The organism is Gilliamella sp. X-57 (genome assembly GCF_057063565.1).
On record NZ_JBXSQI010000003.1, the window covers coordinates 1 to 115,343 of the forward strand.

Below are 115,343 nucleotides of genomic sequence, written 5' to 3' on the forward strand. Positions count from 1 at the left end.
GTTGTCCTTCAGAAAGCTCAAAACAAATAGGCAAACCACCACTATCAACCGCAAGATGAATTTTAGTTGAATGACCACCACAGCTCTGACCTATTTGCTCGGAATGCTCCGTTGCAGCGCCTGTACTATGTTGATGAGCCCTGATAATCGAGCCATCTAGGAACACCCATTCAAAATCCGCTAGTTGTGATAAATGTTTGAAAATATCAACTAATATTCCTTTTTTAGACCACAAATTAAATCGTCTATAGACGGTGCTCCATTCACCAAACTCTTCTGGCAAATCTCGCCAAGGAATACCGGTTCTCATTCGGAAAAGGATCCCTTCAAACGTCATCCGATGCTCGGATTTATTATAAACTCGGCCGGTATTTTTCATTATTTGTAGTAGCTTTTCCCACCGTTTATCTGTTAGCATTGTTCTTGGCATGATGAATCGAGTTAGGGTTGTTTTTTGCAGAATTATTATAACTCACATCATGCCGTCTAAAAAATAACCACTAAAGATCAACACGCCCTAATAAGTTTGTATGAATTGTTTAAAACAGTTTAGAATAATATAACAAGCAACTTTACACATTAAAAAGGCATAAAACAATCATGGTTGGTATTGTTTTATAATTGCCTGATATTCATATGATTGTCCATCTACCGATAATATCAAATCATTTTTAATGAAAGATTGATCAATATTTACAGAGTAACCGAGTAATTTGCTTAATAAAAACACAAGATTGGATGTGTTTATCATGTTTTCATCGTTACGATAGCTTTCAATTTCTTGGCAAGGATACTCATCATATGTTGAATATATCATTAAAGGAATTTCAAATTGGTTACTAAATTCTTTTGTTTTTCTTAATAGTCCATGCCCTAAATTAACAATTTCACCGTGATCCGGTGTATAAATTAAGATGAAATCATTCAATTTTTCTTTCAGTATTGTATAAATCTGTTTTACAACTCGATCTGTGTGGTGAATAGTAAGATCATAGTCATCTCCTTCTGGTAAAGCAGACACATCTAGTTCATCGTAACCAAGCTTATAAGGTTTATGGCTTCCAGCTAAATGAAGAACGATAAAATTTTTCTCATTATTTTGAAAATCTGTCTGAATCAGTTGTTGCGGAAGTTCTAGATCATCTTTCAGATTTTCGATAAAGGTATTACTTAGTTTTGCTATAATAGAGTATTTGCTACTGTGTGGACCGGATTCTCCATTTTTAGATATCCAGTAGGATTTATAATTTTGAAAATTAGCCATTTCAATTATATTTTTTTCATCTAATAACGGGTGTTCATTTTTTGGTTTTGCGAATGAAAATAACATTGGGACAGCATCTCTTGTAATTGAAGCTGGTGAGTGCACTTCATTTATTATACAACTATTTATTTGCGTGAAAATTTTTTGCATTTCAGGAGTTGTATTTTTTTTGTATCCATAAGTACTATGTCTACCACGGTATGCCGATTCACCTAAAATAAATATTATATTTTTATATTTTTCAAAGGTATCGGAATTATTTGTGTCAATTATCGAAGAATTGAATTTTTCATGCTGAATAACATTCGTATATTTTTCGGAGAATCCTAAATAATCAACTATTAATATGGCTGTATTCCCAATTACAACAGGATATTTCACTCGTATATACTTATTCAAAGAAAAAAACGGATCAACTTCAAATTCAACAATATGTCTTTTATCTGATAAATAATAGTATAAAGTGTTTTTAAATAAGAAAAAGCAACAAATAAACATTATTGACCAATATAATGTTTTGCTTCTAAAAGATATACTTATTTTATTATATATGAAATAAGTATAAATTATCGAAAAAAGAAAAGAAGGCAATATGATTGATAGAAATTCATTTTTTATCATTATATAGCTTTGATTTGTATCATTTTCTAAAGCAGTTTTCAAAAGAGAATCAGAAATATAACCATATTTTAAATTAAAAAAGAGCTCAATAGCTAAAATAAAATTGAAGAGTCCAAATATAAGTAATTTTATCCATTTTGTTTTAGGAAAAATTACCAGAAAAAGTAAATAAATTAATAATGTATAACTAATATTAGTTAAGTTATTTATATTTATTATATTGTATGCAATAAAAATAATTGCAAAGTATAAAGTAATAAAAACTTTTTGTTTACTTGAAACAAAAAGACTTAGATTTTTGTTTTTAAACATTAAACACAGCCTTTAATCATTATCTATAATCTAATTGCAAAATAATTTCTTTATTAAATAAGTTGAGTAAAATTTAAATCCTTTAATAATTGATCCTTTTTTAAAACATTGTGTAGCATAAACTCTAAAATCAACGGTTCTCATTTTATTTTTATATGATTTTAAAGAACTATTCGCCCATGGAGTAAAATGTTTGTAAAAACTATATAAATCTTGGGCGAGACCATTATGTTCTTCGTACCACATTTTTCTTGGTCCAGTAAAATGAACAAAGTAAGGTAAATTTTCTTTATTATAAAAAAACTCTTCTTTTTGTTGCTCTGTCATCCAAGTAAATAAATAGTTCCATTTAGAATCAATTATTTTTATATGATTTTGTAATGTAATATTTAGTGCATCTTGATCTGCATATTTTAACGAGCTATTTTTAAATAAAATTTCGTTAGTTTTTTCTTCAATATTAAACATTATCCAATTTGGTATATTAATATAAAGTACTCCAGCATTAAAATAGTCATTAGAACTTAATTTTAATCTTGACGAATTTACATTGGTTTCTTCTTTTATCGAGTCTAGGCCAACTGCACAAACAGAATTATCAATATCAATATCACTTATAGCTGATATATTTGAGAAACATAACACATCTGCGTCAAGGTATAGTATTTTTTCTACATTATCCGGTAACAATCTGGGAACCATTAATCGAATAAATGTTGAATTATTAATATGGTTAGTTGTAAATTTATGCCGATATCTATCAAGGTCAGTTTGCTTAATTTCGTAAGTAACAATTGAGTTAGAAGTCTGTTTTAATCTTTCTATATCGTTTTTTTTTGCATTATATAAGAAAACATGAAATTGTATTTTTTCATTTAAATTATTTAAAATAATTGATTGAATAGATACTGATACATGTTCAAGATAATTAGAATCGGTGCAATATGCTATGTGTATAATATTGTTTTTCATGCCGGATTTTGTTTGAAAAAATTTACATTATTTATGTCATTACTAAATTCAGATGTCAATATAAAATTGATTATCACTTCATGGTTTATTTTAACATATGTTACAATAATCTAATTATTTTAAACCAAAGCTGAAAGTTAGCATAATAAGATGAAAGAGAAACTTTTTATTAGTAAAACTACTCCGTTATTTAATAATACTATAGGGGCTTTAGATACCGTACATATAGCATTTTGTTTTGATGATAACTATGCAATGCCAGCAGGTATTGCAATGTCATCAGTTATATTGAATAATCTGGATAAAAATCTGGTTTTTCATTTGTTCGCTAATAATGTTTCAAATGAGAAAATATTAAGATTTAATCAATTAAATGAAGAAAATACTTCTATCATTTATTATGAAATTAGTGATGATTTCTCAATTAATCCGGATACTTTATTATTACATGTATCGGCTTCTACTTGTTTACGTTTCGTTGTTCCGCAAATTTTGAATAAAATAGCTTCTCGTATTTTATATTTAGATTGCGATATTCTGTGTACGAATAATCTTAATGAACTGATTAATACTGATTTAACAAATAAATTTTCAGCCATAGTGCCGGACGTTGGAAAAATGCAAAAAAAACAATGTGCAGCATGTGATATTCCATATGGAGAATACTTTAATGCTGGAATGATTTATATTAATACGGATATGTGGGTGCAAAATAACCTTACGGAAAAAGCTTTTGCGATGATTAACAGTGGTAACGTTTATAAATTTGCAGATCAAGATGTTCTAAATATCTTAATGCAGGGTAAAACAGTATTCTTACCTAAACGCTTTAATTATCTTACTGCGCTGACTGTGGATGGAAAAGAAGATAATCTTATCGGCGATGATGCCGTGATTATTCATTATGTCACCGGTAATAAGCCTTGGTATAAACTATATTTGACACCACTTTATCAACGTTATATCAAGTCTTCTCCATGGGTAAACGATAAATTATTGCTAGCTAATGAAAATGCCCCATCAACCACAAGAAGATATGCTAAATTACTTGCTAGTCAGCATAAATATTTTTCTGCATTGAAGTATTATTTACTTTATTTGAAACATAAAGCGTTCAGAAGACGTTAAGGAATAATGTCGTGATTAATGTTGAGAAATTTATTAACAAAAAAAATGAATTATTATCCTGTGTTTTTTTGAATAATAAACATGTATTACATATTCTTTTGTGTTTTGATGATAATTATGCTCTATCAGCTGGTGTAGACATTGTTTCAGTTATTGAAAATAATAAAAACAATCAGCTCTATTTTCATATTTTTACTCATAACATTTCGCAAGAGAATAGAAAAAAATTTGCGTCAATCAAGTTTGATAATGCTTCTATAACTGAATATGTTATTAATGATGAGTTTAAAATTGATCAAAAAAATACAAAACAATTCCCTATATCAGCATGTGTTCGGTTAATAGCTCCAATAATTTTAAAAGATATAGCTGAAAGATTGCTTTATATTGATAGTGATACACTTTGTTTTAAAAATCTAAATTTTATTAATGAAGTTAATTTAGATTCTGCTATTGTTGCAGCTGTTGCTGACGAGCCATATATGCAAGAGTCTCAGTGTACTAAATATAATATAACATATGGGACATATTTTAATTCTGGTGTTATGTTAATTAATATTCCACTTTGGTGTCAGGAGGATATTACTTCTAAAACACTAACACTATTGAATAGTGGTGAAAAATATCAATACCCAGATCAAGACGTATTAAATATTGCAATAGGTGAAAAAAGGATTTTATTAGCAACGAAATATAATAATTTATTGGCGTTATCAATAAATGGCAATGAAGATTCAATTGTCCCAGATAATACTGTATTGATTCATTATATTACTAAAAACAAACCTTGGCACCAGCCTTATCGTTCAACATTATTTGATTTTTATTTACAACAATCACCATGGAAAAATGATGAGCTACCTTTATATAGTTGTAGAAAAACTTCCTCAATCCGAGCTTATTCTCGATTAATGTTTAAACAAAAAAAATATTTGTTATCAATAAAGCATTATTTAATTTATTTAAAGGTAAAATTTACAAAGTGAAATGTATGAATTTTTATTGTTAACATATTGTAATTTTTAAGTGATTATTTTATTACTTATTAAGAGAAAATTTGTTGATTAAGCAATTATATTCATACACTTTATTTTTATTTAGTTCTTTGAACTGCCAGTATTTTTATATATCTTTTTTACTTAGTTATTGTTATAGTTCTAACAGTTTAAAAGTTATTAGTGATTCAATTCTGTTACGACAATAAGTCGTTATTCCAATTAGCGGCTTGTTGTTTTCATAACATTGTATAATTCCAAAGTTAGTTTTCAAGTTTGTTGGTATTTTAAACTTATTTTTTATTAGGTATTTTAAGTGATTGATGATTTTGCTGAGAATGGTTTGCTTGCTAAGGCTATTAATGGATTTGTGGCAAGAGAGCCACAACGAAACATGGCAAGTAAAGTCTCTGAATCAATAAAAAAACAGCGTTCTCTTGTGGTTGAGGCGGGAACAGGGACTGGCAAGACCTTTGCTTATTTAGTTCCTGCATTACGTAGCGATAAAAAAGTAATACTTTCAACTGGCTCTAAAAATTTACAAGAACAGTTATTCAGCAAAGACTTACCAATAATCAAAAAAGCATTAAATTACACAGGCAAAATAGCCTTGCTTAAAGGTCGAGCTAATTATCTTTGTTTAGAACGGCTATATCATCAATATGCAGCAGCAGGAGATCTTGATAAAGATTTACGTGTTGATTTAGTTCGTGTAAAAAATTGGTCAATTAAAACTAAAGATGGAGATATTAGCAAATGCACTACTGTCACAGAAGAAAACCTAATTTGGCCAATATTAACAAGCACAAATGATAATTGTTTAGGCAGTGATTGTGAACACTATAGTGATTGTTATGTTGTCAAAGCGCGTAAACGAGCCCTAAATGCAGATGTTGTTGTAGTTAACCATCACTTATTTTTAGCTGATGTTGTAGTAAAAGATACTGGTTTTGGCGAACTTATTCCTAAAGCAGATGTCATGATTTTTGACGAGGCTCATCAACTACCAGATCTTGCTTGTCACTATTTTGGTGAGCAGCTAACCAGTCGGCAACTTTTTGACCTAGCTAAAGAAATTAACCTAGTTTATCGTACCGAAGTCAAAGATATGTCCCAGCTACAGCAATGTGCGGATAAACTACAAAAATGTACGCAAGACTTACGAATTGTTATTAACCAACAACCACCAAAAGGTAACTTGCGTTTTTTATTTAACCAAGAAGCAGTTAAAAAAGAGATTTCTTATCTTGTCGATGCATTAGACTTTTGTCATGAAGTTTTGTTATTGACGGTTGGGCGTTCGACAACATTAGATAACTGTTTTGAACGAATTAATCAATATAATACGCTATTAAAACGCTTACAGGAGACAAATGTAACTGGTTTTAGTTATTGGTATGAAAGTAGCCATAACTATTTTGTTTTTGCGCTAACGCCCTTGTCTGTTGCCGATAAATTTACTGAACTATTAACACAGCGAAAAGGCAGTTGGATTTTTACGTCAGCAACGTTATCGGTTGATAATCAATTAGATTATTTTACTAAACGCTTAGGGCTAATAAATGCCGATTCACTAATATTAGAAAGCCCATTTGATTATATTAACCAGACGATTTTGTGTGTTCCACGTTATATTCCATCGCCAAATGAGCAAGGCAATGCTGAAAAATTAGCTAATATTTTATTGCCTGTTATTGAAGCTAATAATGGTCGTTGTTTCTTTTTGTGTACCTCATATGTAATGATGAATGCACTAGCTAAACAATTTCGAGAATTAACCAAATTGCCAGTATTAGTACAAGGTGAAACCAGTAAAGTTAAATTGCTTGAACAGTTTATTCATACGGGAAATGCGCTACTTATTGCTACGAGCAGTTTTTGGGAAGGGATTGATGTTAGAGGTGATACCTTATCATGTGTTATTATAGATAAATTACCGTTTACGTCTCCTGATGATCCGTTAATTAAAGCACGTATGGAAGATTGTCAAATGCAGGGCGGGGACGCATTTAATGATGTACAATTACCAGAAGCGGTGATCACCTTAAAACAAGGTGTAGGGAGACTAATTCGCCATCACAATGATCGAGGGGCGGTTATCATCTGTGATAATCGTTTAGTAATGCGACCTTATGGTGCAACATTTATTAATAGCTTACCACCCTCACCAAGAACACGGGATATAAATAAAGTTATAAACTTTTTAATAACTAAAAGCTAAATGATAATAGATAAAATATTTTGGAAAAAAAATGAGTACTATTTTAGCCATTGATACCTCAACAGAAGCTTGTTCGGTTGCTTTACTTTACCGTAACGAAATCACTCACGATTTTATTGTATCAGCTCGTGATCATACTAAACAAATATTACCGATGATTGATAGACTTCTTAAACAATCAGACTGTTCACTTACGCAAGTTGACGCAATCGCCTTTGGACAAGGTCCAGGTAGTTTTACCGGCGTTAGAATTGGTATCGGCGTGGCTCAAGGTTTAGCGTTAGGTATTGATAAACCCATGATAGGTGTATCAACGCTGATGACTTTGGCTCAAGGTGTTTATCGAACAACGCAAGCAACAAACGTTATTGCCGCAATTGATGCTAGAATGAGCGAAGTTTATTTAGGACAATATCATTATAAAAATAACCAATGGCAAACAGTTATTTCGGAATGTGTTATCTCACCCCAAAAAGTAATAGAAAAAGTGAAAAAGATGAGCAATGATAGCTATTGTGCCGGCACAGGTTGGCAAACTTATCCTGATATGATTAACGATATAAAACAAAGCGATATCTTGTTACCTCATGCACAAGATCTTGTTGTTCTTGCTAAGAATCAATGGCAAAAGAATGAGCTCGTGAATGTTGAAGATGTCGAGCCAACTTATTTACGTAACGAAGTGACTTGGAAAAAGTTGCCAGGACGATAAAATAAAAAAAGCCACTCAAAGGTGGCTTTTGGTTCAAAAAGTTGTGTATTATTTATTCTTTAAAAAGTCCTAAATGCGCTTTTGCATAAGCCTCAAAATCAGTACAGCCACCGATCGGTTTTTCATCAATAAAGATTTGTGGCACCGTTTCTACTGGTTTACCCACGCTTTTAGAAAGATCTTCTTTAGTAATGCCTTCTACATTAATATCGACATAGCGATAAGAAAAATCATCACGCTCTTGAGAAAGTTTTTCAGCTAATTCTTTCGCTCGAACACAATAAGGACAACCTTGACGTCCAAAAATTACTGTATACATTTTTGCCTCTAATCGTTTATCTTTAAATATAGCCTTACTATACTTAACTTTTAAAGAAAAAAAAACAGTAAAATATAGTTAATTAAATAGATTATACCTATTGATAGTGAGATTGGAAAGATGATCGATTATTATTCATAAAAATTTGAATTCACTTGCTCATTTTTTTGCAATTTAGATTTAATATTTAAAATATTTCTATTTATTAAAATTCATCATATATCATTTTTAAAAATTTTTAAAAAAAATAAATGAGCAAAGGCTCAGAACAACGGTTAATAAAGAGTTAAAACGATTATAGCAAATCAAAGAAGGATAATTAAATTGCTTTATTTGGTGAAACTTAATTATATACATGATTAATCGAAAACTTAGAATTATCCATTTTTTTATTTTATACTAAAACACATAGTTACCTGAAAGTTTTTGACAAGTGCTTATAATTCTGTTTAGCAAAAAACAAATCGAGTTTCCAATAGTTTTGGCTTAGGTTATGTCCGATATTCGATTATTCGTAAAGTGCAAATTAGCACTACGAGTGCCGTGATGCAGTGGGTAGCACTTCACGGGAGTGTGTCGATTCTTTTAGGAAAAAACTGAATAACTGAGCAAAGTATAGATGTTCTTAAAGAGGGCGTATAATGGATAATACGAATAATTGCATATAATGCGTCTAGCTAAAATATCATATAAAGCAATTAGAGTGTTGAAAGATTATCGCTTTTAAAATTATAGCACTCATTTAATTTTATTATGTTAATTGTTAGGTAGAAGTTATAATCTTCATTAATTAACTAGCTGGATATGAATATGCTGAAAAAATTGTTATTGACTGCTTTATTACTACCTATCACCGTATTTGCTGCTAAAAAAGAGTGTGGCGTTAAACCCAGTTATGATATTACGATTAGCAAAGAAAGTGTGCATATTTTTAATAAAAAAAATGATTTCACTATCATGCCAAATGGAATAGTGGTTTTAAATAAACAATCAGTAACACTTAATCCGCCATTACAAAAAAAACTAGTTCAATTTCAACAAGATTTACGCCAACAGTTACCGCAATTAGAACAACAATCGTTAAGTCTTTTATTAGATGTGAAAATGACTTTTGAACAGGCGATAAAAAATCAATTGGGCGACGATAATGAACTAAAAAGTGAATTAAACAAGTTATATAAACGTTTAGTCAAGTTGTTACATGCTTCGATTATTACAGAAAATGGCAATACACGATTTTCTTACCAAAATTTCAATAATCTAAAAAAAGATGGCGAAGATATCGGTCAGCGCATTTTTTATAATATTGTGGGAGGAAGTATTTTGCATTTCGAGTTCTTTAAAAATTTAGGCGCAATCAAGCAAATCTCTAAAAATGAGTGGAAAGCTCAAAAACCTAAATTAAAAGCTTTTGATGCTCATATTTGTTCTGTGATTACCGATATTGATGCGCAATACAAAGAAATATTAACTCAACTTAATCAATCTATTCATAAGTAAATAGACATTAATAAAAACTTTTGCGAAAATGATGCCTTTACTATGATAGCTAAACGGAAGCTTATGACTGCACATATCATTGATGGAAAAGCATTAGCACAACAAATACGAACTGACATTGCTAATAAAGTTAACACACGTATTGAAAAAGGTCTATCTGTTCCAGGGCTTGCAGTAATTCAAGTGGGTTCAGATCCCGCATCAAAAATCTATGTCAAAAATAAGCAAAAAGCTTGTGATGATGTTGGTTTTATTTCATTTGCGTATGACCTCCCAGCGTCGACTACTGATGAGTTGTTGGCATTAATTGATGAACTCAATCAACGATCAGATGTGCATGGTATTTTAGTACAACTTCCTTTACCTGATAATATTGATAAAACTAAGGTGCTTGAACGTATTGATCCGAGTAAAGATGTTGATGGTTTTCATCCTTACAATATTGGCCACTTATTACAACGTGATCCGATTTTACGACCATGTACACCATATGGTGTGGTTAAAATGCTTGAATCAACAGGTATTAATTTATCAGGATTAAATGCCACTGTGGTTGGTGCATCAAGCATTGTAGGTCGTCCTATGGCATTAGAATTATTGCTATTAGGTTGCACAACAACCATTACCCATAGTCGTACCGTTGATTTAGCCAAACATGTGAGTAATGCAGATATCGTTGTTGCAGGAGTTGGCATTCCTAATTATGTTAAGGGTGAGTGGATAAAACCAGGCGCAATTGTTATTGATGTTGGTATCAATCGTCTGCCAGATGGTAAATTAGCTGGCGATGTGGAGTTTGAGGCTGCCGTTAAACGGGCTGGTTGGATAACGCCTGTGCCAGGTGGAGTTGGTCCAATGACTGTTGCTATGTTGATGAGTAACACGCTTGAAGCCTGTGAAAAGTTTAGCAAATAAATAAAATTACTTTAAATTCATTGAGTTTGGAATTAATAGATTTACGTTAAATTAAAAAAGGAGTAGGGATTTTTTATGATTACATTTCACACTAATTTAGGTGATATTAAAATCAAAACTTTTGACGATAAGGCGCCAGAAACCGTTAAAAATTTTGTTGAATATTGCAAAGACGGTTTTTACAACAACACAATCTTCCATCGTGTTATTAATAATTTTATGATTCAAGGCGGTGGATTTGAACCTGGTATGAAGCAGAAAAAAACAAAATCGCCAATAAAAAATGAAGCAGATAACGGACTAAAAAATGATCGTGGTACTTTAGCGATGGCACGAACATCTGATCCACACTCTGCCACTGCACAATTTTTTATCAACGTAGTGGATAATGATTATCTTAACTTCCGCTCTGCTGATGTTAATGGCTATGGCTATTGTGTTTTTGCACAAGTCGTCGAAGGGCTAGACGTTGTTGATAAAATCAAAGTCGTTAAAACAGGGCGTAGCGGTATGCATTCAGATGTTCCTGTGGAAGATGTCATTATTACGAGTGTTACGGTTGAATAATCCTGTTCGTTATTTTATCGCTGATATTCATCTAGCCGATAATGAGCCTGATGGTTATATGGGTATAACCGCAGGCTTTCTGTCTTTTTTAAATACACTACCCGATAATTGCGAACTGTATATTTTAGGTGATTTATTTGACTATTGGGTTGGTGATGATGTCAAAACCAATATACAACAACAAATTGCACTGGCATTACAAGCCTTATCAAAACGTCATATCAAAAAATATTTTGTGCATGGTAATCGTGATTTTCTGTTAGGTAAAAGATATGCTCAGCAGTGTGATATGATTTTATTGCCAGAAATTAACTGCTTGCCCAATCAAGAAAAAAATATTGTTTTTTTACATGGCGATTTATTATGTATTGACGATCTTCAATATCAAAAATTTCGAAAAGTTATGCACAATAAGTGGTTACAAAAACTGTTTTTATTACTTCCGCGCTTTGTTCGGCTTAAAATTGCGGCTAAGTTGCGGCAAAAAAGTAGCCTGCATAATCAAATTAAATCTGAATCTATTATGGATGTCAATCAACAAGCGGTGGTTGAAAAGATGGTTGAATATAATGCGGATATTATGGTACACGGGCATACACACAAACCTGCAACACACCACTTTCAAATTGAAGGCACCCGAGCAACTCGTATCGTGCTGGGGGCATGGCATGATGGCGTGACATATATCAAACAAGAACAAAATAGTAATACTTTAGCTCTTTATAACCATTCTTTTAAATAATCACTTTGTAAAACATGCTCGACTTTACCAAACTCGCTCAGCTTGCCTTGTTCTAAAATTGCTACATTATTGGCTATCTTTTTAACTTCATTAATATTATGTGTTACATAAATAATCGGTATATTTAAATCATTGGCTAACTTATCAATATAAGTTAATAGCTCTTTTTTTCTGGGCATATCAAGGGCGGAAAGCGGTTCGTCCATCAGCAACAATAGAGGATTGGTTAATAGTGCTCGACCGATTGCTACCCGCTGTTTTTCGCCACCAGATAACATTGCTGGATAGCGATTTAATAATGAGTGGATATTAAGTACTTTCACGATTTCGTCAAATTTTGAAGAATTGAAGTTTTTAGCACCATAAGTTAGATTTTTAATCACATTATAATGAGGAAAGAGTAATGCATCTTGAAAAACCGTACCAATCTGACGTTTTTCAGGAGCGATAAAAAGGTTCTTATCACAATCAACCAGTGATGTGTTATTGAGTTTGATATAACCTTGGTCGGGTTTAATTAATCCATTAATAAGGTTGATTAGCGTTGATTTCCCCGATCCTGAAACGCCTAAAATAGCAGTAACGCCTTGGCAATCCATATCATGATTGAATTGGAAAGAAAATGAAGCCAATTGTTTGCTAACCTGTATTTTTAACATAGTGATTATCCTGCTAGCTTCTTCTTATGCCATCGATTTAATAATTCGGATAAAAAAAGGGCAATGAGTGACAACACAATCGAAATAATACAAAGTCGTAATGCACCTTGTTCACCATTAGGGATTTGCAGAAATGTGTACATTGCGAGTGGTAAGGTCCGAGTTTCACCTTGAATATTTGATACAAATGTAATTGTTGCACCGAATTCTCCTAAACAACGTGCAAAGCCGAGAACCATTCCCATTAAAATCCCAGGAAAAGCTAAAGGTAAAGTGATAGTCATAAATACTCGCCATTTATCGGCGCCAAGGGTACGAGCCACATTTTCAAGACGTATGTCAATTGAGTCAATGGCTAAACGAATCGAACGTACCATGAGTGGAAATGCCACTATCGCTGAAGCTAAAGCTGCACCTTGCCAATTAAAGCTAAAACTGACATGAAAATTGTTATTTAACCACCCACCAATAATGCCGTGCCGTCCCATGGTGATTAGTAATAAATAACCTAAAACAACTGGTGGCAAAACAAGTGGAAGATGCACAATGCTATCAAATAGCGATTTACCCCAAAATTGACAGCGAGCTAATATCCAAGCTGTTAAAATACCTATTGGTAAACTAAAACCAATTGCTGCAAAGGCTATTTTTAAACTAAGTAGCAAGGTTTGCCATTCAAATTCGCTTAATAACATAGTTGTATCTTTTTATACCACCTGCGGTAAATTACTTTGTTATGAACCCATATTTTTCAAAAATGACTTTAGCGTGCGGTGAATTTAAATATTGATAAAAATCGTTCGCTTTTAAGTTTAATAACGTGATTGGGTATTCAATAGATTTGAATGTATTTGCAGGGAACGTTCCAACAATTTTCACTTTATCACTTACTTTGGCATCGGTGCTGTAAACAATGCCAAGAGCGGCTTCGTTACGCTCAACTAACATCAGAGCGTCTCGCACATTGCTAGCTGGGGCAAATTGTGGTGATAATTTGTCAAATACTCCTAAATGAGTGAGTGATTCTTTTGCATAAAGGCCCGCAGGAACGTGATCTGGATCACCAATGGCAATTCTTTCGTTTTTAGGTAAAATCGCTTGCCAATTGGTATTGTTATTAATTAAGACGTTATCTAATGGTGAACTTTTTGGGGCAATAAGAACTAATGCATTTTTTAATAGGTCTTGTTTATTCTTCGCAATATTATGCTCAATAAGGTAAGCCATCCACTTTTGATCGGCTGACATAAATATATCGGCAGGGGCTCCTTGTTCAATTTGTTTCGCTAATACTGATGACGAAGCAAACGAAAATACAATATCCACATCTTGATGTTGAGCTTTATAAAGCGTCGCAATATCTTGCATCGCATTAGTTAATGACGAGGCGGCAAATACAGTCAATTTTTCAGCTGCCATTGCTGAAAAAGACATCGCTATCATTGCCAAAGCACTAATAATTTCAATCAATTTCTTCATTTTTTCCTCACAATAAAAATAAGTTAATTTTGATGATTCATGTTGTTGTAGATATTTGGCTGTGATGGAATATCTCGAGTGATTAAGTAAATTACCTAACAATCGCTATATAAAAAAATATATATCGATATTAGCAAAATTTATTTATAAAGTACAACTAAACTGATGCCAGACCCAGACAGCAATCGATAAGATTTGTAGCATATTTTGCTGGAATACTAAAAAGAGTTTACAATAATCACTCATATCTCCTCCAACTTGGTTGGTTGTGCATGGTGTTAAATTATGTTCTCTCCTGAAATTTTATTAACGTTGAATATTCAGCAACGGTTATTTACTGATCCACGGCGCATTATGCTGTTAAAAGCAATTGAACAAACCGGCTCATTAAGTCAGGCTGCCAAGCAAATTGGCGTTAGCTATAAAACAGCGTGGGACGCTATCAATGAAATTAACAAATTAGCACCTAAACCTTTTTTAATTACTGCAATTGGCGGTAAAAATGGTGGTGGCACTAAGCTGAGTGCTTATGCTGTTAGGTTCATTCAACTTTATGATCTATTAACTCAGCTGCAACAAACTGCATTTAATATATTGAGTGATGATAAGGTTCCATTGGATGATATTTTAAAAGCTACTGCAAGATTATCATTGCAAACAAGTGCACGAAATCAGTTATATGGCACAGTTAAGCAGATTCAAACAAGCGATGTTGCTGGTTTTATTACTGTACTACTCTGTGATAATCAAACTGAGTTATCAGTTTACATTACGCAGTCGAGTATTGAGCGGTTAAAGTTGAGTATTGATAAAACTGTCTTGTTACTTATTAAAGCTCCGATGATTGAATGGGCAAATACAAAAGAGATAGAGAATGAGAACCGCTTATTGGTTACCGTAGAAAAGATCACAACAGATGGTAAATGGAGTGAAATTGCTTTTTTATTATCTTCTGGCGTCGTGCTTTATGCTAGTAAATTAGCTGATGAAGTTAAACAATCAGCCCTAACCATAGGTAAACAAACTACGTTATTTATTCATCCACAACATATTATTGTTGCAACATTAGTTTAGCAATATGAGGTTATCATGCTACAAATAGAACACGCACAATTTAAAATTAGTGATTACCAAGTTTTTATTATTGAATCGCTATTAATTAAGCAAGGGGGGCATGTCGCTTTTGTGGGACGTAATGGTAGTGGTAAATCCATACTAGCTAAAGCACTAGCCGGAGAACAAAAATTATTAACTGGAAAAGTTATCAATCAATTTAAATCTATAATCCGTATCTCGTTTGAACAACTTCAAAAGCTGATTGATGATGAATTTAAGCGTAATAATACTGATATGCTAAGTGAAGGTGAAAATGATATAGGCTTAACTACTGAACAAATCATTCAAGAAAATAATTTTAATCAACAACTTTGTCAGCAATTAGCAACACAATTTGGAATTAATCACCTATTAACCAGACGTTTTAAATATCTTTCAACAGGCGAAACACGCAAAACCTTAATTTGCCGAGCCTTGATGCAGCAACCTGATTTTTTGATATTAGATGAGCCATTTGATGGTTTAGATGTGGTATCACGTGCAAATTTAGCTAAAATTCTTACTGATCTTGCAAAACAAAACATTACTATTGTTCTTGTTCTAAATCGGTTTAATGAAATTCCTGATTTTATCGAAAATATTGGTCTACTAGCTGATTGTCAACTCTTGAAAATTGATACGAAGAGCACAATATTAAACGATGCAACAGTTAAGCAATTAGCAGATTTGGAAAATATACCCAATATGCCATTACCAGAAGCTGATGAATCACCAACACGATTAGCAGATCAATTAGATCGAGTCATATTAAATAATGGCTATGTCCGTTATGACGATAAAACAATTATTAATGGATTAACTTGGCAAGTCAAAGCCAAACAAAATTGGCACATTGTTGGGCCTAATGGTGCAGGTAAATCGACGCTATTAAGTCTAATCACTGGCGATCACCCACAAGGGTATAGCAATGATCTTACTTTATTTGGTCGAAAACGCGGTTCGGGCGAAACCATATGGGATATTAAACGCCATATTGGTTATGTCAGCAGTAGCTTACATTTGGATTACCGCGTTAGTTCTAGTGTTAAAACAGTGCTATTGTCTGGCTATTTTGATTCGATTGGTATCTATCAAACTACCAGTGATAGACAAGCTAAATTGGCTGACGAATGGTTACAGTTGTTAGGTTTACAGACGCAGGCGGATAACCCTTTTCAATCGCTCTCTTGGGGACAACAACGATTAGTTTTGATAGCTAGAGCTTTAGTCAAACATCCGACACTGCTTATTTTAGATGAACCATTGCAAGGGTTAGACCATCTTAATCGAGAATTAGTCAAACGTTGGATAGATCGTTTAATTAGTGAAGGACATACGCAGTTACTCTTTGTGTCTCATCACGCAGAAGATGCGCCTAAATGCATCACTCATCGATTAACTTTTGTTCGTGACTTTGATGATAGCTATCAATATCGCTTTGAACAGTTAAGCGAAACAATTAGTTAAACCTATTAAAAACAGGTTTAAAAATAGGGAAAATCATAAAAATAAAATGGATTTTTTTATGAAAATTTATCTTGATATTTGAAAAAAGTTTATAAAGGTTACACTTATGAAGTTATCCCCGTTACCTGTGGATAACTCTGTTAGTAGTTTATTGAAAAAAGCGCTAACCTCAGTCACTATCAGGATTTTTCTTGATTTGATTGCAACTTAATCATAAAAATATTTTTTGTTTAATATCAATCATTTATTATAAATCAAGGTATAAATTTATTGATTTTTTTATACATAAGAAAGGGAACTGAACGAAAAATAGAAGATTTTTAAAGGTCAAGTCCTTTTGGGGATAATTTTTATTAATAGGTAAAATATTAGGTTGTGATGTAATGAAAAAATTTAAATTATGTTCCGAATTTAAGCCTGCTGGTGATCAACCTGAAGCAATAAAAAAAATTAATCAAAATATTGAAGATGGAATTGCTCATCAAACATTATTGGGCGTAACGGGATCAGGTAAAACGTTTACTATGGCAAACGTTATTGCTACGCATAACCGCCCAACAATCATTTTAGCGCCCAATAAAACACTGGCAGCTCAGTTATATGGCGAAATGAAGGCCTTTTTCCCTGAAAATGCGGTTGAGTATTTCGTATCTTATTACGATTACTATCAACCTGAATCTTATGTACCTTCAACCGATACATTTATTGAAAAAGATGCTTCAATCAATGAGCATATAGAGCAGATGCGTCTTTCTGCCACTAAATCATTACTAGAACGACGTGATGTGGTGATTGTTGCTTCGGTATCGGCAATTTATGGTTTAGGTGCGCCAGAAACCTATATGTCAATGATATTGCACCTAACAAAAGGCACGATAACTGATCAGCGTTCAATCTTAACTCGCTTGGCCGAATTGCAATACACGCGTAATGAAATCAACTTTAGTCGTGGTACGTTTCGTGTTCGAGGGGATGTGATAGACATCTTTCCTGCTGATTCAGATGAACTTGCAGTGCGCGTAGAGTTATTTGATGACGAGGTCGATCGTATTGTTATGTTCGATCCTCTTACAGGTAATAGTATCAATGAAGTATCACGGATTACTATCTATCCAAAAACACACTATGTAACGCCAAGAAACATTATGGAAAATGCCATTGCGCAAATTAAACAAGAGCTTAAAGATCGTCAAAAAGTATTGTTAGATAACAATCGCCTACTGGAAGAACAACGTTTAACTCAGCGAACACTATTTGATATTGAAATGATGACCGAACTGGGTTATTGCTCTGGCATCGAAAATTACTCGCGCTTTTTAGCTCAACGTAATCCGGGCGATCCGCCAGCAACGTTATTTGATTACTTGCCTCCAGACGGATTATTATTTATTGATGAATCGCATGTTGCGATTCCACAAATAGGCGCAATGTATAATGGCGATCGTTCGCGAAAACTTAATCTGGTTGAATACGGCTTTCGTTTACCATCTGCACTAGATAACAGGCCTTTAAAGTTTGCAGAGTTTGAAAATATTATGCCACAAACTATTTATGTATCAGCAACACCCGCCAAATACGAAATTGAAAAGTCAGGTGGTGAAATTATCGAACAAGTGGTTAGACCTACAGGACTACTAGATCCCATTATTGAAATTCGACCGGTTGCAACACAAGTTGATGACCTGTTATCTGAAATCAAAATTCGTATTAACAATGACGAGCGTGTTTTGGTGACTACACTTACTAAACGGATGGCAGAAAATTTAACTGATTATTTGTCAGAACATGATGTCAATGTCAAATATTTGCATTCAGATATTAACACGGTTGAACGAATGGAAATTATTCGAGACCTACGTTTAGGAAAAGTGGATGTGCTAGTGGGAATTAACTTATTACGAGAAGGTCTAGATATACCTGAAGTTTCTTTAATAGCAATATTAGATGCTGACCGTGAAGGTTTTTTGCGTTCTGAAAGCTCACTTATCCAAACTGTAGGACGTGCAGCTCGAAACGTGAATGGTAAAGCGATATTATATGCTGATAGAATTACTCCTGCTATGAAAAAAACAATTGACGAAACAGCTCGCCGTCGTCAAAAACAAGAAAACTTTAATACAGCACATGGCATCACACCAAAATCAGTACGTAAAGAAATTAAAGATATATTAGAGGCCGGTTTAAGTACCAAGAAATCGACAGCCAAAGTACAAGCGTTTGAACCAGGTAAACCGTATCAGTATGTATCTGTTAAAGATGTACAGGAAAAAGTGAAAGAGCTTGAAGCAATGATGTATGAAGCGGCTCAAAATCTTGAATTTGAAAAAGCGGGTGTACTACGTGATGAAATAAAAAAATTACGTGCGGATTTTATTAAAGTGTCTTAATGACGCATCTAACAAGGAAAATATAATGACAATAACACGAATTGATCCCGATGATCGCTGGTCTGAAGCTGTGATTCATAATAACGTGATCTATTACACAAGTGTTCCTACTGAACTTGAAAATGACGCTTATATACAAACCCAAAGTGCGTTGGCTGAAATTGATAAACTATTAGCACGGGCCAATAGTGATAAATCACTTATATTGGATGCGACATTATTTTTGGTCAATAAAAGTGACTTTGCTGCAATGAATAAAGCGTGGGATGAATGGGTAGCTAAAGGGAGTGCGCCAGTTCGTTGCACAGTGCAAGCTGAATTGATGAAAAAGGAATATCTGATCGAAATTAAAATTGTGGCTGCTGTAAAAGCTTAACATTTCCTTTATCGCCGATACTATTCGGCGGTATCACTTTGATTATTCAAATTATACTATCTTCCCTCAGTGTGTTTATTGTCAATAGATAAAATCCTTACTATCCCAATCCCCTAAATTTTAGTGTATACTTTACATACATCCTATTTTAATTATTCAAACATTCGTTATGCACACTCAACCTAAAATTGCCATTGTCATGGGTTCTAAAAGTGATTGGGACACCATGCAACACGCTGCAGATGTTCTAGATGCATTGACTATTTCCTACCATGTTGAAATTGTTTCAGCACACCGTACACCCGATAAATTATTTCGCTTTGCTGAAGATGCAAAGCAAAAAGGTTTTGAGGTGATTATAGCTGGTGCCGGTGGTGCGGCTCATTTGCCGGGCATGTTAGCTGCTAAAACATTAGTTCCCGTATTAGGCGTTCCCGTACAAAGTGCTGCACTAAATGGCATAGATAGCCTCTATTCTATCGTGCAAATGCCGAAAGGGATTCCGGTTGGTTGTTTAGCAATCGGTAAGTCTGGTGCAGCTAACGCGGCATTACTTGCTGCGCAGATTCTTGCTTTACATGATAAAGATATTTATCAACGCTTATCTACATGGCGATTAACTCAAACTGATGAGGTATTAAATCAGCCTGATCCAAGAGTGAATGCATAATATGAAACTTAAATCCGTTTGTGTACTTGGTAACGGACAATTAGGACGAATGCTTAAGCAAGCTGGCGAACCATTAGGTATAAAAGTCTACCCAGTTGGACTCGATGTTCATCCGCAAGACATTCCATATCAACAGTCGGTAATAACAGCTGAAATTGAACGATGGTCAGATACCCCCTTTACGCAAATTTTAGCCAAGCATCCCCATTTTATTAATCGAGATATTTTTCCGCTTATTGCTGACCGGTTAACGCAAAAGCAGCTGCTGGATGAACTTGGCTTACCTACAGCTAAATGGCTTGCGCTTAATCAACCCCAAGATTGGCCAAAGTTATTTGGTGAACTTGGTGATCTATTAATTGTTAAACGTCGAACGGGTGGTTATGACGGGCGAGGACAATGGCGTATAGCCATTAATCGCCCAACCACCGTACCAGATGATATTTATCAAAACGCCATTGTTGAACAGGCCATTCCATTTGAAAAAGAGATGTCATTAGTGGGTGCGCGTAATGCAAAAGGTGAAACGGTATTTTATCCACTTACCAATAACTTCCACCAAGATGGTATATTAAAAATAAGTGTTGTACGACCGAACGAATCTCCTTCATTACAAATAAAAGCTGAACAAATGCTATCTGCCATTATGCATAAATTGAATTATATTGGCGTAATGGCAATGGAGTGCTTTATTGTTGGTGACGAGTTACTGATCAACGAGCTTGCACCTCGAGTACATAATAGCGGTCATTGGACGCAAAATGGTGCTTCGATAAGCCAATTTGAACTACATCTTCGCGCAATATTGGAACTGCCACTACCTAAGCCTGATGTATTTACTACCTCAGTTATGGTTAATTTAATTGGTACAGATTTAAATCTCAATTGGTTAGCCATTGATTTGGTGCACTTACATTGGTATGAAAAAGAAGTCCGTATAGGACGTAAAGTGGGGCATTTAAATCTAACACATAACCAATCTAACAGATTATTGAACGCATTAGATGAACTATTACCGTTATTGCCTAATGATTATCAAAAAAGCATTGCATGGGCAAAACAAGAATTACAGTAATTTAGTTAGTTAAACCAATTAAGGCGATTAAATGAAGGGTGTAGCATGATTGATTTCGGCAAAAAAATAAATTATCAGCGTTACGCTAGTAAACAGCGTGAACCACTGTCTGATGAGTACTCCATAGTACGTTGTTTTGAAAGTGATCGTGGGCGAATCATAAACTCAGCCGCCATTCGTCGCCTACAACAAAAAACGCAAGTCTTTCCATTAGAACGTAATTCTGTGGTCAGAACGAGACTAACTCATTCTATGGAAGTACAACAAGTGGGCCGTTACATTGTCAAAGAAATTATCAACCGCCTAGGTAAAGCTGGAAAATTAAAAAAATATGGGCTTGATAATTGTATAATGGCGATTGAAAGCTTAGTTGAAATGGCTTGTTTAATGCACGATATTGGTAATCCTCCATTTGGCCATTTTGGTGAGTCCGCTATCAATAAATGGTTTACACAGCGCTTAGGTCTTGACAAATCTACAATTTATCCAGTGCTTGAAATCAATAACAGCGATGATGACAAAATAAAAGAAATTAAAACCAAAATTCGCCAAGATCTATCAAATTTTGAAGGTAACGCGCAAGCAATTCGTTTAGTCCATACTATCTTACGTCTCAATTTAACTTATTCACAAATTGCTTCGATTCTTAAATATTCTAAACCAGCTTATTGGTCTAAGCAGCCTCCTATTGAATTTTCATATTTAATGAAAAAACCAGGCTATTATTTATCAGAAGAACCATTTATTGAGGAACTTTCTAAACAGCTTGATATCAAACTATTTCATCGTTATCCATTAACTTACATTATGGAGGCTGCCGATGATATCTCATACTGTATTGCCGATCTTGAAGATGCTGTTGAAAAGAGAATCCTAACGGTAAAACAGCTTTATATTCACTTAGCTGAAGCATGGGGGCCAATTAAAAATGGTGATTTGTTTGACACAGTGGTTAAACGCCCTTATGAAAACCTAAAGCAGAGTGGGTATGATGCAATTGGCATCGATCAATTTTTTATGTATTTACGCGTCAACTCCATTGGCAAACTGGTACCGCATGCAGCCGAACGATTTATTGAAAATATTGAAGCAATTTATCACGGTGCTTTTAATCATGCTCTACTTGAAGACTACGGTGCAGAATATAAATTACTTAATATTTTTAAAACAGTTGGCTTTAAACATGTGTTTAATCATGAATCGGTCGAAAATATAGAACTGCAAGGATACCGAATTATTAGCGGATTGCTTGATATTTATAGTCCACTGCTTGATATGCCTACCGATGATTTTTTAAAATTAGTTGAAGACAAATATCACAAGGATTATCTTATTGAAACGCGCTTATATCATAAATTATCTTCAAAACATTGTGTCGCTTATGCACAAGCAATTAACAAACTGCATCCAAATAAAACAGGTTTTGCTTGCATGGAATTTTATTACCGGTGTCGCTTATTACAAGATTATATAAGCGGTATGACAGATCACTTTGCTTATGACGAATATCGCAAGCTAATGGTGACATTCTAACTCGTAGAAATTGATTATAATGGATGAGCACCACGAATATGCATTGGCACCATATTAGTGCATAGCAAGATAACAATATATTAAAGCAACTCTTGATTATTTATAACTTTTTTAGTATGTCAAACTAAACTACATAGCCTACATTTTTATAACGTCTATCTTTTATTATCTTATATAAATTCAGCTTAAATAACCCTATTTGGTTCAAGTAACCATTTGTTGGCATGCTCTTTGCATCATTTATTTTGTAATCTCATATTTATTAGGAGCGATTGATGAAACTAGTCACAGTAGTTATAAAACCGTTCAAATTAGAAGAAGTTCGGGAAGCCTTATCTGATATAGGTATCACTGGATTAACCGTTACCGAAGTCAAAGGTTTTGGACGACAAAAAGGCCATGCAGAGCTATATCGTGGTGCCGAATATAATGTCAATTTTCTACCTAAAGTTAAAATTGACTTAGCTATTAGCGATGAGCAGCTTGACGAAGTCATTAGTACCATTGCTAAAGCAGCACATACGGGCAAAATTGGCGATGGCAAAATTTTTGTCACCTCACTTGATCATGTGGTACGTATACGTACAGGCGAAACCGACGACTCGGCGCTGTAATTTATTGTTAAGGATATCATTATGTTGAAAAAATTTATTCTTTCTTTAGCTATTTTATTTTCAAGTACTGCCTTTGCTGATGAAGCCGGCATAGTTGATAAAGCCGATAATGGATTTATGATGATCTGTACTGCTTTAGTACTTTTTATGTCTGTGCCCGGTATTGCTCTGTTTTATGGCGGTTTATTACGTTCCAAAAACGTGTTATCGATGTTATCTCAAGTCCTTGTAACCTTTTCACTGATTGCCGTATTATGGATTACTTATGGTTATTCACTCTCTTTTGGTGAAGGAAATTGGTTTTATGGAAACTTTAACCACTTTCTATTAACGGGCATTGGCATTACGGATGTGTCAGGTTCGATTTATGAACTCATTTGGGTGGCATTTCAAGGATCATTTGCTTGTATTACCTGTTGTTTAATTCCTGGTGCCTTTGCTGAACGGATGCGTTTTTCAGCCGTATTAATCTTTATGGTGTTATGGTTTACATTTTCGTACATTCCCATGGCACATATGGTATGGGGGGGCGGAATTTTGGGCGATGAAGGCGCGCTTGATTTTGCTGGTGGTACTGTTGTGCATATTAATGCAGCAATTGCCGGAGTTGTCGGCGCTTATTTAATTAAAAATCGTCTTGGCTATAACCGTGAACCACTAAAACCATTTAACTTACCTTATGTCTATCTCGGCGCAGCAATTCTTTATATTGGTTGGTTCGGCTTTAACGCAGGATCATCAACGCATGCTGATGAGATCGCAGGTTTAGCCTTTATTAACACAGTTGCTGCAACAGCAGCTGCGGTTTTAGCATGGACATTAGCTGAATGGTCTTTACGAGGCAAACCATCATGCCTCGGTTCAGCATCAGGTGTGATAGCGGGGTTAGTTGGCGTAACGCCTGCTGCGGGCCTTGTTGGCGTAGGTGGTGCTATGCTAATTGGGCTTATTTGCGGTTTTGCTGGTGTCTGGGGTGTATCAACACTCAAAAGAATTTTAAAAGTTGATGATACCTGTGATGTATTTGGCGTACATGGCGTATGTGGTATAGTAGGCTGTGTATTAACTGGTATATTTGCATCAAAATCATTAGGTGGTATTGGTTATGCCGAAGGCATTACTATGATAAGCCAAGTCGGAATTCAATTAATGAGCATTATGACGTGTGTAATTTGGACAGCGGTTATTTCTTTTGTTGCTTATAAAATTGCAGATCTTTGTGTTGGCTTGCGTGTTTCAGAGGAGCATGAGCGAGAAGGCTTAGATATTAACAGCCACGGCGAAAGTGCATTTAATAGTTAATCACTAAGTAAAATTGTTATTAATTAATTTTTACACATAAAAATGGTTAAAATGAAAAATAATTTACAGGGAAGATCCCTGTAAATTATGGCTTTTATTAATTATTGTTAAGTAAATATTTTTAATCATCCCAAAGCATAATGGCATTATCTTCAGTTAAGACTAAAGGCGGTGCAAAAAGGTACTCTTTTACTTTGGTCGGTAAAACCTGCATATCATTAAAATTAAACTGCAATTCTGGATAAACATTAGCGATTGCTTTTATCCGAGTATTTAGTAATTCCTTTACTTTATCAGACTCTTTGGCAATGGCGATTTCATCTTTCAACATGCCAATTTGTTTTTTATGGTGTTCTGACTCAAATACCTCATGAAAGATAAAAGAAAATCCACTTTTATTATTGCCTTTGTGCATATCATGGTACTCTCTGTATTCAGAATGATGTAATTTAAGTTCCTTAACACGCAAGGCAATAATCTCATCAATATGATCGGTATAATAATTTAATGTAGGATCTAAATAAGCTAGCGTCCTGTGCTCGGGTATTGCTGCATTACTATGTACTAAGGTAAATAAAGGCTTTTTATATGTTTTCATTCTTTAACTTCCTTTTTAATTAAGATAAAAAGATAACAAGGCCTCCAATGAAGAAAAGCGAATATTACTTTTTTATGTAAAATGTTTCAGGTTAATATAATGCTTAAATATAAAAATAAAAAAATTCAAAAATTTAATAAATTTTCCATTAGATATTCAAATTAATGAATTTAAATTTCAAAGCATAACAGCTTAAAAAATAAAACACTATTGGGAATAACTACTATACGAAAAATAGTTAGATTGTAATAATAAATAGTCTTATTTACTTATAAACCTTATCTAAAGGCTAATTACGGGATGTTATCAATACTGTAAAACGCTTAATTTAATATTAGAGAAAATAACTTAATAGCAAACGACCGACTATTTTAGATAAAAAAACTAATACCATTTCACAGTAGTCATGCTTATATAAGACACATTTAATTTTGGAAAGTTCAATAATATTGCTAGATTCAATCTTCTTGTTAAAGATTTTTCTTAAAATCTCACGATAATTAAACAGAAAAGAAAGTAAATCTACCATAATCATTTTTTATATATTTGACTATTAAAGCTATTAAAATAGCGTAGATCATAGAATCATTTGTCTTTTGAGTTAACATCAGCAATGTAGATCATACTTATTGGATGATCTTAAATGGTGATGATAGATTAGATTTTCAATACCTTTAGGTATTATCACTTCATTCTATCACTTTTTGCTAAATAATAAATATTGGTATTATTAGAGATTTCTGCTCAGTATTTGGCTAATGATTAATAATAAAATTAAGGCGAGCTAGGTTAATTCAACGATATGACATAGATTAAGAATGTTAAAGTTAAAGTAGATTGAACAACAAATTTTTTGTAAATCTAAGCGTGATTGGCTTAATTGAATTGCAATGAGTATTCATTAATTTTGAATGGAAACATCAAAACTCAATCAAAGTAAAAAGGTAGGAAAATTCTTCTCCTACCCAATAATCTAAAATTAATCAGATTTTTTAATATGCTTTAAGTTAGATAATGCAATTGCTAGTAGGATAATCCCCACCCCAATCCATTGGATAAAATAGACTGATTCATGTAAATAAAAAAATGAACAAGACACCGCAACAGGTAATTCAGCGGCTGAAAGAATTGCACTTAATGAAATACCAATTTTAGGGATACCAATCGAAAATAGAAAGGGTGGTAGCACCGTTCCAAGTAATGCTAATAAAAATCCTAATTGATACAGTTTATCGCTAATATCAAGTTTAAAGAAAAACAACGGCGGAAAAATCAAAAATGTAACAAAACATGCACCAGTAATCATTAGAGCACTTTTTTCAAGTTTAGGTAACTCATTGCCGATATTGCTGCTAGTGCTAATAAAAAGCGAATACATTAGCGCAGCTAAAAAACCAAAAAAACAGCCTGTTAAATTTAAAGTAATATCTTGGTTAAACATGCCAGCAGCCAAGCTACTACCCAATATAATTACAATTACTGTTGCAAGTTGAATAATCGTAGGTTTATTTTTAAAAATAACAAAATCGATAATGATGCTAATCCACAAGTATTGCATTAATAAAATAATTGCAATTGATGCAGGTACTAACTGAACACACTGATAATAACAAATACCCACTAATCCAGGAAAGAGTCCAACGGCACAAACCTTCCATTTTTTTGTTGATTCAGGATTTTGAGTTGTCGATGCCGCTAATGGTGTGTTAGTTGATGCAGATACTTTGGGTTTATGTACAGCTTTAACAATAAAATGAATACTCCACAACATTAGCATACCTAAAAAACACTGGATACCCGTGACTTCCCCTAATGTATAGCCCGCTTTATAAGCTGTTTTTACAATTGAAGATAGTACACCAAAGCTGCATGCGCCTAAAAAAACCAGAAAACCACCTAAAAAATTATCTTTCATATTAAAATCTCATCACACTAAAAAATAACATTGTCGAAAATTATCGACACAAAAATACAACAAAAGTCTTCAAGGGCGGTTGATTTCAAACAACCCCCCCTAAGATTTTTTAATAAGTTAAATTAAATAATTAAGCGATAAATAATCTTTTAAAATCGATTAATTTAAATGGATTTGCCATTATCCAGCAGAATTGCTTTTAGTATGGTCATAATTAAATGAATAATAAAAAACAATGCCTAATACAAGAGCATATGAAGCAAAAATTAACCAAATTGTTTGCCAATCTTTGTTGCCATCGTGTGTAAATATGTCAACAACAATACCACTTAAAATTGAACCAAAATAAGCACCAATACCATTAACCATCGTCATAAATAACCCTTGAGCGCTGGCTCGAATATCAGAATTGACCTCTTTTTCAATAAAAATAGAGCCTGAAATATTAAAGAAGTCAAATGCGCACCCATAGACAATCATTGAAAGCATTAATAGCACAAATCCAAAAGGTGTTGGATCGCCAAATGCAAATAAACCAAATCTAAGTGTCCAAGCAATTAAGCTTATCATTATGACTTTTTTTATACCAAATTTTTTGAGAAAAAATGGGATAGTTAAGATAAAAGCGACTTCAGCCATTTGCGAAACAGATAATAAGATAGCAGGGTATTGCACAATCAAACTATCTTTAAATTCTGGAATTTTAGCAAAATCATGCAAGAAAGCGCCACCGAAAGTATTGGTAATTTGTAATATAGCGCCAAGTAACATAGCAAAAAGAAAAAATACTGCCATGACAGGTTTTTTGAATAACACAAAAGCATCTAATCCTAAATAAGAAATCCAAGATTGTTTTTGGTTTTTAGATACAGCAATATTAGGTAATGTTGCACTATAAATTACAAGTAAAACCGAGGCAGAGCAAGCAATATAGAGCTGAGCATTGCTCAACTCGAATTTGCATAAGCTAATAGTCCACATTGCGACGATAAAGCCAACTGTGCCAAATACTCGTATTTTAGGAAAGACAGAAACAGTATCTAAGTTTGCTTTATCTAAGCAGTGATAACTGATTGAGTTAGATAAGGCAATAGTTGGCATAAATGCTAATGCATTGGCTAACATCACCCAAAATAAAATGGCTGAATCATTCACCGATGCGGCGTAAAAAAGCGCAATAGCACAAACAGAATGGCAAAATAGATAAAGATATTTAGCTTGCAAAAACTTATCGGCAATGATGCCAATAATAAATGGTGTAATTAATGCAGCTAAACCTTTAGTACTAAAAATCATCGATACTTCAATACCTGAAAAGTGTAAGGTATTAAATAGATAAGCACCAAAAGTGGTTAGCCAACTTCCCCAAATAAAATATTGGAAAAACATCATTATTTTTAATCTATTTTGTATGTCCATTGTTTATTCCTAAAATAAAGTGAACTTTTTATAGAAAACCAATATAAAAGTATCGATTAAAAACGTTCAATCGTTTTTGTAATAAGTTGTAAAAAGGTTGCTTTAACACGTTCAGCCGTTTCAATGACTTCTTCGTGTCCTAATGGTTGATCTAAAATTCCGCAAGCCATATTGGTTAAGCACGAAATACCAATGGTTTTAATGCCTGAATGGTGCGCTATAATTGCTTCTGGTACGGTTGACATACCCACTGCATCGGCACCTAACACGCGAATCATTCTAATTTCAGCAGGTGTTTCATAAGTTGGACCTGTCCACCAAGCATAAACACCTTGTTGTAAATTAATATTAATTTCTTTGGCTACATCAAGGACTGTTGAGCGTAATTGCTTGTTATAAAGCTCACTCACATCTAAAAAGCGCACACCTAAATCAGGATTATTTGGTCCAATGAGCGGATTATTAGCCGTAAGATTGATATGATCAGTAATGAGCATTAAATCTCCCGGTTTAAAACTGGTATTGACTGCACCACATGCATTAGTGATAATTAATTTTTCAACGCCAAGCATTTTCATCACACGAACAGGGAAAGTGACTTGATCTAATGAAAATCCCTCATAATAGTGAAAGCGTCCTTTCATTGCCACGACGGTTTTGTTACCGCATTTGCCAATAACTAATTCATTGGCATGGCCTACTGCTGCTGATTTGGCAAAATGTGGAATTGTGTCATAAGGGATGTGAACAGCATCTTCAAGTGTATCGGCAAAAGGCCCTAAGCCTGAACCTAAAATAATTCCAATAGTTGGTTTTTTGTCCGTGTTTTTTTGAATATAGTTAACGGCTTGTTGAATATCAGAAGTTTGATGCATGATAGTATCCTTTCAAAAATTAAATGTTATAAAGTAAAATAGAATGAATAAACAGTTTGAACCGATTAATTAGTTCAGTTAGACAATAAACTTATAAAATAATTAAAAAAAGTAATGATGTATATTATGAAGATTTTTGCTTAATAAAGAAAGGTACGAATTGCGATATCTTAGAATGAATTAAATAATGAGTTTTTTTATTTTTATTATTCAAATTATTAAGTTAAAAATTAATTTTATCCATCAATATGGGTTAATACTAAAATCGTCATTAAGCTAGGCGATCATCGCCAGAATAGATTACCCCTTTATCGCCTCTAAAAAATCCCAATAAAGTTAAATGGCACTGTTTAGCCAAATCAACGGCCATTGAGGTTGCTGCCGAAACCGCTAATAAAAATTCCACACCACACTTGGCCGTTTTTTGCACCATTTCGTAGCTGGCGCGGCTTGAAACCAATACCACACCATGTTGATAGTTAGGATTATTAGGTAATTGCATTGCTCTAAAACCAAGCAGTTTATCTAATGCGACATGCCGGCCGATATCTTCAAACCCCGCCATAAATTGGCCTTTCAAATCCAGCCACACAGCGGCATGAGTGCAACCCGTTTGTTGACCGACTTGTTGAACTTGCAATAAGCTATTTAAGCTGCCACTAAAATCAGCTAACTTAATTTGATTTATTCGTGGCAAAGTGGGGATGACTTGACAAACTTGCTCTATCTGTTCAGTGCCACAGATACCGCAACCCGTGCGTCCTGTTAAATTACGGCGTTTTTCTTTCAGTTCACTAAAGCGTCGCGACGAAAGTTCAATCTGGACTTCTATACCTTTTGGGGTATCAATAATATCAATGCCATAAATATCATTAACCGATTGAATAATATTTTCAGTTAACGAAAATCCCATTGCAAAATAGTGCAAATCTTTGGGGGTTGCCATCATCACTACATGCGAAATACCGTTATAAATTAACGCAACAGGTTTTTCGATAGCGATCACATCAGTTTGAGTGTTTTGCAACTCACAGTTTTTAAATTTTTGTACTAGAATTGATTCAATACCGATCGCCATGATTTGTCTCTTGTTAATTGGGTTGTAATTAAAACGACTATATAAGCACAAGCTCAAATGTGAATTAACCTAATAAACATTAACGCGTGTAAGTTTCTATCAATAGATAGCATGCTTAGCGCTAAGTAACCCATATTATGGTAAAATAGTTGACCATAATCAATTCATAATTCACAAACATAAGCCTATGTCATTACACGAAATCACACTGGCCATTATGCAGTTTATTGAGCATCATCAAATTTGGGCATTGCCAATTATATTTTTATTAGCATTTGGTGAATCATTGGCAATCATCTCGCTTTTGGTTCCTGCAACTGCCATTTTATTTGGGGTAGGGGCTTTAATTGGTGGAGGAGCAATATCGTTTGTACCGGTATTAATTGTTGCCACGGCGGGCGCTGTAGTCGGCGATTTACTTTCTTATTGGCTAGGAAAACACTATCATCAACAAGTTATTGCTTCATGGCCACTTAATAAGCACCCGAAATTAGTTTATCGTGCCGAACAATTCTTTCAAAGTTATGGAACATTTGGGGTATTTATTGGTCGTTTTTTTGGACCACTACGCGCAATTGTGCCATTAATAGCTGGCGCAATGCACATGCCAGCCACCAAATTTAATTTAGCCAATATTGCTTCTGCGCCAGTTTGGGCATTTGTATTGCTTGCACCAGGTGCGCTTGGTGTGCCTTGGCTAGAAACACTCTTTGGCTAAAGCGTGCCTATGGTATAACTACGACGTCCACTTTTGCGCCCCAATGCTTCTAAATTGGTTTGCAATGGTGGGAATGGTAGCGTCAAATGATGTTTACGATAAGCTTCAAGTATCAGCTTATGTATAGTGCTTCGCAGTACCATTCGGTGTCCCATTTCAGCAGCAAAAACACGTAATTCAAATAATTGAATGCCTTCTTGGATATCTACCAAAAATACTTGTGGTTCAGGATCGTTAAGCACATATTCACATTCATCTGAGGCTTGTTGTAAAAGTTTGATAACCAGATCACTATCAGCATCGATAGTTGCGGGAATGGTTAATACAATCCGAGTGATCGAATCTGATAACGACCAGTTCACCAATTGTTCGGTAATGAAAGCTTTATTGGGCATCACAATTTCTTTACGATCCCAATCAACAATGGTAATTGCGCGGGTATTAATTTTGGTGATATTACCGGTCAAATCGCGAATTGTCACAGTATCGCCAATGCGCACCGGTTTTTCAAATAAAATGATTAAACCAGAGATAAAATTGGCAAATATTTCTTGTAAACCAAAACCTAACCCTACACCTAGTGCAGCAATTAACCATTGAATTTTAGACCAGTCGATACCAATAAACGAAAACGCAATCATACTACCTATCATTAAGGTAATATATTTTGAAACCGTCGAAATTGCATAACCTGTTCCTGGGGCTAAATCTAAATGCTGTAAAATGCCTAACTCCAATAAAGCAGGTAGATTTTTGACGAGTTGCACGGTAATTGTCATCACTAAAATTGCAATGCATACCGCACCAAGGGTGATGTATTGTTCAATTTCGGTACCATTAACAATGGCACTGGTTCCCCACAGCTTAATATTATTCATAAAAGCGAAAGCCGAATGCAGTTCAGACCACAGCAAAATCATAGTAATGAGCGCAATCATCATAATAATCGATCTAACTAAATGTAAAGATTGGGCACTAATAACATCTAAATTAATAACAGGTTCATCGACACTTTCGTTCAGTGAGTTAAGATCATCTTCTTGTGATTTTGCCCGCTGCATCCGTTCTAAACGGCGTTGCTTGGTGCGTTCAAATTCAATACGACGCTTTTGAATCCACATCCAACGGCGAATCATGTAATAAATAACTAATAGTGCAAACCAAATAATAACTGATGCTTCAAGGCGGCCTAATAACACTTGCGCAGTTGATAAATAGCCCAAACAAGCAGCAATAATGGCAAGCCAAGGAGCACTTAATAAGATAAACCACAAAATATGACTTAATAAATTATCGCCTGTTCCTTTTTTATCAATATAAAGAGGCACGCCAGCGCGATGGATGGCGTTAGTCATAAACACTAAAGCAAAACATAAAAAAATAAAAGCTGTACGACCAATTGTGGCAGCAAATTGGCGGTTGTTATACTCGTCAAAGCTCATCACTATCATCACTAATGGAATCACAAGCCAAATCGAAAGCTGATAATATTTCATTGCCGAGCGTACGCTACGTTCAGACCAACCAAAATGGCTAATAAATAGCCCATTAGGTGATGCAAAGTGCGCTGAAATAATAAACACCCATAAAATTGGCGCTGCTGCATTTACACCATAACCTAATGCATATGCAACAGGATAATCCCAATTAATTTGCAATGCATAACCAAACACCGCCCACAAAATTGGCACCGGTAACGCCATAATTAATGAAAAGATAACTACTTTTAGGGTTAAAGAATAACTATCTTGTGTCACTTTACCCACGCGGCTGGCTGATTGAGTTAAAAAGGTATTATATTTGGTGCGCATTTTAAAATGCGTAAACACAAAGAGTAACGATAAAATGATTAAAAATAGCGGTTTGGGCGCACTCAGTACCTCAGTACTGGCATTATAAAGTTGTGAAAGGGTATCGATTGAAAAAATGACATAAACCACATCTTTAGCTAAATTGATTGGATAACTCAAGGATATTGGATTAACATCCGCCACCCAAAAGAAGTACCTATGTGCGGCATCGTTCACTTCATCAATCGCATTAGTTAATTGTTTATTAGCAATTTTTAATTTGGTCAATTCTAAAATTGTGGTATCAGTACCTGAAATAAGTGTCTTAAGTAATTCGGCCTGTTCCCGAATTAAACGGCGATATTGTGTTGCTTCTTTGACGTTATTAAGCGGACTTGTTAAGGTTGGATAATCGTCTAACGCAGTTAAAATATTACTATAATTAAGTTGTTGGGCTTTGGCCTCAGCAATTTCGGCATCTAGTGCTTGTGATTTAGGCTTTTCGGGTAATCGTAATAACTGTTGACGCAAGGTTTCGCCCAGAGCGGTTGAAAAGCTCAACCACTCACCTTGCTCGTCAAGCGTTGCTAGCGTATTTTGTACGTGTGAAATCTGCGTAGTGATATTGTTTTGCTCATTAACAATGCTGGTTAAATGCGTTTTTTGTAACTCCATATTTTGCCGGAGTTCATCATTTTTATCACTCAATTGTTGAACAACTTGCGAAAGATCATCCTCGCTATTAATGATGGGCGTGGTTTCTTCGGCAAAGGTTAGTGAAGAAAACAACACAGCAGCAAAGCATAAAAAACCACGAATCCACATAAAGTTATATCCTATTAGCTAATTTTTGACCTACACGTGCAACATCGCCCACTTTAAGGTGGCTTTCAAACTCAATTGCATTTGATGCAAATAACGTAATCACTGTTGACCCCAATTTAAAGCAACCCATATCTTGCCCTTTTTGTAATTTGACTTCACCTGAATATGTCCAACGTTTCATGACACCCTCGCGCGGTGGCGTAATGACACCTTCCCATGGTACTTCGATGCTACCGACAATGGTTGCTCCGACTAAAATTTGCGCCATTGGTCCAAAGTCAGTTTCAAAAAGGCATATTACACGTTCATTACGTGCAAAAATATTTGGAATGCTTTCCGTTGTCGCCTTATTGACTGAAAACAGTGAACCAGGCACATAAATCATCTCACGCAAAACACCATCGCAAGGCATATGAAAGCGGTGATAATTTTTAGGTGATAAATAAGTGGTTGCATATGAACCATTTTTAAAAAACTTGATCATATCAGGATGACAAGCAAGCAGTGATTCTAAAGAATAAAAATGCCCTTTAGCCTGTAACAGCTGGGTATCTTGAACGGTACCAAACTGACTAATAACGCCATCAGCTGGCATAACAACGACACTATCGGTAGCATCAATTGGGCGTGCATCCTCATTTAATTCACGGGCAAAAAAGTCATTAAAGGTTTTAAACGCTTTAACATCGTTAATTTTTGCTTCGCTCAAATCCACTTTATACAGTTTACAAAAGCCCATAATCATCCATGTAGTGACTTTTCCCAACTGTTTTTTTGCCAGCCATCCAAATATGATGGTTAATAGCTGTTTAGGAAGAAGATACTGAATAATTGCTTTTAACTGATTTAACATATATAACTCTCAAGTAAAGATAGAAATACGGCATTATACCAAGATTTATACATAAAGTGTAAAACGGCTAAAATGAATAATGTGTAATCGGTAATACCGAGCACCAATATTGTAAACACTTTATCATGCCTAAGAAAGTTAATGGTAAATAATTAAATATGGTATTCATTGCTAGTTATTTAAATTCTATTTAACAAAAATGACATGACACGGCTAAAGATAAAAATTAAGCTTGGGTTATACTTCATCGGATTAAGAAACACATTACCTAATTTCTAGTGAATATAGAATGGCTATTTGCCGTATCACAATCATTTGAATGGGTGCTTGTGAACCGCCTAAGTTAACAGAGTATAAAAAACACTAAATTATTGATGATAAACACCGGAATTAAAATGCATATTGACCATTTCATATAGCCAAAAAAGCTTGGCATGTTAATTTTATTTTGCGTTGCAATGTTTTTGACCATAAGGTTGGGTGCATTACCTATATAGCTAAGCGCTCCCATAAAAACCGATCCCATTGAAATAGCCAGTAAGGTTTTTTCAAGCACTGTCATTAAGGTCGTGGCATCGCCCGAAGCTAGATTAAAAAAGACTAAATAGGTTGGCGCATTATCTAAAAAGCCAGAAAGTAAACCTGATAACCAAAAGTACATGCTATTGATTGGCTCACCTTGTGTATTGGTTACCAGTGATACGATTGGGGCTAATGCGCCATGACTACCAGCTCGTAACATGGTAAGTACCGGAACGATAGTAATAAAGATGCCTATAAATAGTTTAGCAACTTCGATGATAGGTTCCCAATTAAATTCGTTACCTGCACGAACCTGTTTAGGGGTGATTAGCATTGAAATGAGGGTAATGATAATAAACAAACTATCGCGAATTAAATTGGGTAAAGTAACATGTGTACCTAAAACTGTAAAACTAACCGATGAATGCCAAATGCCAGACATTAGTACGCAGGTAATAATTGCTATTAATAAGAAAATATTGTTTTTTCCATAAATTTTAACGTTAACGTTCTTGGATTTTGAAATGGAATTCAGTTCTGATAAATTGCCATATTGCAAACGAAAGTAGTGGCAATCAATAACATAATAAATAGCTAATAATAGTAATGAGCTAAGTAGAACTGGCAACAGCATATGTTTAACTGTCCACCCAAAATTAACGCCTTTTAAAAAACCAATAAATAACGGTGGGTCGCCCAGCGGGGTTAATCCTCCGCCAATATTAGCCACTAAAAAAATAAAAAAGATAATAGTGTGCATAGAACAATTTCGATTACGATTGGCTCGGATCAATGGCCGAATCATTAACATGGCAGCACCTGTGGTGCCCATGATCGACGCTAATAGCGTACCAATTGCCAGTAAAGTAACGTTGCGTTTGGGTGTACTGAGCGCATCACTCTTAATCAAAATTCCTCCCGAAACAGTAAACAGTGCCAGCAATAACAAAATAAAAGGAATATATTCGGCTACCACTGTATGAGCGGTCAGGTTGACGGTAGTTTGTAAACCAAATGCATACAAAGTAAACAGCAAAAACAACATTGTCCAAAAAGTAACAACTTTGCCATAATGATGATACCAAATCCGCGGCAAAAATAGTGGCATTAGCGCAATTGAAAGCAAAATCCCCACAAACGGAACACCCCAAAAGAGTGATAAATCTTGACCGTTAAAATCCATAGCAAAAAGGTCAAAAGGTATGAGGGTTAAGGTTATAAGAGGTACAAGGGCTTTCATTGTAGATTTGTTTTTGGTTTTAAAGTGGTGAGGGATTATAGCAAAGAGTTTTTAATTTATCGAATGTTGAATATGGGGATTAGGTAAAAATAGTTATATTGGGAATTTAATTGCATAATAATAACCTAAAAAAAAACAATACCCCACCGTAACAATTTTGATTAATTTGTTAGCTGGGTTTTCGTATATTGTAGTTAAGCCGTTATAATAGCGATTATTTGATTTTGGATAAAATAGGACAATTGTGCAAACCTCATTAAAAAAGCCCCAATTACATTGCCGAAACAAACATCGAAATGGTTATGATTTTGCAAAGCTCATGAGTAGACTTCCAGAACTGTCTCAATATGTAAAGCCGAATCTATATGGTAATTTATCAATTGATTTTGCCGATCAGATGGCAGTTAAAATATTAAATAAAGCCTTGTTATTTAATGATTACCAAATAAATTATTGGGATATTCCAGATGGTTATTTATGTCCGCCCATTCCGGGTCGAGCGGATTATATTCACTATTTAGCCGATTTATTGGCACAAGATAATCAAAATAGCATTCCGATAGGTAAGCAAATTCGCGTTTTAGATATTGGCGTTGGTGCCAATGTGATTTATCCCATTATTGGTTGTGCTGAATATGGTTGGTCGTTTGTGGGAAGTGATATCAATCCAGCGGCTATCAAGGTTGCCTCTTTAATAATACAGGCCAATGCGTTACTAAAAAACACTTTGCAGTGTCGATTACAAAAAGATAATCAAGCCATTTTTAAGCATATTATTAAGCCTAACGAATTTTATGCGTTAACGATATGTAATCCACCTTTCCATGCTTCGGAACAAGATGCGCTGGCAAGTGCACAAACTAAACTGAAGAAGTTAGGTAAATTAACGCATTCAAAACCAAAAACCGTACTTAATTTTGGTGGGCAACATGCAGAGTTATGGTGCAAAGGGGGCGAGGCCGCTTTTATTGCTAATATGATTCGCGAAAGTACTGAATATAAAACCCAATGCTTGTGGTTTTCGTCATTAGTGTCGAAAAAAGAGACCTTATCATTAATCAACAAAAAGTTGAAACAAGCCAATGTCGTTCAAAGCCATATTATTCCCATGGCACAAGGGCAAAAAATTAGCCGATTTGTCGCGTGGTCTTTTTTTGATCAACATGAGCGCCAACAAATTTTGTTAAAAAATGCCCAAAAGACAGAGCAACCACAATAAATTAGTCCACTTTTTTGTTATTCAAGTGAGCAGATTTTGTTGTAAAAAGTAGCTTAAATTCATTTAGTTTATTCTAATAAAATACCGATAGCTTATTGTATTGCTTTTGGTTAAGATGGGTGGTTATTTAATAACCATCATTAACACAACCCAATCTTCAATATGCATAGGAAATACCGATATGAAAAGTAATCAAACAGCTCAACTTATTGAGCAGCTACAAGGTATTGTTGGACATAAATATACTTTAACAAACCCTAACCGTACGTTACCTTATCGTCAAGGTATTCGTTTTGGTGAGGGTGATGCATTGGCCGTTGTCTTACCCGGGACGTTAGTTGAGCAGTGGCAGGTATTAAAAGCGTGTGTTGAAGCGGACGTGATTGTTATCACACAATCAGCCAATACGGGCTTAACAGGGGGATCGACACCCGATGGTAATGATTATGATCGTCCCATTGTGATTGTCAGTACTCGTCGATTAGATGGGATTAAAGTGATTGAAAATGGTAAGCAGGTTGTTTGTTTGCCGGGTAGCACATTATTTAGGTTAGAAAAAGAGTTAAAAAAATATCATCGTGGACCGCATTCGGTCATTGGTTCATCTTGCATTGGCGCTTCTGTGATGGGCGGTGTATGTAATAATTCTGGTGGAGCACTTATTCAGCGTGGGCCAGCGTATACACAAATGGCAGTGTTTGCGCAATTAGACCAGCAAGGGCAGTTGCGCTTAGTGAATCATTTAGGGATTGAACTGGGGGATGATCCAGAAACGATTTTACAGAACTTGCAAAATCATACCTATACCGATAAGGATATTAAACGTGATGCTGGTTTAGGGCATGATCATCATTATTGTGATCATGTTCGTGAAATTGATGCTGATACACCTGCACGATTTAATGCTGATCCCGCCCGTCATTATGAAGCATCAGGTAGTGCAGGGCGCTTAATGGTTTTTGCGGTGCGTCTTGATACTTTTCCACTTGAGCAAAAATCGGCAGTCTTTTATATCGGTACCAATGATATTAATGAACTAAATGGTATTCGTCGCCATATTTTAGGGCAGTTTAAAACGTTGCCTGTGTCGGGTGAATATATACATCGTGTGGCGTTTGATATTGCTGCGGTTTATGGAAAACCGACCTTTCTAGCTATTAACAAGTTAGGTACCGATATGATGCCGCGCATGTTTGTTTTTAAAAATTGGGTTGATCGTGTTACGGCAAAAATCCCATTTTTCCCTAAAAACTTTTCGGATCGGTTTTCTATCTTCGCCTGCAAATTTTTACCTAATCATTTACCAAAGTCATTGCGTGATTATCGTGATCGTTATGAACATCATCTTATTTTAAAGATGGCAGATGATGGGATTGCTGAAGCTGAAGCTTTTTTGAAAGACTATTTTCAAAATAAAAATAGTAATTATTTTTTGTGCAATGAAAAAGAGGCCGAAGCGGCAATGTTACACCGTTTTGCAGCAGCGGGGGCTGCAACGTCTTACCGAAATGTACATAGCAAAACAGTAGAAAACATTGTTGCATTAGATATTGCACTAAGGCGTAATGATACCGATTGGTTTGAAACACTGCCAGAAAGCATCGATCAAAACTTTATTTACAAAATGTATTATGGGCATTTTTTCTGTTATGTGTTCCATCAAGATTATATTGCTAAAAAAGGGGTAGATTGCGATAAAGTTAAGGAGGAGATTTTAGCATTGCTTGATCAGCGTGGTGCGCAATATCCAGCCGAGCACAATGTGGGGCATTTGTATCATGCCAATGAGGATTTGAAAAAATTCTATCAAGAGCTTGATCCTACAAACAGTCTTAATCCGGGTATAGGTAAAACGTCCAAAAAGAAAAATTGGGCTTAATACATGGTTGAGTTATGTTAAATTGTAGACACCGTCAAGTATTGAAATTTAACCGCCAAAAAATACTATCTGATGGTGTTTTATTGAACAACTCCTGTGAATCTTTTTTAGACGGATAACAACGCGATACAACAGCTATCGCGTTATTCAGATCATAGTAATTTTTTTAATTGATATAACATCTCTAATGCTTGTTTTGGCGTTAAAGCATCGGGATCGATCTGTTTTAACGCTTCTTCTACTTCTGACGGTTCGGGCTCGTCGATTAAAGAAAGTTGCGATTTATCGACACCACTGTTAGCAGATTGTTTTGAGATAATTTCAAGCTCTTTCAATTTTTGTTTAGCCCGTTTTAATACTGCCTTAGGCACACCTGCAAGCCCTGCCACAGCAATCCCAAAACTTTTACTTGCAGCGCCTTCAGAAACCTCATGAATAAAAGCAACGTTGTTATCGTGTTCAATGGCATCGAAGTGGACGTTATAAACGCCTTGCATATGTTCTGGTAACTGGGTTAATTCAAAATAATGGGTTGCAAAAAGCGTCATTGATTTGATTTGATTGGCTAAATTCTCAGCACAGGCCCAAGCTAAAGAAAGCCCATCATACGTTGAGGTACCCCGACCGATTTCATCCATTAAAACAAGACTTTGTTCTGTAGCATTATGCATAATGTTGGCCGTTTCGGTCATTTCGACCATAAAGGTAGAACGACCTGATGCCAAATCATCAGAGGCGCCAATTCGGGTAAAAATGCGATCAACAGGTCCAATGATTGCTTTAGAAGCAGGGACAAAACTACCAATATAAGACAATAGTACAATTAAGGCCGCTTGGCGCATATAGGTACTTTTACCGCCCATATTGGGGCCAGTAATAATTAACATTCGCCTATTTGGCAATAGTGATAATGAGTTTGCAATAAATGGTGTTTGTAAAACTTGCTCAATTACCACATGTCGTCCATCTTTAATTTCTATACCGGCATTGGTCGATAGTGTCGGTTTTTGGTAGTTAAGGGTTAATGCCCGTTCTGCTAGATTGGTAAGCACATCAAGTTCGGCAATAGCCTCAGCGCTAATTTGCATATCGGCTAGATCTGGCATTAACAGATCAAATAGCTGTTCGTAAAGTTGCTTTTCAAGTGCTAAGGCTCGCCCTTTAGAGGTGAGCACTTTATCTTCGTACTCTTTAAGTTCAGGGATAATGTATCGTTCTACATTTTTCAGCGTTTGACGGCGAGTATAATGAATTGGCGCTAAATGGCTTTGTCCGCGGCTTATTTGAATATAGTAACCATGCACTGCATTAAATCCGACTTTTAACGTATCAATGCCAAGTGTTTCACGCTCTCGAATTTCAAGCTGTTCTAAGTAATTGGTTGCCCCATCAGCTAAACTTCGCAATTCGTCTAGTTCTGCATTATACCCGCTGGCAATCACGCCACCATCACGAATAATCACGGGGGGCGCTTCGACAATGGCGCGCGTTAATAGAGCGGCGATGCTTTCAAATTGATTTATCTTGGCACGCAAACCAATTAAAGCGGGTGAAGTTAAGCAAGTCAATAGTTTTTGTAATTGCGGTAGCAGATTATAAGCATCACGCAAACGGGCAAAATCACGAGGCCGAGCGGTACGCAGTGCCAGCCTTGCTAAAATACGTTCTAAATCACCAATTTGCTTTAATAGCGGATTAACATCATCAATATAATTTTGTAATTCACTAATCGCCTGTTGGCGATTTTGTAATATTGTCAGATTACGGATTGGTGAGTGCAACCAACGTTTAAGCATTCGGCTGCCCATTGGAGTTTGGGTTTGATCAAGTATGTCAGCAACGGTATTTTGTGTTCCACCCGTTAGGTTTTCGGTAATTTCCAGATTACGGCGAGTTGCAGCATCTAGCACAACAAAGTCATTTGTCGATTGCTTAATAATGGAACGTATATGGGGCAGAGCAGTGCGCTGGGTATCTTTAACATATTGCAATAAGCAACCAGCTGCACAAAGTGCATAATTGCACGCCTCTACACCAAATCCAACTAAATCATTGGTGCCAAATTGCAAATTAAGCTGTTGTTTTGCCGTTTCAAGATCAAAGTCCCACTGTGGACGACGGCGCAGACCATGGCGATTTTCAATTAATGGCATGGATTGAAATTCTTCGGGATATAGCAATTCAACAGGGCTTGTACGTTGCAGTTCAGCTTGCATTGCTTCGAAGTTGTCACATTCAAAAACATAAAAACGACCAGAACTAATATCAAGTGTGGCGTAACCATAATGGTTTTTATGTTGCCAGATTGAAGCAAGTAAATTATCTTTGCGATCTTCTAGTAATAATTCGTCACTGACTGTGCCCGGAGTAACAATACGAACGACTTTTCGTTCAACTGGTCCTTTGGTTGTTGCTGGATCGCCTATTTGTTCACAAATAGCCACCGATTCACCTAGCGAGATTAACTTGGCTAAATAACTTTCAACCGCATGGTACGGCACACCCGCCATAGGAATCGGTTCACCATTAGACGAGCCACGCTTTGTGAGCGAAATATCTAAAAGCTGCGAGGCGCGCTTGGCATCATCATAAAACATCTCATAAAAATCACCCATGCGATAAAAAAGCAAAATATCAGGGTTTTCGGCTTTTAATCTTAAATACTGCCGCATCATTGGGGTATGGTCGGTTAAATTGTCTTCATTTATCATGGCATTATTTGGGTTTTTATCTTTCAACGTAATAAGTCAAATTCACAAGTCTTACAAAGTATCATTAAAACGCATAAAATTGCACTGATTCCTCATTTTTAGGGTCATTAAAAGTTTGATAAATGTAAGCTGTATGATGTAATCATTCATATAATAATTTTATTATAACTGATTATTAGTCTATTACAGAGGGTTATTTGGTGCTTAATGTAAAATGGATCTATTTGTGTTTTAAAGTATTGGGTTTATTATTTTAAATTATAGACTCGTTTATACGGTTTTATTATTCGACAATTTGAATGTAAAAAGTTTTTTATCTTTATCTAGCAGCGTAATTTTTTACGTCAGTTTTGTATTTTAATAAAATGGGGTATTTAGCATTTAATTCTTTTTTTACGATTAGTTTAGATTCTTATATTATAATATTTAGCCATCTCAATATTATGTTGTATCTTTCTTGTTGATGTATTTTATAAAAATGTAATCAAAGAAATTTGTTATGCTCGCAAAAGAATTAGACAACACAGCCCTTGGCTCAAAAGTAAGGGAATAAATTGTGACTGAATCTTTAAAGGTCACACTATTGAACGTGATTGAGTTAGTGCAGCTTTTTTTTAAAATCTTAATTTTAAAAAACTTTCAAATTAATAAAATGGGCAAAAGTAAACAATGGATCGTTATTATCAATTTTATTCAGTAAATTATCGGAAATATTCCGCTTTTTTTCTAATCTATTGGTCAATGATCGTAGTACAAGCAATTTTTTTATTTGTTTGTGTAGCCCTACAAACAATTCGTCCCTTCATTCTTTTCCTTTATTTTTACCTTTCTTATTTGTAATCTTGATTGGTATAATGTATCAAGCTACAGCAGAAAATTTTTTAGATAAGCATTTGGAAATATTTTATGATAAAGAAAAAATAACGATTGCATCATCTAAATTGGGTAAAAAAAATTTTTCGTTTTATCAAATGAAATTTTTTACTATTTATCGAAACAAAGGTGCTTTAGATTCTATTAGCTTTGCTTTAGATATTTAAGAGGTTGAGGGTGGAACAATAAATAAAATACGTTATATTAATCACAAATTTTCTTATTATGATGACGAGAAAAAGTAAAGTTATGACATTGCAAATAGCTTTATAATTAAAATAAGAAATGGTATTTTATTATGGCAATATGAGTTAATTAAAGATAAATATCATTCTAATCCTTCAAAAAGAATATATCGTTTGGTACAAGTTTATAAACGTAACTAATCAGATCATATTAAAAAAATATGTAGGAAAACGCCAAGTTGTTTTCACTTCGTGATTCAAATAATCCTCTAAAAGTTCATAAGGCGTTTTACTGGAAATCGCTGGGGCTTTTGTTTTTCCTCTTTTTTTAATCACTACATATTTGCTGATTATGCCAAATTTCCGTTAACGTACCTATCCCATCGTTTAGCAGGACAACCCAACAAATATCCTCCAATGATTGATATTGCATTTATTCAAAAGTTGAAGAACAATAGCAAAGCCTACACTCGTTGGGAGGTATCGCTTAGGTTTAACTATAAATCGGATGATAGAAAAAGGTGACAAATAAGGTTAGTACTTTGCACGAGAAAATTTGCCAATAACTAACACCTACCCAAAACACGCAAAAGCACCCGATAACAAATTGATTTCACTCAAAAACGCCAAATAAAAATTAAATAAAATCAACGTAATGATTAAATGGTTTTTGTAAGAAAAACACGCCAATTTTTATAACACTCAAAGATTAATATAGGCATTAATCCTTCGTCGGAATGAGCCGATAACAGAGAGAGGTTAGCACGCCAAACAGGGATGTTTAGCGTGGCTATGTTTATCAGGAAAGTTTTTTTAATTTTTTCAAGGCTTTTCAGCACCCCCCAAAATGAAACACTTTTATAACAACCGCTTAATAATTCTATCCACTTTTATTCGACTAAGTCGTTTTATTAATTTATGGACTTGGCTAGGATAAAATTGGCTCGCTTGGATTTGTTGAAAGTGCGTAACCAATGTGGTTTTTTGGCGTATAGTGTTAAGTTCTTGGCTAAATTTATTGCTTAATTCTTGTTTGGGATCGTGTATTAATATGCCGTTTTCCAGATCTAGCCGCCATGCTCGTGGGTTTAGGTTATTGCCAGTTATAAGCACCCATTTCTTATCTACCCAGATACCTTTTAGGTGATAGGTTTGGTTTTTATCTTTCCATAGGCGTATGATGAGTTGTTCCTTATCAATAAAAGGTTGAAGGCGCTCAATAAAGCTTCTTAAGTTGATTTCGTATAAGTACGGTAATCCACCCGATATATTAAAAGGTTTATCTGGTGGAATATAGAAGTCGTTGGCTTCTTTGTCGCCAATAATCAGTTCGACTTGTCGGCCTTTACGTAGCAGGCGAATGATGTCGCGTACTAAAATGCTTGGCAAATTAAAGTAAGGCGTACAAAAGGTGATTTTTTGCTCGGTTACATTAATGAGATGATGGATAATTTTATTTAATGCGTTATTGCGTCCAAGCCCCATAATTGGCGCAACTGACAAGGTTTGGTTATCAGTATTGGCATTGTATTGATAGCTAGCATCCATTAAATGCTGGCGTAGGGTTTTAATTTCTGATTTGATTTGTTTGCGGGTTTTGTGCGTACCCGTATTAAGCAGTTGCAGCGCTTGATATGGCAAAAAGTGGTCGTGAATAAACTGTACCATGCTGTCCGCTAATAATGGATTAGTAATAAAGTGGTAACGGTCATAACGGTATTTTTCACGTTTGTGCAAATAGACATTGTTAATGCTAGCACCGCTGTAAATGACAGTGTCGTCAATGATAAATCCTTTTAGATGCAGTACACCAAGTATTTCGCGTCGATTAACTGGCACGCCATAAATGGGAATGTCGATATCAGGGTGTTGCTGTTTTAGTTGGTAATAATAATTAGCGTTGGTATGGGCTTTGTCTTCGCCTATTCGGCCTCTTTGCGCACGGTGCCAGTCAACAAATATTTTGATATCTAAATTTGGGCGCTGTTGTTTTATTTGATACAGTTCGTTAAGAATTTCTTGCCCCGCTTCATCTTGCTCTAGGTAGAGCGCGACAATATAAATACGGTGCTGAGCTTTTTTTATACTTTCGATTAAAGCAAGTCGGTACGCTTTCGGATTAGCACATATGTGGTATTGCTTAGCATCTTGTTGAATTTTTGCTAATTCATCAAGGTACTTTCGGTGATTGTATTTTATAAATGGTATTCGCATGATTTATTTATCATTATAACTGGCTAGCTACGTGATGATTTTGTTTATCTATGTAACCCGAATAAGGCCAGCAAAATAATACTCCTTTTAAATTATGTGCATTTTTGGCTAAGTTGCTTTCGATTAAGTGGCTTTTTATTAGGCCTTTAGCAACGCGTTTATGCTCTTAATGCTTTATTACTGGATGATGATAAATGGTTTAAGATTGTTCATCAACCCATGTTTGAATTATTTTGTATGTTAATGCTAGAACTACAGGTCCAATAAATAGTCCCATTATGCCAAAGCCAAGTAGTCCCCCAATCACCCCAAATAATATGAGTAAAAATGGTAAATTGGCGCCTTTTTTTATTAAGTAAGCTCGCATTACACTATCTAAGGTGGTCAAGATAATTGCCACAACAATTAATACGATGCCCGCAACGGTGTTGCCCGCCCAAAATTGCCAAAGGATGCACCCAAGCATAACAACTACTGGACCAATTTGTGCCACACAGCAAATAAATAAGATTAGCGTTAGTACGCCCGATAACGGCATGCCGGTTAATATAAAACTTAATCCGCCAATTAAGGCTAAAGTGATGGCGGTAACCACAACGCCAAGTGCCACTGCACGTATGGATTGCCCTGCTAGGGTGACGGTGGTTTCGCCATATTGTTTTGATAGCCTATTGGCTAATAAATAGACGTATTTGGTGATGTTTTCACCTTTTAAAAAGAGCAATAGGCTAAAAATAATCATCACACCAGCATGAAAGATGAATATGCCAATATTGGTGGCTTGTTCAAGTAACCAGCCTATCATAGTGCCAACATAAGGCTGTATAGCTGTCACTAAATCGGTACCATCAGTTTGAATCAGGTTTAACCATTTTTGGTGTAGCTCGGAACCAAAGGCCGGTATGCTTTCAAGCCAGTCAAGGGTGGGTAGTTTTTGATGGGATAATGTTTTGGCCCATTCAATAAGATGGTGGCCATTTTGCGCTACCGAGCTAATAATTAATATAAAAGGTATAATGCAAACAAACGATAATATTAACGCCATTACTAAGAGTGATAACCAGCGTTTGTTAAATAGTTTTTGTTGAATTTTTATCATTAGTGGCCAAGTAGCGATGACCACCATCACCGCCCAGAAGAATCCGAATAAGAAAACTTCAATAACACGATAGGTAATAATGATTAGCAAGCCAATAATTAATAGGTTTAAAATCAGTTTGAGTAGATCGGTAGTGTTTTTTTCTGCTGGCATTTTTGTACCATATTTATTAATCTAGATTGCGTTATTATACGCATTATCATTCAAAATTAATATGATGGTGTTTATGATTAATTATTTAATGGAGATTTGAAATGAAAAAATTACTTTTATTGACATTATTAGGTGTGGCATTAACCGCATGTGCAAATTCCCCAAAAGTGAAGCCTGTTGCACAAAATGCTAATGATACAGCACCATTCCCCGCAGCTCAAGTTGGCTTTACGCGTTATGCTATCCATTTGCCTGCTATTGCTAATGAAAACGATACAAAAGTCGAAGTGATTATTGGTAAAGATATGAACGTTGATTGTAATTTTCATAATTTAGGTGGTGTAGTTAAGCAAGAAGAGCTTAAAGGTTGGGGGTATTCTTATTATGTTGTAGAAAAAACGGTTGGTAATATTTCAACCTTAATGGCTTGCCCTGAAGGTACTAATAAAAATCAATTTGTGACAATTAACCATAACTTAGGTTTATTTAATTATAACAGCAGTGTACCGTTAGTTTTTTATGTGCCAAATGATTTGCAAGTTAAATACCGCGTTTGGCAACCAAATGCTAAAATTATGCAAGCTAGCGCCGAATAATCTCGTTAATTATTGTTAATTGGCTATTACTTACCCCTTGAGTGGTTAAAATATAACCACTCAATACCTAAACTTCTAATATTTGATTTTTTAAGTGGACATCTTTTAAAAAAAAGGTATTTTATCCCTCGTAATGCAAGGTTAGCTCTACTCGTTCATTTATTTTATTAATGACTTGTGATTGCCTGATTACCTCGGTTTCGCTAGGCGATTATGATATTGGTTATTTATATCATTGTTATCATCGTCGATGGCAAAATTTGGGGGTCCGTTGTGTCTTTGCAATGGGCTTGTGTCTGACATGTAATATCCCTACAACTAGAGGAGAAGTGGTGAGCATGTTTACTCAACGTAAAACAATTCTTTCAATCGTGGCTGGTGTTTCACTAGCGTTATCTCAATCTGTTATTGCTAAAGATCGCGTCGTGCATTTTTACAATTGGGCTGGGCAAATCGGTTCTAATACTATTTCGGATTTTGAAAAGGCGACTGGCATCAAGCTTGTTTATGATGTGTATGATTCAAACGAAATCCTTGAAGGTAAATTAATGGCGGGCCATTCTGGTTTTGATGTGGTTTCTCCTTCTGATAGCTTTTTAGCTAAACAAATTAAATCAGATGTTTATTTACCATTAGACAAAAGGAAGTTACCGAATTGGAAAAATCTTGATCCAAATTTAATGAAGTTAATGGCAACCCATGATCCCGACAATAAATATGCCATCCCTTATGTGTGGATGACAACAGGTATCGGTTATAACATTGATAAAGTTAAAGAACGTTTGGGCGAAGACGCGCCAGTTGATAGTTGGGATTTAGTCTTTAAGCCTGAAAATATGGAAAAACTCAAAGATTGTGGTGTGGCATTTTTAGATGCGCCAACCGAAATTTTTGCGAGTGCACTTCGATATTTAGGTAAAGATCCAAACAGTACTGACGCTAAAGATTATACTGGTGCTGCTTATGAGTTGTTAGAAAAGGTGAGACCAAATATTCGTTACTTCCATTCTTCACAATATATTACCGATTTAGCAAATGGCGATATTTGTGTGATTTTAGGTTGGTCTGGCGATATTTTACAATCACGAGATAGAGCAAACGAAGCGAAAAATGGTGTGCATATTGGTTATCAAATTCCAAAAGAAGGCGCATTAGTCTTTTTTGATACCTTTGCGATTCCAAAAGATTCAGACAACCCTGGCGAAGCTCACGAGTTTTTAAATTTCGTGATGAAACCTGAAATTGCTGCACAAGTCACTAACGACGTGAACTTTGCTAGCGCTAATAAAGAAGCAAATGACAAATTTGTAAAACCAGAAGTGAAAAACGATCCAGCGGTTTATCCAAAACCAGAAGTGATGGAAAAATTATTCACTTTGCAAGTTAAAGATCCTAAACTTGAACGTGTAATTACCCGCACATGGACAAAACTCAAAACGGGTAAATAATCGATATTTTGTATATCGCATTAAAATGATAATTCTAGACGGATGGGCTATTGAGTCTTTCCGTCTCGTTTTTTTTGGCTTGTTGTTATGAGGAAAATAGAGTGAACAATAAAACAACAAATCAGGTACAGCCTAAAAAAAAGATGGTAACTCCGTTATTGGAGATTAAAAACTTAACCAAAGTTTTTAATGATGATTATTATGCCGTTGATGATGTCAATTTGACTATCTATACTGGTGAAATTTTTGCCTTATTAGGGGCATCGGGTAGTGGTAAATCTACGTTATTACGAATGCTCGCGGGTTTTGAACAGCCTACGTCAGGGCAAATCATTCTTGATGGTAAAGACTTATCGCAAGTCCCACCTTATGATCGTCCCATTAATATGATGTTCCAATCGTATGCTCTGTTTCCTCATATGTCGGTTGAGCAAAATATAGCCTTTGGTTTGAAGCAAGATAAATTAAATCATAACGAAATTAAACAACGCGTTGAAGAAATGCTAGCACTTGTGCATATGGAACAATTTGGCAAACGTAAACCACATCAGCTATCAGGTGGTCAACGCCAACGTGTGGCTTTAGCCAGAAGTTTAGCCAAACGTCCAAAATTATTGTTACTTGATGAGCCTATGGGGGCGCTTGATAAACAACTTCGTGATCGAATGCAACTTGAAGTGGTGAGCATTTTAGAAAAAGTGGGCGCAACGTGTGTGATGGTGACTCATGATCAAGAAGAGGCCATGACCATGGCGGGGCGCATTGCGATTATGAATAAAGGTCAATTTGTACAAATTGGTGAACCTGAGGAAATTTATGAACATCCAAATAGCCGTTATAGTGCCGAATTTATTGGTTCGGTAAATGTTTTTGACGGTATTTTGCAAGAGACACAAGAAGATGGTTTAATCATTAACTGTCCTATGATTAAGCGACCATTAAAAGTTGATTATGATTCGCCAGCAGTTGAAGGTGTACCGACTCAAGTCGCGCTGCGTCCAGAAAAAATTAAATTATGTGATGAAATCCCTGAAGATGCTTATAACGTTGCAACTGGTGAAATTGTCGAAATCGCTTATCTTGGAGATCTGTCGATTTATCACGTTAAATTACCAAGTGGGCAAATTATTATTGCGCAGCTACAAAATGAACATCGCTATCGCAAAGGCATGCCAACTTGGGGTGACATAGTTAACTTAAGTTGGGAAGTAGATAGTTGTGTTGTGCTTACTGAATAAACAAAAGAGGATATCATAATGCGATCCATTGTATTCGGATTGTTGTTAAATGCATTTGTGTTGCTCAATGTTTATTGGCGTTTTGCAACAACAGGGGCATTTGATAATTTATTTTTAGATGCGTTATTTACCGCAATGACATTGAGTTTTTTATTGTCATGCTTGGGGTTATATTTAGTAAATTATAAACCATCTAGGTTTGCTTATCGGCTGATTATTGCTGGTAGTATATTATTTGTTCCTGCGGGGCTTGTGGCAATCTATTTTGCTTATAAAAAAATGCAACAACAACGCTCAGAAGCCGATCTAATGACTCTTTATGGGCGGTTAATTGTTATTGCCATTCCTTATTTATGGATGCTTTTGCTCTTTTTATTGCCATTTTTAATTGTATTTAGAATTAGTTTTTCTGAAAAAATCTTTTCGATTCCGCCTTATACTGATTTGTTTAGTTTCGATGATGGGTTGCTAAATATTGCTTTGAACTTTGGTTATTATATTAACTTAGTTACTGATAATATTTATATTGAGTCTTATTTAGAATCATTAAAAATTGCGGCTATTTCAACCATATTATGTATTTTAATTGGTTATCCATTAGCATGGGCAATTTCAAAATGTAAACAATCTACACGTAATATTTTATTATTGTTGATTATTTTGCCGTCTTGGACGTCATTTTTAATTCGAGTTTATGCGTGGATCGGTATTTTAAATCAAGAAGGCTTGTTAAATCACTTTTTAATGTGGTTAGGGGTTATTGATCAGCCGCTGGTGATTATAAAGACTTATTTGGCAGTTTATATTGGTATTGTGTATTCTTATTTACCGTTTGTTGTGTTACCTATTTATACTTCATTAAGTAAAGTGGATTCGACGTTAATTGAAGCCGCATTAGATTTAGGTTGTAAGCCAATAAGGACCTTTTTCAAAATTATTGTGCCACTTACCAAAAATGGCATTATTGCAGGTGGTATGCTGGTGTTTATTCCGGCCGTTGGCGAATATGTAATACCTGAATTATTAGGACCATCTCAAAGTATTATGATTGGTACGCAAATTTGGACTATATTCTCTCGGGATACTGATTGGCCAGCAGCATCTGCTGTTGCGACAGTTATGTTGTTGATTTTAATAGTGCCAATTTACTATTTCAATAAGTTTCAAAGCCGACAAATGGAGGGTAAATAGATGAATGATTTACCTGTTATTTTGCGATCTTCTGTGATTGTATTTATCTCATTGCTATTGGGTTCGTTAGTACTATCGATACTGATTAGTTCGGCTGGGTTAAATCTGCTTAGCGATATGAGCTTATATGTTAACTGTTTGATTTTTAGTTTTATTGTGACAGTGATTGTGACATTATCGCTTATTTTTCGATGCCTTAAAGGACTTATTTTATTGGTGGTATTTTCTTTTTTATATATCCCAATGATTATTTTAATTGTTTATTCATTTAATAGTTCTCGCTTAGTTACGGTGTGGGCTGAATTTTCAACTAAATGGTACTTTGAGCTAATGCATAATGAAGAGCTATTTAAAGCTGTTGGCCTGAGTTTAGCAATTGCCGCATGTGCAGCAACTTTTGCAACAATTTTAGGTACGCTTGCTTCTTATGCTGTTGTTCGCTTTAAACGATTTAAAGGGGCAAATCTGTTTTCATTTATGACAACAGCACCGCTTGTTATGCCTGATATTATTACAGGATTGGCATTATTGCTTTTATTTGTCGGTATGGGACAAATTCTTGGGTGGCCAAAAGACCGTGGCGCAATTACTATTTGGATGGCGCATACGACCTTTTGCATGGCTTATGTGACAGTGGTGATTAGTGCAAGGCTCCGTGAACTTGATAAATCAATTGAAGAAGCCGCTTTAGATTTAGGTGCTAATCCATTGAAAGTGTTCTTTATTATTACATTGCCAATGATTGCACCGGCATTAGTTTCTGGTTGGTTATTAGCCTTTACTTTGTCTCTTGATGATGTGGTGATTGCTAATTTCGTAACAGGGCCGGGAGCAATGACATTACCGAAGTTGATCTTTTCAAAAGTGAAATTAGGCGTCGATCCGCAAGTTAATGCGCTTGCAACTATTATTTTATTGATAGTTGGTATTATCGGGTTTATTTCATGGTTATGGATGCGTCAAGCTGAACGACGTCGAATAAATGAAACTCGTATGCATTAATACACACCACACTTTCTATTATTGCCGCGCTTTGCGGCAATATTTCGTTTTAAAATCTCCGTGTTTTTTTTATCATTTTGTATTATAGTGTGACTTGTCAATCTTTTTGGCAAAATTCTCAGGGCGGGGTGTAAGTCCCCACCGGTGGTATAGCCCACGAGCGCTTAATTTGTTTTGTTAACTGTGGTGATTTTTTTATTGTTCAGTTAATTTTGACGGGTTAAGGTCAAGCAGATTTGGTGAAATTCCAAAGCCGACAGTTAAAGTCTGGATAAAAGAGAGTTGCTTATCTTTCCAATATTTGCTGAAAGGCAAAACCATGCTAGTCGAGCACTGCCCTGATTCTGGTATTTTATTTATTTGTACTTAATTAATTTAATGACTAAATAGATTATCGTTAAATGGTTGAACGGTTATTTAGAGTTGATTAAGTAAATAATGAAATGAGCAAGTGAAAATATATAGGTATTTACCATGAATCAGTTTAATTTAAATGAGTTTGGAACCCCCATCGAACGTGTCAAAAAAGCGATCGCATCAATTCAAGCCGGTCAAGGTGTGCTGGTTTTAGACGATGAAGACCGTGAAAACGAAGGCGATATTATTTGGGCTGCCGAGTCTATTACTAGCCAGCAAATGGCGCTGACGATTCGTTACGGGAGTGGCATTGTTTGTTTATGTTTGCCACAAAAACGTTGTGATGAGTTACATTTGCCAATGATGGTGGCAAATAATACCAGCAAAAACAATACAGCATTTACTATTTCGATTGAAGCTGCTAATGGAGTTACAACTGGTGTATCAGCTGCTGATCGCGTTACAACTATTAAGGCTGCGGTGAATGACAATGCTAAGCCGAGCGATCTTAATCATCCTGGGCATGTGTTTCCTTTAGTTGCTAAAGAAGGTGGTGTACTAGTTCGTCGAGGTCATACTGAAGCGTCGATTGATTTAGTGACATTAGCAGGTTTAAAACCTGCCGCAGTTCTGTGTGAGTTAACCAACGATGATGGTACTATGGCAAGAGCACCAGAAGTGGTTATGTTTGCTAAACAATATCATATGCCTGTTGTGACCATTGAAGATATTGTTGAGTATCGTAAATCGTTAGCAGTGTAGTAATAAAAAAGTGACTTTAAATAATTGTTTAAAATCATAGTAATATTAAAATATTGTTTGCTATTTATGTCATTTTCCGCCGAAAGTATCGGCGGATAGGAGTTGAAATCAACCAAGTACTTTTAATGCACAGGCTTTTGTTATTTTAACGCCGTTTTCTAATGCTGAAGTATCGAACTTCATTTCTGGGTGATGTAATCCTGGGGTTAAATCAGCACCTAATCCCCAAAAGCCAGCTTTGACATCGCGTTGACATGGATAGTTGAAAAAATCTTCTCCACCTGGAGTAAAAATTGGATCTTTTAAACCCGCTTTTCCAAGTACATCAACAATTGCTTCGGCAATAATTTGGGTGACATCGTTATCAATTTCAGCAGCTGGGATCTCTTTAGTGACATTAATATCCACTTTCGCACCGATAGATTCGGCACTGAGTTTTATTGCATTTAGAGTTTTGGCTTTGAGTTCATTCATAGCTGGGTTTGTTGAGGTTCTTAGATCCCAACATACATACGCTTCAGATGGAATGGCATTAGTTACTCCTGCATCACAAATGCAACGTGTTGCTTTGACGCTATAAGTTAAACTTGGTGCAAGGTGAATGGTGTTAACCGCCTGAATGGCGAGTGCTGCTGCATCAAGCGCATTAATGCCTAAATGTGGGCGAGCACCATGCGCAGGTATTCCATGAATATTGGCTTCAACGGTAGTGGATGCCGAATAGTACATTGCTGCTGAGGCAAAGCCTTTAGGACATTCATCTTTAGGGCGTAAATGTAAGCCGATAATCATGTCAACATCGTCAATAACGCCACCTTCAATCATGGCTAAAGCGCCTGAACCAAGCTCTTCAGCTGGTTGGAAGATCAGTTTTAATCGTCCTTTTTTGATGTTGTTTTCTTTTATTAGTTCTTGTGCCGCAGTTAATAATATTGATGAGTGGCCGTCATGACCACATGTGTGCCTTGCACAATGCTTACCATCAATGATATGACCCAATGCATCCATATCAGCCCGTAAAGCAAGTACTGGACCTAGTTTTCCGCTATCATATTGGGCTACAATCCCAGTTGTATTATTAATATTACGGCTTACCTTATAACCGACTTGTTCAAGCTGCTGTGCAATATATGCCGATGTTTTGTGTTCTTCAAATCCCAATTCAGGAATTTGATGTAAATATTGATAATGTTCTAATACATTAGACATTGAGATCTCCTCGATCAAGCAATAAATCGCATAATAATCATTGCAATAAGTGCATTAAAAATACTGGTTAACATAAGCAACGGCCAGTATTTTTTAGGTACATCGGCAACGCCTAATAATCGCCCCATATATTGCAATTGTGAGCCCATCAAGAAAATAGCCGGAGTAAGAATGGTTATTGCTGTTGTATTGAGTGTGCCGCTAGTAAATAAGTTAACGGCAACACCAGTCCCCGCTGATGCTGATAACCATGCGGTCAATAGTACGGTAATGGCTTCGCCAGGTAAGCCAAAAATTTCCATGACTGGTGCACAATAAGTTCCAATTAATTGCATTATACCTAAACGTTTTAAAATTTCGGTGATAACAAATGCCATTAAGATGTTTGGCATTAAATTGTTAATGGCGATATTGAATCCTTTGCGTGCACCAATAACAAAAATATCTAAAGGATTATTTGTTTGTTTTTGTGAATTACTCATTGATAAAATCCTTTTTATAAATTGAATTTAATACCAAGCGGACCAGTATGGCGCCAACAAATTTAAGCACTAACATAATAACAAGAGGAATAAAAATTGCCACAGTCATTGAGGCAAATAATGCTGAACCAATCGAAAAGTAGTTATTGATTAAACCTGCACCAGAATATTGCCAAGCACTAATAATGATCAAATCTTTTTTGGTAATTTGCTTTTCGTCATATAACTCTTTGGTTAATACCGCACCTGCATCAGTGCTTTGTAGATCGGTAATTAGTGCAAGTCCTGTTTTGCCTGGAACGCCTAAAATTGGTTTTAATAATGGCGTTAACAATTTGTGTGCTGCACGGATTGTGCCGTAATGGGTAAAGATCTCTAACACACCTAACGCTAACATAACTGTTGGTATAAGAGATAAAGCAAAAATAAATCCAGCTCTTGCACTGTTACCCCCTTCGCCTACAAAGGTGTTTTTTTCGGGATGGAGCATGGTGCCAAATTTACCACTTAAGCTAGTAAAATCAAATGCGCCTAACCATTCTTTACCTTCTACATTAAAAAACAAGCCTGAAAAAAACAAAATTGCTACTACTAGTGACACGTAAGCTTTTATACCTACTTTAAATTCATTATCTGAGTTTTTTGACATGCTATCTTCCCTTTATTTTATTATGTTTAACTTTTTGATATATCCTATAATTAGCGATACTTAATAAGCGCGAAAAGCGTTTAATCTATTTTTCAGTCAAAAAATAGTCTAAAAGTGCTATTTTAGCATTCTATAACAATTTTAAATAAAATCGAAAAGTATAACTATTTTTATTTTTTTCTAATAATTCATCTATTTTTTTTATATCTTGCTAAAAAGATACGATGCGATAATATATTGGAGTTAGTAAGCCAACTTGTATAATATGTAAAATATTGAATTATACTATTTGGTCCTTGTCATTTATATTTTATCAGTATAAAATTATCTACTTAATTGAAAAATAATAATAAAAACCATGACGATGTTTCATAAACATTAGACCATTCTGATTTAGTGGTTAGAAATATATAGCAATTAAAATCTTTTGGTGGCAAATTTTCTATTTGCGAACCATCTTTTGTTTAACCATTGCTTATCGGCAATAGAGCATAATCAAGCATTATATTTAAAATATAGTACAGCAAAAGATAAAATAGCAAAAGCGAGGTAGCTATGTTTAGCGTGAATAAAGAGTGGGCATTTGTGATGCTGACCTGCTTTTTTGAATTGTGTTGGATTTTGGGGTTTAGCATCGCAACAGAGCTTTGGCAATGGGTTATTATTGTGTCTCTTATTATTGTTGATTTTACATTCTTGACCAATGCCTGTAAGACAATACCTACAGGCACGGTTTATGCTATATTTTCGGGCGTTGGTGCGGTTGGTGCAACAGTAATTGATATATTGCTTTTTGACAAAGAAATTAAGTTAATTCAGCTTTTTTTTGTGGCACTAATTATTATTGGTGTTGTACAACTCAAACGAGCTGATAGCTAATATTATAATATAAGGACAATTTTAATCATGGGATGGCTGTTGATATTAATTGCATCAGTTTTTGAAGTAATTGGTGCAATTGGCCTTAAGCTATATGCAGAGCAAAAAAGTCTGCTTAGACTTGTTTTGTATTGGGGGGGGTTTTTTGTTTCTTTTATACTTTTTTACTTTTCACTTCATTATCTTGAATTGAGCATTGTGTACCCTGTTTGGGTTGGCCTTGGCACATCGGGAGCGGTGCTAGCTAATATGCTGCTATTTAATGAACCTAAAAACACACCTCGGTTATTTGGGCTGGCCATTATTATCATAGGTGTTGTGGGTTTACATTCTACTTTATAATGAGTTATGACTGAATTAATAAATAAAAAAACCGGAGATAAACTCCGGTAACGCAAAGCGTAAGTAAGATAAGGATGAATGAATAAAAATGAAATTAAATTTCGTTAGCATGCTCTTTTAAGAAACTTGCAACGCCTTTAGGATTTGCTTGCATACCTTTTTTACCTTTTTCCCATTGTGCTGGGCAAACTTCGCCGTGTTCTTCATGGAATTGGAACGCATCAACAATACGGATCATTTCGTCAATATTACGACCAATTGGTAAATCATTGATTGTTTCATGACGTACAATTCCTGATTTATCAATAAAGAATGAAGCACGTAGTGCAACACCAGCTTCTGGATGTTCAACGCCATAAGCTTGCATAATTGAGTGTTTGATATCCGCAATAATTGGGAACTTGACTTCACCAATACCGCCTTTTTCTTGAGGTGTATTGCGCCATGCATTATGTACATATTCAGAGTCCATAGAAACACCGATGACTTCAACCCCTCGTTTTTTAAATTCTTCTAGGCGGTTATCAAATGCGATAATTTCTGATGGGCAAACAAAAGTAAAGTCCATTGGCCAAAAGAAGATAACGGCATATTTACCTTGAATATGTTGTGATAAATTGAAGTTGTTAACAATTTCACCAGAGCCTAAAACAGCGGTTGATGTAAAGTCTGGGGCTTGTCGGGTGACTAATGTCATAGTGGTTCTCCTTAATAAATAAATGTAAAGCATATTGCGTAGCATTATAGCAATTAAAACCTATTGTCCAAGTTGTTATAAGCAATCGATATCATAAGTTTTAGCTATTGAATATTCAATTATCATTTGATATTAGTAATTGATTTTTTGGGTTTGCCTTTATTTTTAGTGTCACGATGGCGCTGTTTTACTTTTTTCTTTTTTGCCTGCTCTTGTTTTTTGCTTGTGCTTTTTTGTTTGGCTTTTTGTGAGGGCTTTTTCTTAGTTGTCGGTTTTGGCGCTTTTGTTTTAGGACGCAATTCGTCAATTATTCTTAACTTGATCGGTTCTTGAATGTAGCGCTCAATTTTTTGCAACAAATCGTTATCATGTGCTTCGACTAGTGTTATTGCAGTGCCTTTTTTCCCTGCGCGAGCAGTGCGACCAATGCGGTGCAAGTAAACATCTGCGGTTTTCGGGGCATCAAAATTAATAACGTGGGTGATATCGTCAATATCAATTCCACGTGCTGCAACATCAGTTGCAACCAGTACATTAACAGTATTATTGCTAATTCTTTTGATTGCTTCGTTGCGTTTTGCTTGTACCATTTCGCCTTCTAAATAGCAACTGTGGATGCCAGCTTGATGCAGTAGGTTAACTAATTCGTGCACACGTTCACGTTTACGAACAAATACAATGGTTTTTTTTAATTCTTGTTGTTTTAATAAATGAGTAAGTAGTGCCACTTTATGGGGTAAGTCGTCAGCACGATAATAGAATTGTAAGATCTTTTTTCGCTCTTTACGTGATGGATCGGCATTGATTTCAATTGGTGTATTTAAAATACGACTGGCAAAATTATGCAGCCCTTCGCCTTCAAGTGTAGCTGAAAATAATAAAGTTTGCTTACGCCAGCGAGTTTCGGCTGATATGGTTTCGACATCTTGCGAAAAGCCCATGTCTAGCATGCGATCCGCTTCATCTAAAATCAACATTTCAACAGCTCGACAATCGAAATTCTCTTCTTTTATATATTGTAATAATCGACCTGTTGTTGCTATAACGATATCTTGGTTTTTACTAAATACCTCGGCGTGATTCATATAAGCAACACCGCCGGTAATAGTTGCAATACTTAAATGGGTGGATTCGGTTACTAATTTTGCTTGTTCGGCAATTTGCATAGCAAGCTCACGCGTTGGTGTTAAAATCAAAATGCGTGGTGGACCTGGTTTACGACGTGGAAAGTCCAATAAATGTTGTACAGCAGGAATTAAAAAAGCCAGTGTTTTACCGGTACCCGTAGGCGCGGAGCCTAAAATATCTTTGCCATCTAAAGCAACGGGGATGGTTTGCGCTTGGATAACTGTTGGAGTATTTATATTTTGTGCTTGAAGATTGTGAATTAATATATCATCTAATTCTAAATCAGAAAAAGTGTATGCTGTCATAGTGTTCTTGTTATCTAAAATTATAGGGCACATTATAACGGCAATTGTTATAACTACAATCAATAAAAGTGTGATGGATTATTATTCGTTCCTTATGGGGTGTTTCATTGTATGCAATTTGTTGTGATTTAACAGTCTATTTGTGTGTCTAATAATTACACGCTTTATTTCAGCAAAACTTATCATCGCTGGTTATTTATGGTAAGATTAAGGGTATTATTATATCATGCAAAGCGATTATTTTTTACACAGTGGAAATGAAATTAATTTAATTAGTTTGGTGCTTAACCATTTTGTCAGTTAACGCAAATTAACTTAAAATTCCATATTAAATAGTACGCCTATAATCAATATCAGATAATGACTATGACTGAATGTTTCTCGAATGATAACTATAATCGACAATTAGAAAAAAAAATAGATAATTTAAAAGCATTATTATCAGACTTTTCACTTCCCGAATTAGCTGTATATTCATCGCCTATTAGCCATTATCGTATGCGTGCTGAGTTTAGAATCTGGCATGATGGCGAAGATCTTTATCATATTATGTATGATAAAAAAACAAAAAAAAGGGTTAGGATTGATCAATTTCCCATCGCAACTAAACTCATTAATCAAGCCATGCAGGCGATTTTACCTTTGTTACAACATAATCAGTTGCTTCGCCATTTATTGTTTCAAATTGATTATTTTTCGACATTAAGTGGTGAGTTATTAATTACGCTTTTGTATCACAAAAAATTAAGCGATGAGTGGATCATTGAAGCAAAAAAATTAAAAGAGCAATTAGCTGAACAGGGCATAGATGCCAGTATTGTCGGGCGAGCTAGTAATCAAAAAATAGCGATTGATGTTGATTATATTGATGAAGCTTTGCCAGTAATGGATAAGACGTTTCTTTATCGCCAAGTTGAAAATAGTTTTACTCAACCTAATGCTGCGGTAAATATTAAAATGCTACAGTGGGCTGTATCTGTTACTAAAAACTCATCGGGTGATTTACTTGAGTTTTATTGTGGTAATGGTAACTTTTCAATAGCGTTGGCGCAAAACTTTCGTAAAGTGTTGGCAACCGAAATTGCTAAAGCATCGGTTTATTCAGCTCAGTATAATATTGCAGTTAACCACATTGATAATCTTATTGTTGTACGATTATCGGCCGAAGAATTTACTAGTGCAATTAAAAAAGAACGCGAGTTTAATCGTTTAAAAGGAATTAATTTAGATGATTATCAGTGTGATACGGTACTTGTTGATCCACCCCGTGGTGGATTGGATTTAAATACCATTGAGATATTGACATCCTATAAAACTATTATTTATATTTCGTGTAATCCTTATACATTGCGTGATAATTTGCAGTTATTGACCAAGACACATTCAATTCAACATTTGGCTATGTTTGATCAGTTTCCTTATACCGAACATATCGAAACAGGTATTGTGTTGTGTAAAAAATAACAGGATATAATATTCAAAATAGGATATTTTTGCTAAAATATCCTCATATTTATACCTTACTACTTATTGTTTCAAGTATACATACATAGTTACATAGATTTATAATAAAAAAAACCCTAGGTAAACTAGGGCTGCATTAAATTGCAAGGAATGGATGAAAGGAAATAAAACAATGAAACAATAATGTCTAGCCTCATGAATCATTGTGTAGCTACTATAGCAAAGACAAACAAACTTATTAATGACATGATCATTACAAAATAGTCATTAAACTATCATGTTTGGTTTGGCGTCTATCATTTATTCTGTTGTGATATTAGGCAATTTCGACAACAGACAAATAACAAAGGAAGTATTCAAACATGAAATTGTTAGTAGTTGAAGATGAGCAAAAAACAGGCGAGTATCTTCGCCAAGGTTTAATTGAATCTGGATTTGTTGTTGATCTGGCAAACAATGGTCTTGATGGTTATCATAAGGCAATGACTGAGGATTATGATTTAATTATTTTAGATGTCATGTTGCCAGATATTGTTGGTTGGAAAATTGTTCAGTCGCTGCGTGAAGCAGGCAAAGATACCCAAATCATGTTACTCACGGCTATGGGGCGTGTAGAAGATAAAGTAAAAGGCCTTAACTTAGGAGCAGATGATTATTTAGTAAAACCTTTTTCATTTGCTGAATTATTGGCACGAGTTAAATCAATGCTTCGACGTAATGTGCCTCAAGTTAATAATTCTCAATTGAGTATTGCTGATCTGGTCATGGATCTCCCTAAACGGACGGTAACACGTGGTGATAAACGTATTGATTTAACTAATAAAGAGTTTTTATTATTAGAGTATTTTTTACGTTATCCGGGCGAAGTGTTACCACGCTCGCTAATTGCTTCTCAAGTTTGGGATATGAATTTTGATAGTGATACTAATGTAATTGATGTTGCGATTCGTCGATTACGTAATAAAATCGATGCTGATTTTGAGCCAAAATTAATTCATACAGTCCGTGGAATGGGGTATAAGTTAGATGTCTTGGATGAAAACGAATAAGTTAATCTCATTTCGTTTGCCTCTTGTTGTTTGTTTGTTAACTTGTGGCTTGCTTTATTGTTTTAGTTTTTTTATTGAACGTTCTTTTGAAAAACTTTCAATTCAACAAAATGTCTCTGAGCTAAATTCGGTTATTGACTCCATTGAACGTGAACTTGTGTATTATTCTCCAGACGATAATCGTGATGAATTTATTCAGAATTTGTTATTAATTCTAACTGGGCATCATCGTTTATTTGTTTATATCATTGATGATGCAGGTAAAATTGTTTACCGAACACGTGGACCAAATTTAGCATTTGCTAAAACTCAGATTGATTTTGACACCATTATTAAAAATCATAGCACTGATGTTTGGAATCAAGATAAAGCATCATATCGAGTTGCTGCATCAAGCGTTGTTATTGAAAATGGTAAACAATATACAACTATAGCTGCTGTTGGTCGTGATTTACATATTGAATTTATTCAGCGATTACACGATGGTTTAGGATTACTTATTGGTATTGCTTGTATTTTGGCATTAATTGGTTCTTTTATTAGTATCTATTTTACCCAAAAACCGATTAATCGATTGATTAAAAAGATCGAAAAAATTAATCTTAAAAGCTTGAATTACCGTATTCCTACATCGCTGGTTCCCATTAAATACGTTAGCTTAGTCAAAGCATTTAATAATATGCTTAATCGTATGGAGGATGTGTTTCAGCGTCAACGCAATTTCACGGCAGATATTGCCCATGAAATGCGAACACCGATTACCAATCTAACAACTCAAACGCAAATTGTGCTGAGTAATGCTAGATCGACGAATGAATACCGTGAGATTTTATATTCTAATTTAGAAGAATACGAAAAAATGTCGCAGATGATTTCTGATATGCTATTTTTAGCTCAAGCAGATAATCGTCAACTGGTACCTAATTTAATTGATATTGATTTACATGATATGATCACCATGATGTGTGAGTATTTTGAACCACTTACTGATGAGAAAAATATTATCTTTAATCTTGAAGGTAATTGTTCCCATATTCAAGGGGATAAGATGATGTTAGGGCGAGCAATTAGTAATATTTTATCCAATGCAATTCGTTATACACCAGAAAACCAAATTATCACTATAACTTTAAACCAAGTCAGTGAGAAACGCATTAGGATTATTATAGCTAACCCGGGTAAAAAAATTGATAGCAAACATTTGCCACATCTTTTTGAGCGGTTTTATCGGGTTGATGAATCACGTCACCGTAATGGTAAAGATCGTTCGGGTACAGGCATAGGGCTTGCGATCGTTAAATCCATTGTTGAAACACATAAAGGCTCTATTTATGCTGAATCTGATGAGCAATCTACGAGATTTATTATTAATTTACCAACGGCTATTTAACATCAAAGTCGCTTATCAATAAATTAGCTGCTGTATAAGCAGCTTTTTCTTTTAGTTCTTGCGGTACATGATCGTTACGGACAATGTCGTCCAACACTTGCATGACAGCGCCTAAGGCATCTTCAATATAACCTAGTTCATTACTGCCAATTTGCGCATATTTTTCACAAATAAGTGCGCTATATTGATTTATTAACTTCATTTTTTGATTCCACCTATAAAAAGTTAGTTAAGCGCTGATAAACTTGCTCAGCTTGAATGGTTTGCATGCTTTTCTCTTTTGAGATAATGCTGAATTGATTTTTTCCATAGCCACCGATTAAATTTGGATCGGTTTGGCCAAATAAAGTAATGTTAGGACGATCCAATGCGGCAGTTAAGTGACTTAATCCTGTATCAACCGAAACAACCGCTTTTGCTCCAGCAATAATCCTTGCTATGTTAGAAAGTGGAAGTTTGGGAAGAACTTCGACATGTTGAAAGCCTTGAGCTAAGCGAATTGCTCGTGCTTGTTCATGTGGCGCCCCCCAAGGTAGCTTTATTCTTAATCCTGTCGGTTCAACTAATTTAATTAATTTTCGCCAAGCGTCTTCATTCCAATGCTTTTCATCGCGTGTTGTTGCATGTAAAAAAATTAGATACTGCTGATTATCGCTAGGTAGTGAAGATAAAAAGTGGCGCGCAATGGCATAATCACCCATTGAATTAGGTAGCTTGTACTGTAGACTTTGCGCAAACAGTAATCTAATACGCTCAATGGCATGCATCTGTTTGGGTACATTGTGTTTTACATCATAAAACCAACTGGCAATGGGTTCTTTAATGCTGTTTCGATCTAAACCATGCTTAATGCCTTGAGCTTTACGAGTAATAAGAAATGCACTTTTAATGAGTCCTTGCGCATCAATAATCACATCATATTGTTGTTGTCTTAAGGTATTAATAAAATCATGTCGCTCTTGGCGAATTGATTTAGCAAACCAATTTTTTCGCCAGCGTCTTATTGCAACAGGGAGCACTTTATTTACTGCAAAGTGCCAGCTGGGTATTTGGGCAAAATTTTCTTCTACTACCCAATCAAAAGTGATATCAGGTAAGTTGTTAGTAGCATCCGTTAATGCCGGTAGAGTATGGAGCACATCCCCCATGGATGACGTTTTAATCACTAATACTCGCATTATTCATTACTCTTTTGGCAACGTATGATAAGTTTCATCAAGGTTTCAAATACAATATCGGGTTTAATATCGATTAGACTTTGATGATAACCTTGTTCGGCATCGCCTTTACGGACGCGATGGTATCCGGTAATTAGGCGGATAACTTTGGCTTTATCAGACAGTGGTGGGGTAAAATCAGGGCTACTTGGTCCATAAAGTGCAACTAGAGGTCTGTCTAAAGCGGCAGCAATATGCATTAATCCTGAGTCATTAGTCACAATGGCTTTACAAGCTGCAATTAAACTAACTGCTTGCTCTAATTCGGTTTGACCGGCTAGATTAATGCACTTATCGCGATGTATCATTTTGGCAAGGATTTGTTCACCCACTATACGATCATTTTTGGAACCCAAAATAATAACTTTGGCGTGTTGTTGAACTAGCATATCAGCAAGAGCGGCGTAATGATAATCGGGCCAACGTTTTGCCGGCCCAAATTCAGCCCCTGGACAAAAGCCAATTAATGGTTCATCTTGTGTAATTGCAAAGGTTAAAAGGGCTTGAATTATTTCGTCTTGTTCAACATTGAGTTTTGGCCATAACAAGGGTTGTGGTAAATCAGAAGACGAATGAATTTTATCTTTGGGATATGCAAGGGCAATATAGCGTTCAACCATTAACGGAAATGCCTGTTTATCGAGTTTTCGCAGGTCATTTAATAATCCATAGCGAATTTCACCTTTCCAGCCTGTGCGCTTAGGAATTTTTGCGAAAAATGGAATCATTGCCGATTTGAAAGAATTAGGCAACACAATTGCCTGATCATAATGGTTATCACGCAGTGATTTTCCTATTTCGCGACGTTTTGCTAAAGCAAACTCACCATGGCCTAATGGCATTGCAATTGCTTGATTTACTTCTGGCATTTTATTTAACAGCGCTCGACACCAAGCCGGTGCTAATACATCAATTTGATTATTAGAATCAAGTTGTTTTAATGTGCGATACAAACTTTGCGACATCATCATATCGCCAACCCATGAAGGACCAATAATGAGTGTTTTCATTTAATTAATTCCCTTTATTGTTCATTGAGCCATTTCATATATTCCGCAGTTCCTTCAGCAACAGTTTTAAATTCGATTGGACATGTTGTTTGTCTAAATTTAGTCATATCAGCTTGAGTATAGCTTTGGTAACGCCCTTTTAGATGCTCAGGGAAAGGAATATAATCAATTTCGCCTTTTTTATGATAGTTAAGTACCGCATCAGCAACAGCTTGAAATGATTCTGCTCGACCTGTTCCACAGTTATAAATGCCCGAGATTTTGTTTTTCCAGAACCATAAATTGACCGCAACGACATCACCAACATAAATAAAGTCACGTTTAAAATTCTCACTACCAGCAAAGAGTTTTGGTTTTTCACCTTTGTTAATCTGTTCATTTAAATGAAATGCAACACTTGCCATGCTACCTTTGTGCGATTCGCGAGGTCCATAGACATTAAAATAACGGAATCCGCAAACTGGTGAATTAGCTTGGGGTAATAGTTGTCTTACGTATAGGTCGAATAAGAACTTAGAATATCCATAAACATTTAAAGGTTTTTCGTAAGCGCGATCTTCAATAAAGTTATCACTGCGTCCACCATAAGTTGCGGCAGATGATGCATATAAAAATGGAATGTTGAAGTCTAAACAGTAATGCAGTAAGTCTTTTGAATAGTCATAGTTGTTTTCCATCATAAATTTACCATCCCATTCAGTGGTTGATGAACAAGCACCTTGGTGAAAAACAACATCAATATCGAGATCTTCATGACTAATAATAGCTGCGATAAACTCGTCTTTATCCATATAATCGGCAATATCTAGATCAGCCAAATTGGCAAATTTAGTGCCGTCGGTTAAATCATCAACAACTAAAATGTCTTTATGTCCTAGATCATTTAGACCTTTCACAATATTACTACCAATAAATCCAGCACCGCCAGTTACAACAATCATGCTTATTTTCCTTAACCAATAAAATTAATCTGCTTATCATACCGATTTATGGCAAAATTTTCGAGTAATCATTTAAAAATGCATGGTGAGTACGGGTTTATTTATGAGTTTATTTTATTTTTTGCGGTAACTAATATATATCTTGCTAAATTAAGATAAGGTTCAATTTGGCAATACTTTTGTTCAAGTTCTAATAACTGCTCAAAGTGAGTTTCGGCCTTGGAGTTATTGGTAAGATAATCATGAAAAATGCGAATCCCTGTTTTTTGTAAGATAGTAAAATCTAACTGTGTCAGCCAGTGATATACGTCTGTTGGAACTCTTGGAAAATCAGGAGAAAGTGTCTTTTTTTTGCGTTTAGCTAAACCCGATTGCGTGTAACCAAAATTGCCTAATGTAACGGTTTTAAATAAAAGCGCATGATAGTTATAAAACATTAACGATAAATAACCCTCAGGGTTTAGATGTTTTTTTAATGATGTTATTAATTCAATTGGCTCAGCTATCCATTCTAAAACTGCATGACAAATGACTAAATCAAACTGTTGGCTAATTAAGTTATCGAGCTGTTGAATAGGGCAGCAAAGACAATTTATATTTACCTTTTCTGCTTGAGCTTTTTGTTTTGCCACTGCCAGCATTTGTTCAGAAATATCACAGAGTGTTACTTGATGTCCAAGCTTGGCAAGTCTGCAGGCGATTTGGCCTTGCCCACCGCCGGCATCAAGTATGGTTAGTGGCTTATTGGTTGGATAAGTTGATAAAATTTTTTCTAGTTCTTTCCATACTACCGCTTCGCGAATTTTGCCTTTGGTTGTGCCATAAATATTTTGTGCAAATTTATTGCTGATGTCATCAAAATTACGATCTTGTTTATTCATGAGTTATTTTTGATTGTTTAACTGTTTTGCTTCATCATTTATTTGTGCTATTTTAGCTGCCATCAGGCTATAGCACTGTTCCATTAAGGCTCTAGCATCTTCTTTGCCCAGATCTTTTGTTTCGACAGGATCTAGCATTTCAATAATAACATACCCATTATTTAGACGATTAAGCTTGATATCATTGGTTTGCGATACACAAATTGGCACAATGGGTACACCAGCTGCAATTGCGGCTTTAAATGCGCCTGTTTTAAACGGTAACAATCCACGTCCACGGCTACGAGTACCTTCTGGAAACATCCAAATAGATATGCCACGTTTTTTGATTTCATTGACAACTTGTTCAATTGTATCGCGAGCTTTTGATTTATTATTACGATCAATAAGAATATTGCCGGTAAGGTAATAAAGTTGTCCAAAAAATGGAATCCAAGCCAGACTTTTTTTACCGACCGTGACTGTTTTAGGCTGTACCACATCACCTGCTACAACGACATCATAGTTATCTTGGTGATTGGCAATATAGACGCAGCTACCCATTTTTCTAATATCAGGGGAGAGGCGAGTATCAACTTTCACACCGAATATTGGTTTAAAGAAAAAACTAAATAAATGTGCAAATCTTGCCACATTTTTAGGATTTCTTGGATTGAATAAGCAAAATAGAGTGCCTAACACGCAAATGACAATACCAATAATAACAACACTAATTAAGCGAAAGAGAAATACCATAATTTACCTCATAAGTTAACTTCACGTATTATATACATAATCTAAACTAATATACAGTTTGTTAAATACTGTTGTTAAAGGGAAATTTATGCATAAATCGACGATTATTTGGAATGAAAATCAGATGCCTGTTTCTGTTCATTTTGATGATGTGTATTTTAATACCGAAGGCGCTATTGACGAAACAAGGTACGTATTTATTGAAGGTAATGATTTAACTCAGCGTTTTTTAGAGCATAAGCAAAATACATTTATTGTTGGCGAAACAGGTTTTGGTTCGGGACTAAGTTTTTTGATTTTATGGCAAACGTTTTTAAATTTTAGAAGTCAGCATCCGCATCATATACTTAAACATCTTGCTTTTTTCAGTGTCGAAAAGTATCCATTATCATTAGATGAACTTATAAAGGTGCATGATAATGTGATTTATAAAAATGAAATGTTATTTTCGTTAGCAAAACAACTTCAGGCTAGTTTGATTGATTCTACTTGCCGGTTTGAAAACGTTAGTTTAACAATATGTTATGATGATATTCGCTATTTTTCTGATTTTTTAGCGAAGCAAAATGTATTGATTGATGCTTGGTTTTTTGATGGATTTTCTCCAGCTAAAAATCCTGATATGTGGTCAGAACCATTATTTAAAGATTGTTATGCATTGACGGCAACAAATGGTTCTTTTGCCACGTTTACTGCGGCTGGATTTGTGCGACGAAATTTGCTGAATGCTGGATTCAAAGTGCACAAACGCAAAGGATTTGGGGTAAAACGCGAAATGTTAATTGGGTATAAAGATGTGTAACCTTGCCAAGGTAATTGGCAAGGTAAAACGATGGATAAGTTTTATTTGGTTTAAAAATCAAATTGATAAATCAGATCTAATGTTTGTGCTAAGCTTGATGTAGCATCTAAATAGAGACTAGGCATTAGGCGGTAACGCAAAGTAAAAGTGGCCAGTGAATCAAATATGCCTACGCCATACTTGAGTTGTAAGTTAGGTAATATGTAACCACTCACCACAACTTTAGAGTTATTACCTGCACCTTGCGTATCAAGTGTTAGATTTTTGATACCAAATGCATTACCGATATCGCCAATATATTTACCGGTTTTTGCTGTGCCAATACCAACGAGTAATGCGGTCATCATGTCACTGTCACTTTGTTCCGCACTATCAAGTCCTTGACCCCGAATTAAGTAGGAAAGGGCTTCTTGCTGTGACATGGCCGGATCTGAAAACACTTCAATTTTAGGCGATTCCGAGGATCCTGTAACCCGAATTCCCGCCATGATATTACTATTATCCATAGATTCAGGATTACGGATTGCTTCAATGTCAAGCATGGCTTGATCTGTCGAGCCTGAAAATGTAATTATGCCTTTGTGGATAACCAAATCCTGTCCATAAGCATGGAATCGGCCTGTCGGAATCAAAACCTCGCCATGCAGATCAAGCCCCTTATTGGTTTGTGCCGCAATCAAGTTGCCTTTAAGTGAGGCTTTTAATCCAAAAGCATCGACCATAACTTGATCACCAATAGCAATTTCAAGATGGCTAAAGATTTTCATACCAAATTTTTGTGGATTAATTTCTTTTCGATTTATATCGAGCATTACTTCATCTGGTGATACATCAATACTCGATGATGGAAGTGATTCAACCGTTATTTTACCTTTTGGAATGCTCACTTTACCTAATAATGCTAGTTCATCTTGTGTTGCACTGATTTTAATATCGGGAACGATGGTCATAGCAATCATTGGTGGCACAGACACTTCCATGGCAGCGCCATTAACCGTTAACGAGGCTTGCCATTTATCAAAAGTGTTCCAGCTGGCATTACCATTAATATTAACATTGCCAGCTTGTGTAGCTAAAATACCTTTTAAAGTAGATGATTTACCCGTGAAATTGACATCAAACTTAGCTGATTTTACATCAATTGGTAATTGGCTTGATTTTATTTCACTATTTTGTAAGTTAATGTTACCTGTAAGCAATGGGTCATTGAGTGATCCAGAAAATTTAACCTTACCATTAATGGCTCCTTTGGCATAATCTTTGCTATCTAATAACGGATTAATAATTGCTAACGCCAAATGATCGATATTTAATTGGCCACTTAATGCTTTTTGATTAATTGGATCTGTTATAACGATATTCCCGCTAATTTTTCCTAGTTTATTTAGGCCAAAAATCCAATCTAATTTAGCTTGTTGTTCATTAAATTCTGCATCAATCTTAAAAAGATCGAAAGGAAGTGGCAACGACTGCGAGGTCACCATTTGTTGAATATAAACATCATGGCTGGTTATATTTGCTTTTATTGATGGTATTTCAGTGTCATTTTTAAATTGGATGATGACTTTACCATTTACATTACCAGTAAGTTTGGTTTCACCATCATTAGGTATCGGTAGTTTAGATAGATTAATTTCTTTTAAAGTAATACTCGTATCGCTGTTTTTAGTTAGCGAAAATTGTTTATCAAGGCAAATAGTTGATTTTCCATTTATCCAGCAATGGGAATTAATGGTTGGAATTTGATTATTCACATCATAAGCTAAATCCATAGATTTAGCGAGTTGCCAATTATTGTTCTTGCCTAAATTAAGTAGGGCATGTGGAATGGTTGCACTCCATTTTGTGCGTGCTTTATCAAGCTGTCCAGTTAGTGAGGTCTTTAATGATGCTGGCTCACCATCAATATTAACGGTTAAAGTATGCTGCCTTTCACTGCCAGATAGATCAATAGTTGCTTTTTTGATGGTTTTGCTTGGCAATTCTATTGATTGACCGGTTAGTTTGATGTTACCACTGACTTGATTTTTATATTCAACTTTGCCAACAAGATTGGCTTTAGCAACTTTGATCGTGTCAAAAGAAAGTGAGTTAACCAACAAATTGGTATCAATAGTGGTATTGCTAGCAGCGCCATTGAGTTTAATATTGCCCGCAATTGATCCTTGCATGCCCTCAATCAATAGCGATAGTGATTCGAAATTTAACTTCGCAAGTAAGCTGCCTCTTTCACTTGAGCCATTTAAATTGAGCTGATTTTTCCCCCATTTAATCGCAAAATCATCTGCAGTGGCTTTATTTTCAGAGTTAACAAATAGATTACCTGATGTCGAAAAATCGGCATGTTTGATATTACCTTTTAACTGTAAATTGGACAAATTAAATGCCCATTTGTCTCTCTCTAGCGAGCCGGTTGTTTTCAATTGTCCGTTTAATCGAATTGGATAATTTGGTAATTCTTTGGTGATATCAACGTTATTGAGTTTTATGTCGGTATCCCATTGCAGGGCTTGTTGCCAATTTGCAGTTCCTGCTATATTAATTTCACCTTGAGGTAATTTAATTATGCCATGGTCGATTATTGCACCTTGATTGGTGCCTGTACCAGCAATATCAAACATAGTATTGGCTAATTGTTCTCCTTTTATATGACCTTTAGCTGACATTTGATACTGCTGCACGTTACCATTTATTGATGCATCAAAATCATTTAATTCATATTGCGCTTGCCCTTCCATTGGCCATTGAATATGCTTACCTTCGAATTGGGTCATGATAGGTAGGTATTTTTCAATAAAATTGATGTGTCCACTTAGTTTCATCTGATTTGAACCGTTCATGGTTGTATTGACTAACAACTCACCCAGCAATTTTCCTGAAAACTGTGCATCAAATTGGTTTTGTTCGGTACTTGCTTTCACTAACGCTAGTACTGGCCAATCGTCATATAATGTGATTTCGCCCGAAACCGAAGCATGTCCGCTTGCGTAAGGGGTGGTAGCATCTGTATCGACTTGTTTTACAATGATACGACTATTAACGATATTAGTTTGAATGACAACGTTATTGAATCGATAATCTTGCCCCCCCATATGTAATAACCAGTTATTACCAGTTAAACTTGTCACATTAATATTTAATGGAATATTAACTTGAGGTAATGAGTCAATCAGTGGTTGATTAAAAAGTTGGCTGATTTTTTCATTAAGCGAGATATCTTCAACTGTTGCTTTAACGGGTGCATTGGTTATTTTATTATCCGCAAAAATAGCGCTTAAATCTGTTGCTACAGCCGGATAAACATAAATTTGATTATTAACCCACGTTGCTTTACCAGTAAAGTCTGACATACCAAATTGCATATCATCAACGGTGACTTTTATCTTTGTTAGGTGGGTATTTTTAAGATCTATAGGTAACGGTGTTTTAAGTTCAAAACGTATTTCTGTGCTGGGCTCTTCGCTAGGTGAACTATCTATTTGTTCGGTATTAATTGAAACATTTACACCATTGGCATTAAATTGATTGATACAGATTTCGGTTTTTAATAAACAAAGTCCAGTAAGTGAAAGTGAGGCATCATTGACTTGAACATTAACACCTGGTAATTGTAGCGAAAGACCTTGAATATGCAGATTATGGAAGGTTCCCTCAACTTGTGTTATCTTTAACTCAGGTAAAAATTTATTTAAAACATAAGTGGTTAGTCTGACCCCTATACTTGTGTATATAAATAGAATAACAAAGGCAATTAGAAAAACGAAAACAGATAAAATGGCAACGCTTCGCTTTTTCCATTTATATATCCGTTTCAGGTTTTTAATTTTTTTTATTCTAACAGAATTTGTTGTCATATTATAATTCGCTTCCTAGGCCAATGTATAGGTGAATAGAACCAGTGTCTTTGTTGAGCGGTGTTGCTAAATCAATTTTTATTGGTCCAACAGGTGATGCCCAACGGATACCCAATCCTGTCCCAGTATAAAATTTGGTTTTATCAACTTTGTCTATAGCTTCGCCTGTATCTACAAACGCAGCTCCCCACCATGATCCAGATAAATTATATTGATATTCAAGCGAACCGGTAATGAGTTTAGAGGCACCTTTTAACTTGTCTTTTTTATCCTTAGGTGAAATAGATTGATAACTGTAACCTCGAATACTGCGTTCACCACCGGCAAAAAATCTGAATGAAGGTGGAACTCGGTCAAAATTGTTTGCTTGTATAATGCCAAAATTACCGCGGACTATAAATCGGTGCGATTTTTTTAGTGATCGAATCCAAGTTTGCTGTGCTTGAAAGCGTACAAAATTAATATCTGAACCTAATTCCTTTCCAGCTGCTTCAACAGAGTAACGCTGCGAATCGCCCCACATCGCTAATAATTCACCATCGGAACGGATTCTTGATAAGCTAAGCGAAGGATAATACAAAAATGTTTTAAAACTTGCATCACCTTGGGTAAAATCATCTTGTAACACATTGAAACCTAATGCTGTTTGCCATCCATAAAAATTATCCCAGTTGCGTAAAGCTCCGAACGTATAAGATCGCGAATAGGTATCATTGTTATCAATCTTTTTATAACCACCTTGGATAGTGTAATATTGCTCTAAAGGCGATTTTTTTAACGGGATTTTGTAACTCATAGTGACCAGTTGTTCTGGTGAAGATAGCGATAAGTTACTTTGAAAACTTTGTCCTCGGCTATTGATCCAAGGTTTATTCCAACCAATTTTACCGTGCACACCGTTATCAGTTGAAAAGCCTAATCCTAAATCCATATTATTTTTTTTACGGGGTGAAGTTTCTACATCGATGGGAAGTACTTTATCTTCTGTTAAATGAGGAAAATCCGGGACAACCACCACCGAATTAAACCAATTTGTTGAGGTAAGGCGTCTATTTAATGATGACAACTGCTCGGCTGTATATTCCTCACCTTCTTTAAATGGCACAATATTAGCTAAATAATCATCACGGATTTTGGCATTATGAAAAGTAACTTTACCCAATCGATAGCGTCTACCTGTCGTATAATCAATATTCCAGAAGGCTTGATGCTTAGACATTAAGACAGCTAACTGATGTTTAGGCATATTTGCATCAAAGTAACCTTTTTTTAATGATAAATTTTGCAGACTTTTCTTAAATGATTCGTAAATACCATGATTTAACACATCGCCAATTTTGGGTAAATTATTTTTTAGCAAATATTCAAAATCGGGATCTTTTTGTCCGTCCCCAGTAATATTGACATTGAGCTGCTCAACTAATACGGGTTCGCCAGGCGATATACTAACAACAAGCACTTTAGGGTTTTGTGCGTTATATTCAAAAGTAGGGGAGTAGTAACCTAAAGCGCGTAGTGCTTTTTGGGCTTCACTTTCAAAATAACGCTTAAAATTTGGGGTATCACTAACTTTGTCTGGTGTAATTAATGAAGTACGCGCCTCCACATTATCAGCAAGTTCTCCTGTTAATCCCTTAATGGATAATTTCATATCAGCATAACTTGCTGTAGCTACCATCGCTAAAAGTAAACCTAATGAACAGGAAAATCGCGACACATACACCTCGTATAATATTAAGATTCAAGTAAAGTGACATGACCAATATAGGGTAAGTGACGGTAGTGTTGAGCATAGTCAATACCATAACCCACAACAAACTCGTCAGGAATGGAAAATCCGATATATTTAACAGGAACGTTTACTTCACGCCGTGAAGGTTTATCTAGTAGTGTACAAATTTCAATACTACGTGGATGTCGCAATTTTAAAATAGCCATAACTTTGCTGAGTGTATTTCCCGTATCTATAATATCTTCGATAATCAATACATCTTTATCACGGATATCTTCGTCTAAGTCTTTTAATATTTTAACATCACGGTTACTAATAATAGCATTACCATAGCTTGATGCTGTCATAAAATCAACTTCGTGTCCGACCGTAATTGCCCTGCTCAAATCGGCCATAAAAATGAAAGAACCACGCAAAAGGCCAACTAAAATAAGTTCATTTTGGCTATCTTTATAGTCTTGACTTATTTGTTGACCTAATTCGATTACGCGCTTTTGGATATCATCAGTAGATATCATCATGTCTAATTTGTGTTTTCTCATTAATAATACTCAAATTAACTTTTAAAAAATTAAATGAGATTCTAGCAATATTCCTTGATAAAAAGAATAAGCGAACTCATTTTTTATTAAACTAACATGCGAATGGATTTTAATATTTTATACTCAAACACCTAGTTACCTGAAACTTTTTGACAACTATTTTTAATCATTTTTTTGTGTAAACGTCGTTTTTTAAAAAACTCACTTAAAATAGCGCTACATTCGTTAGCTAGTACTCCGCCTTTAATTTCTGCATAATGGTTTATACCTTGCTGAGCAAGAATATCGATAAAAGAACCTGCCGCGCCAGTTTTGTAATCACTTGCACCATATACTACACGTTTAATACGGCTATGAATAATGGCGCCAGCACACATAATACAAGGTTCAAGAGTGACATATAAAGTTGTATTAATTATGCGATAGTTATTCAAAAATTTACCCGCTTGTTCAATAGCTATTATTTCAGCGTGAGCAGTGGGATTATGCTTACTAATGGATTGATTAAAACCTTCACCAATAATTTGATTATTTTCATCAACAATCACCGCACCGACCGGGATTTCTCCTATCGATTCGGCACGATTAGCAAGCATTAATGCACGGCGCATCCAAATTTCATCTGACATTTTCAAATTACAAATTATTGAGATTTAGAACATCACGCATGTCGTATAAACCAACGGGTTGTTTGGCAAGCCAGAGTGAAGCTCTTACAGCTCCATTAGCGAATGTCATACGGCTAGATGCTTTATGACTAATTTCAACACGTTCGCCAATATCGGCAAAGATAGCAGTATGTTCTCCTACTATGTCACCGGCCCTGATAGTTGCAAAGCCGATAGCGCCTTGTGGCCTTTCACCTGTATGACCTTCGCGACAGTAAACAGCACGATCTTTTAAGTTACAATCAAGAGCCTCTGCAATTGCTTCACCCATGGCTAATGCTGTACCAGACGGCGCATCAACCTTGTGACGGTGATGCGCTTCAATAATTTCGATATCAGTATAATAGCCCATAATTTTGGTGGCTTTTTCCAATAATTTTAGCACTAAGTTAACACCGACACTGAAATTTGCGGCAAAAACAATAGCAATGTTTTTAGCTGCATCAGCAATAGCTTGTTTGCCTACCTCATCAAAACCAGTTGTGCCAATGATTATCATTTTTTTATTCTCAACACAAAAAGCTAAGTGTGCAAGGGTGCCTTCAGGTCTAGTAAAATCGATTAATACGTCAAATTGGTCTTTAGCTTGTTCTAGATTATCGGTGACTGTAATACCACAAGTACCGATCCCAGCAAGTTCACCAGCATCACTGCCAATTAATGATGAACCATCTCGTTCAAATGCTGCACCTAAGGTAACCCCTTCGATTTGCGAAACAGCTTGGATAAGTTGCCGTCCCATTTTGCCACCAGCGCCAGTGATCGCGATACGAATCATGTTTGTTGACATATAACTTTCCTTAACTTTTTGTGAATGTAGATAAATAAATATTATAACGGAAAATAAAGAACTTATACACATAAGCTAAACTTTAATGCTACAATTTTTGATCCGTTTTCTATAAAAAATAATCGGGAGTTATTATGCGATCTCCGTGGTATTTTGGTTGGAACATCGTTATTGCAGCTTCTTTTCTTACTTTACTTTCCAGTGGGTTGAGAATGAGTATGGGGGTCTTTTTTCTTCCCATTGCAAATGATCTCGGTTTTAGCCGTAGCGTCCTTTCTGGAATTATTGCTATAGGTATGCTTTTTTCAGGTATCGCAATGCCAATAGCCGGATATTTAGTGGGTAAATATAGCACTCGTTTTGTCCTAGTATTAGGCACGATCATTATTATTCTCTCGACAGTTTGGTCAGCTAACTCAACTGATTATTGGAGCTTTTTACTATCTTTCGGTATTGCATTATCTTTTGGTACTTCTTTTGTGGGGTCAGTTAGTTTTACGCCCATTGTAGCGCGTTGGTTTATTAAACGCAGAGGATTGGCCTTATTTATTTTATCAACAGGAAGTATGGCAGGTATTGCGGTGATGTTACCTGTTTTTGCATTCTTCATTCCTATTTATGGATGGCAAACAACGCTAATTTCGTTTGCTGTGATTTTTATGATTATCGCCTTACCTATTGCTTTGTTTATTATGAAAGATAATCAATCTGAGATCGAAAATTCTAGTATAGAGCCTGTTATCAATCAAAAAATAGAGCCTAATATCAAACTTATAGATGTGCTAAAAACACGTCCATTTTGGCAACTGAGTTTTGGGCTTTTTACCTGTGGCTTCAGTATGAATTTATTAGGGACACATGGTGTCCCAATGCTTATTGATCATGGATTTGATCCTATCACCAGTTCTAATGGTATTGGTTTAATTGGTTTAGTCGCTATTTTTAGTACCTTAGTTTTGGGTTATCTATCTGATATAGTACAACGAAAAAACATTTTGATGATGGTTTATTTAATACGAGGCTTAGGTTTTATTGCTCTTGTTTTAGCATCAACTAAATGGCAGCTTTTTACTATTGCAGCAGTGGGTGGTTTGGTTTGGGCTGGCGCTTTGTCAATGTCTGGAGCTATTACAGCAGATATTTATGGTGTAAAAATTGTGGGATTACTTTCTGGATTAACCTATTTGGGGCATCAAATTGGTGCGATGATTGGTTCATGGTTAGGTGGATGGGCTTACGATCACTTACACACTCATCTAGTTGCGTTTGGTACGGCAAGTATTTTATTGTTACTAGCGGCATTTAGCGCCTATCTTCTTCCCAAACGATAATAGCTTAAAACAAATGGACGCCAAGTCGCGTCCATTCTTGCTTACAAAACTTTTAATAATTCAACATCAAAAATTAATGCACTGTATGGTGGAATTGATGCACCAGCACCTTGAGCACCATAACCTAACTCTTGAGGAATATATAAACGCCATTTTGAACCTTCAGGCATCAGTTGTAGCGCTTCAACCCAGCCTTGAATTACGCCATTGACAGGGAACTCAGCTGGTTGTCCACGCTCTACTGAGCTATCAAATACAGTACCATCAATCAATTGACCTGTATAATGGACTTGGACGCGATCTGTTGCTTTAGGTAAAGCGCCATCACCTTGTTGGATGATTTCATACTGTAAACCAGATTCAGTCGATTTAATGCCATCTTTATCAAGGTTTTTAGCAAGAAAATCTTTACCTGCTTGAGCAATTTTTTCTGCTTGTTTGGCTTTTTCTTTTGTTGCTTGTTCGTGTACATGACGTAGTGCATCATGTAGTTCTTGCAAAGGTAGTGCAGGGGGATTACCGGCTAAAACATCTTCCATTGCTTGTTTTAACGCATTAAGTTCTAAATTATTTAAGCCTGATTCTTTCAATTGTTGCCCAATTTGTAATCCAATAGCATAACTTGCTTTTTGATCTATTGTTTCTAGTTTCATTTTGTACCTTAATTGTTTAAAAAAAAGCGTCTATTCTGACTATATTAAATTGGTGGATACAAGGATAAAAGTCAAGTGATAATTGATATCATTGCTTGACGATAACTTGGTTATTAGCTAATTGTTAAAGAATTTATCAATTTGGCTAGCACTCAGGCAAAATATCAGCGATAATATAGCCTATTATTTTTTTAATGGATAAAGTTAGATGCTGTTTCGTAAATTTACCGCCTTTGCAATTGTAACGAGTGTTTTATTAACTGGTTGTTCGGTTGTTGAGCGTTGGGTATATAGACCTGATATCAACCAAGGTAATTATGTGACACAAGATGCCATTGAGCTATTACAAGTTGGTCAAAGTAAAGAACAGGTTGTATTTATTATGGGATCGCCAATGTTAACTTCTGTTTTTGGTGATAACGTTTGGTATTATGTTTTTCGTCAACAACCGCAGCATGATGCTGTTAGCCAAAGAACTTATGCTGTATATTTTGATGAAATGGGCATTGTAAAGGATATCAAAAATTCAGAGTTAGCAGGATCTAAGTCATTAGAAGAAATGAATAAACAAGGTATATCAGACCCAATTGATACTAAGTCAGAAGATAATAATTTTGATTCTGATTCTGATTCTGAATCTTAATCAAAACAAAAACCTCGCTTAAAAACGAGGTTTTTTGATTTATACTATTTATACATAAAAAATTACAATTTTAATTGTTAATAATAGCCATTACCTACTAAACAAGAAAGGATAGTGATAATAATGGAAATATGTAAAATAAGAAATATAATTGAAGCGATAAATGTAATTATAAAATATTTCCAATAGCATATAGATTTTCAAGAGCATCGACTACATCAATTTTTTTGAAGATTTGCAGCTAAGCTAAATGTACTTCCCGATTTGAAAAGTTTGACGCTAGCAATAATTTGTGGAATACCTATAATCGCAGAGATTATTCCTAGGCAGGTAAAAGAGTCCGCAATTATAAAAATAACACTAAAAATTTGTTGCATAGTCGTAATAAATTGCATATGTTATTTTTAATAATCTTGTTAATTGAAAAGAAATTGTATTTGTTGGATTTGCATCCATTTTTGTTTGTTATATTGGTGCTCTATTTTTGAGTAGCTGGTAGAGCAACAGCTTTTTAATCAATGTCTAGGTGTTTTTCGCATACTGGTTCTAGTTCAAATCGTTTTTCTATTGTTCCTATAATCGATAGGACATACAGACCTTTTATTAGAAGGGTTTTTGGGTGCTTATTGAAATCCTGAGCAATACTAGCATAAACTAAAATATTCCAATAAAAGCTTTTATCTTATAAAACAACTAAATTTTTTTATATTTCAAAATAAAATTACACTAAAATGTAAAAATCAGGCCGGATTGCATATTTGACGACAGTCGCTGTATTGCTGTTGAAACAAGTAATAATATAAGTAAAGAAAAGGGAAAATTTAAAAAAGGAACAAAGCCCCCCGATTTCATACTTGCAATATCACTATTGATGAAAATTTACATAGCATATTGTTTTTAATAATGTCCCGAATTGCTCTATTTTCGATAATTGGTTTGTCGCCCATGTTTTTACTATTTGTTGCTCGTTAAATACCTTTGACTCACGATAAATGATCTTGGCTTTTTTATTTCAACGGTGCAACGATAGCGAGGTGTTCCGTCTGCACGGACATGTTTATCTATGATATAATAAGCCATAAATTATTTGCTTTAAATTATTTGTCCCATGGGCGTGCGAACCTGATAATGAAAAATATATCAAAATAGGCAAAAATAATCTTATAAGATAATCAATAAAAATAGTTATAAACATTGGTGTATCAATGAATTCAACAAAAAATAAATTTTCCGTTGCCCCTATGCTTGATTGGACCGATAAGCATTGCCGTTATTTTCATCGAATTTTAACCAAACAAGCATTGCTCTATACCGAGATGGTGACCACAGGCGCGATTTTATTTGGAAAAGGTGATTATTTAGCTTTCAATCATGAAGAGCATCCAGTTAGCTTGCAACTAGGTGGTAGCGATCCTAAAGCATTAGCACAATGTGCAAAATTAGCACAAGAACGTGGTTATGATGAAATAAATTTAAATGTGGGGTGTCCATCCGATCGCGTACAAAATGGTATGTTTGGTGCTTGTTTAATGGGAAAAGCCGATTTAGTTGCAGACTGTGTTGAACAAATGCAAGATCAGGTGGATATCCCAGTCACAGTAAAAACCCGAATTGGTATTGATGATTTAGATAGCTATGCTTTTTTGTGTCAATTTATTGAAAAGGTTATGCCTTATACCCAAACATTTATTGTACATGCGCGCAAAGCGTGGTTATCGGGATTAAGTCCAAAGGAAAATCGGGAAGTCCCTCCGCTTGACTATGATCGTGTTTATAAACTCAAACAAGATTATCCCGATTTAACGATAGCCATTAATGGAGGTATTAAAACGATTGAGGAAATAAAATATCACTTGCAGTATGTTGATGGTGTGATGATCGGACGAGAAGCATATCAAAACCCACTATTACTTACTGAAATTGATACGCAAATTTTTGGCACAAATACTTCCGTCATCGACCCTCTATCTGCCATTCGTGAACTTTACCCTTATATCGAACAACAGCTAATGCAAGGTGCACAACTTAACCATATTATGCGCCATACTTTAGGTATATTTAATGGACGTAAAGGGGCAAGGCAATGGCGACGTTATCTTAGTGAGAATGCCCATAAAAAAGGAGCTGGGGTCGAGGTAGTGGAACAGGCTTTAACATTCATCGAATAATATTCTATAAAAAAGCAATCATATTCGCTTTATAATGGCGCTAATTGCACATAGCTAGTATATCGTTATATACTAGCCGACAACTTTCTTAATGGTTTTATTCTGTGCGTTTAAATTCAAGTCAACAAAAAGCCGTTGAATATGTTTCAGGACCTTGCCTTGTATTAGCGGGCGCAGGTTCGGGAAAGACTCGGGTTATCATCAACAAAATTGCTTATCTAATTCGTGTTAAAGAATATTTGCCACGCCATATTATTGCCGTCACTTTCACCAATAAAGCAGCACGCGAAATGAAAGAACGCATAGCCCAATCGCTTAGCAAACAAGAAGCCAGAGGGCTAAAAATATCGACATTCCATACCTTAGGGTTAGATATCGTTCGCAAAGAATATAAACACCTTGGTATTAAGTCGAACTTTTCATTATTTGACGATCACGACCAAACAGCATTATTAAAAGAGCTCACACAACAATGGTTAGATAATGACAAAGATCTTATCAACCAACTACGTGCCACTATATCAAATTGGAAAAACGACATTATCGACTCAACCACTGCCATGGCAAGGGCACAAACTAACAAAGAAAAGCTCTTTGCACACTGCTATCAACTTTACGAAAAACAACTAAAAGCTTGTAGTATTTTAGATTTTGATGATCTCATCTTACTACCTACGCTATTATTAAAAAACAACGAACAAGTCCGCGAAAAGTGGCAAAACAAAGTTCGTTACTTGCTAGTTGACGAATATCAAGATACCAACACTAGCCAATATGAATTTATCAAATTGCTAGTTGGCAACCGAGCCAAATTTACCGTCGTTGGTGATGATGACCAATCTATTTACTCATGGCGAGGTGCAAGGCCACAAAATTTAGTATTACTTAAACAAGATTTTCCAACATTAGAAGTCATCAAACTAGAACAAAATTATCGATCATCGGGTCGAATTTTAAAAGTGGCGAATATTTTAATCGAAAATAATCCACACATCTTTGAAAAAAAACTGTTTTCAGAATTAGGTTATGGCGAAACATTAAAAGTCATTTCTGCTGATAGTGAAGAGCACGAAGCCGAAAAAGTCATTAATGATCTTATTGGTCACCGCTTTGCGAATAACGGTCAATATGGTCAATATGCTATTTTATATCGCGGTAATCATCAGGCTCGGCTAATTGAAAAGATGTTAATGCAATATCGCATACCCTATCGAATCTCCGGTGGAACATCTTTTTTTGCGCGAGTTGAAATTAAAGACTTAATGGCGTATTTGCGGTTATTAACAAATCCTGATGATGATAATGCGTTTATTCGCATTATCAATACCCCCAAACGAGAAATCGGCCCAGCAACCATCCAAAAACTAGGGGAGTGGGCAAATCACCGTGGTGTCAGCCTATATCAAGCAAGTCATGATATGGGATTGACACAACTGCTTTCTGGTAAGCGTATGGAATCGTTACAGGTATTTATCCATTGGTTTGATACGCTTATTCAAAAATCGCACCATGAACCGATGGACGTGATTTATGAACTGCTGCATGGTATCAATTATGAAAGCTGGATTTATGAAACATCCACATCCCCTGCATCAGGGCAAATGCGTATGCGCAATGTCGAACAGCTAGTTAGCTGGTTAAATGACATGTTAAAAGGCGATGACATTGATGAAGCCATGACACTTGAACAAGCTGTTGCCAGATTCACCTTACGAGACATGCTAGAACGTAACGAAGCCGAAGAAGAGCTTGATCAAGTTCAGCTTATGACACTACATGCCTCAAAAGGGCTAGAGTTTCCTTACGTCTATTTAGTTGGTATGTCCGAAGGACTATTACCACATCAAAACAGTATTGATGAAGACAATATTGAAGAAGAGCGCCGCCTAGCCTATGTAGGCATCACTCGAGCCCAACAAGAGCTCACATTTTCATTTAGCCGACAACGTAAACAATTTGGCGAAACAATGCAAGTTGAACCAAGTCGATTCTTATTAGAACTGCCACAAGACGACTTAGTCTGGCAAGATCAACGTAACGAACTATCTCCCGAAAAAAAAATGCAACAAGGACAAAGCCGCCTAGCCATGCTAAAAGCGCAAATTGCCAAGGCTAAATAGCCGCCCAAAAAGCTCAGCAATAGCGTAAAAAATAGAATCGAATTATTAAAACATAACACTATTAATAAATAATAAGATAAAAGTTATTAAAAAATGGTATACATATCGAGTTGATAATTAAATTAATGATAAGGTTTAAATTCATTAACAATATCAAACTAATAAAAAACAAAATTGATGATATTTTATCAATCTAATGCAATAAACCATTAAAAATCATTGACGGATTAAAATAGCTTTATATAATACTTCCCTAATCGATAATTCCTATCTAAGTCTCCTTAGCTCAGCTGGATAGAGCAACGGCCTTCTAAGCCGTAGGTCACAGGTTCGAATCCTGTAGGGGACGCCATTCCATAGATGACCCATAACGACTGATTACGAATAAAGCCTTATTTTTACTAGCTTGCCTGCTTTTAATATACGATTAATTACGACTTTAAACGATTGACAACGCCAATGCTCTAACGGTATATTTACGGTATATTTTTATACCGCGTCTTAAAATACCGTAATTATGCTAACCATAAAAGCCATTGAATCAGCCAAGCCCAAAGAAAAACCGTACAAATTACCAGATTTTGAAAGTTTATATTTATATATTACACCATCAGGTACAAAATCTTGGCGTTATGATTACCAATTTAATGGCAAAAGAAAAACGTTAACGATCGGCAAATACCCATATATTAGTTTATCGGATGCACGTAATGAAAAAGAATTGGCAAGACATTTATTATCCAAAGGTAAAGACCCAAGCTTTGAACGTAAAAAAAGCGCTTTACTTGCTAATGTTGAGCGTGATAACTCTTTTAAATCTATTGCTTTAGAATGGTATGAATCCAAAAAATCGACCTGGTCGAAAAAATATGCGAACGAAATTGTAAGCATTTTTGATCGCGATATTTTCCCATTTATCGGTAATGAACCGATTAGTAAAATCAAACCGCTTGAAATGCTAACGGTATTGAAGGCTATCGAAAATCGAGGGGCTTTAGAAATAGCAAAAAAAGCTAGAATGCGGTGTGGTGAGGTTTTTAGGTATGCAATTATTACTGGAAGGGCGGAGATTAATCCGACAGGTGAACTATCAAGCGCAATGGCTAAAACGCAACCTAAAAATTTTCCTTTCTTGGCTACTGATGCTGAAATGTCAGAGTTCTTAAGAGCACTTAAAGGTTATTCTGGTAATATTTTAACACGGTATGCAACTATGCTTTTAATATATACCGTTCCGCGTACTGTTGAACTCCTTACTTTAAAGTGGTCTAACATTAATTTCGATGAACGAATAGCTGTAGTTGAAGCGGAGGTCGTAAAAAAAGAGCGAACGCACTTAATCCCTTTAGCTAATCAAGCTTTAGAAATATTAAAATTTCTACATCCAATAACGGGGCATGGTGAATTTGTCTTCCCAAACAGAAACCATCCATCTAAGCCCATGTCTAACGGAGCTATACTTCACGTAATTCGTCGCTTGGGATTCGCTAACCGTGCGACTGGGCACGGCTTTAGACATCAGTTTTCAAGTGTGTTAAACGAGCATGGTTTTAATCGTGACTGGATAGAAAAACAATTAAATCATGAGGAGGGAAGTGTGCGTGGTATTTACAATCACGCACAATATTTGGAGGGGCGTCGTGAGATGATGCAATGGTATGCGGACTATATAGATAACTTAACCGCATGATTGGTATTCTTGTTCTTTTTTAGCAAGATAGGCATTAACGGTAGACAGCTTCCAACGCGGATGTCTACCTAAATACAAATCGGGCTTTGGGAATTTTTCCTTCGCCACCCATTTGTCTAACGTTGTTTGGTCTAACCCTCCCATGTAGTCACAAACCTGTGATTTGCTGTACCTTGGGTCTTCAATTGTTAAATTATTTGTCATTATTTACTCCTATAATTTCTTCTCATCTCTTATCAACAAATAACACTCAGTAATAGCAATTATTGCTCTTTGATTTCGTTAAGACGATTCCATTAATGAATAAATATTATCTACACGTTCGTATGTAAAAATATCGTCAGCATCTTTTAAAGTTATTCTAGTAAAAAAAATCCATTGACCAGTACAGGGGTTCCTAACTTCTTCTTCATTAATGGATACAATTAAATCAGTATTAATAACAGTTGGTGAAGTTAATTCAATTATTGAATTACGCTTAAAATTAATACAGTGTAATTTTATAAATTTTTTCATAAGCCCTCTTAAAAAATCATCTCTCGCTGTGCTTTAGTGTAGTTAGTCATGTTTGCCTCTACTAATAAAGCAATGTTATAATTTCAGTCACATCATCTAAATTCATAGCCCACTCTACAAAATCATTCGAATGCATAGCAGGCACAAAATAGCCGTCGCTTTCTTTACTAATTAAAGCGCAACTGATAATTAACTTATCTTCACCACTTTTTACATATGCGAAACCATTGTGATTTATAAGAATCTTTTTTAATTGTTTAGTCATAATTGTTTCCTTTAGATAATAGAATAGGTGGTTGTTCAGTGAGTTATTAACAGATTTTTTGGGGTGAAAAATTAGATAGAGTTAAGTGTTAATATTGATTTGTTTGAATTTGTTAGCAAAGTATCATTTAGGCTGGATACGTATTGTTTTTCACCTTCAAACTCATCAATAACGCGCTTTTCTTCATTATTACAATCGTTATAATTTTTCATCGCATAATCTGGCGGTAACCACTGCCTTTTTTTGCCGACAAACACATTAAAACGGCGCAATAACGCGTCATCTTTAACTGTAAAATGGGCAGTTCCTTTTTTGTAAAAACATATTTTAAATAAATCATTTTCAATATGATTATCTGTATGAGAATGTCGCCATTTATTGTAAATGTCTGCGATAGATACGTCTGGTTTTCTGCCGTTGTTAAAAAAAGAAAATACTTTTTCTATATCACTTAATTCTTCTTGCACTCTCCATCCGCCGTCAAACGTGCTAGGATTATGCATTGGCAATATAAATTTTTTATTAATTTTGTAACCATTGTTTGTTTTCCAACCATTGTAGAGATAGATATTTTTTTTACATTCAGAATAATATGAGTGTTGACGTGTTATTTTATTAAATAGTTTATCAATACATTGTTCGATCAATTCTGTGCCAAAACTAATGAGATGCTCATACAGAATATTAATATTATTCTCGTTGAATTCCATGTCTCGATATTCATTGATTAATTTAAAGAATTTTTCCCTTGTTTCTGATGTTAATTTTTCTTCAAATTTTGGTAATTTGATGAGCGTTCCCCAATAATATTTTTTGAGATTTCTACTATATTGCTGAATTGCTTGCTTATATTCAGTTGCAGAATATCGACCGTCATTGTAGTGAGATGATTCCCCGCGGACAGATAACTGTAATTCTGAGCGTAATCCGTAGCTATCTCTAAAAAAATTAGAGATAACTTTAATTCCCTGTTCTTTTTCACGATTATAATCATTAATCAGTTCGTGAATATTAATTGTTCCGTACTTTTTAACATCATTTCTATCTTCTAAAATAATATTATTGTCATCCATCTCGAATTTTTTCGGATTGAATAGCTGTTCAACTGTGTTTTGAATTTTTATGTTAATTAATGCTATTTCAACGCATGTTGAGCGTTCAGCATCAATAAATATATCTTGATAATATTCAATTTCTGCGTTTAAATCATTCAATCGTTGAATTAAATCTTTTCTAGTGTTTGAAAATGGATTTTTGATTGTTTCTGCATTCAGTACGCAAACTATTTGTCCATCAATAACAAAATTTAATGCGTGAAGCAGGTGTTTTTCGCCATTTTTAAAAGGCGGGTTCATTATAATTAAATCATATTTATCAATACCGTTGTACGTTAAAAAATCACTATCTACGATCCTAAAACCATCTTGTTTTAGTATTTTTTGTAAATTGATATCAATTTCAATGGCGTACAATTCAAATTGGTTTGAGTTAAACAGTTTCAGCAAGTCGCCTTTCCCAGCTGACGGGTCGAGAATTCGACGTGTTTTATGTGTGTCGATTTTGCTAAACATTAATGATTTTAGTCGAGATGGTGTAGGATAAAACTGATTATCATTGCTTGGTAGATGTTTCATAATATAACTCACAATAAAAAACCGCTACATGAACGGTTTATTTAACTAATTGATTAGAAGGGGATATCGTCATCAAATGTATCTTGTTGAGCTGGTGCTGGTGTTTGCTCAGATGATTGTTCTGACTGATTACCGCTTTTGTCGAACGTTAACGATTCAAAATCATCAACTATAAAATAAATAGCTGTTTTGTTGTTGCCGTATTGGTCTTGCCATTTATCTGTTTTATAGCGAGTTGTAACACGAATAAAAGCACCTTTGCCTTTATCTCGCACTTTCTCCGCAATTTTACCGAACGCTCGTAAATTAGCCCAGTCTGTGACGTTTTCGTAGTTATCACCATTCTTCTTGTAGCTACCAATTGCCATGCTGAAATTAACGATTAACTTGTTATCAGCGGTGTAACGCTCCTCGATTTTCCCGATTCTGCCAGTGAATAAACACTGATTTAAATTATTTGCCATTTTCTTGCTCCAGTCGTTTTAAATTATCATCAATTTGATGCTGTATTTTTTCAATTCGTTTTTCTAATCTAAAATTTACAGCTTGCGTTGCGTCGTTTAAACTTGAATGCAATAAATAATCATTTTTATTAATTTTCGTATTGTCACAATAAACAGATTGTTTTGTTATTTTGGTGATTATTAATTTTTCGGGAATTAATGCATGTTGATCTGCATACCAAATAACATCCCCAACTTTTATTGTTCCCCATTCTTCATCTGTAATCATAATTTACTCCGTTTTTTTCACTTTAGTGACATCGAAATCATTATGCATAAACTCCAAAAGGGACGCTAAAACAGATTTTTCCAGTTCAGTTGATGTGTCTATTTCATTAAATTTAAAACTGACTTCTTCGTTTTCTTTTTCTTCTATTTTTAAAATAATCATAATTATTCCTTAGGTAGCGGTAGCTCATCTGCATAAATCCAGTGCGTTATCTCATTGTTATCATGCATAGACCATTTACCAACATAATCATCTATCCACTCGTCGAATTCTGCGTGTTCGTCGTACCAGTCATATACTGTTGCCTCACACAATTCTTCACGCCCATTTAAAAAACGAATACGTACGATACACAGCTTTTGAGCAATGCCGTTTTCTTTTTCTGGCGCTTCATCGGGAAATTTGCGCCAGTTTAATTTAGTCATTTCTCACCTCCGTTAAATCTGTTTCTGGTACTAGTTGAATGCTAATAAAATCGCCCATGAGAACTGGAACGTAATACCACGGGCACATAACATCTAATTTATTGTATGCATGATAAATACAATCATTTGCGATTTCTGTTCTCATGCCGTTATATAAGACAGGGTCGAATAAACCAAATTTTGGTATCGGCAAATCAACGTCATATACTGTTTCACTCATTTAAACCTCGCTTATAATTAACTATTACATTTCCACATTTGAACGGAACAAGCAGAATCAAGCATGTATCAAAATTACAGTTGTTGATCGATTTTTTACCACTTGGCAATAAATACTGATAACGACCATCTGGGACATAAATAATACAGTTTTGTCCGTGTATGTTTTCACTCCACGCTTTTGTTGCAGGAGTGTACGGTAAGACCATTAATACCTGCTTGCTCCATTTATTCACTTGTTCGACTGCTTTTTGGAAAAATTCCCATTTCTGCGAAAATGGGGGATTGCAAAAAGAGGTATTACTTGGGTTACAGGCCAAAAACCATAAATTACTCTCTAGCGCATTGTCAGATTCTGTTATATACCAGATTGCGCTATTTATTTTCACATCTTTATTTGAGCAACATACATCAGTATCAAAGCTTTTTATATTCAGCAGTGTTAACGCATCATTGATTAATAACTCTGATGTTCGCCAATAATCTTTTTGTTGTTTATCTGTTTGTGATTTGTTTAGAATAGCCATTTTAAAAGCCCTCAAATAATATCTATTGAATCGAATGCTCGGGCGGTATTGATCCATCACCAAAAATTAATCTAGTTTTCTGACATGCGTTATTTCAATTGTTTGATCTTCTCCTTGCTCAATATACGTGTAACAAGTGCTATTGATTAAATCCTTGGCTTTTGACTCAGCTTCAGACTCAGAGCTTGCTTCAACTTCGATCAGCTGACGTGATTCTGTAACTACTTTTACAGCTATATAATATTTATTCATTATTTAATCTCATCTAAGTTTAAGTTAATTATTGTGTCACTCTGTCGCCGACGGCGTGACTACCGTCTAAATTTGTGATTCGGCTTGTATATTTCAAACTAGCGCGCTACTGAAAGGAGGACAGATCTCTGCTAACACTAATTATCAACGCATATACCAGACGTTATCTTTTAGCTTGCTGTTATACCTAGTTTTTTATTTAAATCTTCAACGACAACGGCAGGTAAATTGGTTTTTGTGATATCCACTTGTATACCGTCTAAAAAATTAACTGATTCTGGCCATATCTCTTGTAATTTTTTGAGAGTTGCACAGCTATTTAAGATAGCCATAATTTCATGCTCTAAATCATTTTTTTGTTTTTCTAAGTTTTCGATCTGGTTCTGTAATGATAAAAACCGTTTTGAAAACTCATGATCGGCGGTGTACATCGGGTACTCTTTTAATTCATAAAAAACCCGCTCAGACGGTAATGTTAGCCATGTGTTTAACCCATTAAAATAACATCTCACGTGGTTGTAAGTGTAAAAAACACTACCTCTGTCAAATGGCAGCTCTGTAGCGCGAGCTTTTAGCTCATCCGCTTCTTTGAGCTGCTCAGCAGTTACGTTATCGTAATAAACGTCAAGTGCCAATTTAGATAAATTTTCATTTGCTATTTCTAGCTCTTTAGTTACTGGTGATTGTTCAATTGCATTTTTACAAATTTGTTCTTTGATAGTTTTAGTTAATCTTGTCATAATTCTTTCCTTTAAAAACGTCACTTTGACGGTTATGCGGCTTCTATTTGTTTGATTCTCTCATCGAGTTCTTTCAGAAACTTAATCACTTCTGCTTCTATCTCTTGAGATAATGCTTCGTCGTAATGAATTCGTATGCACCTAAAACTCAAATTATCGGGTAATCTATCGTCATAACTGACAAAATCGCACCATTTTCGACCTGTGCACATCATTTGCCATTGCATTTGTAAGATGTACTCACGCTTTGGCTTTAGTGATTGCATAAATTCTAAATGCGTCCATGTGTTTGGGCATTTAATTTCAATTAATCCGTCTTCATTTACCAGCCCATCAGGACTAGCGCCAGCGTTTTCGATTGTAGGGTGGGGGATAAAGCCAACTTCTTTAACGATTACGTCAAATTGGTTTAGTATGTACATTTCTCTAGCTATCGGCTCTAACTCTGTGCCGCGTTGCATTGCGGCATTAGAGTATGATTCGGTCGGTTTTTCTGTTAGACGTTCGCAAATTAGCTGAGCCATGTAATTTTGTCGGCTAGTTGAATAACCGCTTTTTGTTTTAGCCATCACATCACTAATTCGGCTGGCTGTAACCTTGCCTAGTCGTGCGTTAAACCATTCATCCGTTCGCTGTTCCATTATCAGCCTCTTTTGCCATATCATAGATACGACGTTTTTCACTAGACCCGATAAGTTTTTGGTCTTCAATTGATAATGATTTCCAAAACTCACCCATTGCATCAATACCTTTTTGTGCAGTTTGTTCAACCGCTTTGATTAATGATTCTCGTTTATTGTTGTTTATTAATGATTTTTCAGGGGTTTCCTCTTTTTCTGAGTTATCTAATACGTCATTTTCAACAATTTCTAATGCAGTCATGTATAAATACCGTCGCTGATATGTTTCTACTGCACCAATATTTTGGACTGGATGACACCCTTTTAAATTAGCGGAGGACATTGGAGATGAAAAAGTCACATTTGAATTATCATCAATATCATAAATTGTTAATGTGGCTAATTCATTATTGAATGAGACAATGCCACACAATCCAATTTCTGAAAAAATTAAATTTATATGAGGTAAAAAATCTTTTAATTCATAATAAAAAAACTTTGAAAATTTATTTTCACCTGTCTGCTTTATTTTTTTTTCTTGTAAAATCTTTCTTGCTAATATTAATTTGCTAAAAACGCTCATTTATTTTTATTCCTATTTTAATTAGTCGCCACTTCTAACATCCAGCGAATCAGCATAAACAATCCGCCCAGCGTCAAAAAGTAGGTACAAAAAAGGGCGTATATTTGCTCGCCCTTGGTCATTTTGTAATTTAGCCTGAATCGGTCTGTGTCATGTACATTACAGCCGACGTAGTCAATCGGTATTGTGTTCATTTAGACGTCCTCTGGTCGTTTTGTGAGTGAGAGACGCCAGTTAACGCCGTCGGTGTTTATTGCTAAAGCGCTTCTACAATACTCACAGCCAAGATCATTCCAGATAACATCATCCTTATCGGCATGCGGTTCATTAATGTAAAAATACACCTCGCCATCTTTTTCCATTGCCGCCCATTCCCATTTTTTATCAATCATTCGCCACATTTTATGAGAAATGGGTAAAGGTGTCGGCTGCGGTACGATGCGATATTTTATATCTAATGAAACGCAATCGCGGCCTGCTAAGCACCAATCGTTGTCATCAACTTTATATTCAACAGGTATACCCTGCATTTTTGCTAATAAAATCTGAACCATGTGTTCTTCATGTTCATTCTGTGGTGTTAATTTTTCCATTATTCACTCCTCAATTCTTCGAAAAACCAATCTGTTATGTCTTGATGTTGCTTTAAATCTTCATCAGTTAAATCAACATAAAAACACAGACTATCATTCCAATGTTTTGATGACCGCCCAATTAGCACGGGATAGGGAACGTCGTATTCAATATCTGTTACACTTCTTTCATCGTACCAACTGACATCCGCATCAAGACACGCATTTAACAATAATGCTAATTTATGCTCAGTTTTACACTTAACAAACCAGTCTTTTTGCTGTAATCGCTCAATAATCTTTTTACTTGTCATTGTTCACCTCGTGAATTATTTTTCTAGCTGCTAAATTTGTAAAAAAGCCCGCTACTCAATTCACGGGCAAGGGATGAAAGGAATAATAGCGCTTTTACGGCAAGCGCCAAGCCGTGATTGGTTTTAGAATTAAATTTAGATATATTATTCTTCTAGCAAAAACTATTGCGCTATCTATAACACTCATGAAATCTGGTCTGATGTTGATTTCTTTCTTTAATGCAATTTTTACATCATTAAATTGATGTAGCTCCGAGTTTTGCTTTGATTGATGATATTAATTCAGCAAAATAATCTATGATGTAATCGTCATTATTTGATTGAATATTTTTAATTGCATCAGAAATTAATTTGTTAGCTAACTCATTAGCTAATTTTGCTTTTTCTTTTTCCATTGAATCACCCTCTAAAAAAGCCCTCAAAAGAGGGCAAACGGATGTAGTATGTGCTCGTCTTTCCGAGCTGTCAGAATCTCTTACTTGTGACTTAAGCTGTCAGGATGATGCGGACACCAATAAGCTGTAGTATGTTGTTCATTATCTATGTGAATGAATTTTCCGTATTTGAACAATTCGCATACTGAAAATCCGATCACTTTACATTCAAATTTGACGCCAAAGTCATTCTTATAGATAACAATGTCGCCCACTTTAAAATCGCACGGCTTAGGTGGTTGGCTTGTTAATTCTTTTCTTACATAATCTTCAATTTCACGCTTGCGGTTCATAATTTATCCTTAAAGCCTGCAATTAACAGGCTTGGTTAATAAGCATTTGCTCGTTATTTTCAATTTTTTTCTTTGCTTCTATAAAAGCTTGTTTGTGCGTTAATCTACACACGCATTCATGAAGTTCTTCTCCGTCGATCTCATCAACGTTCATCATTCTAAGTAATAAAGCTGTTAACTCATCAAAGTCGATTTTGGCATATAGTCGATCCTCTTCGTCCCAAATAAAGTTAGAGACATTAAAAGACGCGCTTTGTTGTAACTTTCTTATTTTGTCTTGTTCTGTCATGTTAGAATCTCCTTTTATTTCAAACTCAAGCGCACTCTATGAATGCGCTTTGATTTGAAATTAAATAGCAATCTTCTTACTAAAGAACTTGATGGCCAGTCGGTCTCTTTCGAGGCTGGGAGTGATTAAGTCGCTCACCCGATGCGTACTGCTGTGATTGCTATCAAAACCGCTGTACTTTCATATGCTCCAGCTAGCTACTTGAATCTTGCTTAACTAATTAAGTAACTCGTGGTATTGCTTAATTGTTTTGTTAAGTTGATTTGTTTTGATGTGATTAGTTTAGTAAATAGTTAACTAAAAGTAAAGTAAATAATTTAATAAAAACTAAACTTTTTGTGTGTTAAATATTATTGTTTAGTAAAACTAATGGGTTATACTTGAAGTGCAACTGTTCGTTTGCTTGTTTTTTAATCAATGAATTGTTTTAAAGTTGTGATGGCAAATTTCAGACATAAAAAAACCGCAATTAAGCGGTTTGGTTATACAATGATAAGAAAATAATATTAGTTAGTTAATCCTATAAATGACCCTATTAAAATTTGTCCATCTTTATTTTTTACTTCCATGTAACTAATTTTTATATCTATATTTTTTTCCCAAGCTGATGATATTTTAGATAATTCATCTTTAGATAATAACTCTTCATCTGCTTTTATTGTAAAAAGTTCACCATTGGACTTTCTTATTACCTTTATATTATAGTCTGTTAAGTAAGCTCCTGTCCTATCAAGTCCTTTTATGATAAAGGTATCGGTAACTTGGTATTTTGTTTTCTCTATTGGTTGTCTTGTTGTGTATTCTAAAAGTTCATCTTTTGAAAAAGATTCGCTATTGATTTTCAAAGATTCAACAGATGAATCGCTAGCTATTTGCTTTATTAAATTATTACGTGCATTTAAAGCATGCTCCTTTATCTCAGAGCTAACCTGAGTTTTACCACGAGATTCATAATCCTCAATAAGAATTTTAGTTTGTTCGATCATTGCAGTGGAAACGGTTTCGACTGTTTTATTGTTTTGTTTGCTAAGTTCAATTTCTTTTTGATTATTATCATAGAAATAATGACCAGCAGCACATGTAAAAGCAAGTAGTACCGCCATTGTTTGCCAACCGTTCATTTTTCCCATTTTTGCCTTTAATAGTTCCAAGCCTTTATTAATTATACCTGAATTATCTGATTTTGCATCACTAGACCCCTCTGCAATATTAAATATTACATCTAGATTTTGCTTATCTTCATTTGTTAATTTGCTTAAATTTGATGTGCCATATTTAATTAGGGAGTATGATCTCTGAATTTCTTCAATAATGGTCATCATACCTGAAATAAGATTAGTATTTACTGATGAGTGATATTTTTCTCCTTTTACATTGATATGTAATATAGGCCAACCGTCAAAACAAATATTTGGTAAAATAAAGTTTTCTGAATCCATCAATGGATCGTTTTTCATGTTTTTTAAAAATTGATAGAAATCATTTTCATCTTTTATAAAAATCACTTCTTCTGACATGTATAGCTCCTACAACCATTCAACTTATTTAGGTTAATTTTTATAAAACCGCCGAAGCGGTTTTGTATTGTTATGTTTATTTATTAATCAAGAATAGATGACTGCCACCACACGCGACCTAAAATAGTTATCTCATCTTGAGACACTATTTCATCATCATAACCTACGTTGTAGCTTTTGATTTTAACTTGACCACCCGGCACTTTTTCTAAAATTTTTATTCTTAACAATCCATCATGATTAATTGCATATATTTTCCCATCTCGGATATGTCTATCAGCAAGATTAATTGCAACCCTTGCTCCATCTCTAAAAACAGGATCCATACTATCCCCATCAACGACGACACAAACAGTACAATTTTTATCAATTCCGTACCTTTTCATTGTTGATTTAGATAATCTAAGCTTGTAACCATTGTAGTCTTCAATATCATCAGCAAATCCGTTTCCAGCTGATAATCGTATATCCTTATAAAACGGCACTTCTACCTCATCATCATCAAGCGGTGTATCACTATCCCAATCTTCTATAGCCCCAAGTATTGTTGCATTTGATTTATTATTACTTGTTTTATCTAAATAAAATGATGGCATTCCGTAATCTTGCTCTAATCTTCGAGCTGATTTTTCGCCAAAAGACGCTTTCCCATTTATTAATTGAGATATATAGCTTTTTTCTTTTGGTGGAATTGTTTTTCCCGAAAACCACAGCTTTAAATTTTTAGCTCTAATTTCCTTTAATTCGTTTTTGTTCATAACGGCTCCTATTTCCCTTTTATTTTATTTAGTAATTACTAAACAAGCAAAATATAAACTTAACTTTACTTTTGGTTTAGTGTTATATAAACTATATTTAACTTTTAACTAAACACAGAGGTGAGAGTGAATTTATCTGATTACTTATCTCAGCTTGGCAGGGGTGGTAAAAGCCAATTTGCTAAAGAAATTAATGTGTCTAAATCATTTTTGCGACAAATGGAAGTTGGTACTGCACCAATTCCAATACATATAGCAAAAAAAATCGAAGCTCACACTTTCGGCAAAGTAACAAAAGCTGAATTACGCCCTGATGTATGGGGATAATCATACAAGTAAATATTAAACGGTGTAACCCAAACGAGGAAATAAAAAATATGGGTAACAAGAAAAAATTAATTAACGATTTATTGAACTCAATTGATGGCGGAGTAGAAGTAGCCGCTAGTTACTTAGGTTTATCAATATCGGCTTTTAATGATCGTCGCTATGAAAATAAAGGAACTCGTTTTTTCAGTGGTGATGAATTAATGGCTTTACAAAACTTAAGTAAAACTGCGTTAGTTGCTGAATTCTATGCAGAACAAGCAGGATGTCTTGTTGTTACAAAAATGAAAGCGGAACAGCTTGAAAACTTCGATTTATACATGATGAGTTTAGACGTGGCAAAAGCTCAAGGTGAGGTAGCTATCGCTATCCAAGAGGCTATCGCAGATGACGGAGTGATAGATGAGCTTGAAGCTAAGATTATCAGAAATAAAACGGATATCGCAAATAAGTTAAATCGAACATTGTCCGAAAACACAATTAATTTACATAAAAAAGCCACTAATTAGGGTTAGTGGCGCGTGATCACTGAATCGGAGTAAATCACATGAGAAAGAATAAATCATATTACAGAACATGTCAACGGGCAGAAAAACCCGACGAGTTAGCTATGGTCGCATTACATAACCGAGCATTCGGAAAGCGATTTGTAGAAGTGTTTAAAGAGGCTAAAAGGGGTAAATCATGTCCACGGCAGAAGTAATCGATTTTTATAACGCTAAAAAAGGCGTAAACATGAGTAATTTTAAAAAGGGTTATATTGCATTGAGTCGTAGTGTTAGACACGCTGATTGGGCTAAATGCGCTATTAAGCGCACGCTTTGGGAAAACCTATTACTTGATGCAAGTTACAAGAGTAGAACTGTTAATTTTAAAGGTGCTGAGTGGAATTTGTCTCGTGGACAACTAGTTACGACTCGGGAAATTTTAGCTAACCAAATTGAAATTGGTGGCAAACCTGTTAACTCTACAATCATCCGTAGAGCATTAGAATTTTTCGAAAATCAAGGCATGATTTCTAAGTCTGGCAATCGTTTAGGCACTGTTATAACTATCATAAATTATGATGCTTATCAGTCATATTTTTGCGACCAATCAAATGACCAAAAGATTGACCAAGCTAATGACCAATACCAAGCTAGTAATATCAAGGCTTTAAACGGTGTTAATGACCGACCTAATGACCAATCAAATGACCAAAAGATTGACCAACAGAACAATAAAGTATTAGAACAAGAAAGTAATAATAAAAATAATATGTCATCTGACGATGACTCATCTGCGCCAAAAAATAAAAACTCAATTGATTTTGATTTAGTCATGGATGCATACAACGATGCTGTAGAAAACAGATTGCCACAAATTCAAAAAATGACTACTGCACGAAAAAACGCAGTGAAGAAATTACTCAAAGAGCTTGAACAACCAACATTCCAGAACTTGGCTAATTATTTTTATGATTTTGTGGACCACGCAAAACCGTTTTACTTCGGCGAAAATGATAGGGGCTGGCGTGCTGATTTTGATTACATCATAAAACCGAGTACATACCTGAAAGTTGTCGAGGGTACGCTATGAACGTGATCCCACATGACTTAGTTGCTGAGCAAGCCGTGCTTGGCTCAATGATGTTAGATTTTCAATCAGACCGCTGTCAAAAAGCGATCCGCTTATTGAAAATAGAATCATTTTACAGCAAGCATCATCAAGTTATTTTTGAAGAAATGCTTGAATTAAACCGTAAAAACTACCCGATTGACCTAATTACTTTGTCAGACAGTATGGAGGCAAAGGGCACATTGAAAGATTGTGGTGGTTTGGCTTATCTAGCTGAATTATCTAAAAACACGCCATTTATGGTGAATGTCACTGCTTACGCTGGGATCGTTCGAGATAAAGCGATTGAACGCTATACATTGCAAAAATTAAGCGACTGTAGCGCTATGATTTTTGAGAAATCAAATCTATCTACTAGCGACAAAATATCGGCTATTCATGCGCTATTTACGCAAATTGATGACTATAACAAAACTGGTAAAACAACTGGACTTAAGTCGTTAAAAACAATTGCAGATAAATGGACAGAAACCCTTGGTCAACGATTAGAAAATGCAGATAGTGCACGTGGTTTATCAACTGGAATCAAAGCATTAGATAAGAAATTAGCACCTAAAGGATTGGTCCGCGGATCGCTATTTGTTGTTGGCGCACGTCCGAAAATGGGTAAAACCACTTTCGAGATCAACATGGCTCGTCATTGTGCTATGAATGAAAAATTACCTGTGCTGATGTTTTCGTTAGAAATGCAAGATGAGCAAATGCTTGAAAATATTTTAGCTCAAGAATCCGCTGTAAATAGCAATATTTTCTATGACGGTGGACTGGGTTCGGATTCAGAATTTGCGCGCGTTATGCATCATCTCAACGAATTATCAAACACCGATAACATTTACATTGATGATACACCGGCGATCACACTATCACATATCCGCTCAGAAGCTCGCCGAATGGCAAGAGAAAAGGGTCAAATCGGCATGATCATGGTTGACTATCTAACTCTGATGGAGAAAGAAAAAACTGGCGATGATACTCGTAATGATTTGGCTTATGGCGCAATCACTAAAGGGTTAAAAGCATTGGCTAAAGAGCTTAACTGCGTTGTTGTTATGTTAACTCAATTAAATCGTAATCTTGAATCAAGAGCGGATAAACGTCCGATACCTAGCGATAGCCGAGATACGGGACAAATTGAACAAGACTGTGATTACTGGGTTGGTATTTATCGTGATGCTGTTTACAACGATAGCGCAGATAAAAATTTGATGGAAATTAATGTTGCGTTAAATCGTCACGGTTCGGGTAATTTTACTGTTTTTGCAGGTATTAGCAATGGTCGAATTTATGAAGTTAATCAAGCTGAATCTTATGCTAAAGCTAATCCAGAACCAGTGAAGAAAGAGCGTAAATATGCGAGAGCAGGTTAATCATTGTCTACTTGGACTCAATCACATGCTAGACAAAATAGCGTACGACTATGTGAGAGCGATAAGAGAATCTGGAGCAAATACGGCAAAGATTAAGCATGAAATGGCAGAACGAGTTAAAAAATATTCAGAAGAAGGTAAAGAAAAATTGAGGGAGTTGATACAGAAATGGCTAGATTATTAAAAATGTACGAGTGTGAACACTGTAACAAAGTTCTCAGAAAAACAAAAAAAGGCATTGATAATCATGAAGCTAAATGTTTTTCAAACCTCGCAACTAAATCATGCGTTACATGCGACAACTTTTACGACGGAGGATTCGCAATTTCTTTTGATGAGCGGAGAGAAAAACGGGAATGTTATAAAGGTGTTTGCATAAGAGAGCGGCTTCAAACTAATTGCAATCAATGGCAGGAGCAAGACTACTCATTGGTTGATGATGACAGTATTTAGATTTGATAAATAGAGGTATTAAAAATGGCTTACAAAATAACAGCAGAAATTAAAAAAGGTTGGCAAGCGTGGGGTGCTGTTGTGTTGCGTCGTGATTCAACACTCACAGAAAAAGATTTAATTAAACAAATGGAAATAGTTAAAACGCAATTCGGCAATACTAAAGTTGATGTTGAAGTACGTAATTTTGAGTGTGTAAGGGTTTAGAAGTGATTAAAGAAATACGATTAACACATGAACTAGCACGTAATACAGCGATTGACGTAATAAATCAATTACCAGTTGATAGCGAGCATCCGTTGCTAATTTTGATTGATGAAGAAAAACGTTCAAACCGTCAAAATTCATTAATGTGGGCAATGATGACAGATTTATCTAATCAAGTGAATTGGTGTGGTAAAAAACGGCCAAAAGAAACTTGGAAAACACTAGTTGGATTTCAAGCATTAAAAGAAATTGCAGAAGATGATGGGAAAGAATTTACTGCCGAGTATATACAAAGCTTAGATAAATCTACCTTGCTCTCAGTTGATGTGTCTACTAGCAAAATGAATAAGAAAATATTTTCTAAATTGATATTTGTAGCACAAAAATTTGGAGCTGAGGAGGGGGTTATTTTTGGGGATGAAGCGTATGAAGCAATCAAGCTAGCAGAACAGTACAAAGGCCAATTATCAAAGGTGGCATGATGGAAATTAAATTAACAGATAAACAGTTTGAGCAATTACAAACAGAGTTAATAAAAGATGTAATTAAAAGAGCGGAAGCAAGCAAAACAAGTAAGAAAAAATTTATTGATGTTGTTGTCGAGTGTTGCAGCAACGTTAAAGAAAATCAAGCAAAAACACATAAAGTTTCGATTAGTATTGACAGTATAGTGTCGTTAGAAGCTATCGAGAATTATGGTGATTTCAAATCAGCAATAGTTCTCGTTACAAATCACTACGGAGGCCCTGAGTATCTTTGCGCGTCAAGCATTGAAGAAATTAAGCAAATGATAAAAGAGGCTGAAAATAATGACTAACAAGCACAAAGAACAACTGAAACTATACGATGATAAAGAGCGAGAGTTAGAGCGCGCAATCGCAATAGTTAGAGAACAACGCAGAGAATACATTAATCAACATAATCTAAACAGAGTTAATGACAATGTCAAAGAAGCACAAATTAATAAAAACTGATTTTAAATGTCCAGAATGCAATGGACCTTGTTTATATAACGTTGATTTGGATTTATTTGTTTGCAATAGACCGCTAATTGGCGTTAATGGTGAAGTAAAAGGCTCATGTGGTAAGTTTTACAAGAATAAAGCGAAGTTCAGACGATGAAGCGAGAAATAAAGCAGAAAAAATGTAAAAGTTGTGGCAGAAAATTTGCGTTATTTAACTCGCTCGCTCAAGTTTGTTCTATTGATTGCGCCATTCAGTATGCAAAAGATAACAAAGTTCAAGAGCGAGTTAGAAGAAAGTTAGCACAGATAGCAAAAGAACGTATAAAAACACGCTCAGAGCATTTAAGAGATGCGCAAACAGTATTTAACGCATTTATTCGAGAGCGAGATAAAAGCGAGCCGTGTATCAGTTGTGGACGTCATCATAACGGGCAATATCATGCGGGGCATTATCGAAGTGTCGGTGCATGTCCAGAATTGCGATTCTGTGAGCTGAATGTACATAAACAATGTTCAGCGTGTAACAACCACAAATCGGGGAACATCATTGAGTACAGAATTAATTTAGTAAAAAAAATAGGTGCTGAAAAAGTTGAGTGGTTAGAGGGTTATCACGAACCCAAAAAATACACGGTAGAGCAAATAAAGCAGATTAAAGCTGAGTATAAGCAAAAATTAAAAGAGTTAAAGAAGGGTAGGTAACAAATGCTAGCAGAATATATGTACGTTGATGATGAGCCAAAGGAAATAGTAAAACCAGTTACACGAGTTCGCTTTCAGGCTGATTACGATATTACTGATGTGTTAAGGCTGTGGGGTAATTGGTCAAGAAAGGAAGCTTACAAGAAGCAAGGAGCGCTAAACTTATATCAATCTCAAGAGCCAGAATATAAAGAGTTGTGTTCAGATAACGATGGGTTGATTATAGATGGTATTATTTCAAGTATGAAGAACATTAGATTTCAAAAAACTAAAGAAGAAGCCCTTGTTTTAATAAAATCATATTATGGCGACGAAATATTAGATGATGATTATGTTTTTATTGAGCGTTACAAAGTAAAAGAATCTTGCTCTATTCTTATTAGACCTCGAACATTAAGGGAAATAGCGAGTGAGCTTGGTTGTAGCGAAGGTAGTGTTAGAAAAATTAAAAGCTCAGGTGAAAGCCATGTTATAGGTGCTTTGGCTCAACAAACCCAGCAAACGGGAATGGAGTTGGAACTATTTAAAAAAATAAATTTATTTAAGTGAGATATTGACTGCGTACGCAAAAAGTAGTATAAAGGTATCAACATGAAATTATTGTATACAAAGCTCGCAAATGCGGGCTTTTTTGTTATCTAATTATAAAAAAGTGGTTATAGTGGGTATAAAAAGTTGACTTCTCTACGTTAGTGGGTATAATAACCACTATAAATTAACAAAACAGAGGAGATAATGAGTAGCAAGGAAATAATTAAGATGTTAGAGTTGGATGGTTGGTTTTTAGTAAGAGTTAAAGGTAGTCATCATCACTTTAAGCATCAAATAAAAAAGGGGCTAGTAACAATACCACACCCCAAAAAAGACTTAAAAGAAAAAACAGTTAAGTCAATAATGAAACAAGCAGGGTTATAAGCCCTGCTACATTGCTATTTGTTGTCTCGATAATTATTGAGGTGAATTATGTTATATCCAGTTGCTATTGAATTAGGTGATAAAGAACACGCTTATTGCGTTATCGTTCCAGATGTTGCTGGTTGCTTCTCTGCTGGCGATACATTTGAGGAAGCATTAAGTAATGCTAAAGAAGCAATTACAAGTCATATTGAAATTCTGGTAGAGGATGGCGAAAAAATACCTGCGCCAAGTAATGTTGAATCATTTTTAAATGATGATGATTATAAGGGGATGGTTTTCGCGTTGATTGATGTTGATCTGACACATTTGATGGGTGGTGCCGAGAAGCTTAATATAACACTGCCAAGAAAATTATTAAAAGAGATCGATAGAATTGTTGCAAACAATCCACAATACAAAAGTAGAAGCGGGTTTCTTGCTGAAGTATCAATGGAAAAAATTGTAAAAATTTAGTATTTAAATGAATTAACTTAAGCCGACGAAAGTCGGTTTTTTTATATGCAAAATACATCAACAAAAGAACTAGCGGATTTACAAGATAAATATTTAATCGATCTTTTAGATGCGCTAAACAGCTTAGAAAAAGCGGGTTCGCTAGAAATTCCGCTTTACGCATTAGAAAGCGATGAGGCAATGTTAGCTTGGGCTATGTCGCTTTAACAATCAATATTACAAATGTCGGCGACATCGATGTCGTTGAACCGTAACAGTGCCTAAACCTCTGTATATCACGTTTAGGTCAATCATTTTCAAGGGTCTAAAGCTCATACGGTATGAGCGGTCAACTCATAATTGAAAGGTAGCTTGGTTCGAGTCCAGCTAGACCCACCATAACAGTCCCCCTCGCACCTCTACTTATTTTGGTCAAGTAGCAGTAATTCTGCTTAATGCTGAGATTTGATGCGTTTGGGGGCATCTATTTTACATCTTATCTACCAAGCGTAGAAAAAGTTACGACCTCGTCATCGTTGGCGTGGTTAGCCAAATCGACAGCAAAGCTAGACACATGCATAACTACACAATAGCTAGCACGCTGTCACATCATTAACTAACAAGAATATTCATCATGGAAAAATACACTTCACCGATTTCGTATTTCTGGGGAGCTATATGCACTTTATTTGGTGCGCTCAGTTTGAACGATATTGCTATTGTGGTTGGTATTATTTTATCAATAGCGACGTTTATTATTAACTGGGTATATAAACGCCGAGATTTTCATCATAAAAAGAATTTGAGAGAGCAATACTATGAAAAACACAACAAGAATAGCGACGAGTGCGATTTGTAGTGTTTTGGTAATCATTGGTATTGTTATTGCTAATTACTCAGATGAAATCAGAACGAGCAAAGCAGGGCTTGAAATAATCGGTAACGCTGAATCATGCGTAAGAGAGCCATATTATTGTCCAGCCAATGTGTTAACGGTTGGTATTGGCTCTACGGGTAACATTCAACAAAAAGTCTATTCAGACGAGGAAATAGCTCAGCGTTGGGTTAGTGATATCAAAACAGCAGAAATGTGCGTTAATCGCTATGCTAATGGTTTTCATTTGCCTCAACCTGTTTTTGATGCTGTGACGTCTATTACGTTTAATTGCGGTTGTTCAAACATGCGGAAATCAACGATGTATAAACATCTGAACAATGGCGATTATAAAGCGGCTTGTGATGAATTTCCAAGATGGATTAAAGCGGGCGGTAAAGTACTGAATGGCTTAGTAATCAGACGAGAAAAGGAGAAAGCGTTATGTCTATCTTATGCTTTATCATCGCTTCAATAATGGCGGTTAATGATGTCAACGGTTGGGGTTGGTTTTTATTTGTATCGTTATTGTTGAGTGATTCATCATGTTCAAATTGTCTAAAGTGAATATAGTAAGCATAGCATTAATCATTGCCGCTTTTGTCTTTACTATCTATTTCGGTTACAACAATTATCAAAATAAGAAACAGCTACAAAAAGATAAAGCTGAACTATCTGAGAAAATCGAACAGTTGAACCGGAGCATTGCTAAAAACAATCAAATCATAGCGCAACGAGAGCAAGAGAAGGCTCAAGACGCTATGTCAATTAAACAACTTCAAGAGCAGATAAAAGATGCGCTTAAAAATAATCAATGTGCTAATGATTTTATGCCTAGTAACGTATCTGACTGGATGCGGAACGGTAAAAACTGAGTACGTTTATCAATGCAATATTCCTGCATCGCTGACACAGCCAAATAACGAGCCTCATATTGATAAACGAATCACTTGGGGGCAATGTCCAGTTCTGTACACTGAATTATTGAACGAGTTGAGGCAGTGTAATAGCGATAAAAGGGCGATAAGAGAGATTAATAATTAGCTCTTTCGTTACTAGTAAATTATGATATTATGAATTGTTGGTTCGTAGAGATCTTACTTCTATATAGCGGTTAGCGTCTCTATATATTAGGCATGTTATAGCATGCCGACCCTTAAGGCTCTTAATTGAGCCTTTCCTTTTTCAATAATAACTAACTATTCACTTTTACCGCATAAACTATAAAAAATCCCGGGCGGTTATAAAAAATAACTGCATATTTAATCAAACCGCTTAATTGCGGTTTTTTTATATCTAAAGGAAAGATTATGAAAAAGCCAGACTGGGAGGCTATCGAATCAGCCTACAGGGCTGGATTACTGTCTATAAGAGAGATCGCTTCACAACACGGAATAACTCACGGCGCAATAAATAAAAGAGCAAAGCGTGATGGTTGGGAAAGAGATTTAAGCGCAAAAATTAAAAACAAAGCAGACTCATTGGTATCCAAAAAAGAGGTATCCACTCAGGTATCCAGTGAAAATAAGTTAAACGAGCGGATACTCATTGAAGCTAACGCTGAAGTAATAGCCAATATCCGAATGGAACACCGAGGCGATATTCGTAAAGCTCGTAATATTACCAACGCCTTATTTGAGGAGCTTGGCGCTGAATGTGCGGATATAGAGGCATTCAAAAAACTTGGTGAGTTATTAGCAAATCCAGACCAGAACGGCAGGGACAAACTCAATGAAGTTTATATGTCCGTCATATCAATGCCAGAAAGGGTAAAGTCAATGAAAGCATTAAGTGAAACGCTGAAAAATTTAATCACTTTAGAGCGTCAAGCTTACAACATTGATGATACACCAAAAGATAATTCAGTTGGCCAACTTTCGGATTTAATGGATAAACTATCACGGGAGGGTTAATGTTATCTCCTGGTCATTTAAAAAAACTCAGCAATAAGCTTTGGCGTTTAAATAATCTCTACTACATCACGGATAAAGCAGGCAAGCAAATTCGCTTCACAATGACCCCCGAACAGCTTGAATACTTCGAGGGTATGCATACGAGGAATATCATTTTAAAAGCTCGGCAATTGGGGTTTACTACCGAAGTATGTATTATTCAGTTAGATGCCGCTTTATTTGAATCAGCTAAATGTGCTTTGATTGCTCACACTTTAAATGATGCTAAAAGATTATTTAGAGAAAAAGTCAAATATGCTTATGACAGACTACCCGAAGAAATAAAACAAGCCAACCCTGCTAGTAATGATGCGGCTGGTGAGTTGGTCTTTAAAAAAGGCGGTTCGCTTTATGTATCAACTTCATTCCGTGGTGGTACATTGCGTTACTTACATGTTTCTGAGTTTGGTAAGATTTGTGCTAAGTTTCCTGATAAAGCTAAGGAAATCGTCACAGGTGCTTTTGAGGCGGTTGCTACCGGTTGTTTCATTACCATCGAAAGTACAGCTGAGGGTAAAAGTGGTTATTTTTACGATTACTGTAATACAGCTGAAAAAGCCCATATTCAAGGAAAACCATTATCATCACTTGATTGGAAATTCTTCTTTTTCTCTTGGTGGAAAAATCCGCTCTATGCGATAGAGCCAGTTGAACAATTACCGTCTAGATTAGAGGAATATTTTAGCGAGATAAAAGCTAAGTACGGTATCGACTTAACCGAACAACAAAAAGCTTGGTATCACGCTAAAGAGAAAACGCTTGGTGATGATATGAAGCGTGAATATCCATCTATTCCAAGTGAAGCCTTTGAGCAATCAATCGAGGGCGCTTACTATGCAAGGCAATTCAGAGAGCTATACAAAGAAAAACGCATTACCACGCTACCTGATAATAGCCATTTACCTGTTTATACCTATTGGGACTTGGGTGTCGGTGATTCAACTGCTATTTGGTTTGTGCGTAAAGTGGGTGAAGAATTTCACATCATCGACTACTACGAAAATAGTGGTGAGGGTCTCAGGCACTACATGAAAGTTCTTAAGGATAAATCACAAAAACTTGGCTATGAATATGCTGAGCATTGGGCACCGCACGATATTGATAATCGTGAATTATCGGGTGATGGTAAGAGCCGTAAACAGATAGCAAAAGAAGGCTATGAAATTGACGGTGAGAAATACAGCATTAAGTTTAATGTAGCTCCTAAGCTTAGTGTTGATGATGGTATCGAATCAGTTCGTGAAATTCTTCCACTTTGTGCATTTGATTCAAGCAAATGCGAACAAGGTATTGCTAATTTAGAAGCGTATCGAAAAGCATGGGATGATAAAAACGGCTGTTGGCGAGATAAACCGCTTCATGACCATACATCACACGGCGCGGATGCGTTTAGATATTTTGCTGTGGCTAATCGAAATGCACGCAGACAAGCTTTTACAATTCAAATGGAAACAACATTCTAATGAATCATGACATTACTTTTATTCGACCTGAGCACAAACAAGCATCTATTAACTGGGAAAAAATGCGGGATGTTTGTGCCGGCGCTGAAATAATTAAATCAAAAGGTAATCAGTATTTACCTTATTTAGATCCTACCGATAAGAGTGAACGTAATAAAAAACGCAATCAGGATTATATTGCAAGGGCGGTTTTTTATAGCATTACTGGTCACACAAAAATTGGTTTAATTGGCATGGCTTTCCGCAAAGATCCAACAATTAGCATCCCTAACAAGTTGGAATATCTCAAAACCAATGCAGATGGTGCGGGAACAAGTATTTACCAACAGTCACAATCAACGCTTGAATCAGTATTAGAAGTTGGGCGTCATGGTTTGTATGTTGATTATTCCTCAGATTCTAATGAGGCTATGATTTTATCGTATAAAGCAGAAGATATTATTAACTGGCGAACACAACGAATTAACGGTAAAGATAAGCTAGTTTTAGTTGTTCTTCGGGAAGTCGTTGAAGTCTCTGATGGATATGGTTTTAAAGATATCACTCAATATAGAGAGTTAGCCATTGAAGAAGGCAAGTTCATTTGTAAGGTTTGGCGTCGCACAGGAGAAAATAACAGTGGACCTTATGAAATTGATTCTATTTATGAGCCAAAACCAAAAAATGAAGATCATTGGCATGAAATTCCATTTACATTTGTAGGTGCTCAAAACAACGACCCAACAATTGATGATTCCCCTTTATCTTCATTAATTGAAATCAATTTAGGACACTATCGTAATAGTGCTGATTATGAAGATAGTTTGTTCTTTTGTGGTCAGGTTCAGCCTGCAATTATCGGATTAGACACTGAATGGCGAGATTTCTTGGAAAAGAATGGTGTCAAGATTGGATCTCGTACCCCATTATTACTTCCTCAGGGTGGTAATTTTGTTTACGCTCAAGCTCAACCCAACACTTTAGCTAAAGAGGGTATGGACGATAAGCGCAATTATATGGTGGCACTAGGCGCTAGGTTAATAGAGCAAAACTCATCAGCTAAAACCGCAACACAAGCTAATGGTGATCAAACAGCATCAACATCCGTACTCGGTATATGCTGCTCTAACGTGTCGGAGGCTTACACGATAGCGCTGAAATGGTGCGCTCATTATCTTGGGATAGTGGTTGATGACATTGTCTGTTCTATCAATCAAGAGTTTATTTCTAAGATTGCTGATGCTGGCATGATTACCGCTATTGTTAGCTCATGGCAATCAGGCGCAATCAGGGATGAGGATATGATACGTGCAATGCAAAAAATAGATATCATTGACCCAAGTGCAGATCCTGAAACCGTCAAGCAGGAGCTAAAAGACGCAGATCCTCAGTTGCTGGATTAATTTATGACAATTAACAAAAAACTTCGCGATGAAGCAATTTATCACCGCGTTAATCTGGTTGGTTATGAGCATAATTTAATAAGAGAATCACTTAAACTTCTAAATGTCGTTGATCAACAGTTAACAGCCCAGCTATATATTGCGTTAGATGATTTATCTTCTAGTGAATTTAAAATATCACGACTTGAATCAATGCTCAGTAGTGTTAAATCATTAAATTCATTTTCTGATTATCTCTTTGGTGAATTAAATGCATTTAGTGAATATGAGAGTAATTATCAATATTCACTGTTTGAATCGTTATTATCCGATATTGTTAAAACTAAATACCCTTTAATGCAGATATCGCCCAATCAGTTATTTGCGGTGGTAAAAGCAAAACCATTTCAAGGGCGATTATTGTCTGAATGGGTAAGCAATATCGAAGATGACAGACTTAAACGTGTTACAAACGCCGTTAGAACTGGTTATGTAACTGGCGAAACCACTGAACAGATTATTAGGAGAGTGAGAGGTACTAAAAAGAACAATTATAAAGATGGTGTTTTAGAAACGAGTAAGAGAAACGTATCATCATTAATTCGCTCAGCTGTATCTCACACAGCCGCCGTTTCTCGTGATGAGTTCGGAAAGGCTAATAGCGATTTAATAAAAGGCAAGCAATGGTTATCTACGCTTGATACTAGTACTACTCCGATGTGTATTATTCGTGATTTAAAACAGTATACATTAGATAACCAGCCTATCGGTCATGACATTCCATACGGTGACGGACCGGGTAAATTACATTTTTGTTGTCGGTCTGTTGAAACGTTTATACTAAAAAGTTATCGTGAACTAGGGATCGACATTGATGAAACACCAACTGGCACACGGGCATCAATGGATGGTCAAGTTCCTGCTAAAACATCTTATCTTGAGTGGCTAAAAACGCAATCACAAGAAAGACAAGAGCAAATCTTAGGAGTAGAAAGAGCGAGGTTATTACGAAATGGGGAAATTGAGCCAGAAAAGTTTTTTACTCGTGATGGACACTTGTTAACAATTGACGAGTTAAACAACCAACTCAGTGGTCAACTTTCAAACTTAAGAACAGTTGAAGAAGTTGAAAATTGGATGCAAAGAAAAAGCATAGCTGCTAATGTTAAATTTCCGAAAGATACATCTCTCGAAAGCGCTAAAGATGTTGCTGAAATATCAGAAGATATTATTAAAAGGTTCAATTTATCAAAACTCTCTTGGTTAGGGACAAAAGATAAATTTTCGGAAACTGCGGCTGGTGCTTATAATTTATCTCAAAACTCAATTCACATGGCGCAATGGATGTTAGACCCAAGCGAATGGGAGGCAATTGCAGAAAACGCCGCCATGCTAGGGTTTAAAGATATGGTCATTTATGAAATTGATTTATCTCCAGATAAAAAACAGCTAGCACGGATAATTGCTAACTTGGATGTTTTACCTTACGCATCAGTTCAAAGCATAAAAGGAACAATAGCGCACGAATTCGGGCACTATCTGTATTATCAAGATGAGAAGTATTTATCTAAAATCACTCAAATTGCATATAATGACAAATGGGCGCATGTGCTAAGTTATTATTCTTCTGATTCAAATGAAGAGCTTTTTTCTGAAAGCTTTGCTTTGTATATGCTTGGCGATACTGAATCGAGAAAGAGAATTCATCCTTTAATACTAGAATGGTTAATAAAACATGACAAACGATAATCTAAGAAAGGTCCACGCTTTAATTCAAAAACAGCCGTGGGATGATGACATCTTAGTGGAGATACAAAAGTTGATTGATAACGAGCCAAATTTAGCCATTAAACGTATGATGGCTATGAGTATGAGTGCAGTTACCAATAAAATGGAAAACAGCAAAACAATAGATAAATAAAAATTTATAAACATCTACAAGGTCGCTATATGCGACCTTTTTTATTTTCAGAGCAAAGCTCAAATCCTGAGGGGAAATTATGTTATTTAGAGAAATCAACCGAAAGTTTTATTCAGAAGCGCAAGAAGGTGGCGATGCTGGTGGTGGCGCGACAATCACCCCAGAAGTGCAAGCCTTAATTGATAAAGCAGTTGCTGAAAACACGCAAGGTTTAAAAAATAAAAATACCGAATTGTTAGGTAAGCAAAAGGCATTATCTGAAAAACTAAAGCAGTTTGAAGGGATTGATCCTGACGCCGTCAAAACAATCTTACAGAGATTTTCAGATGATGAAGAAGCAAAACTTATTTCAGCAGGGAAAATCGATGAGGTATTAAACAAACGCACAGAGCGGTTTAGAAGCGAGTTTGATAAAAAACTCAAAGCAGAACAAGAACGAGCCGATAGCGCGCAAAAGAAAGCTGAAAAGTATAGCAGTATTGTGCTTAGCAACAAAATGACTAATGCAGCATTGAAAGCGGGAGCATTACCAGAAGCATTAGAAGATATTAGTTTACGTGCCAAAGGCATGTTTATTTTAAGTGATGACGGCGAGGCTGTCGCAGTAGGACAAGATGGCGAACCTTTACTTGGTAAAGACGGTAAAACTCCGTTATCACCTCAAGAGTGGGTGGAATCATTAAAAGATAATGCTCCACACCTATTTCCAAGAGCCGAAGGCACTGGAGGCGGAGGTCACAAGGCAGGCGGTTCCAATTTAGTTCGTTCAAAAATGACCAGCACGGAAAAACATAACTACATCCAGAAATATGGTCAACAAGCATATTTAAAATTACCAAAAGATTAAGAGGAAGTTAAATAATGGCAACAACAGTAAATACAGATTTAATCATTTACAACGATTTAGCACAAACCGCATTTTTAGAGCGACGACAAGATAATTTGGATGTATTTAATGCGGCATCTAATGGTGCAATTCTTATCGACAATGAATTAATTGAAGGAGATTTTCGTAAACGAGCATTTTATAAGGTTAACGGCTCTATTGACCCTCGTGATGTTAATTCGGTTGATCCTGTTACAGGTAAAAAAATCGGTGCAGGCGAAGCTGTGGGCGTCAAAGTGCCATGGAAATATGGACCCTATGAAACAACAGAAGAAGCATTTAAACGCCGTGGGCGTGATATTTCTGAATTTTCAGAGGTGATCGGCGTTGATGTGGCAGATGCAACATTAGAGGGCTACGTTAAATATGCCATCAATTCTCTAATGGCTGCTATTGGTGCTAACACTGACATGACAGTAACCGCAGATATCGCGACCGATGGGAAGAAAACATTAACTAAAGGATTACGCAAATACGGCGACAAATTCAATCGTGTTGCTTTATTTGTTATGCATTCTACAACCTACTTTGACATTGTAGATCAGGCAATGGATAACAAGCTATACGAAGAAGCTGGTGTTGTGGTTTATGGTGGCCAACCGGGAACATTAGGCAAACCTGTATTAGTTACCGATTCTGCGCCAGTTGATGCGATTTTAGGTTTAGTTGCAAGTGCTGTAAAAATCACTGAGTCACAAGCTCCGGGATTCCGTTCTTATGACATCAATACGCAGGAAAACTTAGCAATCGGATATCGTGCAGAGGGTACAGTTAACATTGACTTACTCGGTTATAGTTGGGATACATCAAAAGGCGCTAACCCAGATTTAGCCAAGCTAAGCAATCAAGTTAACTGGAAAAAACACTTTGACAGCAATAAATCTACCGCTGGCGTTTTAATCAAACTAGGAGCGCCAAACGTTAACAGCAGATCTGCCAAAGGAAATAATTAAAACAAAGGGCGTAAAGCCCTTTTTTATGGAGCAATGAATGATTAATGCCGATCCTAATTCTAGCAACTTTAACAGTTATGCAAGCATTGATGATTTAGAGCATTTTGCTAACGCAAGAGATATAAGTTTACCTGACAATAAAGAATCATTGCTCATTAAAGCAATGGACTATTTGAATGGATTAAATTGGGCAGGTAAGAAAGCCAAACAAAGCCAAACTTTACCATTTCCTAGAAAGGATATTGTTCTGGATGGCTATTTATTACCTAGCAATGAGATCCCAACTCCACTAATAACAGCTCAATGTATGTTAGCTATTGAAGCTATTTCGGATGATTTATTACCTAGTGCGCGTGAAGCTCCAGTAAAGTCGGAGTCTATAGCTGGCGCGTTAACAGTAGCTTATGCGGTCGATGAATCCGGCTTTAGACCACAGTATACTGCTGTTATGTCAATATTGGGTGATTTGGTTGTTAGCAGTGGGTTTTCAATAAATTGTATTGCCGAGAGGTCGTGATAGTGAACTTTTATGAACGTTCATTTAATACAGCCTTGAAGCTCCTTTCAAAATACGGCATGGAATACTCAGTATTAAGAAAGGGTAAGGTATCGATTGTTAACGGTAAAGAAGTTATTACCGAAAATCAAACCTTTACAACAATTGGCATAAAAACCAATTATAACCCAATTGAGATTGACGGAACAGTTATTCAGTCTGGAGATATTCAGATGGTTTTTTCTGCTGATGTTGAGCTGAAAATCAACGATATTGTAATCATTGACGGTGAAAAATATCTGATTAAACAGCCTAATCCCGTAAAACCTGCTGATGTTCTTATGTGCTACAAAACACAGTTAAGGAAAGCGTAAATGTCAAATAGCCAAAACTTTCTATCGTCTATCAATGCGTTTGTAGATAAAGCGAAAGCAAAAAATGAGCTTGTAGTTAAAAAGGCTAGTATCGAAATATTGCAAGACATTATCAGAATGTCACCAGTTGGACAGCCTGAATTATGGCAAGGTTATGCACCCAAAGGCTATGTCGGTGGACGTTTTCGTGGCAACTGGCAAGTTACCTTTAATGTGCCTGCATCTGTTGAACTAGATAGAATTGATCCATCAGGAATGGACACGTTAAAAGATGGTATCGAGCAGATTGGGCGGTATACAAATGGTGTTCAGTCAATCTACTTTACTAACAACCTACCTTATAGTGTGAGATTAGAGTTTGGACACTCTAAACAAGCGCCTAACGGTATTGTCAGGGTCGCCGCGCTAAACGCTCAAGCTCATTTCGACAACGCCACAAAAGGAGGTTAATAATTGATTTCGACAATTTCAGAATTGCTAGAATCGCATTTAGATATCATTGCCAACCAGCTAGGTTTACCAATCATTTATGAAAACATTGAAGCAACACCCAATGACGAAATATACTTGAAATCCAACATATTGCCAGCAATCACAACCAGCTTTGATTTGGGCGGTAATTCACGGATTTACAAAGGAGTTTATCAAGTTAGCGTAGTAGCTCCAATTAACACTGGTAAATCACACTCTCAGCAGATATCAGAAGCGATTATTACGCATTTCAAACTCAATACAGAGTTAACCAAAGATAATTTTTCACTTTACATCAACTCAATACCTAGTGTTTATCCTGCTATCACGGATAAAACTACTTACACCATACCAATTAGCATGAATTACCGTGCTGATACGTTAATTTAATTAAATTAGGAGTTTACTATGGGTTTTGCATTACCTAACGGCGCACGGGTTTACGTGCAAAAATCAAAGGGCGAGGCTTTAGCATTTGAAACTATTACAAACGCCAAAGAAGCGGTCGTCACATTGAAAGCGAATCACGGACTTGTGGTTGGCGATGAGGTTCTAATTACTTCGGGCTGGTCAAGGCTTGATTACGTTGTGGCCAAAATTACTCGTGTTAATGCTGCAGAAGCGACACTGGGCAACATTAACACAAGCGATGTAAATATGTTTCCTGCTGATGAGGGTGCTGGAACGGTTACTAAAATCACAGCTTGGGAACGTTTACCACAAATTAAAGAAGTTTCAACCGAGGGAGGAGAGCAACAATATGTTCAAATTCAATTCCTCGAAGATGACAAAGAAAAGCAATTGCCGACCATTAAATCGGCAAAAAGTAAAAGTTACACCATTGCTCATGATAGTTCTTTACCGGCTTATCCAGTGCTTCAAGAGTTGGACCAAACTAATGATGTGGTAGCAATGAAAATGTATATACCGAAAGCAAAAGAAACTCGCTACGACGCTGTACGAGTGTCATTTGACCCAACACCTGAGACGGCTATCAACGAGATCGAAACCGTAAAAATCAACACAACCGTTGAATCACCAGCAATCACATTTTATAAAGATAAATAAGGGTAAACTAAATGGCAAAATTTAAATTAGTCGCAGAACCAACGTTTAAATGTAATGTTTTAATTCCTCGTGCAGGTCAAGAAGACGGGCAAATTGAACTCACTTTTAAACATTACTCAGCAGATAAGCTCGCTAAACTTGAAGATGAAGTTAAAGATAAACAAATTATCGATCTTGTAATGAAAATCGTTCAAGGCTGGAGTTTGGATGAAGAATTTAATCAAGAAAACATGCAAATCTTATTAAATAACTATCCTGCTGCTTGGCGCGCGATAACCGATACATATTATAAAGAAATGTTAGGTCAACGCGAAAAAAACTAATTGAACTTGCCATTGCTCTATATACCCCTGAGCCGTCAAAGGATGAACTGGCGGCATTCGGTCTAACCGAAGATGATTACGCTGATGAGTATGTAGAAATATGGCAAGAAAATTTAGGTGCTTTTAAGCTATTTAAAGCAATGTCCACCCAGTGGCGTACAAGCATGGGTGGCGTTACAGGGCTTGATTACAATTGCTTACCATGGGTTATGAAAGTTAACAACATAGCTGAAAACGAGACTATTTTTAACGATATTCAAATCATGGAAAGCGAAGCCCTGAAATTAATGCACAAATCAAAATAATTGTTAGTTTAAAGGGTAACATTTGAAAAATCACCCATCAGTCATCAACAACAGTCAAACCACCTTCGGGTGGTTTTTTTATGCTCATTATTCAGCAAATCAATAACAAATTTAACGCTCACATGAATAGCTCGACGGAGTAAAAGCATGAAGCTGCCTACC

At 35.5% G+C, this 115,343-nt stretch carries 126 protein-coding genes, 2 tRNA genes, 1 pseudogene and 1 riboswitch; of the genes and pseudogenes, 72 read left to right on the forward strand and 57 right to left on the reverse strand.

Annotation, left to right across the window (positions count from 1 at the left end):
• From ACYIAL_RS02100 to ACYIAL_RS02110, 3 genes are all read right to left on the reverse strand, one after another.
• A partial coding sequence (locus ACYIAL_RS02100; protein WP_483750839.1) for an IS5 family transposase occupies positions 1–430 on the reverse strand: 430 nt, incomplete at its 3' end.
• Positions 431–598: 168 nt separating this feature from the next.
• Positions 599–2,197, reverse strand: coding sequence for a phosphoethanolamine transferase (locus tag ACYIAL_RS02105; RefSeq protein ID WP_174796065.1), 1,599 nt, complete (start codon positions 2,195–2,197; stop codon positions 599–601).
• Positions 2,198–2,227: 30 nt separating this feature from the next.
• Positions 2,228–3,169, reverse strand: coding sequence for a glycosyltransferase family 8 protein (locus ACYIAL_RS02110; protein ID WP_174796066.1), 942 nt, complete (start codon positions 3,167–3,169; stop codon positions 2,228–2,230).
• A 150-nt stretch (positions 3,170–3,319) separates the two neighbouring features.
• On the opposite strand from ACYIAL_RS02110, the gene ACYIAL_RS02115 reads away from it, so the two are divergent.
• The 4 genes from ACYIAL_RS02115 (at position 3,320) to tsaB (ending at position 8,225) form a co-directional block, all read left to right on the forward strand.
• Positions 3,320–4,297, forward strand: a complete 978-nt coding sequence (locus ACYIAL_RS02115; protein WP_174796067.1) for a glycosyltransferase family 8 protein — start codon at positions 3,320–3,322, stop codon at positions 4,295–4,297.
• 11 nt (positions 4,298–4,308) lie between these two features.
• Positions 4,309–5,283, forward strand: a complete 975-nt coding sequence (locus ACYIAL_RS02120; RefSeq protein ID WP_483750840.1) for a glycosyltransferase family 8 protein — start codon at positions 4,309–4,311, stop codon at positions 5,281–5,283.
• A 325-nt stretch (positions 5,284–5,608) separates the two neighbouring features.
• Entirely contained in the window at positions 5,609–7,513 is a 1,905-nt protein-coding gene (gene yoaA / locus ACYIAL_RS02125) for a DNA repair helicase YoaA (protein ID WP_174796069.1), read from the forward strand.
• A gap of 31 nt (positions 7,514–7,544) precedes the next feature.
• Positions 7,545–8,225 (forward strand): tRNA (adenosine(37)-N6)-threonylcarbamoyltransferase complex dimerization subunit type 1 TsaB, encoded by a 681-nt coding sequence (tsaB, locus tag ACYIAL_RS02130; RefSeq protein ID WP_174796070.1) that lies wholly within the window; start codon positions 7,545–7,547, stop codon positions 8,223–8,225.
• 52 nt (positions 8,226–8,277) lie between these two features.
• Here tsaB and ACYIAL_RS02135 read toward each other — a convergent pair whose 3' ends face one another.
• Positions 8,278–8,544 (reverse strand): GrxA family glutaredoxin, encoded by a 267-nt coding sequence (locus ACYIAL_RS02135; RefSeq protein ID WP_174796071.1) that lies wholly within the window; start codon positions 8,542–8,544, stop codon positions 8,278–8,280.
• An 810-nt stretch (positions 8,545–9,354) separates the two neighbouring features.
• Here ACYIAL_RS02135 and ACYIAL_RS02140 point away from each other — a divergent pair.
• From ACYIAL_RS02140 to ACYIAL_RS02155, 4 genes are all read left to right on the forward strand, one after another.
• Positions 9,355–10,044, forward strand: a complete 690-nt coding sequence (locus tag ACYIAL_RS02140; protein ID WP_483747572.1) for a DUF2884 family protein — start codon at positions 9,355–9,357, stop codon at positions 10,042–10,044.
• A gap of 63 nt (positions 10,045–10,107) precedes the next feature.
• On the forward strand, positions 10,108–10,959 hold the full coding sequence (gene folD / locus ACYIAL_RS02145; protein ID WP_174796073.1) for a bifunctional methylenetetrahydrofolate dehydrogenase/methenyltetrahydrofolate cyclohydrolase FolD: 852 nt from the start codon (positions 10,108–10,110) through the stop codon (positions 10,957–10,959).
• Between the two features lie 75 nt (positions 10,960–11,034).
• Positions 11,035–11,526 carry a peptidylprolyl isomerase B gene (ppiB, locus tag ACYIAL_RS02150; RefSeq protein WP_174796074.1) on the forward strand — a complete coding sequence of 164 codons (492 nt, stop codon included), beginning with the start codon at positions 11,035–11,037 and terminating at the stop codon, positions 11,524–11,526.
• Positions 11,495–12,268: a UDP-2,3-diacylglucosamine diphosphatase gene (locus ACYIAL_RS02155; RefSeq protein WP_174796075.1), complete on the forward strand. Its 774-nt coding sequence runs from the start codon at positions 11,495–11,497 to the stop codon at positions 12,266–12,268. Before ppiB ends, ACYIAL_RS02155 begins: the two co-directional genes overlap by 32 nt.
• Here the strand turns inward: ACYIAL_RS02155 and modC are convergent.
• The 3 genes from modC to modA are packed head-to-tail and all read right to left on the reverse strand — an operon-like array spanning position 12,247 to position 14,406.
• On the reverse strand, positions 12,247–12,927 hold the full coding sequence (gene modC, locus ACYIAL_RS02160; RefSeq protein ID WP_174796076.1) for a molybdenum ABC transporter ATP-binding protein: 681 nt from the start codon (positions 12,925–12,927) through the stop codon (positions 12,247–12,249). The two genes, ACYIAL_RS02155 and modC, sit on opposite strands and share 22 nt — an antisense overlap.
• Positions 12,928–12,932: 5 nt before the next feature.
• Entirely contained in the window at positions 12,933–13,622 is a 690-nt protein-coding gene (gene modB, locus ACYIAL_RS02165; protein ID WP_174796077.1) for a molybdate ABC transporter permease subunit, read from the reverse strand.
• A gap of 31 nt (positions 13,623–13,653) precedes the next feature.
• A complete protein-coding gene (modA, locus tag ACYIAL_RS02170; protein WP_174796078.1) occupies positions 13,654–14,406 on the reverse strand; it encodes a molybdate ABC transporter substrate-binding protein in 753 nt (250 codons plus the stop codon).
• A 285-nt stretch (positions 14,407–14,691) separates the two neighbouring features.
• Between modA and ACYIAL_RS02175 the strand changes: the two genes are divergently transcribed.
• The 9 genes from ACYIAL_RS02175 to amtB all read left to right on the forward strand — a co-directional run bounded on the left by ACYIAL_RS02175 (position 14,692) and on the right by amtB (position 24,925).
• Positions 14,692–15,480 carry a TOBE domain-containing protein gene (locus tag ACYIAL_RS02175; RefSeq protein WP_483750841.1) on the forward strand — a complete coding sequence of 263 codons (789 nt, stop codon included), beginning with the start codon at positions 14,692–14,694 and terminating at the stop codon, positions 15,478–15,480.
• A gap of 15 nt (positions 15,481–15,495) precedes the next feature.
• Complete coding sequence (gene modF / locus ACYIAL_RS02180; protein WP_483750842.1) at positions 15,496–16,968, forward strand: molybdate ABC transporter ATP-binding protein ModF; 1,473 nt, start codon at positions 15,496–15,498, stop codon at positions 16,966–16,968.
• Between the two features lie 383 nt (positions 16,969–17,351).
• Positions 17,352–19,355 (forward strand): excinuclease ABC subunit UvrB, encoded by a 2,004-nt coding sequence (gene uvrB, locus ACYIAL_RS02185; RefSeq protein ID WP_483750843.1) that lies wholly within the window; start codon positions 17,352–17,354, stop codon positions 19,353–19,355.
• A gap of 25 nt (positions 19,356–19,380) precedes the next feature.
• Complete coding sequence (locus ACYIAL_RS02190; RefSeq protein ID WP_483750844.1) at positions 19,381–19,731, forward strand: RidA family protein; 351 nt, start codon at positions 19,381–19,383, stop codon at positions 19,729–19,731.
• Between the two features lie 169 nt (positions 19,732–19,900).
• A complete protein-coding gene (purE, locus tag ACYIAL_RS02195; RefSeq protein WP_483750845.1) occupies positions 19,901–20,401 on the forward strand; it encodes a 5-(carboxyamino)imidazole ribonucleotide mutase in 501 nt (166 codons plus the stop codon).
• Position 20,402: 1 nt separating this feature from the next.
• Positions 20,403–21,476: a 5-(carboxyamino)imidazole ribonucleotide synthase gene (purK, locus tag ACYIAL_RS02200; RefSeq protein WP_483750846.1), complete on the forward strand. Its 1,074-nt coding sequence runs from the start codon at positions 20,403–20,405 to the stop codon at positions 21,474–21,476.
• Positions 21,477–21,521: 45 nt separating this feature from the next.
• The gene (gene dgt, locus ACYIAL_RS02205; protein WP_483750847.1) at positions 21,522–23,009 is read left to right on the forward strand and encodes a dGTPase; all 1,488 of its coding nucleotides are present in this window, start codon (positions 21,522–21,524) and stop codon (positions 23,007–23,009) included.
• 275 nt (positions 23,010–23,284) lie between these two features.
• Positions 23,285–23,623, forward strand: a complete 339-nt coding sequence (gene glnK / locus ACYIAL_RS02210; RefSeq protein WP_160432205.1) for a P-II family nitrogen regulator — start codon at positions 23,285–23,287, stop codon at positions 23,621–23,623.
• A gap of 21 nt (positions 23,624–23,644) precedes the next feature.
• Positions 23,645–24,925, forward strand: a complete 1,281-nt coding sequence (amtB, locus tag ACYIAL_RS02215; protein WP_483750848.1) for an ammonium transporter AmtB — start codon at positions 23,645–23,647, stop codon at positions 24,923–24,925.
• Positions 24,926–25,046: 121 nt separating this feature from the next.
• Here amtB and ACYIAL_RS02220 read toward each other — a convergent pair whose 3' ends face one another.
• The 5 genes from ACYIAL_RS02220 to fdhD all read right to left on the reverse strand — a co-directional run bounded on the left by ACYIAL_RS02220 (position 25,047) and on the right by fdhD (position 30,810).
• On the reverse strand, positions 25,047–25,523 hold the full coding sequence (locus ACYIAL_RS02220; protein ID WP_483747584.1) for a hypothetical protein: 477 nt from the start codon (positions 25,521–25,523) through the stop codon (positions 25,047–25,049).
• 979 nt (positions 25,524–26,502) lie between these two features.
• Positions 26,503–27,438 (reverse strand): EamA family transporter, encoded by a 936-nt coding sequence (locus ACYIAL_RS02225; protein WP_483750849.1) that lies wholly within the window; start codon positions 27,436–27,438, stop codon positions 26,503–26,505.
• Between the two features lie 180 nt (positions 27,439–27,618).
• Positions 27,619–28,857 (reverse strand): nucleoside permease, encoded by a 1,239-nt coding sequence (locus tag ACYIAL_RS02230; RefSeq protein ID WP_483750850.1) that lies wholly within the window; start codon positions 28,855–28,857, stop codon positions 27,619–27,621.
• Positions 28,858–28,913: 56 nt separating this feature from the next.
• Complete coding sequence (locus ACYIAL_RS02235; protein WP_483750851.1) at positions 28,914–29,732, reverse strand: purine-nucleoside phosphorylase; 819 nt, start codon at positions 29,730–29,732, stop codon at positions 28,914–28,916.
• Positions 29,733–30,003: 271 nt separating this feature from the next.
• Positions 30,004–30,810, reverse strand: coding sequence for a formate dehydrogenase accessory sulfurtransferase FdhD (fdhD, locus tag ACYIAL_RS02240; RefSeq protein WP_174796090.1), 807 nt, complete (start codon positions 30,808–30,810; stop codon positions 30,004–30,006).
• 187 nt (positions 30,811–30,997) lie between these two features.
• On the opposite strand from fdhD, the gene ACYIAL_RS02245 reads away from it, so the two are divergent.
• Entirely contained in the window at positions 30,998–31,528 is a 531-nt protein-coding gene (locus tag ACYIAL_RS02245; RefSeq protein ID WP_174796091.1) for a DedA family protein, read from the forward strand.
• Here ACYIAL_RS02245 and mscM read toward each other — a convergent pair.
• The 3 genes from mscM to ACYIAL_RS02260 all read right to left on the reverse strand — a co-directional run bounded on the left by mscM (position 31,525) and on the right by ACYIAL_RS02260 (position 36,758).
• Complete coding sequence (gene mscM, locus ACYIAL_RS02250) at positions 31,525–34,143, reverse strand: miniconductance mechanosensitive channel MscM (protein ID WP_483750852.1); 2,619 nt, start codon at positions 34,141–34,143, stop codon at positions 31,525–31,527. The genes ACYIAL_RS02245 and mscM overlap by 4 nt on opposite strands.
• A 4-nt stretch (positions 34,144–34,147) precedes the next feature.
• Entirely contained in the window at positions 34,148–34,996 is an 849-nt protein-coding gene (gene asd, locus ACYIAL_RS02255) for an archaetidylserine decarboxylase (protein WP_483750853.1), read from the reverse strand.
• Between the two features lie 343 nt (positions 34,997–35,339).
• A complete protein-coding gene (locus ACYIAL_RS02260; RefSeq protein ID WP_483750854.1) occupies positions 35,340–36,758 on the reverse strand; it encodes a sodium:proton antiporter in 1,419 nt (472 codons plus the stop codon).
• 241 nt (positions 36,759–36,999) lie between these two features.
• Here ACYIAL_RS02260 and rlmF point away from each other — a divergent pair, with 241 nt between their 5' ends.
• The gene (gene rlmF, locus ACYIAL_RS02265) at positions 37,000–37,977 is read left to right on the forward strand and encodes a 23S rRNA (adenine(1618)-N(6))-methyltransferase RlmF (protein ID WP_483750920.1); all 978 of its coding nucleotides are present in this window, start codon (positions 37,000–37,002) and stop codon (positions 37,975–37,977) included.
• 181 nt (positions 37,978–38,158) lie between these two features.
• Complete coding sequence (gene dld, locus ACYIAL_RS02270) at positions 38,159–39,856, forward strand: D-lactate dehydrogenase (RefSeq protein WP_483750855.1); 1,698 nt, start codon at positions 38,159–38,161, stop codon at positions 39,854–39,856.
• A gap of 152 nt (positions 39,857–40,008) precedes the next feature.
• Here dld and mutS read toward each other — a convergent pair whose 3' ends face one another.
• On the reverse strand, positions 40,009–42,567 hold the full coding sequence (gene mutS, locus ACYIAL_RS02275; RefSeq protein ID WP_483750921.1) for a DNA mismatch repair protein MutS: 2,559 nt from the start codon (positions 42,565–42,567) through the stop codon (positions 40,009–40,011).
• An 854-nt stretch (positions 42,568–43,421) separates the two neighbouring features.
• Here mutS and ACYIAL_RS02280 point away from each other — a divergent pair.
• Positions 43,422–43,607 carry a hypothetical protein gene (locus ACYIAL_RS02280; protein WP_483750856.1) on the forward strand — a complete coding sequence of 62 codons (186 nt, stop codon included), beginning with the start codon at positions 43,422–43,424 and terminating at the stop codon, positions 43,605–43,607.
• Between the two features lie 876 nt (positions 43,608–44,483).
• Here ACYIAL_RS02280 and pssA read toward each other — a convergent pair.
• Positions 44,484–45,839, reverse strand: coding sequence for a CDP-diacylglycerol--serine O-phosphatidyltransferase (gene pssA, locus ACYIAL_RS02285; protein WP_483750857.1), 1,356 nt, complete (start codon positions 45,837–45,839; stop codon positions 44,484–44,486).
• Positions 45,840–46,038: 199 nt separating this feature from the next.
• Complete coding sequence (gene ydiK, locus ACYIAL_RS02290) at positions 46,039–47,091, reverse strand: AI-2E family transporter YdiK (RefSeq protein ID WP_483747593.1); 1,053 nt, start codon at positions 47,089–47,091, stop codon at positions 46,039–46,041.
• Positions 47,092–47,192: 101 nt separating this feature from the next.
• Between ydiK and eco the strand changes: the two genes are divergently transcribed.
• From eco to ribB, 6 genes are all read left to right on the forward strand, one after another.
• The gene (eco, locus tag ACYIAL_RS02295; RefSeq protein ID WP_174796100.1) at positions 47,193–47,687 is read left to right on the forward strand and encodes a serine protease inhibitor ecotin; all 495 of its coding nucleotides are present in this window, start codon (positions 47,193–47,195) and stop codon (positions 47,685–47,687) included.
• Positions 47,688–48,025: 338 nt separating this feature from the next.
• On the forward strand, positions 48,026–49,135 hold the full coding sequence (locus ACYIAL_RS02300; RefSeq protein ID WP_174796101.1) for an extracellular solute-binding protein: 1,110 nt from the start codon (positions 48,026–48,028) through the stop codon (positions 49,133–49,135).
• 101 nt (positions 49,136–49,236) lie between these two features.
• Positions 49,237–50,373: a putrescine ABC transporter ATP-binding subunit PotG gene (gene potG / locus ACYIAL_RS02305; RefSeq protein ID WP_483747594.1), complete on the forward strand. Its 1,137-nt coding sequence runs from the start codon at positions 49,237–49,239 to the stop codon at positions 50,371–50,373.
• A 279-nt stretch (positions 50,374–50,652) separates the two neighbouring features.
• Entirely contained in the window at positions 50,653–51,564 is a 912-nt protein-coding gene (locus ACYIAL_RS02310; protein WP_174796154.1) for an ABC transporter permease subunit, read from the forward strand.
• The gene (locus ACYIAL_RS02315; protein WP_202984917.1) at positions 51,565–52,566 is read left to right on the forward strand and encodes an ABC transporter permease subunit; all 1,002 of its coding nucleotides are present in this window, start codon (positions 51,565–51,567) and stop codon (positions 52,564–52,566) included.
• Positions 52,567–52,676: 110 nt separating this feature from the next.
• A riboswitch (FMN riboswitch) is annotated at positions 52,677–52,853 on the forward strand.
• Between the two features lie 187 nt (positions 52,854–53,040).
• Positions 53,041–53,685, forward strand: a complete 645-nt coding sequence (gene ribB, locus ACYIAL_RS02320; RefSeq protein ID WP_483750858.1) for a 3,4-dihydroxy-2-butanone-4-phosphate synthase — start codon at positions 53,041–53,043, stop codon at positions 53,683–53,685.
• A 108-nt stretch (positions 53,686–53,793) separates the two neighbouring features.
• On the opposite strand, the gene ACYIAL_RS02325 is transcribed toward ribB, so the two are convergent.
• Genes ACYIAL_RS02325 through ACYIAL_RS02335 form a run of 3 tightly spaced genes read right to left on the reverse strand, consistent with a single transcriptional unit; the run spans position 53,794 to position 56,025 of the window.
• Positions 53,794–54,894 carry an amidohydrolase gene (locus ACYIAL_RS02325; protein WP_174796103.1) on the reverse strand — a complete coding sequence of 367 codons (1,101 nt, stop codon included), beginning with the start codon at positions 54,892–54,894 and terminating at the stop codon, positions 53,794–53,796.
• A 14-nt stretch (positions 54,895–54,908) separates the two neighbouring features.
• Positions 54,909–55,376: a YjiG family protein gene (locus ACYIAL_RS02330; protein ID WP_065639207.1), complete on the reverse strand. Its 468-nt coding sequence runs from the start codon at positions 55,374–55,376 to the stop codon at positions 54,909–54,911.
• On the reverse strand, positions 55,369–56,025 hold the full coding sequence (locus tag ACYIAL_RS02335; RefSeq protein WP_174796104.1) for a nucleoside recognition domain-containing protein: 657 nt from the start codon (positions 56,023–56,025) through the stop codon (positions 55,369–55,371). The genes ACYIAL_RS02330 and ACYIAL_RS02335 overlap by 8 nt, the downstream gene beginning before the upstream one ends.
• Positions 56,026–56,580: 555 nt before the next feature.
• On the opposite strand from ACYIAL_RS02335, the gene ACYIAL_RS02340 reads away from it, so the two are divergent.
• Together ACYIAL_RS02340 and ACYIAL_RS02345 are read left to right on the forward strand one after the other, a co-directional pair.
• The gene (locus ACYIAL_RS02340) at positions 56,581–56,904 is read left to right on the forward strand and encodes a DMT family transporter (protein WP_194240578.1); all 324 of its coding nucleotides are present in this window, start codon (positions 56,581–56,583) and stop codon (positions 56,902–56,904) included.
• Positions 56,905–56,931: 27 nt separating this feature from the next.
• Complete coding sequence (locus ACYIAL_RS02345; protein ID WP_065639205.1) at positions 56,932–57,246, forward strand: DMT family transporter; 315 nt, start codon at positions 56,932–56,934, stop codon at positions 57,244–57,246.
• Positions 57,247–57,340: 94 nt separating this feature from the next.
• Here the strand turns inward: ACYIAL_RS02345 and ACYIAL_RS02350 are convergent, their stop codons facing one another.
• Together ACYIAL_RS02350 and srmB are read right to left on the reverse strand one after the other, a co-directional pair.
• Positions 57,341–57,943, reverse strand: a complete 603-nt coding sequence (locus ACYIAL_RS02350) for a peroxiredoxin C (RefSeq protein WP_174796105.1) — start codon at positions 57,941–57,943, stop codon at positions 57,341–57,343.
• A gap of 122 nt (positions 57,944–58,065) precedes the next feature.
• Positions 58,066–59,376 carry an ATP-dependent RNA helicase SrmB gene (gene srmB, locus ACYIAL_RS02355; RefSeq protein ID WP_483750859.1) on the reverse strand — a complete coding sequence of 437 codons (1,311 nt, stop codon included), beginning with the start codon at positions 59,374–59,376 and terminating at the stop codon, positions 58,066–58,068.
• Between the two features lie 366 nt (positions 59,377–59,742).
• On the opposite strand from srmB, the gene trmA reads away from it, so the two are divergent.
• The 3 genes from trmA (at position 59,743) to ACYIAL_RS02370 (ending at position 63,279) form a co-directional block, all read left to right on the forward strand.
• Positions 59,743–60,840, forward strand: coding sequence for a tRNA (uridine(54)-C5)-methyltransferase TrmA (trmA, locus tag ACYIAL_RS02360; RefSeq protein WP_174796107.1), 1,098 nt, complete (start codon positions 59,743–59,745; stop codon positions 60,838–60,840).
• Between the two features lie 362 nt (positions 60,841–61,202).
• A complete protein-coding gene (locus ACYIAL_RS02365; protein ID WP_065639201.1) occupies positions 61,203–61,889 on the forward strand; it encodes a heavy metal response regulator transcription factor in 687 nt (228 codons plus the stop codon).
• Positions 61,867–63,279 (forward strand): heavy metal sensor histidine kinase, encoded by a 1,413-nt coding sequence (locus tag ACYIAL_RS02370; RefSeq protein ID WP_174796108.1) that lies wholly within the window; start codon positions 61,867–61,869, stop codon positions 63,277–63,279. The genes ACYIAL_RS02365 and ACYIAL_RS02370 overlap by 23 nt, the downstream gene beginning before the upstream one ends.
• Here the strand turns inward: ACYIAL_RS02370 and ACYIAL_RS02375 are convergent.
• The 6 genes from ACYIAL_RS02375 to ACYIAL_RS02400 form a co-directional block, all read right to left on the reverse strand.
• Entirely contained in the window at positions 63,272–63,472 is a 201-nt protein-coding gene (locus ACYIAL_RS02375; RefSeq protein ID WP_174796156.1) for a YaeP family protein, read from the reverse strand. The two genes, ACYIAL_RS02370 and ACYIAL_RS02375, sit on opposite strands and share 8 nt — an antisense overlap.
• A 22-nt stretch (positions 63,473–63,494) precedes the next feature.
• Positions 63,495–64,457 (reverse strand): lipopolysaccharide heptosyltransferase RfaC, encoded by a 963-nt coding sequence (gene rfaC, locus ACYIAL_RS02380; protein ID WP_174796109.1) that lies wholly within the window; start codon positions 64,455–64,457, stop codon positions 63,495–63,497.
• Positions 64,457–65,506: an ADP-heptose--LPS heptosyltransferase RfaF gene (gene rfaF / locus ACYIAL_RS02385; RefSeq protein WP_483750860.1), complete on the reverse strand. Its 1,050-nt coding sequence runs from the start codon at positions 65,504–65,506 to the stop codon at positions 64,457–64,459. The genes rfaC and rfaF overlap by 1 nt, the downstream gene beginning before the upstream one ends.
• A gap of 14 nt (positions 65,507–65,520) precedes the next feature.
• On the reverse strand, positions 65,521–66,447 hold the full coding sequence (gene rfaD, locus ACYIAL_RS02390) for an ADP-glyceromanno-heptose 6-epimerase (RefSeq protein WP_483750861.1): 927 nt from the start codon (positions 66,445–66,447) through the stop codon (positions 65,521–65,523).
• Positions 66,448–66,548: 101 nt separating this feature from the next.
• Positions 66,549–67,328: a methyltransferase domain-containing protein gene (locus ACYIAL_RS02395; RefSeq protein ID WP_174796112.1), complete on the reverse strand. Its 780-nt coding sequence runs from the start codon at positions 67,326–67,328 to the stop codon at positions 66,549–66,551.
• Between the two features lie 3 nt (positions 67,329–67,331).
• Positions 67,332–68,063: a 1-acylglycerol-3-phosphate O-acyltransferase gene (locus tag ACYIAL_RS02400; RefSeq protein ID WP_483750862.1), complete on the reverse strand. Its 732-nt coding sequence runs from the start codon at positions 68,061–68,063 to the stop codon at positions 67,332–67,334.
• Between the two features lie 88 nt (positions 68,064–68,151).
• Here ACYIAL_RS02400 and mnmC2 point away from each other — a divergent pair, with 88 nt between their 5' ends.
• Complete coding sequence (mnmC2, locus tag ACYIAL_RS02405; protein WP_174796114.1) at positions 68,152–68,865, forward strand: tRNA (5-methylaminomethyl-2-thiouridine)(34)-methyltransferase MnmC2; 714 nt, start codon at positions 68,152–68,154, stop codon at positions 68,863–68,865.
• A gap of 50 nt (positions 68,866–68,915) precedes the next feature.
• Here mnmC2 and tamB read toward each other — a convergent pair whose 3' ends face one another.
• The 5 genes from tamB to dapB all read right to left on the reverse strand — a co-directional run bounded on the left by tamB (position 68,916) and on the right by dapB (position 76,451).
• Positions 68,916–72,719, reverse strand: a complete 3,804-nt coding sequence (gene tamB, locus ACYIAL_RS02410; protein WP_483750863.1) for an autotransporter assembly complex protein TamB — start codon at positions 72,717–72,719, stop codon at positions 68,916–68,918.
• A gap of 1 nt (position 72,720) precedes the next feature.
• Positions 72,721–74,397 carry an autotransporter assembly complex protein TamA gene (tamA, locus tag ACYIAL_RS02415; protein WP_483750922.1) on the reverse strand — a complete coding sequence of 559 codons (1,677 nt, stop codon included), beginning with the start codon at positions 74,395–74,397 and terminating at the stop codon, positions 72,721–72,723.
• 56 nt (positions 74,398–74,453) lie between these two features.
• The gene (gene hpt, locus ACYIAL_RS02420; protein WP_065639191.1) at positions 74,454–74,993 is read right to left on the reverse strand and encodes a hypoxanthine phosphoribosyltransferase; all 540 of its coding nucleotides are present in this window, start codon (positions 74,991–74,993) and stop codon (positions 74,454–74,456) included.
• A gap of 131 nt (positions 74,994–75,124) precedes the next feature.
• Positions 75,125–75,622 (reverse strand): tRNA adenosine(34) deaminase TadA, encoded by a 498-nt coding sequence (gene tadA / locus ACYIAL_RS02425; protein WP_065639190.1) that lies wholly within the window; start codon positions 75,620–75,622, stop codon positions 75,125–75,127.
• A gap of 7 nt (positions 75,623–75,629) precedes the next feature.
• Positions 75,630–76,451 (reverse strand): 4-hydroxy-tetrahydrodipicolinate reductase, encoded by an 822-nt coding sequence (gene dapB / locus ACYIAL_RS02430; protein WP_174796116.1) that lies wholly within the window; start codon positions 76,449–76,451, stop codon positions 75,630–75,632.
• Between the two features lie 134 nt (positions 76,452–76,585).
• Here dapB and ACYIAL_RS02435 point away from each other — a divergent pair, with 134 nt between their 5' ends.
• The gene (locus ACYIAL_RS02435; RefSeq protein ID WP_174796117.1) at positions 76,586–77,782 is read left to right on the forward strand and encodes an MFS transporter; all 1,197 of its coding nucleotides are present in this window, start codon (positions 76,586–76,588) and stop codon (positions 77,780–77,782) included.
• A gap of 41 nt (positions 77,783–77,823) precedes the next feature.
• On the opposite strand, the gene bamJ is transcribed toward ACYIAL_RS02435, so the two are convergent.
• The gene (gene bamJ, locus ACYIAL_RS02440) at positions 77,824–78,435 is read right to left on the reverse strand and encodes a BamJ family beta-barrel-assembly machinery protein (RefSeq protein WP_174796118.1); all 612 of its coding nucleotides are present in this window, start codon (positions 78,433–78,435) and stop codon (positions 77,824–77,826) included.
• 208 nt (positions 78,436–78,643) lie between these two features.
• On the opposite strand from bamJ, the gene bamE reads away from it, so the two are divergent.
• Positions 78,644–79,078: an outer membrane protein assembly factor BamE gene (gene bamE / locus ACYIAL_RS02445; RefSeq protein ID WP_483750864.1), complete on the forward strand. Its 435-nt coding sequence runs from the start codon at positions 78,644–78,646 to the stop codon at positions 79,076–79,078.
• Positions 79,079–79,296: 218 nt separating this feature from the next.
• On the opposite strand, the gene ACYIAL_RS02450 is transcribed toward bamE, so the two are convergent.
• Positions 79,297–79,473 carry a DUF5362 family protein gene (locus tag ACYIAL_RS02450; RefSeq protein ID WP_483750865.1) on the reverse strand — a complete coding sequence of 59 codons (177 nt, stop codon included), beginning with the start codon at positions 79,471–79,473 and terminating at the stop codon, positions 79,297–79,299.
• A gap of 810 nt (positions 79,474–80,283) precedes the next feature.
• Between ACYIAL_RS02450 and dusA the strand changes: the two genes are divergently transcribed.
• The 4 genes from dusA (at position 80,284) to ACYIAL_RS02470 (ending at position 85,056) form a co-directional block, all read left to right on the forward strand.
• Positions 80,284–81,246, forward strand: coding sequence for a tRNA dihydrouridine(20/20a) synthase DusA (gene dusA / locus ACYIAL_RS02455; RefSeq protein ID WP_483750866.1), 963 nt, complete (start codon positions 80,284–80,286; stop codon positions 81,244–81,246).
• Between the two features lie 104 nt (positions 81,247–81,350).
• Positions 81,351–83,366 carry a DNA helicase Rep gene (gene rep, locus ACYIAL_RS02460; RefSeq protein ID WP_483750867.1) on the forward strand — a complete coding sequence of 672 codons (2,016 nt, stop codon included), beginning with the start codon at positions 81,351–81,353 and terminating at the stop codon, positions 83,364–83,366.
• A gap of 275 nt (positions 83,367–83,641) precedes the next feature.
• A tRNA-Arg gene (locus ACYIAL_RS02465) sits at positions 83,642–83,718 on the forward strand.
• A gap of 165 nt (positions 83,719–83,883) precedes the next feature.
• On the forward strand, positions 83,884–85,056 hold the full coding sequence (locus ACYIAL_RS02470) for a tyrosine-type recombinase/integrase (protein WP_483750868.1): 1,173 nt from the start codon (positions 83,884–83,886) through the stop codon (positions 85,054–85,056).
• Here ACYIAL_RS02470 and ACYIAL_RS02475 read toward each other — a convergent pair.
• The 21 genes from ACYIAL_RS02475 to ACYIAL_RS02575 form a co-directional block, all read right to left on the reverse strand.
• A complete protein-coding gene (locus tag ACYIAL_RS02475; RefSeq protein ID WP_483750869.1) occupies positions 85,045–85,200 on the reverse strand; it encodes a helix-turn-helix transcriptional regulator in 156 nt (51 codons plus the stop codon). The genes ACYIAL_RS02470 and ACYIAL_RS02475 overlap by 12 nt on opposite strands.
• A 138-nt stretch (positions 85,201–85,338) precedes the next feature.
• Entirely contained in the window at positions 85,339–85,572 is a 234-nt protein-coding gene (locus ACYIAL_RS02480) for a hypothetical protein (RefSeq protein WP_483750870.1), read from the reverse strand.
• Between the two features lie 61 nt (positions 85,573–85,633).
• On the reverse strand, positions 85,634–85,837 hold the full coding sequence (locus tag ACYIAL_RS02485) for a hypothetical protein (RefSeq protein WP_296318135.1): 204 nt from the start codon (positions 85,835–85,837) through the stop codon (positions 85,634–85,636).
• A 71-nt stretch (positions 85,838–85,908) separates the two neighbouring features.
• Complete coding sequence (locus ACYIAL_RS02490) at positions 85,909–87,471, reverse strand: DUF4942 domain-containing protein (protein WP_483750871.1); 1,563 nt, start codon at positions 87,469–87,471, stop codon at positions 85,909–85,911.
• Between the two features lie 53 nt (positions 87,472–87,524).
• A complete protein-coding gene (locus ACYIAL_RS02495) occupies positions 87,525–87,935 on the reverse strand; it encodes a single-stranded DNA-binding protein (RefSeq protein WP_483750872.1) in 411 nt (136 codons plus the stop codon).
• Positions 87,925–88,203, reverse strand: coding sequence for a hypothetical protein (locus tag ACYIAL_RS02500; protein WP_483750873.1), 279 nt, complete (start codon positions 88,201–88,203; stop codon positions 87,925–87,927). Before ACYIAL_RS02500 ends, ACYIAL_RS02495 begins: the two co-directional genes overlap by 11 nt.
• A gap of 3 nt (positions 88,204–88,206) precedes the next feature.
• Positions 88,207–88,365: a hypothetical protein gene (locus tag ACYIAL_RS02505; protein WP_483747748.1), complete on the reverse strand. Its 159-nt coding sequence runs from the start codon at positions 88,363–88,365 to the stop codon at positions 88,207–88,209.
• Positions 88,366–88,367: 2 nt separating this feature from the next.
• Entirely contained in the window at positions 88,368–88,628 is a 261-nt protein-coding gene (locus tag ACYIAL_RS02510; protein ID WP_483747749.1) for a hypothetical protein, read from the reverse strand.
• Positions 88,621–88,848, reverse strand: coding sequence for a hypothetical protein (locus tag ACYIAL_RS02515; RefSeq protein WP_483750874.1), 228 nt, complete (start codon positions 88,846–88,848; stop codon positions 88,621–88,623). Before ACYIAL_RS02515 ends, ACYIAL_RS02510 begins: the two co-directional genes overlap by 8 nt.
• Complete coding sequence (locus ACYIAL_RS02520; protein ID WP_483750875.1) at positions 88,841–89,374, reverse strand: DNA N-6-adenine-methyltransferase; 534 nt, start codon at positions 89,372–89,374, stop codon at positions 88,841–88,843. Before ACYIAL_RS02520 ends, ACYIAL_RS02515 begins: the two co-directional genes overlap by 8 nt.
• Before the next feature lie 66 nt (positions 89,375–89,440).
• A complete protein-coding gene (locus ACYIAL_RS02525) occupies positions 89,441–89,626 on the reverse strand; it encodes a hypothetical protein (protein WP_483750876.1) in 186 nt (61 codons plus the stop codon).
• Positions 89,627–89,796: 170 nt separating this feature from the next.
• Positions 89,797–90,366 (reverse strand): Nmad5 family putative nucleotide modification protein, encoded by a 570-nt coding sequence (locus ACYIAL_RS02530; protein WP_483750877.1) that lies wholly within the window; start codon positions 90,364–90,366, stop codon positions 89,797–89,799.
• A gap of 32 nt (positions 90,367–90,398) precedes the next feature.
• Positions 90,399–91,007 (reverse strand): lambda exonuclease family protein, encoded by a 609-nt coding sequence (locus ACYIAL_RS02535; RefSeq protein WP_483750878.1) that lies wholly within the window; start codon positions 91,005–91,007, stop codon positions 90,399–90,401.
• Positions 90,988–91,569, reverse strand: a complete 582-nt coding sequence (locus tag ACYIAL_RS02540) for an ERF family protein (RefSeq protein ID WP_483750879.1) — start codon at positions 91,567–91,569, stop codon at positions 90,988–90,990. The genes ACYIAL_RS02535 and ACYIAL_RS02540 overlap by 20 nt, the downstream gene beginning before the upstream one ends.
• Before the next feature lie 194 nt (positions 91,570–91,763).
• The gene (locus ACYIAL_RS02545; protein ID WP_483750880.1) at positions 91,764–92,123 is read right to left on the reverse strand and encodes a hypothetical protein; all 360 of its coding nucleotides are present in this window, start codon (positions 92,121–92,123) and stop codon (positions 91,764–91,766) included.
• A gap of 38 nt (positions 92,124–92,161) precedes the next feature.
• Positions 92,162–92,455 (reverse strand): hypothetical protein, encoded by a 294-nt coding sequence (locus ACYIAL_RS02550; RefSeq protein ID WP_483750881.1) that lies wholly within the window; start codon positions 92,453–92,455, stop codon positions 92,162–92,164.
• Between the two features lie 236 nt (positions 92,456–92,691).
• Positions 92,692–92,850, reverse strand: coding sequence for a hypothetical protein (locus tag ACYIAL_RS02555; protein WP_483750882.1), 159 nt, complete (start codon positions 92,848–92,850; stop codon positions 92,692–92,694).
• Between the two features lie 80 nt (positions 92,851–92,930).
• Entirely contained in the window at positions 92,931–93,182 is a 252-nt protein-coding gene (locus ACYIAL_RS02560) for a hypothetical protein (protein WP_174796878.1), read from the reverse strand.
• A gap of 22 nt (positions 93,183–93,204) precedes the next feature.
• Entirely contained in the window at positions 93,205–93,471 is a 267-nt protein-coding gene (locus ACYIAL_RS02565; RefSeq protein WP_174796879.1) for a hypothetical protein, read from the reverse strand.
• Between the two features lie 506 nt (positions 93,472–93,977).
• Positions 93,978–94,988 carry a hypothetical protein gene (locus tag ACYIAL_RS02570; RefSeq protein WP_483750883.1) on the reverse strand — a complete coding sequence of 337 codons (1,011 nt, stop codon included), beginning with the start codon at positions 94,986–94,988 and terminating at the stop codon, positions 93,978–93,980.
• A gap of 83 nt (positions 94,989–95,071) precedes the next feature.
• Entirely contained in the window at positions 95,072–95,746 is a 675-nt protein-coding gene (locus tag ACYIAL_RS02575) for a S24 family peptidase (RefSeq protein WP_483750884.1), read from the reverse strand.
• A gap of 126 nt (positions 95,747–95,872) precedes the next feature.
• Here ACYIAL_RS02575 and ACYIAL_RS02580 point away from each other — a divergent pair, with 126 nt between their 5' ends.
• The 33 genes and pseudogenes from ACYIAL_RS02580 to ACYIAL_RS02740 all read left to right on the forward strand — a co-directional run bounded on the left by ACYIAL_RS02580 (position 95,873) and on the right by ACYIAL_RS02740 (position 115,181).
• Positions 95,873–96,073: a transcriptional regulator gene (locus tag ACYIAL_RS02580; RefSeq protein ID WP_411592886.1), complete on the forward strand. Its 201-nt coding sequence runs from the start codon at positions 95,873–95,875 to the stop codon at positions 96,071–96,073.
• A gap of 50 nt (positions 96,074–96,123) precedes the next feature.
• Entirely contained in the window at positions 96,124–96,582 is a 459-nt protein-coding gene (locus ACYIAL_RS02585) for a YmfL family putative regulatory protein (RefSeq protein ID WP_483750885.1), read from the forward strand.
• Positions 96,583–96,757: 175 nt separating this feature from the next.
• A complete protein-coding gene (locus ACYIAL_RS02590; protein WP_483750886.1) occupies positions 96,758–97,651 on the forward strand; it encodes a hypothetical protein in 894 nt (297 codons plus the stop codon).
• Complete coding sequence (locus ACYIAL_RS02595; protein WP_483750887.1) at positions 97,648–99,057, forward strand: replicative DNA helicase; 1,410 nt, start codon at positions 97,648–97,650, stop codon at positions 99,055–99,057. The genes ACYIAL_RS02590 and ACYIAL_RS02595 overlap by 4 nt, the downstream gene beginning before the upstream one ends.
• The gene (locus ACYIAL_RS02600) at positions 99,041–99,241 is read left to right on the forward strand and encodes a hypothetical protein (RefSeq protein ID WP_483750888.1); all 201 of its coding nucleotides are present in this window, start codon (positions 99,041–99,043) and stop codon (positions 99,239–99,241) included. Before ACYIAL_RS02595 ends, ACYIAL_RS02600 begins: the two co-directional genes overlap by 17 nt.
• A 293-nt stretch (positions 99,242–99,534) precedes the next feature.
• Complete coding sequence (locus ACYIAL_RS02605; protein ID WP_483750889.1) at positions 99,535–99,717, forward strand: hypothetical protein; 183 nt, start codon at positions 99,535–99,537, stop codon at positions 99,715–99,717.
• Positions 99,718–99,719: 2 nt separating this feature from the next.
• A complete protein-coding gene (locus ACYIAL_RS02610; RefSeq protein WP_483750890.1) occupies positions 99,720–100,199 on the forward strand; it encodes a recombination protein NinB in 480 nt (159 codons plus the stop codon).
• A complete protein-coding gene (locus tag ACYIAL_RS02615) occupies positions 100,199–100,534 on the forward strand; it encodes a hypothetical protein (protein ID WP_483747773.1) in 336 nt (111 codons plus the stop codon). The genes ACYIAL_RS02610 and ACYIAL_RS02615 overlap by 1 nt, the downstream gene beginning before the upstream one ends.
• Positions 100,527–100,691: a hypothetical protein gene (locus tag ACYIAL_RS02620; RefSeq protein WP_483750891.1), complete on the forward strand. Its 165-nt coding sequence runs from the start codon at positions 100,527–100,529 to the stop codon at positions 100,689–100,691. Before ACYIAL_RS02615 ends, ACYIAL_RS02620 begins: the two co-directional genes overlap by 8 nt.
• A 144-nt stretch (positions 100,692–100,835) precedes the next feature.
• Positions 100,836–101,384 (forward strand): recombination protein NinG, encoded by a 549-nt coding sequence (locus ACYIAL_RS02625; RefSeq protein WP_483750892.1) that lies wholly within the window; start codon positions 100,836–100,838, stop codon positions 101,382–101,384.
• A 3-nt stretch (positions 101,385–101,387) separates the two neighbouring features.
• Positions 101,388–101,933, forward strand: a complete 546-nt coding sequence (locus ACYIAL_RS02630) for an antiterminator Q family protein (RefSeq protein ID WP_483564253.1) — start codon at positions 101,388–101,390, stop codon at positions 101,931–101,933.
• A 186-nt stretch (positions 101,934–102,119) separates the two neighbouring features.
• Positions 102,120–102,299: a type II toxin-antitoxin system HicA family toxin gene (locus ACYIAL_RS02635; RefSeq protein WP_483564252.1), complete on the forward strand. Its 180-nt coding sequence runs from the start codon at positions 102,120–102,122 to the stop codon at positions 102,297–102,299.
• Positions 102,300–102,347: 48 nt separating this feature from the next.
• Positions 102,348–102,755, forward strand: coding sequence for a type II toxin-antitoxin system HicB family antitoxin (locus ACYIAL_RS02640; RefSeq protein WP_483564251.1), 408 nt, complete (start codon positions 102,348–102,350; stop codon positions 102,753–102,755).
• A gap of 45 nt (positions 102,756–102,800) precedes the next feature.
• Complete coding sequence (locus ACYIAL_RS02645) at positions 102,801–102,962, forward strand: hypothetical protein (protein ID WP_483750893.1); 162 nt, start codon at positions 102,801–102,803, stop codon at positions 102,960–102,962.
• Positions 102,963–103,055: 93 nt separating this feature from the next.
• Positions 103,056–103,133 (forward strand) — tRNA-Met (locus ACYIAL_RS02650).
• Positions 103,134–103,368: 235 nt separating this feature from the next.
• A complete protein-coding gene (locus tag ACYIAL_RS02655) occupies positions 103,369–103,593 on the forward strand; it encodes a phage holin family protein (RefSeq protein ID WP_091346977.1) in 225 nt (74 codons plus the stop codon).
• Positions 103,553–104,086 carry a lysozyme gene (locus ACYIAL_RS02660; protein ID WP_483750894.1) on the forward strand — a complete coding sequence of 178 codons (534 nt, stop codon included), beginning with the start codon at positions 103,553–103,555 and terminating at the stop codon, positions 104,084–104,086. The genes ACYIAL_RS02655 and ACYIAL_RS02660 overlap by 41 nt, the downstream gene beginning before the upstream one ends.
• A gap of 67 nt (positions 104,087–104,153) precedes the next feature.
• Positions 104,154–104,483 carry a hypothetical protein gene (locus ACYIAL_RS02665; RefSeq protein ID WP_483750926.1) on the forward strand — a complete coding sequence of 110 codons (330 nt, stop codon included), beginning with the start codon at positions 104,154–104,156 and terminating at the stop codon, positions 104,481–104,483.
• Positions 104,431–104,652, forward strand: coding sequence for an Rz1-like lysis system protein LysC (lysC, locus tag ACYIAL_RS02670; RefSeq protein ID WP_483750923.1), 222 nt, complete (start codon positions 104,431–104,433; stop codon positions 104,650–104,652). Before ACYIAL_RS02665 ends, lysC begins: the two co-directional genes overlap by 53 nt.
• A 266-nt stretch (positions 104,653–104,918) precedes the next feature.
• Entirely contained in the window at positions 104,919–105,521 is a 603-nt protein-coding gene (locus ACYIAL_RS02675) for a hypothetical protein (RefSeq protein ID WP_483750895.1), read from the forward strand.
• Positions 105,521–107,023, forward strand: a complete 1,503-nt coding sequence (locus tag ACYIAL_RS02680; RefSeq protein WP_483750896.1) for a terminase — start codon at positions 105,521–105,523, stop codon at positions 107,021–107,023. Before ACYIAL_RS02675 ends, ACYIAL_RS02680 begins: the two co-directional genes overlap by 1 nt.
• A complete protein-coding gene (locus tag ACYIAL_RS02685) occupies positions 107,023–108,405 on the forward strand; it encodes a DUF4055 domain-containing protein (protein ID WP_483750897.1) in 1,383 nt (460 codons plus the stop codon). The genes ACYIAL_RS02680 and ACYIAL_RS02685 overlap by 1 nt, the downstream gene beginning before the upstream one ends.
• 3 nt (positions 108,406–108,408) lie before the next feature.
• A pseudogene (locus ACYIAL_RS02690) lies at positions 108,409–109,470 on the forward strand (structural protein); the annotation flags it as partial.
• A 649-nt stretch (positions 109,471–110,119) separates the two neighbouring features.
• On the forward strand, positions 110,120–110,305 hold the full coding sequence (locus ACYIAL_RS02695) for a hypothetical protein (protein ID WP_034910077.1): 186 nt from the start codon (positions 110,120–110,122) through the stop codon (positions 110,303–110,305).
• A 79-nt stretch (positions 110,306–110,384) separates the two neighbouring features.
• Entirely contained in the window at positions 110,385–111,152 is a 768-nt protein-coding gene (locus ACYIAL_RS02700; protein ID WP_483750898.1) for a hypothetical protein, read from the forward strand.
• 14 nt (positions 111,153–111,166) lie between these two features.
• Positions 111,167–112,144, forward strand: a complete 978-nt coding sequence (locus tag ACYIAL_RS02705) for a major capsid protein (protein ID WP_065590015.1) — start codon at positions 111,167–111,169, stop codon at positions 112,142–112,144.
• 37 nt (positions 112,145–112,181) lie between these two features.
• The gene (locus ACYIAL_RS02710; protein ID WP_483750899.1) at positions 112,182–112,661 is read left to right on the forward strand and encodes a DnaT-like ssDNA-binding protein; all 480 of its coding nucleotides are present in this window, start codon (positions 112,182–112,184) and stop codon (positions 112,659–112,661) included.
• 2 nt (positions 112,662–112,663) lie between these two features.
• The gene (locus ACYIAL_RS02715) at positions 112,664–113,014 is read left to right on the forward strand and encodes a hypothetical protein (RefSeq protein ID WP_483750900.1); all 351 of its coding nucleotides are present in this window, start codon (positions 112,664–112,666) and stop codon (positions 113,012–113,014) included.
• Entirely contained in the window at positions 113,015–113,464 is a 450-nt protein-coding gene (locus tag ACYIAL_RS02720) for an HK97 gp10 family phage protein (RefSeq protein ID WP_483750901.1), read from the forward strand. It begins immediately after the preceding gene.
• Between the two features lie 3 nt (positions 113,465–113,467).
• The gene (locus tag ACYIAL_RS02725; RefSeq protein ID WP_483750902.1) at positions 113,468–113,875 is read left to right on the forward strand and encodes a phage tail terminator-like protein; all 408 of its coding nucleotides are present in this window, start codon (positions 113,468–113,470) and stop codon (positions 113,873–113,875) included.
• An 18-nt stretch (positions 113,876–113,893) separates the two neighbouring features.
• Entirely contained in the window at positions 113,894–114,553 is a 660-nt protein-coding gene (locus tag ACYIAL_RS02730) for a phage tail protein (RefSeq protein WP_483750903.1), read from the forward strand.
• Between the two features lie 11 nt (positions 114,554–114,564).
• Positions 114,565–114,876, forward strand: coding sequence for a phage tail assembly chaperone (locus ACYIAL_RS02735; RefSeq protein WP_483750904.1), 312 nt, complete (start codon positions 114,565–114,567; stop codon positions 114,874–114,876).
• 47 nt (positions 114,877–114,923) lie between these two features.
• Positions 114,924–115,181: a DUF1799 domain-containing protein gene (locus tag ACYIAL_RS02740; RefSeq protein WP_082259660.1), complete on the forward strand. Its 258-nt coding sequence runs from the start codon at positions 114,924–114,926 to the stop codon at positions 115,179–115,181.
• Positions 115,182–115,343 lie beyond the last annotated feature (162 nt).

What these genes read in the sequence shown, in the direction of transcription:
- ACYIAL_RS02675 (WP_483750895.1), top strand. Translation starts at nt 104,919, where the DNA reads ATGAAAAAGCCAGACTGGGAGGCTATCGAATCAGCCTACAGGGCTGGA.
- ACYIAL_RS02710 (WP_483750899.1), top strand. Translation starts at nt 112,182, where the DNA reads ATGATTAATGCCGATCCTAATTCTAGCAACTTTAACAGTTATGCAAGC.
- ACYIAL_RS02365 (WP_065639201.1), top strand. Translation starts at nt 61,203, where the DNA reads ATGAAATTGTTAGTAGTTGAAGATGAGCAAAAAACAGGCGAGTATCTT.
- modA (WP_174796078.1), bottom strand. Translation starts at nt 14,406, where the DNA reads ATGAAGAAATTGATTGAAATTATTAGTGCTTTGGCAATGATAGCGATG.
- ACYIAL_RS02720 (WP_483750901.1), top strand. Translation starts at nt 113,015, where the DNA reads ATGTCAAATAGCCAAAACTTTCTATCGTCTATCAATGCGTTTGTAGAT.
- ACYIAL_RS02110 (WP_174796066.1), bottom strand. Translation starts at nt 3,169, where the DNA reads ATGAAAAACAATATTATACACATAGCATATTGCACCGATTCTAATTAT.
- ACYIAL_RS02620 (WP_483750891.1), top strand. Translation starts at nt 100,527, where the DNA reads ATGACTAACAAGCACAAAGAACAACTGAAACTATACGATGATAAAGAG.
- ACYIAL_RS02660 (WP_483750894.1), top strand. Translation starts at nt 103,553, where the DNA reads ATGAAAAACACAACAAGAATAGCGACGAGTGCGATTTGTAGTGTTTTG.
- ACYIAL_RS02540 (WP_483750879.1), bottom strand. Translation starts at nt 91,569, where the DNA reads ATGAGCGTTTTTAGCAAATTAATATTAGCAAGAAAGATTTTACAAGAA.
- ACYIAL_RS02635 (WP_483564252.1), top strand. Translation starts at nt 102,120, where the DNA reads ATGAGTAGCAAGGAAATAATTAAGATGTTAGAGTTGGATGGTTGGTTT.
- uvrB (WP_483750843.1), top strand. Translation starts at nt 17,352, where the DNA reads ATGAAAAAATTTAAATTATGTTCCGAATTTAAGCCTGCTGGTGATCAA.
- mscM (WP_483750852.1), bottom strand. Translation starts at nt 34,143, where the DNA reads ATGTGGATTCGTGGTTTTTTATGCTTTGCTGCTGTGTTGTTTTCTTCA.
- rfaD (WP_483750861.1), bottom strand. Translation starts at nt 66,447, where the DNA reads ATGATTGTTGTAACTGGCGGTGCTGGATTTATTGGTAGTAATATTGTG.
- ACYIAL_RS02155 (WP_174796075.1), top strand. Translation starts at nt 11,495, where the DNA reads ATGTCATTATTACGAGTGTTACGGTTGAATAATCCTGTTCGTTATTTT.
- ACYIAL_RS02335 (WP_174796104.1), bottom strand. Translation starts at nt 56,025, where the DNA reads ATGTCAAAAAACTCAGATAATGAATTTAAAGTAGGTATAAAAGCTTAC.
- purK (WP_483750846.1), top strand. Translation starts at nt 20,403, where the DNA reads ATGAAACTTAAATCCGTTTGTGTACTTGGTAACGGACAATTAGGACGA.
- ACYIAL_RS02605 (WP_483750889.1), top strand. Translation starts at nt 99,535, where the DNA reads ATGGCTTACAAAATAACAGCAGAAATTAAAAAAGGTTGGCAAGCGTGG.
- ACYIAL_RS02615 (WP_483747773.1), top strand. Translation starts at nt 100,199, where the DNA reads ATGGAAATTAAATTAACAGATAAACAGTTTGAGCAATTACAAACAGAG.
- ACYIAL_RS02370 (WP_174796108.1), top strand. Translation starts at nt 61,867, where the DNA reads ATGTCTTGGATGAAAACGAATAAGTTAATCTCATTTCGTTTGCCTCTT.
- ACYIAL_RS02330 (WP_065639207.1), bottom strand. Translation starts at nt 55,376, where the DNA reads ATGAGTAATTCACAAAAACAAACAAATAATCCTTTAGATATTTTTGTT.
- ACYIAL_RS02570 (WP_483750883.1), bottom strand. Translation starts at nt 94,988, where the DNA reads ATGTCAGAAGAAGTGATTTTTATAAAAGATGAAAATGATTTCTATCAA.
- ACYIAL_RS02105 (WP_174796065.1), bottom strand. Translation starts at nt 2,197, where the DNA reads ATGTTTAAAAACAAAAATCTAAGTCTTTTTGTTTCAAGTAAACAAAAA.
- ACYIAL_RS02700 (WP_483750898.1), top strand. Translation starts at nt 110,385, where the DNA reads ATGTTATTTAGAGAAATCAACCGAAAGTTTTATTCAGAAGCGCAAGAA.
- ribB (WP_483750858.1), top strand. Translation starts at nt 53,041, where the DNA reads ATGAATCAGTTTAATTTAAATGAGTTTGGAACCCCCATCGAACGTGTC.
- mutS (WP_483750921.1), bottom strand. Translation starts at nt 42,567, where the DNA reads ATGATAAATGAAGACAATTTAACCGACCATACCCCAATGATGCGGCAG.
- tadA (WP_065639190.1), bottom strand. Translation starts at nt 75,622, where the DNA reads ATGTCAGATGAAATTTGGATGCGCCGTGCATTAATGCTTGCTAATCGT.
- ACYIAL_RS02115 (WP_174796067.1), top strand. Translation starts at nt 3,320, where the DNA reads ATGAAAGAGAAACTTTTTATTAGTAAAACTACTCCGTTATTTAATAAT.
- tamB (WP_483750863.1), bottom strand. Translation starts at nt 72,719, where the DNA reads ATGACAACAAATTCTGTTAGAATAAAAAAAATTAAAAACCTGAAACGG.
- ydiK (WP_483747593.1), bottom strand. Translation starts at nt 47,091, where the DNA reads ATGCCAGCAGAAAAAAACACTACCGATCTACTCAAACTGATTTTAAAC.
- ACYIAL_RS02480 (WP_483750870.1), bottom strand. Translation starts at nt 85,572, where the DNA reads ATGAAAAAATTTATAAAATTACACTGTATTAATTTTAAGCGTAATTCA.
- fdhD (WP_174796090.1), bottom strand. Translation starts at nt 30,810, where the DNA reads ATGGCGATCGGTATTGAATCAATTCTAGTACAAAAATTTAAAAACTGT.
- ACYIAL_RS02560 (WP_174796878.1), bottom strand. Translation starts at nt 93,182, where the DNA reads ATGAACCGCAAGCGTGAAATTGAAGATTATGTAAGAAAAGAATTAACA.
- ACYIAL_RS02695 (WP_034910077.1), top strand. Translation starts at nt 110,120, where the DNA reads ATGACAAACGATAATCTAAGAAAGGTCCACGCTTTAATTCAAAAACAG.
- ACYIAL_RS02500 (WP_483750873.1), bottom strand. Translation starts at nt 88,203, where the DNA reads ATGATTACAGATGAAGAATGGGGAACAATAAAAGTTGGGGATGTTATT.
- ACYIAL_RS02340 (WP_194240578.1), top strand. Translation starts at nt 56,581, where the DNA reads ATGTTTAGCGTGAATAAAGAGTGGGCATTTGTGATGCTGACCTGCTTT.
- amtB (WP_483750848.1), top strand. Translation starts at nt 23,645, where the DNA reads ATGTTGAAAAAATTTATTCTTTCTTTAGCTATTTTATTTTCAAGTACT.
- ACYIAL_RS02600 (WP_483750888.1), top strand. Translation starts at nt 99,041, where the DNA reads ATGCGAGAGCAGGTTAATCATTGTCTACTTGGACTCAATCACATGCTA.
- ACYIAL_RS02345 (WP_065639205.1), top strand. Translation starts at nt 56,932, where the DNA reads ATGGGATGGCTGTTGATATTAATTGCATCAGTTTTTGAAGTAATTGGT.
- dapB (WP_174796116.1), bottom strand. Translation starts at nt 76,451, where the DNA reads ATGTCAACAAACATGATTCGTATCGCGATCACTGGCGCTGGTGGCAAA.
- ACYIAL_RS02235 (WP_483750851.1), bottom strand. Translation starts at nt 29,732, where the DNA reads ATGCATCAAACTTCTGATATTCAACAAGCCGTTAACTATATTCAAAAA.
- ACYIAL_RS02475 (WP_483750869.1), bottom strand. Translation starts at nt 85,200, where the DNA reads ATGGGAGGGTTAGACCAAACAACGTTAGACAAATGGGTGGCGAAGGAA.
- ACYIAL_RS02735 (WP_483750904.1), top strand. Translation starts at nt 114,565, where the DNA reads ATGGCAAAATTTAAATTAGTCGCAGAACCAACGTTTAAATGTAATGTT.
- ACYIAL_RS02495 (WP_483750872.1), bottom strand. Translation starts at nt 87,935, where the DNA reads ATGGCAAATAATTTAAATCAGTGTTTATTCACTGGCAGAATCGGGAAA.
- ACYIAL_RS02260 (WP_483750854.1), bottom strand. Translation starts at nt 36,758, where the DNA reads ATGAAAGCCCTTGTACCTCTTATAACCTTAACCCTCATACCTTTTGAC.
- ACYIAL_RS02310 (WP_174796154.1), top strand. Translation starts at nt 50,653, where the DNA reads ATGCAACAACAACGCTCAGAAGCCGATCTAATGACTCTTTATGGGCGG.
- ACYIAL_RS02630 (WP_483564253.1), top strand. Translation starts at nt 101,388, where the DNA reads ATGCTAGCAGAATATATGTACGTTGATGATGAGCCAAAGGAAATAGTA.
- ACYIAL_RS02435 (WP_174796117.1), top strand. Translation starts at nt 76,586, where the DNA reads ATGCGATCTCCGTGGTATTTTGGTTGGAACATCGTTATTGCAGCTTCT.
- bamJ (WP_174796118.1), bottom strand. Translation starts at nt 78,435, where the DNA reads ATGAAACTAGAAACAATAGATCAAAAAGCAAGTTATGCTATTGGATTA.
- ACYIAL_RS02645 (WP_483750893.1), top strand. Translation starts at nt 102,801, where the DNA reads ATGCAAAATACATCAACAAAAGAACTAGCGGATTTACAAGATAAATAT.
- asd (WP_483750853.1), bottom strand. Translation starts at nt 34,996, where the DNA reads ATGTTAAATCAGTTAAAAGCAATTATTCAGTATCTTCTTCCTAAACAG.
- ACYIAL_RS02655 (WP_091346977.1), top strand. Translation starts at nt 103,369, where the DNA reads ATGGAAAAATACACTTCACCGATTTCGTATTTCTGGGGAGCTATATGC.
- ACYIAL_RS02510 (WP_483747749.1), bottom strand. Translation starts at nt 88,628, where the DNA reads ATGACTAAATTAAACTGGCGCAAATTTCCCGATGAAGCGCCAGAAAAA.
- ACYIAL_RS02730 (WP_483750903.1), top strand. Translation starts at nt 113,894, where the DNA reads ATGGGTTTTGCATTACCTAACGGCGCACGGGTTTACGTGCAAAAATCA.
- ACYIAL_RS02140 (WP_483747572.1), top strand. Translation starts at nt 9,355, where the DNA reads ATGCTGAAAAAATTGTTATTGACTGCTTTATTACTACCTATCACCGTA.
- ACYIAL_RS02485 (WP_296318135.1), bottom strand. Translation starts at nt 85,837, where the DNA reads ATGACTAAACAATTAAAAAAGATTCTTATAAATCACAATGGTTTCGCA.
- ACYIAL_RS02245 (WP_174796091.1), top strand. Translation starts at nt 30,998, where the DNA reads ATGTCATTACACGAAATCACACTGGCCATTATGCAGTTTATTGAGCAT.
- rfaF (WP_483750860.1), bottom strand. Translation starts at nt 65,506, where the DNA reads ATGAAAACACTCATTATTGGTCCTTCATGGGTTGGCGATATGATGATG.
- ACYIAL_RS02190 (WP_483750844.1), top strand. Translation starts at nt 19,381, where the DNA reads ATGACAATAACACGAATTGATCCCGATGATCGCTGGTCTGAAGCTGTG.
- ACYIAL_RS02575 (WP_483750884.1), bottom strand. Translation starts at nt 95,746, where the DNA reads ATGAACAAAAACGAATTAAAGGAAATTAGAGCTAAAAATTTAAAGCTG.
- ACYIAL_RS02705 (WP_065590015.1), top strand. Translation starts at nt 111,167, where the DNA reads ATGGCAACAACAGTAAATACAGATTTAATCATTTACAACGATTTAGCA.
- dld (WP_483750855.1), top strand. Translation starts at nt 38,159, where the DNA reads ATGAAAAGTAATCAAACAGCTCAACTTATTGAGCAGCTACAAGGTATT.
- modB (WP_174796077.1), bottom strand. Translation starts at nt 13,622, where the DNA reads ATGTTATTAAGCGAATTTGAATGGCAAACCTTGCTACTTAGTTTAAAA.
- ppiB (WP_174796074.1), top strand. Translation starts at nt 11,035, where the DNA reads ATGATTACATTTCACACTAATTTAGGTGATATTAAAATCAAAACTTTT.
- ACYIAL_RS02520 (WP_483750875.1), bottom strand. Translation starts at nt 89,374, where the DNA reads ATGGCTATTCTAAACAAATCACAAACAGATAAACAACAAAAAGATTAT.
- modF (WP_483750842.1), top strand. Translation starts at nt 15,496, where the DNA reads ATGCTACAAATAGAACACGCACAATTTAAAATTAGTGATTACCAAGTT.
- ACYIAL_RS02470 (WP_483750868.1), top strand. Translation starts at nt 83,884, where the DNA reads ATGCTAACCATAAAAGCCATTGAATCAGCCAAGCCCAAAGAAAAACCG.
- ACYIAL_RS02555 (WP_483750882.1), bottom strand. Translation starts at nt 92,850, where the DNA reads ATGGAAAAAGAAAAAGCAAAATTAGCTAATGAGTTAGCTAACAAATTA.
- ACYIAL_RS02135 (WP_174796071.1), bottom strand. Translation starts at nt 8,544, where the DNA reads ATGTATACAGTAATTTTTGGACGTCAAGGTTGTCCTTATTGTGTTCGA.
- lysC (WP_483750923.1), top strand. Translation starts at nt 104,431, where the DNA reads ATGATTTTATGCCTAGTAACGTATCTGACTGGATGCGGAACGGTAAAA.
- ACYIAL_RS02505 (WP_483747748.1), bottom strand. Translation starts at nt 88,365, where the DNA reads ATGATTATTTTAAAAATAGAAGAAAAAGAAAACGAAGAAGTCAGTTTT.
- glnK (WP_160432205.1), top strand. Translation starts at nt 23,285, where the DNA reads ATGAAACTAGTCACAGTAGTTATAAAACCGTTCAAATTAGAAGAAGTT.
- ACYIAL_RS02680 (WP_483750896.1), top strand. Translation starts at nt 105,521, where the DNA reads ATGTTATCTCCTGGTCATTTAAAAAAACTCAGCAATAAGCTTTGGCGT.
- folD (WP_174796073.1), top strand. Translation starts at nt 10,108, where the DNA reads ATGACTGCACATATCATTGATGGAAAAGCATTAGCACAACAAATACGA.
- dusA (WP_483750866.1), top strand. Translation starts at nt 80,284, where the DNA reads ATGAATTCAACAAAAAATAAATTTTCCGTTGCCCCTATGCTTGATTGG.
- ACYIAL_RS02450 (WP_483750865.1), bottom strand. Translation starts at nt 79,473, where the DNA reads ATGCAATTTATTACGACTATGCAACAAATTTTTAGTGTTATTTTTATA.
- ACYIAL_RS02350 (WP_174796105.1), bottom strand. Translation starts at nt 57,943, where the DNA reads ATGACATTAGTCACCCGACAAGCCCCAGACTTTACATCAACCGCTGTT.
- ACYIAL_RS02535 (WP_483750878.1), bottom strand. Translation starts at nt 91,007, where the DNA reads ATGGAACAGCGAACGGATGAATGGTTTAACGCACGACTAGGCAAGGTT.
- ACYIAL_RS02530 (WP_483750877.1), bottom strand. Translation starts at nt 90,366, where the DNA reads ATGACAAGATTAACTAAAACTATCAAAGAACAAATTTGTAAAAATGCA.
- mnmC2 (WP_174796114.1), top strand. Translation starts at nt 68,152, where the DNA reads ATGCATAAATCGACGATTATTTGGAATGAAAATCAGATGCCTGTTTCT.
- ACYIAL_RS02550 (WP_483750881.1), bottom strand. Translation starts at nt 92,455, where the DNA reads ATGACAAGTAAAAAGATTATTGAGCGATTACAGCAAAAAGACTGGTTT.
- pssA (WP_483750857.1), bottom strand. Translation starts at nt 45,839, where the DNA reads ATGCGAATACCATTTATAAAATACAATCACCGAAAGTACCTTGATGAA.
- rfaC (WP_174796109.1), bottom strand. Translation starts at nt 64,457, where the DNA reads ATGCGAGTATTAGTGATTAAAACGTCATCCATGGGGGATGTGCTCCAT.
- ACYIAL_RS02225 (WP_483750849.1), bottom strand. Translation starts at nt 27,438, where the DNA reads ATGAAAGATAATTTTTTAGGTGGTTTTCTGGTTTTTTTAGGCGCATGC.
- bamE (WP_483750864.1), top strand. Translation starts at nt 78,644, where the DNA reads ATGCTGTTTCGTAAATTTACCGCCTTTGCAATTGTAACGAGTGTTTTA.
- eco (WP_174796100.1), top strand. Translation starts at nt 47,193, where the DNA reads ATGAAAAAATTACTTTTATTGACATTATTAGGTGTGGCATTAACCGCA.
- ACYIAL_RS02490 (WP_483750871.1), bottom strand. Translation starts at nt 87,471, where the DNA reads ATGAAACATCTACCAAGCAATGATAATCAGTTTTATCCTACACCATCT.
- ACYIAL_RS02325 (WP_174796103.1), bottom strand. Translation starts at nt 54,894, where the DNA reads ATGTCTAATGTATTAGAACATTATCAATATTTACATCAAATTCCTGAA.
- ACYIAL_RS02665 (WP_483750926.1), top strand. Translation starts at nt 104,154, where the DNA reads ATGTTCAAATTGTCTAAAGTGAATATAGTAAGCATAGCATTAATCATT.
- modC (WP_174796076.1), bottom strand. Translation starts at nt 12,927, where the DNA reads ATGTTAAAAATACAGGTTAGCAAACAATTGGCTTCATTTTCTTTCCAA.
- ACYIAL_RS02525 (WP_483750876.1), bottom strand. Translation starts at nt 89,626, where the DNA reads ATGAATAAATATTATATAGCTGTAAAAGTAGTTACAGAATCACGTCAG.
- purE (WP_483750845.1), top strand. Translation starts at nt 19,901, where the DNA reads ATGCACACTCAACCTAAAATTGCCATTGTCATGGGTTCTAAAAGTGAT.
- srmB (WP_483750859.1), bottom strand. Translation starts at nt 59,376, where the DNA reads ATGACAGCATACACTTTTTCTGATTTAGAATTAGATGATATATTAATT.
- ACYIAL_RS02595 (WP_483750887.1), top strand. Translation starts at nt 97,648, where the DNA reads ATGAACGTGATCCCACATGACTTAGTTGCTGAGCAAGCCGTGCTTGGC.
- ACYIAL_RS02400 (WP_483750862.1), bottom strand. Translation starts at nt 68,063, where the DNA reads ATGGTATTTCTCTTTCGCTTAATTAGTGTTGTTATTATTGGTATTGTC.
- ACYIAL_RS02230 (WP_483750850.1), bottom strand. Translation starts at nt 28,857, where the DNA reads ATGGACATACAAAATAGATTAAAAATAATGATGTTTTTCCAATATTTT.
- hpt (WP_065639191.1), bottom strand. Translation starts at nt 74,993, where the DNA reads ATGAGAAAACACAAATTAGACATGATGATATCTACTGATGATATCCAA.
- tamA (WP_483750922.1), bottom strand. Translation starts at nt 74,397, where the DNA reads ATGGTAGCTACAGCAAGTTATGCTGATATGAAATTATCCATTAAGGGA.
- ACYIAL_RS02585 (WP_483750885.1), top strand. Translation starts at nt 96,124, where the DNA reads ATGGGTAACAAGAAAAAATTAATTAACGATTTATTGAACTCAATTGAT.
- ACYIAL_RS02590 (WP_483750886.1), top strand. Translation starts at nt 96,758, where the DNA reads ATGTCCACGGCAGAAGTAATCGATTTTTATAACGCTAAAAAAGGCGTA.
- ACYIAL_RS02565 (WP_174796879.1), bottom strand. Translation starts at nt 93,471, where the DNA reads ATGACAGAACAAGACAAAATAAGAAAGTTACAACAAAGCGCGTCTTTT.
- ACYIAL_RS02515 (WP_483750874.1), bottom strand. Translation starts at nt 88,848, where the DNA reads ATGAGTGAAACAGTATATGACGTTGATTTGCCGATACCAAAATTTGGT.
- ACYIAL_RS02280 (WP_483750856.1), top strand. Translation starts at nt 43,422, where the DNA reads ATGTATCAAGCTACAGCAGAAAATTTTTTAGATAAGCATTTGGAAATA.
- trmA (WP_174796107.1), top strand. Translation starts at nt 59,743, where the DNA reads ATGACTGAATGTTTCTCGAATGATAACTATAATCGACAATTAGAAAAA.
- ACYIAL_RS02300 (WP_174796101.1), top strand. Translation starts at nt 48,026, where the DNA reads ATGTTTACTCAACGTAAAACAATTCTTTCAATCGTGGCTGGTGTTTCA.
- ACYIAL_RS02395 (WP_174796112.1), bottom strand. Translation starts at nt 67,328, where the DNA reads ATGAATAAACAAGATCGTAATTTTGATGACATCAGCAATAAATTTGCA.
- dgt (WP_483750847.1), top strand. Translation starts at nt 21,522, where the DNA reads ATGATTGATTTCGGCAAAAAAATAAATTATCAGCGTTACGCTAGTAAA.
- ACYIAL_RS02625 (WP_483750892.1), top strand. Translation starts at nt 100,836, where the DNA reads ATGAAGCGAGAAATAAAGCAGAAAAAATGTAAAAGTTGTGGCAGAAAA.
- tsaB (WP_174796070.1), top strand. Translation starts at nt 7,545, where the DNA reads ATGAGTACTATTTTAGCCATTGATACCTCAACAGAAGCTTGTTCGGTT.
- ACYIAL_RS02685 (WP_483750897.1), top strand. Translation starts at nt 107,023, where the DNA reads ATGAATCATGACATTACTTTTATTCGACCTGAGCACAAACAAGCATCT.
- ACYIAL_RS02640 (WP_483564251.1), top strand. Translation starts at nt 102,348, where the DNA reads ATGTTATATCCAGTTGCTATTGAATTAGGTGATAAAGAACACGCTTAT.
- ACYIAL_RS02175 (WP_483750841.1), top strand. Translation starts at nt 14,692, where the DNA reads ATGTTCTCTCCTGAAATTTTATTAACGTTGAATATTCAGCAACGGTTA.
- ACYIAL_RS02220 (WP_483747584.1), bottom strand. Translation starts at nt 25,523, where the DNA reads ATGAAAACATATAAAAAGCCTTTATTTACCTTAGTACATAGTAATGCA.
- ACYIAL_RS02545 (WP_483750880.1), bottom strand. Translation starts at nt 92,123, where the DNA reads ATGGTTCAGATTTTATTAGCAAAAATGCAGGGTATACCTGTTGAATAT.
- ACYIAL_RS02315 (WP_202984917.1), top strand. Translation starts at nt 51,565, where the DNA reads ATGAATGATTTACCTGTTATTTTGCGATCTTCTGTGATTGTATTTATC.